The organism is Vibrio sp. TMPB1044 (genome assembly GCF_030442075.1).
GTDB classification, from domain to species: Bacteria; Pseudomonadota; Gammaproteobacteria; order Enterobacterales; family Vibrionaceae; genus Vibrio; species Vibrio satsumensis.
In genome coordinates this window covers 1-115,343 of the sequence record NZ_JAUJED010000005.1, presented here as the reverse complement: position 1 = coordinate 115,343, position 115,343 = coordinate 1, and the positions used below count along the sequence as shown (strand labels likewise).

At 45.4% G+C, this 115,343-nt stretch carries 104 protein-coding genes, 1 tRNA gene, 1 pseudogene and 1 riboswitch (1 of these 107 running past the window's edge); of the genes and pseudogenes, 38 read left to right on the top strand and 68 right to left on the bottom strand.

Going from position 1 to position 115,343, the window contains the following annotated elements; all coding sequences use genetic code 11:
- The 6 genes from pseF to QQ041_RS02505 all read right to left on the bottom strand — a co-directional run.
- Positions 1-514: the 5' portion of a pseudaminic acid cytidylyltransferase gene (gene pseF / locus QQ041_RS02530; protein WP_081230182.1), read on the bottom strand. The gene continues 176 nt to the left of window position 1, outside the view; 514 of the gene's 690 nt are visible here — the first part of the coding sequence; the start codon lies at positions 512-514; its stop codon lies beyond the left edge, outside the window.
- Positions 514-1,689, bottom strand: a complete 1,176-nt coding sequence (pseC, locus tag QQ041_RS02525; RefSeq protein WP_081230183.1) for a UDP-4-amino-4,6-dideoxy-N-acetyl-beta-L-altrosamine transaminase — start codon at positions 1,687-1,689, stop codon at positions 514-516. Before pseC ends, pseF begins: the two co-directional genes overlap by 1 nt.
- Entirely contained in the window at positions 1,686-2,699 is a 1,014-nt protein-coding gene (gene pseB / locus QQ041_RS02520; protein WP_017630612.1) for a UDP-N-acetylglucosamine 4,6-dehydratase (inverting), read from the bottom strand. Before pseB ends, pseC begins: the two co-directional genes overlap by 4 nt.
- 81 nt (positions 2,700-2,780) lie before the next feature.
- On the bottom strand, positions 2,781-3,860 hold the full coding sequence (locus QQ041_RS02515; protein ID WP_285953038.1) for a glycosyltransferase family 4 protein: 1,080 nt from the start codon (positions 3,858-3,860) through the stop codon (positions 2,781-2,783).
- 10 nt (positions 3,861-3,870) lie between these two features.
- Positions 3,871-4,662 (bottom strand): glycosyltransferase family 2 protein, encoded by a 792-nt coding sequence (locus QQ041_RS02510; RefSeq protein WP_285953037.1) that lies wholly within the window; start codon positions 4,660-4,662, stop codon positions 3,871-3,873.
- A 9-nt stretch (positions 4,663-4,671) separates the two neighbouring features.
- A complete protein-coding gene (locus QQ041_RS02505; RefSeq protein WP_285953071.1) occupies positions 4,672-5,703 on the bottom strand; it encodes a UDP-N-acetylglucosamine 2-epimerase in 1,032 nt (343 codons plus the stop codon).
- Positions 5,704-5,835: 132 nt separating this feature from the next.
- Between QQ041_RS02505 and waaA the strand changes: the two genes are divergently transcribed.
- Complete coding sequence (gene waaA, locus QQ041_RS02500; RefSeq protein WP_285953036.1) at positions 5,836-7,092, top strand: lipid IV(A) 3-deoxy-D-manno-octulosonic acid transferase; 1,257 nt, start codon at positions 5,836-5,838, stop codon at positions 7,090-7,092.
- Positions 7,093-7,097: 5 nt separating this feature from the next.
- Here waaA and QQ041_RS02495 read toward each other — a convergent pair whose 3' ends face one another.
- Together QQ041_RS02495 and QQ041_RS02490 are read right to left on the bottom strand one after the other, a co-directional pair.
- Positions 7,098-8,207, bottom strand: coding sequence for a hypothetical protein (locus QQ041_RS02495; RefSeq protein ID WP_081230188.1), 1,110 nt, complete (start codon positions 8,205-8,207; stop codon positions 7,098-7,100).
- A complete protein-coding gene (locus QQ041_RS02490) occupies positions 8,208-8,930 on the bottom strand; it encodes a 3-deoxy-D-manno-octulosonic acid kinase (RefSeq protein WP_285953035.1) in 723 nt (240 codons plus the stop codon). It lies immediately after the preceding gene.
- Between the two features lie 96 nt (positions 8,931-9,026).
- On the opposite strand from QQ041_RS02490, the gene QQ041_RS02485 reads away from it, so the two are divergent.
- Positions 9,027-10,091, top strand: a complete 1,065-nt coding sequence (locus QQ041_RS02485) for a glycosyltransferase family 9 protein (protein ID WP_285953034.1) — start codon at positions 9,027-9,029, stop codon at positions 10,089-10,091.
- A 1-nt stretch (position 10,092) separates the two neighbouring features.
- Positions 10,093-10,575, top strand: a complete 483-nt coding sequence (coaD, locus tag QQ041_RS02480) for a pantetheine-phosphate adenylyltransferase (protein ID WP_285953033.1) — start codon at positions 10,093-10,095, stop codon at positions 10,573-10,575.
- Between the two features lie 63 nt (positions 10,576-10,638).
- On the opposite strand, the gene QQ041_RS02475 is transcribed toward coaD, so the two are convergent.
- The 6 genes from QQ041_RS02475 to radC all read right to left on the bottom strand — a co-directional run bounded on the left by QQ041_RS02475 (position 10,639) and on the right by radC (position 14,660).
- Entirely contained in the window at positions 10,639-11,643 is a 1,005-nt protein-coding gene (locus QQ041_RS02475) for an NAD-dependent epimerase (RefSeq protein ID WP_081230192.1), read from the bottom strand.
- Between the two features lie 91 nt (positions 11,644-11,734).
- Positions 11,735-12,544 (bottom strand): bifunctional DNA-formamidopyrimidine glycosylase/DNA-(apurinic or apyrimidinic site) lyase, encoded by an 810-nt coding sequence (gene mutM / locus QQ041_RS02470; RefSeq protein WP_081230193.1) that lies wholly within the window; start codon positions 12,542-12,544, stop codon positions 11,735-11,737.
- Between the two features lie 3 nt (positions 12,545-12,547).
- Entirely contained in the window at positions 12,548-13,072 is a 525-nt protein-coding gene (locus QQ041_RS02465; RefSeq protein WP_285953032.1) for a hypothetical protein, read from the bottom strand.
- 204 nt (positions 13,073-13,276) lie between these two features.
- Positions 13,277-13,444, bottom strand: a complete 168-nt coding sequence (gene rpmG / locus QQ041_RS02460) for a 50S ribosomal protein L33 (protein ID WP_002535344.1) — start codon at positions 13,442-13,444, stop codon at positions 13,277-13,279.
- Between the two features lie 13 nt (positions 13,445-13,457).
- Positions 13,458-13,694 (bottom strand): 50S ribosomal protein L28, encoded by a 237-nt coding sequence (gene rpmB, locus QQ041_RS02455; protein WP_004728407.1) that lies wholly within the window; start codon positions 13,692-13,694, stop codon positions 13,458-13,460.
- 291 nt (positions 13,695-13,985) lie between these two features.
- The gene (gene radC, locus QQ041_RS02450; protein ID WP_029236389.1) at positions 13,986-14,660 is read right to left on the bottom strand and encodes a DNA repair protein RadC; all 675 of its coding nucleotides are present in this window, start codon (positions 14,658-14,660) and stop codon (positions 13,986-13,988) included.
- A gap of 223 nt (positions 14,661-14,883) precedes the next feature.
- Here radC and coaBC point away from each other — a divergent pair, with 223 nt between their 5' ends.
- From coaBC to lpxL, 3 genes are all read left to right on the top strand, one after another.
- On the top strand, positions 14,884-16,125 hold the full coding sequence (gene coaBC, locus QQ041_RS02445) for a bifunctional phosphopantothenoylcysteine decarboxylase/phosphopantothenate--cysteine ligase CoaBC (protein WP_285953031.1): 1,242 nt from the start codon (positions 14,884-14,886) through the stop codon (positions 16,123-16,125).
- A 139-nt stretch (positions 16,126-16,264) separates the two neighbouring features.
- Positions 16,265-16,855, top strand: a complete 591-nt coding sequence (slmA, locus tag QQ041_RS02440; RefSeq protein ID WP_017063086.1) for a nucleoid occlusion factor SlmA — start codon at positions 16,265-16,267, stop codon at positions 16,853-16,855.
- Positions 16,856-16,878: 23 nt separating this feature from the next.
- Positions 16,879-17,859, top strand: coding sequence for an LpxL/LpxP family Kdo(2)-lipid IV(A) lauroyl/palmitoleoyl acyltransferase (gene lpxL / locus QQ041_RS02435; RefSeq protein WP_285953030.1), 981 nt, complete (start codon positions 16,879-16,881; stop codon positions 17,857-17,859).
- Positions 17,860-17,993: 134 nt separating this feature from the next.
- On the opposite strand, the gene pyrE is transcribed toward lpxL, so the two are convergent.
- Together pyrE and rph are read right to left on the bottom strand one after the other, a co-directional pair.
- Positions 17,994-18,635, bottom strand: coding sequence for an orotate phosphoribosyltransferase (gene pyrE, locus QQ041_RS02430; protein WP_060467030.1), 642 nt, complete (start codon positions 18,633-18,635; stop codon positions 17,994-17,996).
- A 215-nt stretch (positions 18,636-18,850) separates the two neighbouring features.
- The gene (gene rph, locus QQ041_RS02425; RefSeq protein WP_009847983.1) at positions 18,851-19,567 is read right to left on the bottom strand and encodes a ribonuclease PH; all 717 of its coding nucleotides are present in this window, start codon (positions 19,565-19,567) and stop codon (positions 18,851-18,853) included.
- 248 nt (positions 19,568-19,815) lie between these two features.
- Between rph and QQ041_RS02420 the strand changes: the two genes are divergently transcribed.
- Positions 19,816-20,682: a YicC/YloC family endoribonuclease gene (locus tag QQ041_RS02420; RefSeq protein WP_004735725.1), complete on the top strand. Its 867-nt coding sequence runs from the start codon at positions 19,816-19,818 to the stop codon at positions 20,680-20,682.
- A 305-nt stretch (positions 20,683-20,987) separates the two neighbouring features.
- On the opposite strand, the gene QQ041_RS02415 is transcribed toward QQ041_RS02420, so the two are convergent.
- The 3 genes from QQ041_RS02415 to QQ041_RS02405 form a co-directional block, all read right to left on the bottom strand.
- Positions 20,988-21,200: a cold-shock protein gene (locus QQ041_RS02415; RefSeq protein ID WP_004735656.1), complete on the bottom strand. Its 213-nt coding sequence runs from the start codon at positions 21,198-21,200 to the stop codon at positions 20,988-20,990.
- A 310-nt stretch (positions 21,201-21,510) separates the two neighbouring features.
- Positions 21,511-21,936, bottom strand: coding sequence for a phosphate-starvation-inducible protein PsiE (locus QQ041_RS02410; protein WP_017062464.1), 426 nt, complete (start codon positions 21,934-21,936; stop codon positions 21,511-21,513).
- Between the two features lie 158 nt (positions 21,937-22,094).
- The gene (locus tag QQ041_RS02405; protein WP_048661315.1) at positions 22,095-23,465 is read right to left on the bottom strand and encodes an NCS2 family permease; all 1,371 of its coding nucleotides are present in this window, start codon (positions 23,463-23,465) and stop codon (positions 22,095-22,097) included.
- Between the two features lie 58 nt (positions 23,466-23,523).
- Positions 23,524-23,623, bottom strand: a riboswitch (purine riboswitch).
- 324 nt (positions 23,624-23,947) lie between these two features.
- Between QQ041_RS02405 and gmk the strand changes: the two genes are divergently transcribed.
- The 4 genes from gmk (at position 23,948) to recG (ending at position 29,498) form a co-directional block, all read left to right on the top strand.
- Positions 23,948-24,571, top strand: coding sequence for a guanylate kinase (gmk, locus tag QQ041_RS02400; RefSeq protein ID WP_048661314.1), 624 nt, complete (start codon positions 23,948-23,950; stop codon positions 24,569-24,571).
- Between the two features lie 119 nt (positions 24,572-24,690).
- On the top strand, positions 24,691-24,963 hold the full coding sequence (gene rpoZ / locus QQ041_RS02395) for a DNA-directed RNA polymerase subunit omega (RefSeq protein ID WP_009848003.1): 273 nt from the start codon (positions 24,691-24,693) through the stop codon (positions 24,961-24,963).
- A gap of 39 nt (positions 24,964-25,002) precedes the next feature.
- Complete coding sequence (spoT, locus tag QQ041_RS02390) at positions 25,003-27,129, top strand: bifunctional GTP diphosphokinase/guanosine-3',5'-bis pyrophosphate 3'-pyrophosphohydrolase (RefSeq protein ID WP_285953029.1); 2,127 nt, start codon at positions 25,003-25,005, stop codon at positions 27,127-27,129.
- Between the two features lie 290 nt (positions 27,130-27,419).
- Complete coding sequence (recG, locus tag QQ041_RS02385; protein WP_285953028.1) at positions 27,420-29,498, top strand: ATP-dependent DNA helicase RecG; 2,079 nt, start codon at positions 27,420-27,422, stop codon at positions 29,496-29,498.
- Between the two features lie 74 nt (positions 29,499-29,572).
- Here recG and envZ read toward each other — a convergent pair whose 3' ends face one another.
- Positions 29,573-30,868 (bottom strand): two-component system sensor histidine kinase EnvZ, encoded by a 1,296-nt coding sequence (envZ, locus tag QQ041_RS02380; RefSeq protein WP_048661311.1) that lies wholly within the window; start codon positions 30,866-30,868, stop codon positions 29,573-29,575.
- Positions 30,869-31,021: 153 nt separating this feature from the next.
- Positions 31,022-31,741, bottom strand: coding sequence for a two-component system response regulator OmpR (ompR, locus tag QQ041_RS02375; protein ID WP_008218409.1), 720 nt, complete (start codon positions 31,739-31,741; stop codon positions 31,022-31,024).
- A 178-nt stretch (positions 31,742-31,919) separates the two neighbouring features.
- Here ompR and greB point away from each other — a divergent pair, with 178 nt between their 5' ends.
- Positions 31,920-32,402, top strand: coding sequence for a transcription elongation factor GreB (greB, locus tag QQ041_RS02370; RefSeq protein ID WP_285953027.1), 483 nt, complete (start codon positions 31,920-31,922; stop codon positions 32,400-32,402).
- A gap of 664 nt (positions 32,403-33,066) precedes the next feature.
- Positions 33,067-35,397 carry a Tex family protein gene (locus QQ041_RS02365; RefSeq protein ID WP_285953026.1) on the top strand — a complete coding sequence of 777 codons (2,331 nt, stop codon included), beginning with the start codon at positions 33,067-33,069 and terminating at the stop codon, positions 35,395-35,397.
- A 140-nt stretch (positions 35,398-35,537) separates the two neighbouring features.
- On the opposite strand, the gene QQ041_RS02360 is transcribed toward QQ041_RS02365, so the two are convergent.
- Together QQ041_RS02360 and bioH are read right to left on the bottom strand one after the other, a co-directional pair.
- On the bottom strand, positions 35,538-36,011 hold the full coding sequence (locus QQ041_RS02360; RefSeq protein WP_146491984.1) for an ATP-dependent Lon protease: 474 nt from the start codon (positions 36,009-36,011) through the stop codon (positions 35,538-35,540).
- Positions 36,012-36,350: 339 nt separating this feature from the next.
- Positions 36,351-37,127: a pimeloyl-ACP methyl ester esterase BioH gene (gene bioH, locus QQ041_RS02355; protein WP_285953025.1), complete on the bottom strand. Its 777-nt coding sequence runs from the start codon at positions 37,125-37,127 to the stop codon at positions 36,351-36,353.
- Positions 37,128-37,220: 93 nt separating this feature from the next.
- Here bioH and QQ041_RS02350 point away from each other — a divergent pair, with 93 nt between their 5' ends.
- The 4 genes from QQ041_RS02350 to cysQ all read left to right on the top strand — a co-directional run bounded on the left by QQ041_RS02350 (position 37,221) and on the right by cysQ (position 40,358).
- Positions 37,221-37,934 (top strand): ComF family protein, encoded by a 714-nt coding sequence (locus QQ041_RS02350; RefSeq protein WP_285953024.1) that lies wholly within the window; start codon positions 37,221-37,223, stop codon positions 37,932-37,934.
- A 109-nt stretch (positions 37,935-38,043) separates the two neighbouring features.
- Complete coding sequence (nfuA, locus tag QQ041_RS02345) at positions 38,044-38,628, top strand: Fe-S biogenesis protein NfuA (protein ID WP_146491982.1); 585 nt, start codon at positions 38,044-38,046, stop codon at positions 38,626-38,628.
- Positions 38,629-38,942: 314 nt separating this feature from the next.
- Positions 38,943-39,494: an ADP compounds hydrolase NudE gene (gene nudE / locus QQ041_RS02340; RefSeq protein ID WP_060983216.1), complete on the top strand. Its 552-nt coding sequence runs from the start codon at positions 38,943-38,945 to the stop codon at positions 39,492-39,494.
- A gap of 36 nt (positions 39,495-39,530) precedes the next feature.
- Positions 39,531-40,358 carry a 3'(2'),5'-bisphosphate nucleotidase CysQ gene (gene cysQ / locus QQ041_RS02335; protein WP_048612454.1) on the top strand — a complete coding sequence of 276 codons (828 nt, stop codon included), beginning with the start codon at positions 39,531-39,533 and terminating at the stop codon, positions 40,356-40,358.
- Positions 40,359-40,461: 103 nt separating this feature from the next.
- On the opposite strand, the gene QQ041_RS02330 is transcribed toward cysQ, so the two are convergent.
- The 12 genes from QQ041_RS02330 to gspC all read right to left on the bottom strand — a co-directional run bounded on the left by QQ041_RS02330 (position 40,462) and on the right by gspC (position 52,004).
- Entirely contained in the window at positions 40,462-41,241 is a 780-nt protein-coding gene (locus tag QQ041_RS02330) for a type II secretion system protein N (RefSeq protein WP_285953023.1), read from the bottom strand.
- Between the two features lies 1 nt (position 41,242).
- The gene (locus tag QQ041_RS02325; protein WP_060983218.1) at positions 41,243-41,731 is read right to left on the bottom strand and encodes a type II secretion system protein M; all 489 of its coding nucleotides are present in this window, start codon (positions 41,729-41,731) and stop codon (positions 41,243-41,245) included.
- A 20-nt stretch (positions 41,732-41,751) separates the two neighbouring features.
- Complete coding sequence (gene gspL / locus QQ041_RS02320; RefSeq protein WP_210447239.1) at positions 41,752-42,981, bottom strand: type II secretion system protein GspL; 1,230 nt, start codon at positions 42,979-42,981, stop codon at positions 41,752-41,754.
- Positions 42,950-43,999, bottom strand: a complete 1,050-nt coding sequence (gene gspK / locus QQ041_RS02315) for a type II secretion system minor pseudopilin GspK (protein WP_210447240.1) — start codon at positions 43,997-43,999, stop codon at positions 42,950-42,952. Before gspK ends, gspL begins: the two co-directional genes overlap by 32 nt.
- Positions 43,983-44,714 carry a type II secretion system minor pseudopilin GspJ gene (gene gspJ, locus QQ041_RS02310; protein ID WP_146491978.1) on the bottom strand — a complete coding sequence of 244 codons (732 nt, stop codon included), beginning with the start codon at positions 44,712-44,714 and terminating at the stop codon, positions 43,983-43,985. Before gspJ ends, gspK begins: the two co-directional genes overlap by 17 nt.
- Positions 44,701-45,096 (bottom strand): type II secretion system minor pseudopilin GspI, encoded by a 396-nt coding sequence (gene gspI, locus QQ041_RS02305; protein WP_285953022.1) that lies wholly within the window; start codon positions 45,094-45,096, stop codon positions 44,701-44,703. Before gspI ends, gspJ begins: the two co-directional genes overlap by 14 nt.
- Positions 45,083-45,676, bottom strand: a complete 594-nt coding sequence (gene gspH / locus QQ041_RS02300) for a type II secretion system minor pseudopilin GspH (RefSeq protein WP_210447243.1) — start codon at positions 45,674-45,676, stop codon at positions 45,083-45,085. Before gspH ends, gspI begins: the two co-directional genes overlap by 14 nt.
- 82 nt (positions 45,677-45,758) lie before the next feature.
- Positions 45,759-46,202 (bottom strand): type II secretion system major pseudopilin GspG, encoded by a 444-nt coding sequence (gene gspG, locus QQ041_RS02295; RefSeq protein ID WP_017062485.1) that lies wholly within the window; start codon positions 46,200-46,202, stop codon positions 45,759-45,761.
- Positions 46,203-46,290: 88 nt separating this feature from the next.
- Positions 46,291-47,511: a type II secretion system inner membrane protein GspF gene (gene gspF / locus QQ041_RS02290; RefSeq protein ID WP_050652109.1), complete on the bottom strand. Its 1,221-nt coding sequence runs from the start codon at positions 47,509-47,511 to the stop codon at positions 46,291-46,293.
- A 1-nt stretch (position 47,512) separates the two neighbouring features.
- Positions 47,513-49,015: a type II secretion system ATPase GspE gene (gene gspE, locus QQ041_RS02285; protein ID WP_019826480.1), complete on the bottom strand. Its 1,503-nt coding sequence runs from the start codon at positions 49,013-49,015 to the stop codon at positions 47,513-47,515.
- Complete coding sequence (gene gspD, locus QQ041_RS02280; RefSeq protein ID WP_060983226.1) at positions 49,015-51,039, bottom strand: type II secretion system secretin GspD; 2,025 nt, start codon at positions 51,037-51,039, stop codon at positions 49,015-49,017. Before gspD ends, gspE begins: the two co-directional genes overlap by 1 nt.
- A gap of 41 nt (positions 51,040-51,080) precedes the next feature.
- The gene (gene gspC / locus QQ041_RS02275; protein WP_285953021.1) at positions 51,081-52,004 is read right to left on the bottom strand and encodes a type II secretion system protein GspC; all 924 of its coding nucleotides are present in this window, start codon (positions 52,002-52,004) and stop codon (positions 51,081-51,083) included.
- A gap of 288 nt (positions 52,005-52,292) precedes the next feature.
- On the opposite strand from gspC, the gene hslR reads away from it, so the two are divergent.
- The 4 genes from hslR to QQ041_RS02255 all read left to right on the top strand — a co-directional run bounded on the left by hslR (position 52,293) and on the right by QQ041_RS02255 (position 57,679).
- The gene (hslR, locus tag QQ041_RS02270) at positions 52,293-52,679 is read left to right on the top strand and encodes a ribosome-associated heat shock protein Hsp15 (protein ID WP_146491974.1); all 387 of its coding nucleotides are present in this window, start codon (positions 52,293-52,295) and stop codon (positions 52,677-52,679) included.
- Between the two features lie 18 nt (positions 52,680-52,697).
- A complete protein-coding gene (gene hslO / locus QQ041_RS02265; RefSeq protein WP_146491973.1) occupies positions 52,698-53,591 on the top strand; it encodes an Hsp33 family molecular chaperone HslO in 894 nt (297 codons plus the stop codon).
- A 337-nt stretch (positions 53,592-53,928) separates the two neighbouring features.
- Positions 53,929-55,554 carry a phosphoenolpyruvate carboxykinase (ATP) gene (gene pckA, locus QQ041_RS02260; RefSeq protein WP_285953020.1) on the top strand — a complete coding sequence of 542 codons (1,626 nt, stop codon included), beginning with the start codon at positions 53,929-53,931 and terminating at the stop codon, positions 55,552-55,554.
- Positions 55,555-55,708: 154 nt separating this feature from the next.
- A complete protein-coding gene (locus tag QQ041_RS02255) occupies positions 55,709-57,679 on the top strand; it encodes an AsmA family protein (RefSeq protein ID WP_285953019.1) in 1,971 nt (656 codons plus the stop codon).
- 37 nt (positions 57,680-57,716) lie between these two features.
- Here the strand turns inward: QQ041_RS02255 and QQ041_RS02250 are convergent, their stop codons facing one another.
- From QQ041_RS02250 to QQ041_RS02240, 3 genes are read right to left on the bottom strand one after another with little or no spacing between them, the layout of a single operon-like run.
- The gene (locus QQ041_RS02250) at positions 57,717-58,652 is read right to left on the bottom strand and encodes a bifunctional GNAT family N-acetyltransferase/hotdog fold thioesterase (protein WP_146491970.1); all 936 of its coding nucleotides are present in this window, start codon (positions 58,650-58,652) and stop codon (positions 57,717-57,719) included.
- 16 nt (positions 58,653-58,668) lie between these two features.
- Positions 58,669-59,103, bottom strand: a complete 435-nt coding sequence (gene dtd, locus QQ041_RS02245; RefSeq protein ID WP_285953018.1) for a D-aminoacyl-tRNA deacylase — start codon at positions 59,101-59,103, stop codon at positions 58,669-58,671.
- A complete protein-coding gene (locus tag QQ041_RS02240) occupies positions 59,075-60,016 on the bottom strand; it encodes a virulence factor BrkB family protein (RefSeq protein ID WP_146491969.1) in 942 nt (313 codons plus the stop codon). The genes dtd and QQ041_RS02240 overlap by 29 nt, the downstream gene beginning before the upstream one ends.
- 42 nt (positions 60,017-60,058) lie before the next feature.
- On the opposite strand from QQ041_RS02240, the gene QQ041_RS02235 reads away from it, so the two are divergent.
- Positions 60,059-60,700 (top strand): DUF2959 domain-containing protein, encoded by a 642-nt coding sequence (locus QQ041_RS02235; RefSeq protein ID WP_048607602.1) that lies wholly within the window; start codon positions 60,059-60,061, stop codon positions 60,698-60,700.
- Positions 60,701-60,731: 31 nt separating this feature from the next.
- On the top strand, positions 60,732-61,262 hold the full coding sequence (locus tag QQ041_RS02230) for an AAA family ATPase (protein ID WP_285953017.1): 531 nt from the start codon (positions 60,732-60,734) through the stop codon (positions 61,260-61,262).
- Between the two features lie 180 nt (positions 61,263-61,442).
- On the opposite strand, the gene typA is transcribed toward QQ041_RS02230, so the two are convergent.
- Positions 61,443-63,278 carry a translational GTPase TypA gene (typA, locus tag QQ041_RS02225; protein ID WP_017059220.1) on the bottom strand — a complete coding sequence of 612 codons (1,836 nt, stop codon included), beginning with the start codon at positions 63,276-63,278 and terminating at the stop codon, positions 61,443-61,445.
- 562 nt (positions 63,279-63,840) lie between these two features.
- Between typA and glnA the strand changes: the two genes are divergently transcribed.
- From glnA to QQ041_RS02200, 5 genes are all read left to right on the top strand, one after another.
- Positions 63,841-65,250, top strand: coding sequence for a glutamate--ammonia ligase (gene glnA / locus QQ041_RS02220; protein ID WP_019826498.1), 1,410 nt, complete (start codon positions 63,841-63,843; stop codon positions 65,248-65,250).
- Positions 65,251-65,465: 215 nt separating this feature from the next.
- Positions 65,466-66,035 carry a DUF4124 domain-containing protein gene (locus QQ041_RS02215; protein WP_210447248.1) on the top strand — a complete coding sequence of 190 codons (570 nt, stop codon included), beginning with the start codon at positions 65,466-65,468 and terminating at the stop codon, positions 66,033-66,035.
- A 168-nt stretch (positions 66,036-66,203) separates the two neighbouring features.
- Complete coding sequence (gene glnL, locus QQ041_RS02210; RefSeq protein ID WP_048661286.1) at positions 66,204-67,280, top strand: nitrogen regulation protein NR(II); 1,077 nt, start codon at positions 66,204-66,206, stop codon at positions 67,278-67,280.
- A gap of 122 nt (positions 67,281-67,402) precedes the next feature.
- Positions 67,403-68,806 carry a nitrogen regulation protein NR(I) gene (gene glnG / locus QQ041_RS02205; RefSeq protein WP_048661285.1) on the top strand — a complete coding sequence of 468 codons (1,404 nt, stop codon included), beginning with the start codon at positions 67,403-67,405 and terminating at the stop codon, positions 68,804-68,806.
- A 107-nt stretch (positions 68,807-68,913) separates the two neighbouring features.
- Complete coding sequence (locus QQ041_RS02200) at positions 68,914-71,484, top strand: EAL domain-containing protein (protein WP_285953016.1); 2,571 nt, start codon at positions 68,914-68,916, stop codon at positions 71,482-71,484.
- A gap of 83 nt (positions 71,485-71,567) precedes the next feature.
- Here the strand turns inward: QQ041_RS02200 and hemN are convergent, their stop codons facing one another.
- The 5 genes from hemN to QQ041_RS02175 form a co-directional block, all read right to left on the bottom strand.
- Positions 71,568-72,959 carry an oxygen-independent coproporphyrinogen III oxidase gene (gene hemN / locus QQ041_RS02195; protein ID WP_285953015.1) on the bottom strand — a complete coding sequence of 464 codons (1,392 nt, stop codon included), beginning with the start codon at positions 72,957-72,959 and terminating at the stop codon, positions 71,568-71,570.
- A 347-nt stretch (positions 72,960-73,306) separates the two neighbouring features.
- Entirely contained in the window at positions 73,307-73,795 is a 489-nt protein-coding gene (locus tag QQ041_RS02190; RefSeq protein ID WP_285953014.1) for a DUF2489 domain-containing protein, read from the bottom strand.
- 6 nt (positions 73,796-73,801) lie between these two features.
- Entirely contained in the window at positions 73,802-74,359 is a 558-nt protein-coding gene (gene yihI, locus QQ041_RS02185) for a Der GTPase-activating protein YihI (protein ID WP_060983241.1), read from the bottom strand.
- The gene (locus QQ041_RS02180) at positions 74,359-74,997 is read right to left on the bottom strand and encodes a class I SAM-dependent methyltransferase (RefSeq protein ID WP_048612436.1); all 639 of its coding nucleotides are present in this window, start codon (positions 74,995-74,997) and stop codon (positions 74,359-74,361) included. The genes yihI and QQ041_RS02180 overlap by 1 nt, the downstream gene beginning before the upstream one ends.
- A 557-nt stretch (positions 74,998-75,554) precedes the next feature.
- Positions 75,555-76,172 (bottom strand): cytochrome c, encoded by a 618-nt coding sequence (locus QQ041_RS02175; RefSeq protein WP_060983242.1) that lies wholly within the window; start codon positions 76,170-76,172, stop codon positions 75,555-75,557.
- A gap of 148 nt (positions 76,173-76,320) precedes the next feature.
- Here QQ041_RS02175 and yihA point away from each other — a divergent pair, with 148 nt between their 5' ends.
- Both yihA and QQ041_RS02165 read left to right on the top strand, forming a co-directional pair.
- A complete protein-coding gene (gene yihA, locus QQ041_RS02170) occupies positions 76,321-76,980 on the top strand; it encodes a ribosome biogenesis GTP-binding protein YihA/YsxC (protein WP_017631972.1) in 660 nt (219 codons plus the stop codon).
- 94 nt (positions 76,981-77,074) lie between these two features.
- Positions 77,075-77,218: pseudogene (locus QQ041_RS02165) on the top strand (GTP-binding protein); the annotation flags it as partial.
- A 506-nt stretch (positions 77,219-77,724) separates the two neighbouring features.
- Here the strand turns inward: QQ041_RS02165 and polA are convergent.
- From polA to hemB, 3 genes are all read right to left on the bottom strand, one after another.
- Positions 77,725-80,538 carry a DNA polymerase I gene (gene polA / locus QQ041_RS02160; RefSeq protein ID WP_285953013.1) on the bottom strand — a complete coding sequence of 938 codons (2,814 nt, stop codon included), beginning with the start codon at positions 80,536-80,538 and terminating at the stop codon, positions 77,725-77,727.
- A gap of 679 nt (positions 80,539-81,217) precedes the next feature.
- A complete protein-coding gene (locus QQ041_RS02155) occupies positions 81,218-81,652 on the bottom strand; it encodes a GNAT family N-acetyltransferase (protein ID WP_285953012.1) in 435 nt (144 codons plus the stop codon).
- Positions 81,653-81,728: 76 nt separating this feature from the next.
- Positions 81,729-82,772, bottom strand: a complete 1,044-nt coding sequence (hemB, locus tag QQ041_RS02150; RefSeq protein ID WP_285953011.1) for a porphobilinogen synthase — start codon at positions 82,770-82,772, stop codon at positions 81,729-81,731.
- Between the two features lie 208 nt (positions 82,773-82,980).
- Between hemB and QQ041_RS02145 the strand changes: the two genes are divergently transcribed.
- Positions 82,981-83,742: a TatD family hydrolase gene (locus tag QQ041_RS02145; protein ID WP_285953010.1), complete on the top strand. Its 762-nt coding sequence runs from the start codon at positions 82,981-82,983 to the stop codon at positions 83,740-83,742.
- 288 nt (positions 83,743-84,030) lie between these two features.
- Here QQ041_RS02145 and tatC read toward each other — a convergent pair whose 3' ends face one another.
- From tatC to rmuC, 7 genes are all read right to left on the bottom strand, one after another.
- A complete protein-coding gene (gene tatC, locus QQ041_RS02140; RefSeq protein ID WP_017060156.1) occupies positions 84,031-84,786 on the bottom strand; it encodes a twin-arginine translocase subunit TatC in 756 nt (251 codons plus the stop codon).
- A gap of 148 nt (positions 84,787-84,934) precedes the next feature.
- Positions 84,935-85,342, bottom strand: coding sequence for a Sec-independent protein translocase protein TatB (gene tatB / locus QQ041_RS02135; protein ID WP_285953009.1), 408 nt, complete (start codon positions 85,340-85,342; stop codon positions 84,935-84,937).
- 3 nt (positions 85,343-85,345) lie between these two features.
- Positions 85,346-85,600 (bottom strand): Sec-independent protein translocase subunit TatA, encoded by a 255-nt coding sequence (gene tatA, locus QQ041_RS02130; protein ID WP_017060154.1) that lies wholly within the window; start codon positions 85,598-85,600, stop codon positions 85,346-85,348.
- A gap of 53 nt (positions 85,601-85,653) precedes the next feature.
- Positions 85,654-87,288, bottom strand: a complete 1,635-nt coding sequence (gene ubiB / locus QQ041_RS02125) for a ubiquinone biosynthesis regulatory protein kinase UbiB (RefSeq protein ID WP_052880270.1) — start codon at positions 87,286-87,288, stop codon at positions 85,654-85,656.
- The gene (locus tag QQ041_RS02120; protein ID WP_285953008.1) at positions 87,285-87,890 is read right to left on the bottom strand and encodes an SCP2 domain-containing protein; all 606 of its coding nucleotides are present in this window, start codon (positions 87,888-87,890) and stop codon (positions 87,285-87,287) included. Before QQ041_RS02120 ends, ubiB begins: the two co-directional genes overlap by 4 nt.
- A gap of 98 nt (positions 87,891-87,988) precedes the next feature.
- Positions 87,989-88,768: a bifunctional demethylmenaquinone methyltransferase/2-methoxy-6-polyprenyl-1,4-benzoquinol methylase UbiE gene (gene ubiE, locus QQ041_RS02115; RefSeq protein WP_026012235.1), complete on the bottom strand. Its 780-nt coding sequence runs from the start codon at positions 88,766-88,768 to the stop codon at positions 87,989-87,991.
- Positions 88,769-88,833: 65 nt separating this feature from the next.
- Positions 88,834-90,366, bottom strand: coding sequence for a DNA recombination protein RmuC (gene rmuC / locus QQ041_RS02110; protein WP_285953007.1), 1,533 nt, complete (start codon positions 90,364-90,366; stop codon positions 88,834-88,836).
- 138 nt (positions 90,367-90,504) lie between these two features.
- Between rmuC and QQ041_RS02105 the strand changes: the two genes are divergently transcribed.
- A complete protein-coding gene (locus QQ041_RS02105) occupies positions 90,505-91,398 on the top strand; it encodes a DMT family transporter (RefSeq protein WP_060983249.1) in 894 nt (297 codons plus the stop codon).
- Between the two features lie 128 nt (positions 91,399-91,526).
- Here the strand turns inward: QQ041_RS02105 and QQ041_RS02100 are convergent, their stop codons facing one another.
- The 3 genes from QQ041_RS02100 to ftnA all read right to left on the bottom strand — a co-directional run bounded on the left by QQ041_RS02100 (position 91,527) and on the right by ftnA (position 93,890).
- Entirely contained in the window at positions 91,527-92,720 is a 1,194-nt protein-coding gene (locus QQ041_RS02100) for an NAD(P)/FAD-dependent oxidoreductase (protein WP_146491956.1), read from the bottom strand.
- A gap of 250 nt (positions 92,721-92,970) precedes the next feature.
- A complete protein-coding gene (uspB, locus tag QQ041_RS02095; protein ID WP_146491955.1) occupies positions 92,971-93,294 on the bottom strand; it encodes a universal stress protein UspB in 324 nt (107 codons plus the stop codon).
- Positions 93,295-93,362: 68 nt separating this feature from the next.
- Positions 93,363-93,890, bottom strand: coding sequence for a non-heme ferritin (ftnA, locus tag QQ041_RS02090; protein ID WP_017066029.1), 528 nt, complete (start codon positions 93,888-93,890; stop codon positions 93,363-93,365).
- Between the two features lie 189 nt (positions 93,891-94,079).
- Between ftnA and uspA the strand changes: the two genes are divergently transcribed.
- Entirely contained in the window at positions 94,080-94,514 is a 435-nt protein-coding gene (gene uspA, locus QQ041_RS02085) for a universal stress protein UspA (protein WP_017060149.1), read from the top strand.
- 52 nt (positions 94,515-94,566) lie between these two features.
- Entirely contained in the window at positions 94,567-95,445 is an 879-nt protein-coding gene (locus QQ041_RS02080; protein WP_285953006.1) for a carboxylate/amino acid/amine transporter, read from the top strand.
- 112 nt (positions 95,446-95,557) lie between these two features.
- Here the strand turns inward: QQ041_RS02080 and QQ041_RS02075 are convergent, their stop codons facing one another.
- From QQ041_RS02075 to QQ041_RS02065, 3 genes are all read right to left on the bottom strand, one after another.
- On the bottom strand, positions 95,558-96,148 hold the full coding sequence (locus tag QQ041_RS02075) for a hypothetical protein (protein WP_210447259.1): 591 nt from the start codon (positions 96,146-96,148) through the stop codon (positions 95,558-95,560).
- A gap of 141 nt (positions 96,149-96,289) precedes the next feature.
- Positions 96,290-97,069: a class I SAM-dependent methyltransferase gene (locus QQ041_RS02070; protein ID WP_146491952.1), complete on the bottom strand. Its 780-nt coding sequence runs from the start codon at positions 97,067-97,069 to the stop codon at positions 96,290-96,292.
- 112 nt (positions 97,070-97,181) lie between these two features.
- Entirely contained in the window at positions 97,182-100,304 is a 3,123-nt protein-coding gene (locus tag QQ041_RS02065) for an EAL domain-containing protein (protein ID WP_285953070.1), read from the bottom strand.
- 125 nt (positions 100,305-100,429) lie between these two features.
- Here QQ041_RS02065 and asnC point away from each other — a divergent pair, with 125 nt between their 5' ends.
- Complete coding sequence (gene asnC / locus QQ041_RS02060; protein ID WP_008218581.1) at positions 100,430-100,894, top strand: transcriptional regulator AsnC; 465 nt, start codon at positions 100,430-100,432, stop codon at positions 100,892-100,894.
- Positions 100,895-100,962: 68 nt separating this feature from the next.
- Here asnC and prlC read toward each other — a convergent pair whose 3' ends face one another.
- A complete protein-coding gene (gene prlC, locus QQ041_RS02055) occupies positions 100,963-103,005 on the bottom strand; it encodes an oligopeptidase A (protein ID WP_285953005.1) in 2,043 nt (680 codons plus the stop codon).
- A 279-nt stretch (positions 103,006-103,284) separates the two neighbouring features.
- On the opposite strand from prlC, the gene QQ041_RS02050 reads away from it, so the two are divergent.
- The 3 genes from QQ041_RS02050 (at position 103,285) to QQ041_RS02040 (ending at position 106,049) form a co-directional block, all read left to right on the top strand.
- Positions 103,285-104,124, top strand: coding sequence for a 23S rRNA (adenine(2030)-N(6))-methyltransferase RlmJ (locus QQ041_RS02050; RefSeq protein ID WP_285953004.1), 840 nt, complete (start codon positions 103,285-103,287; stop codon positions 104,122-104,124).
- A 187-nt stretch (positions 104,125-104,311) separates the two neighbouring features.
- On the top strand, positions 104,312-105,667 hold the full coding sequence (gorA, locus tag QQ041_RS02045; protein WP_285953003.1) for a glutathione-disulfide reductase: 1,356 nt from the start codon (positions 104,312-104,314) through the stop codon (positions 105,665-105,667).
- 130 nt (positions 105,668-105,797) lie between these two features.
- Complete coding sequence (locus tag QQ041_RS02040; RefSeq protein ID WP_065207383.1) at positions 105,798-106,049, top strand: DUF6482 family protein; 252 nt, start codon at positions 105,798-105,800, stop codon at positions 106,047-106,049.
- Positions 106,050-106,125: 76 nt separating this feature from the next.
- On the opposite strand, the gene QQ041_RS02035 is transcribed toward QQ041_RS02040, so the two are convergent.
- The 7 genes from QQ041_RS02035 to QQ041_RS02005 form a co-directional block, all read right to left on the bottom strand.
- Positions 106,126-107,367, bottom strand: coding sequence for an NADH:ubiquinone reductase (Na(+)-transporting) subunit B (locus QQ041_RS02035; protein ID WP_285953002.1), 1,242 nt, complete (start codon positions 107,365-107,367; stop codon positions 106,126-106,128).
- A gap of 198 nt (positions 107,368-107,565) precedes the next feature.
- On the bottom strand, positions 107,566-108,522 hold the full coding sequence (locus QQ041_RS02030) for an SPOR domain-containing protein (protein WP_285953001.1): 957 nt from the start codon (positions 108,520-108,522) through the stop codon (positions 107,566-107,568).
- A 187-nt stretch (positions 108,523-108,709) separates the two neighbouring features.
- Complete coding sequence (locus tag QQ041_RS02025) at positions 108,710-109,648, bottom strand: ABC transporter permease (protein WP_017060135.1); 939 nt, start codon at positions 109,646-109,648, stop codon at positions 108,710-108,712.
- Between the two features lie 2 nt (positions 109,649-109,650).
- Complete coding sequence (locus QQ041_RS02020) at positions 109,651-110,628, bottom strand: ABC transporter permease (protein WP_210447262.1); 978 nt, start codon at positions 110,626-110,628, stop codon at positions 109,651-109,653.
- Between the two features lie 177 nt (positions 110,629-110,805).
- Positions 110,806-112,359 carry an ABC transporter substrate-binding protein gene (locus tag QQ041_RS02015; RefSeq protein WP_076654467.1) on the bottom strand — a complete coding sequence of 518 codons (1,554 nt, stop codon included), beginning with the start codon at positions 112,357-112,359 and terminating at the stop codon, positions 110,806-110,808.
- A gap of 94 nt (positions 112,360-112,453) precedes the next feature.
- A complete protein-coding gene (locus QQ041_RS02010; RefSeq protein ID WP_019826573.1) occupies positions 112,454-114,181 on the bottom strand; it encodes an ABC transporter ATP-binding protein in 1,728 nt (575 codons plus the stop codon).
- Positions 114,182-115,265: 1,084 nt separating this feature from the next.
- A tRNA-Pro gene (locus QQ041_RS02005) sits at positions 115,266-115,342 on the bottom strand.
- Position 115,343: the final 1 nt, after the last annotated feature.

Below are 115,343 nucleotides of genomic sequence, written 5' to 3'. Positions count from 1 at the left end.
ACGCTTCTTCCAAGTCTTGTGATCTTACCTGTTCGTTTTCAGGAGAAAACATCGAAACAGAACCTTGCTCATCAAGCTTAATTGCACGCTGAATCGGAAACGGAAACGACGTAGCACTAAATGTAAATTGCACACTAGTCCCCCTAAGTAGCTCGTAACCTTTCTGAAGATCTTCAGGTAAAACAAACGGGGCGGTAGCGTACAAACAACAAACATCACCAATATCCCAGCCATTGATATCGCACCAAGTTATTGCATGGTGCATTACATCCATGGTGGTAGCATAATCATCTGAGATATTTGAAGGCCGTAAAAATGGTACTTCAGCACCATATTTTTTCGCTACCTCAGCTATCTCAGCATCATCAGTAGAGACAATAACCTTATCAAAACAATCCGAAGCAAGTGCAGCTTCGATTGAGTAAGCGATCATAGGCTTACCATGAAAGTGCTTAATATTTTTACGAGGAATACGCTTGCTGCCACCACGTGCAGGAATAATAGCAACGTTCATTATTTACCTGTCAAAATTTCGGTTACTACACGAACAACGGTATTTTGCTGTTCTTCCGTCATACCGTGGAACATTGGCAGTGAGATTGCTTCTTGATAGTAGCGTTCTGACTCAGGGAAGTTCCCTTCAGAATACCCCATCGCCTGATAATATGGCTGCGTATGAACAGGAATGTAATGCAAATTAACGCCGATACCATTTTCACGCAGCGCGTCAAAAACTTGTTTATGAGTTAATGATATCTCATCTAACTTCAAACGAATTACGAATAAATGGAGACCTGAGTACGTGTTTTCCAGTTGATAAGGAAGAACTAAAGGTAATTCAGATAACATTTGATTATAACGCTTAGACAACATATGGCGCGCCGCAACAAATTCATCAAGACGTTGCATTTGCGTGACACCCAATGCCGCTTGAAGTTCTGTCATGCGGTAGTTAAAACCTAAATCAACCTGTTGGTAATACCAGCCACCGTGAGAAGCTTCCGTCATCATTTCAGGATCTCGTGTAATACCATGACTGCGCAAGAGAGCCATTTTATCCGCCAGCTCTTTCTGGTTCGTTAATGCAGCACCACCTTCAGCCGTTGTGACAATTTTTACAGGGTGAAAACTGAACACTGTAATATCAGAATACTTACAATTACCGATTGGTTGTTCATGATATTGACCACCAATAGCATGAGAAGCATCTTCAATGACTTTAAAGCCGTATTCTTTGGCTAGCTTAGCAATGGATTCCATATCACAAGGCTGACCACATAAGTGAACAGGAACAACGACTTTAGGTAGAGTTCCAGTAGCTTTAGCAGTAATTAGCTTTTGCTCTAGCTTTTTAGGGCACATGTTATAAGTTGCTGAATCAATATCAACAAAGTCAACTTTAGCTCCGCAATAAAGACCACAGTTTGCAGATGCTACAAAAGTAATAGGAGATGTCCAAAGCCAATCTCCTTTGCCTAAACCCAAAGCGAGACAAGCAATATGTAGAGCGGAGGTTGCACTATTCACTGCTAACGCATACTGAGCACCAGTATGTTCTGTTAACGTTTTTTCAAACGCAGGAACTTGTGGTCCCTGAGTTAGGAAATCAGATTTAAGAACATCAACTACACTATCAATGTCTTGTTGACTGATATCTTGCTTGCCGTATGGAATCACTGTTTTACTCACACTGTAAATTTAGGGTCAACATGTTCTTTGATTAAGTCGCGTAGACCTTCAATCGTTTCCCACTCAGTATTGGTGCCTGAGTTGTATTTAAAGCCAAACGGTACTTTTTCAGCTTTATGATGATTCATGTACTCATCTTCTGTGTATGTAAAAGAGACAGACGGAAGGATCGCGTAATAACGACCTAAATCAATTGTATTGAGAGAATCAGTATCAGTAATCATTTCTTCATGAAGTTTTTCACCTGGCCGAATGCCAACAACCTTAGTTGCCATGCCAGGCGCAATAGCTTCAGCGATGTCTAGAATTTTGTATGAAGGGATCTTAGGAATAAAGATCTCACCACCCAAATGGTTTTCAAGTGCATACATGACCATATTCACGCCATCTTGAAGAGAGATATTAAAACGCGTCATCTCTTCATGTGTAATTGGCAGTACACCTTCTTCTTTTTTCTGCATAAAGAATGGAATAACCGAACCACGAGAGCCCATCACATTGCCGTAACGTACGACACTAAAACGAATGTCTTTTGAACCTTTAATATTATTTGCAGCAGCAAAGAGCTTATCTGAAGCAAGCTTTGTCGCACCATACAAGTTAATTGGTGCACATGCCTTATCGGTCGAGAGAGCAACGACATCTTTCACACCACACGCAAGAGCTGCACTAATCACATTCTCTGCGCCATCAATATTGGTGCGAATACATTCAGTTGGATTGTACTCAGCAGTATCTACTTGTTTGATCGCAGCGGCGTGGATAATAACATCAACATCTTCACACGCTTGAATCATACGGTTACGATCACGAACATCACCAATAAAGAAGCGTAATTGTGGAAAATCCTTGTGAGGATATTGCTGCTTGATTTCAAACTGCTTCAGTTCATCACGAGAAAAGATAATGATCTTCTTTACGTCTTGGTATCGTTCCAGAATTGTTTTGATAAATTGCTTACCAAACGACCCTGTGCCACCTGTAATTAATACTGTCTTGTTATTTAGCATACTCAACTACTCTAATATATCTCTTTTGATCCTATGTCCTCTGACTTAGAACCTTAAATTCATAATTAATATCTAGCTACTTTATCTGACTAGTAACTTCTCAAAAAATTCCAGATGCTTCTTAACTGTCACTCGAGAACTGAAGCTTTCATCTAGGCGCTTCTTAGCCACTTCACTCATGGCGGTGCACTTGGCCTTATCTTGCGCGAGTTTGTCCATAGCCTCACCCAACGCTTTGGCGTCACCAGTCGGGACGATATAACCTGTCTCGCCATCTACAACGAGTTCAGGGGCACCGCCAGTGGTAGTAACAACAGAAGTTGTGCCATTTGCCATTGCTTCAACAATCGTACGCGGTAGCCCTTCTCCGCTGATCGATGGCTGAACTTGAAAGTCTGCCATACACATAATTGAAGGGATGTCAGTACGATGGCCAATGTAGTGAATTCGCTCACTCATAGGGCTCGCTTTCATCTCATCAAAGTGAGGCTCATAGCCACTACCCGCTAAGATTAAGTGGAAGTTCGGTGCTGTAATGTATTTGGTCGCCTCAAGTAAAACAGAAATACCTTTACTTGGCCTTACATGTGCAGCAGTAATCGCGACTACATCATCTTCATTCAAACCAAACTCAGAGCGCTCGGTTGGTGGCACTTTATACCAATCCAATTCATGCCCTTTGTATATGGTAACTACGTTATCTTTGTTCTTCCAAACGCGCTTCACCACATCTTGTCGAACCGCTTCAGAAACACAGACGATGCCATCTACACGAGGGTGAAGTTGCGTTAAATAAGCACTTGGATCATGTCGATATAAACCTCCAGTAGTGCCTCGATAAACGACTAATTTAACGTTGAAACCAATACACGCAAACGCCGCATTAGGTATCGTCTTTGAGTTAAAAGCATAGCAGACGTCGTAATTGTGCGTTTTCAACTCATGGCGGATCTTTTTAATGGTATCAAAACAAATTTTACGCTTTGGATAACCATCAACGACTCGAATGCCGCACTCTTCTAATTTTGATACATGCTCAGACTCACCTTGGGTCATGATAGTGACTTGGTGACCTTGACGCGCAAGCTCAATAAAGATCGCGGCCTCAGGGCGTAAACTGTTCCATGCATGTAAGTAAGATGCACAAACTAAAATCTTCATCTCTCGGTTCCTATTTGGCTTGGTCTTTTGAGCAGTCATCTGAGCGGTTTTCAAGAATCCACAAACCGACATATTTATTGAAATTCACTTGAGCGTAAGTCATCGCCATAATAAAGCCGACACTGCCATCCATAAAGCCACGGCGAATGATATACACAAGGAAGAACGTCCATATCGCTCTTAGTAGAGCTAGGAATAGCCCGTGCGATTTCTTGCCTTTACGATAGTATTTTTGGGAGCCAAGCCAAGCATACTGCGATGCTTTATCTAGGCCGTGGCCGTAGTCACGATGGGTGTAATGAAGAAGAAACCCCTTCAATACTCCTGTAGAACCTTGCTCCGGAACGACTGTCTCGTGCACTTCGTCCAACGTATATCGGGAGCCTTCTCTCTTGAAGAGTCTCAACACTGCACGAGCACTGCGGCCATGTTTTAGAGTCGTACCATACAAAGTCACTCCCCAAGGAAGTTTATACGCGGTATGTTTGATTTGATCTTGTTTTAATAACTCAACAAGAGCCTTGCCCATTTCTAAGTCGAGAGCCTCATCCGCATCGATTGATAACACCCAATCACATGTCGCTTTATCTAGCGCTCGTTGCTTTTGTTTACCAAAGCCAGGCCAATCTGTGATGGTCACGTTATCTGTGTATTTTTGACATATCTCAACCGTTGCGTCTGTTGAACCACTGTCTAAAACGATCAGCTCATCGGCAATATCAACCACAGATTTAAGGCAAGTTTCAATTCGGTCTTCTTCATTCTTGGTAATAACAATGACAGACAGGGTATGTTTTCTCATTATTCAGCCCTAGAATTTCCAATAGTTTAATGATTTACGGATCTTAAAGTTACGAATCCAATTTTTTGGCTTGTTATCTTGCCAACCGCTTTCTAACACTTCGGTAATAGCATCCAGAACCCTAGCTGAAGATTGTCCATCCAAATATGGCGTTATCGACGGACCATAATTAGCAATGGCTTTATCTCTTGCTTCATCAGGTAGCATCGCTTGCTTAATTGCTGACTCTAATTGCTCGGCTTGAGTAATGTTAATAAAGCTTGCTTGAGGGTCTCGATTATTTACCGTGACAACAGGCTTATTGAGCAACAAGAATTCCTGAAATATCGATGAGTTATCACACACCATAACATCAGCACGATGTTGCATTTCAATCACTCGGTCATTATCGAAAAAGAGAAGGTTATCCCCTTCCAGTGCTTGATATTTCGCTCGTGTCTCTTGATTCATTTTAGGATGCAATGTCACTAACCATTGCCACTGGCTTTGTTGGCTTAGGCGCTTAAGCTCTTCATAAACCAATTCAGCACACGATAAGCTTGGCGAAAAAGTGGAAGCGAATAGAATTTGAGGTTTCTCATAGCGATTATCACTAGCTTGATAATTAAACAAGCTATCGAGCTTCAGCCATCCGGTCTCTTTTACTTGAAAATAACCGCGCTGCTTAGCTAGCGGCTCAAGCGAGCTTGTTCTTTCATGGCCTTCCGTGCAATACAAATCAAATAGACCACGTTCAGGGTATAAGTTCCCACGTTTGCTCTCGTTCAAACCATGAAACACTTGTACCTTCAATCCTGGAATAAAAGCAGGAACGCGATCCCCTGGCACTAAAACGGCCGAAGGATTGTAGGCAACAGCTTCTGTCAAAGACACACGCTGCTCTTGCTCTAATAAAAGATGTTCAGAAGCATCCTCACCAACCAGCAACCATTTAACGTCATGACCAAGTTGCTTCGCGTAGTTATAAAATGGGCGAAGAATAGCAAATGAGTAGTTTTGCTCGACATAGAGCAAGAAACGATAGGATTGATCGGTTTGCATAAGCGATGAGATAGAGTTCACCATTTCCGTTTGAAAGTGTAACTAAGCATTTAATTATAACGCTCTTTACTTTCGAGATTGAAGAAAATACTCTTCTGATTACTGATTTTACCCTCTGGTGTCACTGTTCTTATGCTTATACGACTTATATACACTCTTATATTGTCATTGGCCTCTCCACTGCTTCTCTATGGGCTTTATAAGAGCAAACCCGGAAAGCCAAATTTTGGTAAGCGCTGGAAAGAACATTTCGGTATCACACCGCAAACTCAAGGTAAAAGCCCTATCTGGATTCATGCGGTGTCGGTGGGTGAATCTATTGCAGCGATACCTATTATTAAGCAATTGAAGCAACGAGACCCAAATCAAGCCATTATCGTTACTACGACAACCAGCACAGGTGCTGAGCAGATAAACAAGCTTGGTGATTTAGTCGAGCATCGCTATATGCCGATTGATTTTTCTTGGTGCATTCGAGGTTTCTTGAAAACTGTTCAGCCTAAACAGATGTTAATCATGGAAACCGAATTATGGCCAAACACGCTGCATTGCGTCGCGAAAGCTGGAGTTCCTATTTCAGTGCTCAACGCTCGTCTATCTGAACGTTCATGCCAACGCTACGCCAAATTCCAAGCCGTTTTTGACCTCTTAGCCAAAAACCTCTCTCAAGTACTGTGCCAATACCCAAGTGATGCTGAGCGTTTTATACGATTAGGGTTAGATAAAGCATCTGTGCATGTGACTGGGTCGATCAAGTTTGATATTGAAGTCTCAGCTGAACAAGTATCCAAAGGCAAAGCGTTACGTGAACAAATTGGCTTTGAACGCTGTGTATGGATAGCTGCCAGCACTCATCAAGGCGAAGATGAAATTATCTTAGACGCTCATAAACAGCTCCTTAAAGACAATCCTAATACCTTGCTGATGATCGTGCCTCGCCATCCTGAGCGGTTTAACCAAGTGACGGAACTGGCTAAACAGAACCAATTCAACACCATCACTCGAACGAGTCAGCAACCAATCACCTCTGATATTGAAGTGTATATTGCGGATACGATGGGAGAAATGTTGGTATTACTCGGTGGCGCTGATGTCTGTTTTATGGGCGGAAGTCTTGTAGGCGATAAAGTAGGTGGTCATAACCTACTAGAACCAGCAGCCCTACAGCTACCTTTGCTTAATGGCCCTAGCTACTTTAATTTTAGCGAAATTACTGACAAGCTACTTGAAGCTCAGTCTGTCACTATTTGTCATAACAGCAATGAGATTGCAGGCCAGCTCAAAGAACTATTCTTACAACCTAAATTACGTAAAGATAAAGGCTTAGCGGCTTATCAAGTAGTTGAGCAAAACCGAGGGGCGTTGCTCAATACACTCATGAAAATATAAAGCTATTAACTATATATATTGTTTAATACTTGATATTTATGTAAAAAGCGGTTTTTCATTATTTTCTGGTTTTTCTCTTCCACTTTAAGATTATGATCAAAACTTAACGAGATTTCAGTCAACGTATTGTAGCTACAGACAGAGATCCCTTCAGCCTCTACCATCTCAATAAAATTAGGAGAACCATCTTTTACATGTATCCTACCAGTACCACCAGATACATAGCTTCTTGCTGTGCTCATGCTCCCTCTACCCTGTAAAATAATATCAGAGCAAGACATGAACAATGCGTTATAGTTAATGTTGTTTGTTGGAGTTACATAGCTGATATCAACCACACATTTCATCTTGAATAATGCCAAAAATGTATCGATAACGAGCCTAGAAAACACTCTTTTAGGTTTAACGAAAACTAACAATTTATGTTGATTTAAAACTCCAGTCATACCTAAACGATAGATAATTGACAAAATCTCAAGCACTGTGAAAGAGTCAGCTTTCGCACCTATTAATATTTTTTTTTCTGCTCGGGTTTCTTCTACATACTTAGATTGCAAACCTTCAAACTCATCCCACAACTCACTAGGCATCGACTTAAAGGCATCTCTTGCATCATAAAATTTTAGCTCGTTTCTTTTCAAAATATTTTCAAGGGAAGACCGAAAGTAGGGCTCCGGCGCAATAAAGTTAATAACTTTGCTCAGGACAAATAAGCAGTCTTCATTAATCTGATTATTTCTCGTTTGAATTAAACTATCATGTTTTTCGATTGTTTTGAGCCAACGAGCTACTTCATCATCTGTCAGGTGAATATATAACTTGTCGATAAACTCATCTGAGTGTTCCAGAAGAGCCTTCAAAAAAGAGGCATTACTTAAACCTAAGCTAATTGAGGTTACTGTTTTACAACTAGCCAGAGCAGCTAAATCCACCATTCGGTAGTTCAATAACTTTACATTCGTACCTTTTAAATGTGTATCATGGACGTTTTCAGACAAAGATATCAGAATGATATCTTCTTCTCTAATCGAGCACTTTCTAATAAGCACATCAATATACAACTTAGTAAAAACATGGTGTTCAAAACCAACGATGATGTTTTTATTCAAGAACATTTACATAACTCCCTGCATGTATCCATCATTTAGGTATCCCCAATCCGACTCCTGCCATTGAATCTGGCGCTTGTGCACTTCCTTTAAAAACGAGCGCTTTAATCGATTCAAGTTGCCTTCTTTCCAATCATCACCCGCTTGATGCCCACACTTGTCAAAATCAATGATCCACACCCTTTGCGAGTCATCAAGTAAGATATTATGAATGTTGAGATCGGTATGATTAACCCCAGCATCATGCATCTTGCGTACCTCTTGGCCAATTCGACGATAAACATCCGTATCTATTGGATCAGAAACCAAGACATCAACCAAATCTTTCGCATTGGGAATCCGTTCCGACATCAGATCAGCACGATAAAATAGTCCACTTTTCGTCGCCCGAGCGGCAATAGGCCTAGGTACATTCACACCTGCGTTTGCCAATGCCTTGAGAACATTAAGCTCCATCGCACAGCGCGTGCTCTCCCAATCGGAAAATCGATATTGGTCTTCAACGAGTTTGCCAAACAACCCACCACGGCGATAGTGACGCAACGCAGCTTGCATTCCATCAAGTTGAATAAACCATGTGGTGCCGCGCCCTTGAGCACTCCCTGAAATAGCCTCATGTTGCTGCCAGTATTCAGCCTCAAAGATTTGAGTGATATCGCCCTCTGGTACCTGAGTCAGAAGTACAGGGTCATACCAAATTGTTTGGTTCTTGGTGCTAATCGTTTCCATCTATGAGGCCTTTCGGTCGCTTTTCGTCATTGCTATTTTACAACTAATGCGAGTATCTGCATAATTCTGATGTTATTCACTTTTTTCGGGCACTTTATGTCACTGTTCTCAACTGCACCTCAATCTCTTTGCATACTTCGCCTCTCCGCGATTGGCGATGTTTGTCATGCTATTTCTGTGGTTCAAGCCATCCAGAAGCAGTGGCCTGAAACGAAAATCACTTGGATAACGGGCAAAATAGAAGCCATGCTGATCGGCGATCTACCCGGTATTGAGGTGATTGTTTTCGATAAGAAACAAGGCTTCAAAGGAATGCGTGAATTATGGCGTCAGCTGTCTGATCGTAAATTTGATGCACTTCTGCATATGCAAGCAGCACTCAGAGCCAGCGTGCTATCTTGGGGGATAAAGGCGAAGTGCAAAGTGGGATTTGGCAAAAACCGTACTCGTGAAATGCAGTCACTCTTTACCAACCACCATCTACCTATTTCAGAAAAGTTTCATGTTTTGGATAACTTTGCCGAATTTGCTCGCTACATTGGTGTCCCCTTCGATAAGCCTCAATGGGATATCCCTTTAACACCTGAAGATGAACAACTAGCAATTAGCACCATGGCAGACAAGCCGACCTTGGTTATCTCCCCAGCAGCAAGCAAAGATTCACGCAATTGGTTAACTGAGCGATATGCCGCTATTGCTGATTATGCTGTCGAGCAAGGTATGCAAGTGGTGTTATGTGGTTCTCCAGCACCAAGAGAAGTTAACCTTGGTAACGACATCGAAAAATTATGCCTGTCGCCAATCACTAACTTGATTGGCAAAACGAACTTGAAGCAACTGACTGCCGTACTGAAACATGCAACAGTTGTATTGGCACCGGATACTGGTCCAGCCCACTTAGCAACCACACAATCCACGCCTGTCATCGGGTTATACGCACACAGTGACCCACGAAGAACTGGGCCCTACAATGACCTTGGTATCGTGGTCAGTGTGTACCAGCAGCACGTAGAGGCGCAACAAGGCAAGCCAGTCGAAGACCTTCCATGGGGAACTCGAGCAAAAGGCGATGATTTAATGAAGGACATCACGCTCGACATGGTAAAACAAAAACTAGACAAAGCCTTAAACTCTATTAAAACACCAAGCAAGGACAGCTAATATGACCACACACGTTATCTACCCAGGCACTTTCGATCCGGTAACCAATGGTCACCTCGATATTATCGTCCGTGCCGCGAGCATGTTTGATCATATCACCGTAGGGGTGGCCGCGAGCCCAAGCAAAAAGACCATGTTTAAGTTAGAGGAGCGAGTAGAGCTGTTGCGGGATGCAGTGTCTCACTTGCCTAACGTGTCTGTTGAGGGGTTTTCTGGGTTACTGGTCGATTTTGCGAAGCAACAGAAAGCTAACGTATTGGTGCGTGGCCTAAGAACAACCATGGATTTTGAATACGAATTCGGTCTCACGAGTATGTACCGAAAACTCCTACCCGGACTTGAAAGTGTCTTTTTAACCCCTTCGGAAGAATATGCCTTCCTTTCTTCGACAATAGTTCGAGAAGTGGCGATTCATGGTGGGGACATTAGTCAGTTTGTACCACAAAAAGTTGCGGCTGAAATCAAAATAAAAACAGCTAAGTAATATGCTCATCAAAAACAAAAATAGCGCTCATTGGCGCTATTTTTAATTCAAAACCATCAATTACTACAGCGAATAATAGGCTTTATACCAATCAGCGAAAGCTTTCGCGCCTTCTTGGATTTTAACTTGAGGTTTGTAGCCAACCGCTTCAAACAGATCTTCAGTATCAGCATAAGTTGCATACACATCACCTGGCTGCATTGGCATGAAATTCTTTTTCGCTTCAACACCGAGAGCGTCTTCTAACGCTTCGATGTAGTCCATTAATTTAACTGGACTACCATGACCGATATTAAACACTCGGTATGGTGCTGAGCTGGTCGCTGGTGAGCCTTGCTCTACAGTCCAATCTGGCTGTTTAGCTGGAATTCGGTCTTGAACACGAATAATACCTTCAACGATATCATCGATATAAGTGAAGTCGCGCATCATGTCGCCATTGTTGTAAATATCGATCTCTTTACCCGCCACGATTAAGTTCGCAAACTTGAACATCGCCATATCAGGGCGACTCCAAGGGCCGTAGACGGTAAAGAAACGAAGGCCTGTCGTCGGTACTTCATATAGATGCGAGTAAGTGTGTGCCATCAACTCATTCGACTTCTTAGTCGCTGCGTACAATGAAATCGGGTGGTCAACGCTGTCTGCCGTGTGGAATGGCATTTTCTGGTTCAAGCCATACACAGAGCTTGATGATGCGTACACTAGGTGTTCAACCTTGTTGTGGCGACAGCCTTCAAGAATAGCTAAATGACCGACAAGGTTACTATCAGCATACGCCATTGGATTATCGATTGAGTAACGAACGCCAGCTTGCGCCGCTAAGTGAATCACACGGTCAAACTTTTGCTCAGCAAACAACGTTGCCATGCCTTCTCTATCAGCAAGATCCAACTCGATAAAGATTAGGTTTTCATGCTCAATGCGCTTTAAGCGATCATGTTTCAAAGAGACTTCATAGTAGTCATTCAAGTTATCAATACCGACAACCTCATGTCCTGCTGCACATAATCGCTCTGAAACTGCAGAGCCAATAAACCCGGCAACGCCAGTTACTAAATATTTCATTCTACTATTCTCAATTCATATCATTAGTGTAATTGTAGCTACTAGCCTGCCTATCTACTAGCGTAAAAAAGTGAACATAAGTTCAGTTTTTTTATACTTGGCACTCTTCACAGAAAAACGTGTTCCTCTGCCCTATTTTTAACTCTTGAATAAGAGCTTCACAATTAGGGCACTTTTCGCCTGCTTTGCCATACACTTGTAGCTCTTGAGCAAAGTATCCAGGTTTACCATCCGCCTGTGCGAAATCTTTTAGGGTAGTGCCGCCTTGCTTGATGGCGGTGGCGAGCACTTGTTTGATCTCTTTGGTCAACAAGACCCACTCTTCTTTTGTCACTTTGCTTGCGGGACGCAAAGGGTTGATACGTGCAGAAAATAGCGCTTCGTTGGCGTAGATATTTCCGACACCCACCACCACTTTGTTGTCCATGATGAATTGCTTGACGGCAACCTTACGCTTTTCTGCCTTCTCGGCTATGTAGTCAGCATTAAAGTCATTAGTTAGCGGTTCAGGGCCAGATCCAAGTAACACTGGATGTATTTCATCAGGAGCAGACCACAGCCATGCACCAAAGCGGCGAGGGTCGTTATAGCGCAGTACTTTGCCGTTGGTGAGCTTAAGATCCACGTGATCGTGTTTTGCTGCCGGGAAATCGGCATCTAACACGCGCAGTGAGCCAGACATACCAAGGTGAACAATGGCAGTGCCGGTATCTGTTTCTATCAATAGGTACTTAGCTCGGCGTGAGATAGATCGAATCACCTGCCCTTCTAATGCTTTGAGCTCTTGTGGGATATCCCAACGCAGCTTAGGCGTGCGAAAGGTAAGCGTTTTAATGGTCTCGCCGACTAAATGAGGTGAGATCCCCATACGACTTACTTCGACTTCGGGTAATTCAGGCATAATCTAGTCGTCCGATTTAGAGGAGTGGTTAGCGTTAAAGCTTGGAAACAGGTAGCTCTCTTCAATAGACACCGCCAACCACTGATCATTCCAGTTTTTTAACAACCAGAACTCAGGCAATTGATAATAAGTAATGCGTTGGGGCTCTTCTTGGTCTTGATACCATACTTCGATGGTGTTCGGTGTCTTTAACCGAGGCGTAAGGTCTGTGTAGGTCTGTGAGTCGACTTCCGTGCCCACAAGCTCTTTCCAACGTTGTGACAACTCTTGTGCATTGGTGGTTTGGGGGAAGTCTGTACCTTTGAACTGGTAAACCCATTGATTGTCTTGTTGAATGACAGACCACTTAGCAAAGTGCAACGCTTGAAGCTCTGCTTTTGGGTTCAGGAGATAAGGATAAGGGCTATCAACCTGCGGTTCAGGCTCGATAAGGTATGCTTTGATCAATGTTGGAAGGTTTAACACGCCGATAAAAGCGATCACACTGAACATGAGTATGTTGTTCCACCGGCGTCCACGATATCTCATCTGATTCTGCTCATCTAACCTATTGAACATTCAGTATATCGTGAAAGTGGCAATACTTTCTATGTTGTGCGGTTTTCTATCTATAAGGCGCTATATTAAGCAAGAACAATTAAGTTATTCAAATTTTAGATATAAAAAAACCCAGCGATTAAACTGGGTTTTTCAATTCTTTCTTCTACTGAAGAAGAGCAAAAAAAGCATCAATTACTTGATTTTAGCTTCTTTGTACATAACGTGTTGGCGAACTACTGGATCAAACTTTTTGATCTCAAATTTGCCTGGCATGTTACGCTTGTTCTTATCAGTTGTGTAGAAGTGACCAGTACCTGCAGAAGATACTAGACGAATTTTCTCACGAATGCCTTTAGCCATTGCTTAATTCCTCTTAAACGTTTTCGCCACGTGCACGGATATCAACAAGAACAGCATCGATGCCTTTCTTATCAATGATACGCATGCCTTTAGCAGTTAGACGTAGTTTAACAAAACGTTTTTCGCTCTCTACCCAGAAACGATGAGTTTGTAGGTTCGGCAGAAAACGGCGCTTAGTAGCATTGCGTGCGTGTGAACGGTTGTTACCCGTTACTGGACGCTTACCAGTTACTTGGCATACTCGGGACATGAATGTCTTCTCCAATCGTTTCAGCTCGATATCAACCTTGGTGGCCGAACCTCTCTATCAATTAAAATAGAAGGTAAAAACCGTTATGGAAAATCCATACAAGGCTATCAAAGGTCGCGCATTATACTAACTTGACACGCATTGCTCAAGACCCGAACAGATCCTTTTTACGGATTTCGTGATCTTTTTTTGTGCAGCGCAGCTTGCTTGAGTAATCAGAGCTGATTTTAGGTCTAAAAATGTGGGCGGAATAATAGCAGATTTAACGCAACTAACAACCTAAAATGTGATTCAAATCCATCCACGTTCTGCAAAAGAGACAACTTCGCCATCTCCAACCACAAAATGGTCGAGTATTCGTATGTCCACCAGCGCCAGTGCATCGGTTAATCGGCGTGTAATCCGCCTATCCGCTTGGCTGGGCTCCGCAACACCCGAAGGATGGTTGTGAGCCAAAATTAATGCCGCCGCATTATGATGAAGTGACCGTTTAACCACTTCCCTCGGGTAAACCGATGCGGCATCGATGGTTCCTTCAAACATCACCTCGTCCTTTATTACCCTATTTTGGTTATCGAGGAACAATATATAGAAGGCTTCTCGCTGGCGATCGCGCAACATGCTCGAGAGATAAAGCTTAGTATGACTTGGGCTAGTAAGCGCATCTCCACGAGATAAAGTCTCTGCTAGATAACGCTGCGTCATCTCTAACACAGCTTGCAATTGAACATACTTGGCCTGCCCCATCCCTTTATGAGCACAAAACTCTTCCTGCGTTGCTGAAAAGAGATGGCGGAGCGAGCCAAAGTCTTTGATCAACTTGTCTGCGAGTTCCAAGACGTTCATTCCTTGTGTCCCTGTTCGCAGGAATATCGCGAGCAGTTCCGCATCACTCAAGGAATCAGGCCCTCTATTTAACAACTTTTCTCTCGGCATCGATTCGGCAGGTATTTTATCTATTGGCATATAAAGACAATCATTGGTCATGAACACAACCCATCACCTTAATGAGATCGTAATCAGAGATCCTTCGATAGAGATCAAAGGAAACGAGACACTAACAAAATCGTGTAATTGATAAGTTTGATAACACCAACTTGATGAGCGTCAACTCTGTTCGAGTTCTGCTTCTAGGCACTTATCCTTTGTTCTGATATCGTAAGTCGCAGAGAAATTAAGGAACAGAATCATGCAAACATTGGTTAATCAACTGGATAACGCTGACCTACAAGGCCTGGCTGGGAAAAAAATCCTACTTGGCATTAGTGGTGGTATCGCTGCGTATAAATGTGCCGAACTGACTCGACGCTTAATTGAACGTGGAGCACAAGTACAAGTCGTGATGACGAATGCAGCCAAGGAGTTCATTACTCCTCTCACCATGCAAGCCGTCTCTGGAAGGCCTGTGTCTGATAGTTTGCTTGATCCTGCTGCTGAGGCTTCCATGGGGCACATTGAGCTCGCAAAATGGGCTGATTTGGTATTACTAGCGCCAGCAACCGCTGATCTGATTGCTCGCATGACCGCTGGCATGGGTAACGACCTACTGACCACTTTGGTTCTAGCAACCGATGCGCCAGTTGCGGTATCTCCGGCAATGAACCAACAGATGTACAGCCACCCTGCCACTCAAGAGAACATCGCAACACTAAAACGTCGTGGTTGTGAGATTTGGGGACCGGCGGCTGGCGAACAAGCGTGTGGTGATGTGGGAATGGGTCGCATGCTAGAGCCTATGCAGCTCGTGCACCGCTGTGAAGACTTCTTCCAACCTAAACCTCTTGCTGGTCGCTCTGTGTTAATCACGGCGGGTCCAACTCGTGAAGCCATTGATCCTGTGCGTTACATTACCAACCACAGCTCGGGCAAGATGGGCTATGCTCTGGCTGAAGCGGCAGCGAAACAAGGCGCAACAGTAACTCTAATCAGCGGTCCTGTATCACTCGCGACACCAAATAAGGTTAATCGTATCGATGTCGACAGCGCTCAACAGATGTTTGATGCCGTTACTGATCACGCGGCACAACATGATATTTTCATCAGCTGTGCCGCGGTTGCCGATTACCGCCCAGAGACCATTGCAGACCAAAAGCTTAAGAAGGTCGATGGTAAAGACGATATGACCATTCAAATGGTTAAGAACCCAGACATCGTCGCTTCTGTCGCTTCAATGACCGAAGGTCGCCCATTTACTGTCGGCTTCGCAGCTGAAACTCAAGATGTTGAAAAATACGCGCGCGGTAAGTTAGAAAAAAAGAACCTCGACATGATTTGCGCTAACGACGTTTCTGTCGAAGGCCAAGGCTTCAATAGCAGCAGTAATGAATTGCACCTTTATTGGAAAGGCGGTGATAAATCTCTGCCACTGGATAGCAAAGACACACTTGGTTTCCAGATCCTCGATCAGATCCAACAGCTTATTGGTGCATAAACGCACAAATTTGCTCTGACAATCTGCTGACACCTCTCGATTCTGTTGACCTAGGGCTCACAAAACTAGGAAACAGAATTGATTGGTGTTTATAATCCTTCTTCACTCAATCCTCATCTTTAGGAAAGGAAGTAAATAGATGGCTGGTGCTCGAAAATCAAACCGTCGTGAAGAAATCCTACAAGCTCTCGCACAAATGTTGGAATCGACCGAAGGTGCTTCTCGTATCACAACGGTAAAGTTGGCCAAGCAAGTGGGTGTTTCTGAGGCTGCGTTATACCGCCACTTCCCAAGCAAAGCTCGCATGTTTGAAGGCCTAATCGAGTTCATTGAAGAAGCGTTGATGTCTCGAATCAACCGCATTCTGGATGAAGAGAAAGACACACTAGAGCGCATACGCCTAGTGCTACAACTTATCTTAGTTTTCTCAGAACGTAACCCAGGCCTGACTCGAATTTTATCTGGTCATGCTCTAATGTTTGAAAATGAACGCCTGCGTGATCGCATCAACCAACTTTTCGAACGCATTGAGACGCAACTTCGCCAGATCCTGCGTGAAAGAAAGCTTCGTGAAGGGAAATCATTCCCGGTTGATGAGAAAATCTTAGCCGCTCAGCTGCTCGGTCAAGTTGAAGGCAGCTTGAATCGATTTGTTCGCTCAGACTTCAAATATCAACCGACAGAAAACTTCGATGCTTATTGGGCTCTGTTAAGCGCTCAGATTAAGTAGCAATCAAATTTTAAGTGATGGTTATGACGACGAAAACTTCTCCGACAAACAGCACTGCACAACACGTTATTACTAAGCCACCTTTTACTCTGGCGTTACTCCACCCTAAATACTGGGGGGTATGGTTCGGTTTTGGGTTATTGGCGCTTATCGTTAACGTTCTCCCTTACCGTCTCTTACTGCTATTAGGCCGATCGTTAGGCTCTTTGGGCGCTCGTTATGGTAAAAAACGTGTCGCGGTAGCAACTCGCAATTTAGAACTCGCCTTCCCAGACAAGCCAGCAGATGAAGTCGCGGCAATGGTCAGTGAGAACTTTAAGAATACTGGTATGGCTCTTATCGAGACCGGGATTACTTGGTTTTGGCCTACATGGCGCTTCAAGCGCATCCTCGTGGACAAAGACACTCAAATGCTGCGTACGCACAAAGCCAACGGCAAAGGCGTTCTTTTATGCTGTGTACATGCCTTGAACCTAGAGATCACGGCACGAGCAATGGCTGTTCTTGGTATTTCAGGTTTAGGTGTTTATCGCCCGCACAACAATCCGGCTTATGAATTTATTCAATACCGTGGTCGTACTCAGAACGGCAATCGCCTGATTCACCGTAAAGACGTGAAACGTATGATTCGAATTCTGCGTCAGGGTGAGATCCTTTTCTACCTGCCGGATCATGATTACGGTCGTAATAAATCTGTGTTTGTGCCTTTCTTCGCGGTAGAAGATGCATGTACCACAACAGGCACCAGTATTCTGGCTTACACTAGCCGATGCGCACTTGTTCCAGGGTCTGGTTTTAGAAATGCCGACGGCAAGTATGAAATCATGGCCGATGAGTCAATCGAAGATAACTATCCGCAGAAAGATGAGAAAGCTGCCGCTGCCTACATGAACCGCTATCTTGAGAAGATTATCTTACGAGCTCCAGAGCAGTGGATGTGGCTGCACAAGCGCTTTAAGACTATGGAAGACCCAGAAATTGAGCGCGGTATTCGTTATAAATAGAACTCCTATCTTTAGATAAGAAGCTCACTTCAATAGAAAAGTAAAAGGCCCGAAAGATATTTATCTCTCGGGCCTTTTTGATTTTTCGATTCTAAACTTAGAACGCTAGACTGTTAGGTTCGACGCTTCAGGGGTTAGATTCCGTATTGAGCGCGGTAGGCTTTTACTGCGTCTAGATGTGCTGCATCTGTGCCTTTCTCTTCAAGGAAAGTCACAAGGTCAGTTAGGCTAACGATAGAGATGATTGCACAACCGAAGTCGCGTTCAACTTCTTGAATTGCAGACAGCTCGCCTTTGCCCTTCTCTTGACGGTCGATAGCAACAAGAACACCCGCTAGATCCGCGCCGTTCGCTTGGATGATTTCCATCGACTCACGAATAGCAGTACCAGCAGTGATCACGTCATCTACAAGCATGATGCGACCTTCCAGTGCGCTACCCACTAGATTGCCACCTTCACCGTGGTTTTTCGCTTCTTTACGGTTGAAACAGTAAGGCGTGTCTACATCGTGGTGATCTGCCAGTGCAACCGCTGTCGTCGTTGCAATTGGGATGCCCTTGTATGCAGGGCCAAATAACACATCAAACTCAATGCCAGAATCAGCCAATGCTGCTGCGTAGAAGCGACCTAAACGCGCTAAGTCACGACCTGTATTAAACAATCCAGCATTGAAGAAGTAAGGGCTCTTACGGCCAGACTTTAAAGTAAACTCACCAAACTTAAGTACTTCTTTCTCTAGTGCAAATTCAATAAATTCACGTTGATATGCTTTCATGTTTTTCCTCTACGTTTATTCAATAAAACTTAATTAACTTAAACTCATCCCAGTATCTTCTAAGTAGTCGTGCTTTCCGCTAGGCAACAAGCTTGCGAACCCCGTGAGCTTACGAGTAGTAAGTGATTCGGGTGAGCAAGCGCAGTTAACAACGCGGAGGGCGCGAATACGACGAAGATAAAAAAATAGCCCCCAATGTGGGAGCTATCTAGAAACTAGTCGGCCAACGCAGCTTTCTGCGCTTCGACGATATCGGCAATGCCCTTATTCGCCAGGGCTAAAAGCTGCATCAGCTCTTCGTGGCTGAACGGTTCGCCTTCTGCGGTGCCTTGAATCTCAATCATCTTACCGTCTTCCGTCATTACAACGTTCATATCGGTATCTGCTGCTGAGTCTTCAACGTACTCAAGGTCACACAGTGCTTGTGCACCAACGATGCCCACTGAAACTGCCGCTACGTGGCCTTTCATTGGGTTCTTTTTCAGTTTACCGCTTGCTAGTAAGCTGTTGATAGCATCAGCCATTGCAACGCTTGCACCTGAGATAGAAGCAGTACGTGTACCGCCGTCTGCTTGGATAACATCACAATCGACAGTGATCATGATTTCACCCATTACTTTCAGGTCAACAACAGCACGTAGGCTACGAGCGATCAGACGTTGGATTTCCATCGTACGACCACCTTGCTTACCGCTCGCCGCTTCACGACGGTTACGAGTGTGCGTTGCACGTGGAAGCATGCCGTATTCAGCCGTTACCCAACCCTTTCCTTGGCCTTTCAACCAACGCGGTACGTTTTCTTCTACCGTCGCATTACATAGAACTTTAGTGTTGCCGAACTCAACTAATACAGAACCCTCAGCATAAGCTGTGTAGTTACGAGTAATTTTAATTGGACGAATTTGATCTACAGCGCGGTCATTTGGACGCATTGGTATCTACCTTATTAACAGTCTGAAGTGATTTACTATCGAAAGAGTGCATCACCTAAGAAAGGGGTGAGACAGTTTTGATTGGGGCAAGATTATATAGCAGTTTATCGTGCAAATCTATTTACCGTTCAAAGCTATTTATCATGAAAGGCTATTTATAATGAAAAGCAATCGACTTCGAGTGCAACCCGTATCGTGATACTATGCGTGCGCGTTATTTTCAGAATGATAAAAGACAGGAAAATTCGATGATTTATAGTATGACCGCGTATGCACGCAAAGAAGTAAAAGGCGATTGGGGTACAGCAGTATGGGAAATCCGTAGTGTAAACCAGCGCTACCTAGAAACTTACTTCCGTATGCCTGAACAGTTCCGTGGTTTAGAACCAATCTTGCGTGAGCGTTTCCGTAAGCGTCTAGCTCGCGGCAAGGTTGAATGTAACCTACGCTTCGAAGCAAACCCTGCAGCAAAGGGCGAGCTAAGCATTAACGAAGGTTTGGCTCAGCAAGTAATTAATGCTGCTAACCAAGTTATGACCATGACAGGTGAAGACAGTCGTCTAAATCCATTCCAAGTTATGAACTGGCCTGGCGTGATGGAAACTCCAGAGCAAGATATGGATGCCATCAACAAAGATTTACTTGAAGCATTCAACGATGCAATCGCAGAGTTCATTGACGCTCGTGCTCGTGAAGGCGAAAACATGAAAGCGCTCATCGTTCAGCGTTTAGATGCAATCACTGAAGAAGTAGTGAAAGTTCGTGCACGCATGCCTGAGATCCTAGAGTGGCAACGTGAGCGTCTTCTTACCAAATTTGAAGATGCGAAAATTGAACTTGAAGGTTCTCGCGTTGAGCAAGAGCTTATCCTACTGGCTCAGAAGTCAGACGTAGCAGAAGAACTAGACCGTCTAGACTCTCACGTGAAAGAAGCGAACGTAGTATTGAAGAAAGGTGGCGCTTGTGGCCGTAAGCTAGACTTCATGATGCAAGAGTTCAACCGTGAGTCAAACACGCTAGCATCTAAGTCTATCAGCACAGACATCACAGCATCAGGCGTAGAGCTTAAGGTTCTTATCGAACAGATGCGTGAGCAGATCCAGAATATTGAATAACAGTTTGTCAGTAACACGCTGTGAATAAGCTATTAGCTGAATCAGTGTTGATTAGATCAAGATAAGCTCCTAGTTTTAGGGGCTTTTTTTATGGATGCAATAATGCCAATCAGGTTGAGCAGGTTGTTACGCAGGAGATTTGTTTGGAGCAAGAGATAGATACAGCTATAGATAAAACAGAGAAGCGGATGTAACAAAGGATTTTAGAATATTTTGAGGGGGATATTACAGGTGGAACTAGAGGGGAAAGATTTAAGGGAGAAAGTGACGCAAGTTGCTAATGCAACCTGCGCCGACTTAAAATCTTATAGAGCTACAACGTTTGCAGCTTGAAGACCTTTTTGGCCTTGCTCTACTTCGAAAGACACTTGTTGGCCTTCTTTAAGAGTCTTGAAACCTTCAGATGCGATAGCACGGAAGTGAACGAATACGTCAGCGCCGCCGTTGTCTTGAGTTAGGAAACCGAAGCCTTTCTCTTCGTTAAACCATTTTACTACGCCGTTTGTTTTGTTAGACATGATGTGTCCCTTATATAAAAATAAAAAATTAATCGCCAAAAGTGCGATGCGCTGAAAGCTTGAATTATTTAATGTATCTATGAAGCTAAGGGAAACACTGAGAATAACAATGAAGCAATACTAAGGGTTTTACTTTACAACTGGATGTTTCATTTAATAACCCTGAAAACAGAGCGACGCCATTCTTGGTGATCTTAGCCTGCTTGTAAAGCGTTATTTGGATAAATTGATGTTTTTTTGTTCAACCAACCCAATTAAAAACCCAACGATATCGCTGGGCTTCATTTATAAAACCTTAACCTTCAAAGTGTTACTCATCTGGCTGCTTGGTTCGAAGGTCTACATACGGCCAATAATGATGCCCAACACGAATCAAGAGTGTTGCAGCAGCTAAGATAAATGCCGCTAAAGATAACCAAACGATCAATACTGCATCGAGCTCTTTCATACCCAAAGTGATGTAACGAGCAATCGCCATCATCGCGATATAGATTGGGTATCGCACTGGGATCTTACCGTTCATCACAAACTGTTGAACCATCGCCAACACTTCTAAATAGATGAACATCAATAGAATGTCGGTCAGTTGTACACGGCGTTCAGCGAAGACATGCATGAACTCTTCGACCATCGCAAACAAGGTCGCGAGCGTGATCGCCACCAGCAATACCGCTTCCATAATGTGGAACACTTTTAAAAACGGCTTACTAAAAGATTTGGGTAAATGAGAAGGCATAGTCACTCTTCAAAAAATAATTAATCCAGTCTCTACAATAGCATGCATCAATATAAGTCGCGTACTCTAGAGAGACGACAGATACAAAAATGGCCCCACATTCACTGCGGAGCCATCTGTCTGTCTTTTACTTACTAACGACTATTCACTAGTTAAGCTTATAGCAAAATCAAATAAGTCAAGAAAACCACACACAGTCCGTAGATCAGCGGGTGTACTTCTTTGCGCTTACCTGCCACAACCATTGTGAATGCGTAGCTGATGAAACCCATCGCCATACCGTTCGCTGGAGAGAAGCTTAGCACTGTAAACATGATGGTGAAGAAGGCTGCAATGCGTGACTCTTTCTTTTCCCAGTTAATCTGACCAAGGCGACCTACCATGTAAATACCCACCACTACCATCGCCGGCGCAACCATGGCTGCCGAGAAGATAGAGAAGATTGGGTATAGGAATAGCGAGATTAGGAACAAACCCGCAACCATGACTGCCGCTAAGCCCGTTTTCGCACCTTGAGAAGACGCAATACCTGACTCAGAGAAAGCCGTAATCGATGTGGTACCCAGAATTGAGCCAATCACAGTACCGCCAGCATCAGCCACTAGAGCCGACTTCGCGTTTGGCACCTTACCGTCTTTATCAATGATTCCTGCATCGCGGCCAACACCAACGATCGTGCTCAAGCCATCGAAGAAATCGACAATCAGGAAGATAAGCACGATGAATAATAGGTCGAACATTTTCTCAGGTGTGAAAGCCGAGAAATCAAAGATAGCGCCGAAGCTGCCTGCCATGCTTGGCGGCATAGCTACTAACTGTTCTGGGATTGGCGCGTTTGATGTACCCATAAATACGTCAGCAAGAATAGTTAGTGCAATTGCCGACACAAATGAAATGAATGTAGCGAGCTTGATATCACGAACCATACAGCCTAGTGCGATGAAAATACTTACATAAGCGATGATCACTTTTGGATCTGAGATATCACCTAGACCAACCAACACGAATGGGTTAGAAACGATAATGCCTGCATTCTTCAGACCTAAAAAAGCAATAAACAGTCCGAGCGATACGGTAATTGCCAGTTTCAAGTCTTCAGGGATCGACTCAATCATCGACTTACGAATATTGGTCAGTGAGAACGCAAGATAAAGTATGCCCGACAAGAAGATGCCGAATAGTGCTTCATTCCAAAGGACCGCGACTGAACCACTTAATAGCAAGCCTTTAAAGAAGCCGTTCATACTCATGCCCGGCGCAAGCATCACTGGATAGTTGCCCCAAATACCCATGATTAGGGTCGAAATAGCCGCAGCAAGTGCTGTTGCAGTAAACACGGCACCTTTATCCATTCCAGGAATACCACCCAAAATCGCTGGGTTGACCGCCAGAATGTAACTCATCGCCAAGAAAGTAATGAAACCCGCGTACAGCTCAGTGCCAATCGTGGTTTTTCTTTCAGTGATTTTAAACAACGAATCAAGTGAGCCAGAAGAGTTCTGGGCTTTTAGGGTGGAATCGGTACTCACAACAAAACCTATGCAATAAATTAAGAATTTGGTGATTCAAATGCTGTGAGAATAGAGAAGTCTCTACACTAAAAACTGTAGTCACCAAGATAGGCTCGGTAGTAGAAACATTTGATCCATTTCATCAAACATATACAGCATTTAATCGTTTGCGCGGATTGTAAGGATTGAGATTAAAACTTCAACAGATTTTGTCCAGATCACATAAAAAAGTGCAGATGGTGAGTGATTACATTTCTACAAAGATCCTCATGAAGATCATTCGCCAATAAATAACGATCAAGCCAGTTGTTCTCAATCATCTAAATATGCTACTCTTCGCCTCCATTTTTCTGACCTAATTTTCACCAGTTGCTTCTATTAGTTTTACTCGTTATCTCTTTATAGACGTAACCAACGGAACAACAATTAGAGTCAGTGCTATCTTTTATAGTGTAGGTCTATTGCCTTCACTCAATCCAACCAACAGTGGAAATATACAGATGGGCAAAGGTACTCTTTACATCGTATCTGCACCTAGTGGCGCAGGTAAGTCGAGCTTGATCTCAGCAATGCTAGAAACCAATCCAACCTACGCAATGAAGGTATCTGTTTCACACACCACTCGCGGTATGCGCCCTGGTGAAGAGAATGGTGTTCACTACCACTTTGTAGAAAAACATCACTTCGAAGATCTTATTGGTAAAGGTGAGTTCCTAGAGTACGCTGAAGTGTTCGGCAACTACTACGGTACTTCACGCGTTTGGATTGAAGAAAACCTAGACCGCGGTATCGATGTATTCCTAGATATCGACTGGCAAGGCGCTCGTCAGATCCGTGAACAAATGCCTCAAGCGAAGAGTGTATTCATTCTTCCACCATCAAATGGTGAGCTAGAGCGTCGTTTGAATGTTCGCGGTCAAGATAGCGACGAAGTTATTGCGAAACGCATGAGCGAAGCAAAATCAGAGATTTCTCACTATGCAGAATATGATTATGTGATCGTGAATGATGACTTTGATGCAGCCCTAATGGACTTCAGAGCTATCATTCGTGCGGAACGTTTAAAAGAAGATAAGCAAGCAGCGAAATACAGCGGCATGCTTACTGCTTTATTAGCGGAATAATCTAGATCCCCTAGATTTTCCATTGAGATAAGTATACGGTGATCTAGAAAGTCTCTAGTTAAACTTGTATACTTTCTCGTCATCAAAAATTTATTAGTTAATTACTATTTGGAGTCCTCATGGCACGCGTAACTGTTCAAGACGCTGTTGAAAAAGTTGGCAACCGTTTCGACCTAGTTCTTATTGCGGCTCGCCGCGCACGTCAAATGCAAACTGGCGGTAAAGATTCACTAGTGCCTGAAGAAAACGATAAGCCAACGGTTATCGCTCTTCGCGAAATCGAAGAAGGTCTTATCACTAAAGACGTACTAGATGCTCGTGAGCGTCAAGAGCAACAAGAGCAAGAAGCGGCTGAACTTGCAGCAGTAAGCAGCATCGCTCACACTCGTTAAAAGCGTCATTCGAACTAATTAACCTTCCGGGCCTTTAATTTGTATCTATTCGATAGCCTCAAAGACGTTGCCCAAGAATACCTAACAGAGCCTCAAATTGAGGCTCTGCGTCAATCTTATGTGGTAGCGAGAAACGCCCATGAAGGGCAAACCCGTTCAACGGGTGAACCATACATAATCCACCCTGTTGCTGTTTCAAGAATCCTGGCAGAAATGCGTCTGGATATCGAAACCCTGCAAGCAGCCCTACTCCACGATGTAATTGAAGATACTGAAGTTACAAAAGAGGAGCTAGAAGCTCAATTTGGCAATACTGTTGCTGAACTGGTTGATGGTGTATCTAAGCTGGATAAGCTTAAATTTCGTGATCGCAAAGAAGCGCAAGCAGAGAACTTCCGCAAGATGGTTCTCGCCATGGTGCAAGACATCCGCGTTATCTTGATCAAATTAGCTGACCGTACTCACAACATGCGTACACTTGGGGCTCTTCGTCCTGATAAAAAGCGTCGTATTGCTCGTGAAACCCTCGAGATTTATTCTCCGCTAGCTCACCGTCTTGGTATTCATAACATCAAGACCGAACTAGAAGAGCTGGGATTTGAAGCCCTTTATCCTAACCGTTATCGCGTACTTAAAAACGTAGTGAAAGCTGCGCGTGGTAACCGTAAGGAGATGATCCAACGTATCCATAGCGAAATCGAGGGCCGCCTTGAAGAAGTCGGTTTGCCTGCTCGCGTACTTGGTCGTGAAAAGAACCTGTTCTCCATCTATAACAAGATGAAAACTAAAGAGCAGCGCTTCCACACCATTATGGACATCTACGCTTTCCGCGTGGTGGTTGATACCCCAGATACTTGTTATCGCGCACTTGGTCAGGCTCACAGCCTGTACAAGCCTCGCCCTGGCCGCATGAAAGATTACATTGCGGTACCAAAAGCCAACGGCTACCAATCTCTGCATACGTCAATGATCGGCCCTCATGGGGTGCCAGTTGAGGTTCAGATCCGTACTGAAGATATGGATCAAATGGCAGACAAAGGTGTCGCGGCGCACTGGGCTTACAAAGGCAATGGTTCACGTAGCAGTAATGGCACAACCGCACAGGTTAAAGCACAACGTTGGATGCAGAGCTTACTTGAGCTGCAACAAAGCGCGGGTAACTCATTCGAGTTCATTGAAAACGTTAAGTCTGATCTGTTCCCAGATGAAATCTTTGTATTCACGCCGAAAGGTCGCATTGTCGAACTTCCTGCGGGCGCAACAGCGGTCGATTTTGCTTACGCGGTACATACCGATGTCGGCAACATGTGTGTAGGCGCTCGTGTAGACATGAACCCTTACCCACTCAGCAAGTCGCTGAAGAATGGCCAAACGATTGAGATCATCAGTGCTCCGGGCGCGCGTCCGAATGCAGCATGGCTCAACTACGTTGTGACATCGCGAGCTCGCACTAAGATCCGACAGGTTCTGAAAACCATGCGTCGTGAAGAATCGATTACTTTAGGTCGTCGTCTACTGAACCACGCACTTGGCGAACACTCGATTGGCGATATCGGCCAAGAGAACGTTGAACATGTTTTGTCTGATCTTCGTCTCGACAGCATTGAAGACTTACTAGCATCGATTGGTCTTGGTGAGCTGATGAGTATCGTGATTGCTCGTCGCCTACTGGGTGATGCTGACGAGCTAACTGAAGTGGAAAACAACAGCGATACACCAAGGAAGAAACTTCCTATCCGTGGTGCTGAAGGTCTACTGCTGACGTTCGCCAACTGTTGTCACCCGATTCCAGATGATCACATCATTGCCCATGTATCTCCAGGTCGTGGCCTTGTGGTTCACCGTGAAACGTGTCCAAACGTTCGTGGTTACCAGAAAGAACCAGACAAATACATGGCGGTTGAATGGTCTGACGATTACGACCAAGAGTTCACAGCTGAGCTTCAGGTTGATCTGCAGAATCACCAAGGTGCACTGGCTGAGCTAACTAATGTTATCTCGAAAACAGGCTCTAACATTCACGGTATTTCTACCGAAGAACGTGACGGTCGCCTGTACACAGTGACTATCTTGCTGACCACTAAAGATCGTGTTCATCTTGCAAGCATTATGAAAAAGCTACGTGTGATGCCACACGCGCTGAAAGTAAGACGTCGTAAGAACTGATCCAAAAGCAGATGAGAGATACGAGTCTCGAGATGCGAAGAGCACAAGCTTTTCACTACTCAACTCTCCGTATTTCGAGTCTGCTTTAATTTTTTGTACCGCCCTGTTCTTTTCTTAGCTCGCTTACCCACATCCCGCATCTGCTCCTAATCTCTTCGTATCTCGTTTACCCGTATCTCGCATCTGCTCTTATCCCTTCGCATCCCGTATCTGCTTCTAAGCTTTATCCTGTACAAAAATCCAGTAAAATGCTTGAATAGATCATCTCTCTTACGTTTATGAGCCTTGTTATGTCACAGCTTTTATCTGCTATCCCTCTCAACTCTTTATCTGGAGTCGGCGCTAAAGTCGCAGAGAAACTGGAGAAGGTTGGGCTTAATAACGTACAAGACCTGCTATTTCACCTCCCTTTACGCTATGAAGATAGAACACGCATCTATCCAATCGTAAAACTGCACGCTGGCCTTTGGGCTGCGGTGCAAGGCAAGGTGATGCATGTTGATACCATTTTCGGTAAACGTAAGATGCTCGCAGTAAAGATCAGTGATGGGAATGGCACCATTACCCTACGCTTTTTCAACTTCACTGCCGGAATGAAGAATAACTTTGCCGAAGGCAAACAAGTACACGCCTACGGTGAAATCAAGCGCGGCAATATGGGGCTGGAGATCGTCCACCCTGACTACAAGTTCTTTGCCCCAAGACAGCAGCCAGATGTTGAAGCGAACCTAACCCCGGTGTACCCAACCACTGAAGGGCTAAGACAAGTCACGCTGCGTAACCTGACAGACCAAGCGTTAGAGCTTATCGACAAAGCAGCCGTCAATGAGTTGCTACCATCTGGTTTATACGATCACCAAATCACCCTAGCACAAGCGCTGCATACCATTCACAGACCACCTCCGGGCATTGACCTAGAGCTGTTTGATGAAGGTAAACACCCTGCGCAACTGCGTCTGATTATGGAAGAGTTACTGGCTCAAAACCTGTCGATGCTGTCAGTTCGCAGCAAAGGGCAACAAGACAAAGCGATGCCATTTCCCCCAGCGAACACCTTGAAAGGTAAGTTATTGGCTCAGCTGCCATTTTCTCCAACCAATGCTCAAGCACGAGTGACTAAAGAGATTGAAGCTGACTTAGAAAAACCACATCCAATGATGCGTTTAGTACAAGGGGATGTAGGTTCAGGTAAAACCTTGGTTGCTGCACTGGCGGCGGTTCGCGCATTAGAACATGGTCAGCAAGTAGCACTGATGGCACCAACCGAGCTATTGGCTGAACAGCACGCGATCAATTTCGCCAATTGGTTTGAAGCTATGGGCATTCAAGTCGGTTGGTTGGCAGGTAAACTCAAAGGTAAAGCTCGTGAGACTGAGCTAGCGCGAATTGCCAGCGGCGAAGCGCAAATGGTGGTCGGTACTCATGCCCTATTCCAAGAACACGTCGAGTTCAAAAACCTTGGCTTAGTGATCATTGATGAGCAACACCGATTTGGTGTCCACCAGCGATTAGAGCTGCGTGAAAAGGGCGCTAAGCAAGGTTATTACCCTCACCAATTGGTGATGACGGCAACGCCAATCCCACGAACGCTCGCAATGACGGCCTATGCCGATCTCGAAACCTCAATTATTGATGAGCTGCCACCGGGGCGAACACCGATTCAAACCGTAGCGATTCCTGATACCAAACGTGATGACATTGTTGAGCGGGTGCGCAATGCGTGTCTCAATGAGGGCAAGCAAGCCTATTGGGTGTGTACGCTAATTGATGAGTCAGAAGTATTGGAAGCTCAAGCCGCGGCTGACACCGCAGAAGAACTACAACGAAAATTGCCTGACGTGAAAATTGGTTTAGTACACGGCCGAATGAAACCTGCCGAGAAGCAGGCAGTAATGCAGGAATTCAAAGAGAACAAACTGCACCTATTGGTTGCGACAACCGTGATTGAAGTAGGTGTGGATGTACCGAATTCGAGCTTAATGATCATCGAGAACCCAGAGCGTCTTGGTCTGGCGCAATTACACCAATTGCGCGGTCGTGTTGGCCGTGGTTCAGTCGCAAGCCACTGTGTGCTGCTGTATCACTCTCCACTATCAAAAACCGCTCAGAAGCGCTTAGGGGTACTGCGTGAAAGTAACGATGGCTTTGTGATTGCTCAGCGAGACCTAGAGATCCGTGGCCCAGGTGAGCTACTTGGCACTAAACAGACCGGCTTGGCTGACTTTAAGATTGCTGACTTAGTACGAGACCAACGTTTAATCCCTGAAGTGCAGCGTATCGCCCGCCATATTCATGATAGCTACCCAGATAACGCTAAGGCGATCATCAACCGCTGGCTAGGCGAGCGCGATGTCTATTCTAAGGCGTAATTAGCCATTATATTTCCGCTTAAAACGTAAAAAGGCTTCCTCAAGGAAGCCTTTTTAGTGCGTATAGCCCAAGCCTAAGGTTTCACAGGGAAACTGATCTGCGCTTTTAAGCCACCTTCACTGCGGTTATTGACCACTACCGCACCTTGATGCTGGCTAACAATACGTTTCACAATTGCCAAGCCCAAGCCCGTACCTTCGCTGCCTCGAGCCGTGTCACCACGTGTGAAGGGTTCAAACAACTTACCGATCTGGTCTTGTGGAATACCCGGACCATTATCTTCTACCGTTACCCAAGCTAACTTGTTATCTGCCGTCATGCCGGTCGATACCTTGACCCAGCCATTACCATAGCGCAGCGCGTTCACCACCAAGTTACTCACTGCACGCTTCATTGCGATCGGGTTGCCCAACGCAGGTTTCATGGTTTCTGGAATATCGGTTTCAATCTGGACCTCATAGCCACCTTCAGAGCTAGAGACTTCTCGCGCAATATCATCGACAAACACCGCTTGGAATGAGTCTCTGTCAACAGGCTTTAGGTAATCCATGAACTGACTGATGATCTCGTTACACTCTTCGGTATCACTGATGATGCCTTCCGCTAAGTAGCTGTCTTCTGGCGACATCATCTCGGTTGCTAAGCGAATACGCGTTAACGGAGTACGCAAATCATGACTGATTCCTGCCATCAACAAAGCGCGGTCTTCTTCCAATTCTTGTATGCCTTTCGACATTTGATTGAAAGCTCGTGTTACTGAGCGAATTTCTTGCGCACCTTGAACCGGCAATGGCGGTGGAATATCGCCGCGCCCGACACCTTGCGCGGCTTTCTCTAGCGCTATCAACGGCCGGTTTTGTAAGCGGATAAACAACCAACCACCTACGACAATCAACAACGCCATGATCAGACTGTTACGAAATAGTGGTGCAAAATCTTCTTCTTGCAACTCAGAAAGAGGAATACGAATCAGAGAGTTGGGCAGCTGCGCAATGTCCATCCACAGCACATAGCTCTCTTTACCTAGAATCAACCGTACTTCGGTTTCAGAGCCTAGCTCTTTGGTCATCTCCTCGCTCATCAAGTCAATCGCAACCGCGTGGTAATACTCACCCGCCGCTTCACTGTTTTTCGCGTGAACGGTTACCCCGAGTTGTTCAAGTACACGCTGACGCAATGGCGCATCAATCTCGATATCACTGCCTTGGTCTAATACTAGGTTTAACTCATGCGCCAGAATCTTATTAAACTGCTGCAAACTCGGCATCAATGCATAGTTAAACACTGCGTAATAAGAAAAAATTTGGCTAGCAACCAATAGCGTTAAGAAAAGCACTATCGACTGAGTAAAGGAGCTACGTATGCGCATAGGGTACCCAAGATGTAGAAAGATAAAGAAGGTGTTATATGACTATAACCCTAAACCATTGTGCTGAATACAAAACGGGCCATCGCATATTAATGAGATGACCCGTAAGATTCACAGAATCGGTAAAGCAGTTATAGAGCTTATAAAGCTGGACTACACAGCTTTGCCATCTGGAACGAACACATAACCTAAGCCCCACACCGTTTGGATGTAACGAGGTTTGCTTGGATCTTCTTCCACTAGACGACGCAGACGCGAAATCTGAACATCGATAGAACGTTCCATCGCTGAATACTCACGGCCACGAGCCATGTTCATCAGCTTATCGCGAGACATTGGCTCACGCGCATTGGTTACTAGTGACTTAAGTACTGCAAATTCGCCAGAAGTAAGCGGCATTGGCTCTTCACCACGGAACATTTCACGTGTACCTAGGTTTAGGCGGAATTCACCAAACTCAACCACAGACTCTTCTGTACTTGGCGCGCCTGGTGCTTCAATTACTTGGCGACGCAGTACCGCTTTAATGCGAGCAAGCAGCTCACGTGGGTTAAATGGTTTTGGCAGGTAATCATCAGCCCCCACTTCCAAGCCCACAATGCGATCCACTTCATCACCCTTTGCAGTAAGCATCAGGATTGGTAGCGAGTTGTTTGCGTTTCGTAGACGACGACAAATAGATAGGCCATCTTCGCCCGGCAACATCAAATCCAATACCATCAAGTGAAAATTTTCACGGGTTAACAGGCGGTCCATTTGCTCACTGTTTGCCACGCTACGCACTTGAAAGCCTTGCTCTGACAGATAGCGTTCTAACAGTGCACGTAAACGAGCATCGTCATCGACCACTAAAATTTTGTAGTTTTCTTGCATGTAATGGTTCCACCTATTAAAGCTTAAACCTAAGGTTAAGCATTCTTGGTAAATTGTATATTGGTATAAGACATTAAAAATGTAACATTATTGGAGAAAAAGTCGCCTAAATAATTGTTAACGTATGTTGCCTTTCTATATATTCTATCTTAGATCATCATTTCATTAAGTCAGATTTATGAAAACCAAACTTATCACTCGAGAAGGTTATAACAAGCTCAAAGCAGAACATGACCACTTATGGCACGAGAAACGTCCAGAGATCACCAAGATAGTCACTTGGGCTGCAAGCCTTGGAGATCGTTCAGAAAACGCAGATTACACCTTCAATAAGCGTTTGCTTCGACAGATTGATCGCCGAGTACGTTTCTTAAGAAAGTTCCTACCGGATGTCACGATCGTGGATTACTCGCCACAACAAGAAGGTAAGGTATTTTTTGGTGCTTGGGTCGAAATTGAAAATGATGATGGGGACATTAAGAAGTTTCGCATTGTTGGGCCTGAAGAGATCTACGGCGATGCTAAAGGTTATATCTCTATCGACTCACCCATGGCTAGAGCTCTGCTCAAGAAAGAAGTGGATGATGAGTTTACGGTAAAGACACCGGAAGGCGACAAAGAGTGGTTCATTAACTCGATTCGCTACGCAGACAATCAATAACCAAACCTAATATACACTTAGCAATGAGCTGAGTGTTCAAGTAAACCCAAACTCCAGATAAAAGAAAACCCCGCTAGGCTTTCGCCTGACGGGGTTAAGTCTCTATCGCAGCAATCCGGCTACTGTTTATCTCTTCGAGATAAGGTGCTCCCTGCATCTTTCCTTGATAGTGGCTAAATCCTTTAACCAATTTCCTTTTTGTTCATCGCCATCCTAGCGGTGTCCATTCTAGCCTGTCATCCTGACTGGCGAATCTCATCCAGAGATTATAACTTCCTTGCTGACCACTCATCCTAAGTAATCAAATCTTCATCCTGAAGATACCTAGTCCATTAGGCTTTTTCCTGTTCCTGCCAACTCCCTGTCGACAAGTTAAATATTACGGTAATTGAGCGAGTTTCCTAGATAGTCCCAAAAAACATTTCAGGTGAGAAATATACCCGCAAACACTCAACATAATAAAATCAGCAACTTAAGTTAATATTAAGACGATTTCATCGGTTTAAAGTGACTTAGTCTCACATCACTTGTAAGAGATCTCGCACAAAGCGGGTATCACAAACGGAAATTCGACTTCTGACAGGATAATTACACAGTCAAAGCTAGAAAAAGCGTACGCTCACCCCCATGTATTTGTCATGATATTAAATAAGAGATTCATCGGATGAGCCAAGCTATCTGTCGACTGATCGCTGAAGAACTGAATGTCCGTTCTGAGCAAGTCACTGCCGCAGTAAACCTAATTGACGACGGTAATACCGTTCCCTTTATTGCCCGCTACCGTAAAGAAGTTACGGGTGGCTTAGACGATACCCAACTACGTAACCTTGATAGCCGCCTTTCTTACCTACGCGAGCTAGACGATCGTCGCCAAACGATTCTTAAGTCGATTCAAGACCAAGGCAAACTCACGCCAGAACTCGAGCGTGATATCACTCAGGCAGACAGCAAGACTCGCCTAGAAGATTTATACCTGCCTTACAAACCAAAGCGCCGCACCAAAGGTCAGATCGCGATTGAAGCAGGCTTAGAGCCACTTGCCGATACGCTATGGAATGAACCACAGCACGATCCGGAAACGGAAGCAGCGAACTTCATTAGCAACGATAAAGGCATTGCCGATACAAAAGCTGCACTCGATGGCGCACGTGCGATCATCATGGAACGCATTGCGGAAGACGCAAACCTGCTTGAAAAGATTCGTCAACACCTAAACCGTAATGCAGAGCTTGGTGCTCGTGTTGTGGCTGGCAAAGAGAACGAAGGTGAGAAATTCAAAGACTACTTCGAGCACAACGAAGCTCTTAGCAAAGTACCGTCTCACCGTGCGCTTGCAATGCTGCGTGGCCGCAATGAAGGCTTCCTAACACTGGCGATGAACGCTGACCCGGATCAAGAAGAAGGTGTACGTGGTTCATACTGCGAGAACATCATCTCTGATCACTACGGTATTACCCTAAGCAGCGCACCTGCGGATGCATGGCGTAAGCAAGTGATCAGCTGGGCATGGCGCATCAAGGTTTCTATGCACATGGAAACCGAATTGATGGGCGCGATGAAAGAGCGTGCTGAGATCGAAGCGATTGAAGTGTTCGCCACCAACCTTAAAGATCTGCTAATGGCAGCACCAGCTGGTCCTCGTGCCACATTAGGCTTAGATCCAGGTTTACGTACCGGTTCAAAAATCGCCGTTGTGGATTCAACTGGTAAGGTTCTAGCGACAGAAACTATTTACCCTCACCCACCACAAAAGCAATACGACAAATCAGCACACGTTGTTGAACAGATGGTTCGTCAGTTCAACGTTGACCTGATTGCGATTGGTAACGGTACGGCTTCACGCGAAACCGATAGCTTTGTGGCTGATGTGATTAAGCGCGGCAACCTAAAAGCGCAAAAAATTATTGTTAGCGAAGCAGGTGCTTCAGTTTATTCAGCGTCTGAGCTAGCGGCGAAAGAGTTCCCGAACATGGACGTATCGATCCGTGGTGCAGTATCTATCGCTCGTCGTCTACAAGATCCATTGGCTGAGCTTGTGAAGATTGACCCTAAATCGATCGGTGTGGGTCAATACCAACATGACGTTAGCCAAACTATGCTTGCTAAGCGCCTAGATGCGATTGTCGAAGACTGTGTAAACGCGGTTGGTGTTGATGTGAATACCGCTTCGGCTGCGCTACTGACTCGCGTAGCTGGCCTTTCTAGCACCATCGCTCAGAACATCGTGGATTTCCGTGATGAGAATGGTCGCTTCGAAGCACGTACTACGCTGAAGAAAGTCGCTCGCTTGGGGCCAAAAGCCTTTGAACAGTGTGCTGGTTTCCTACGTATTATGGATGGTAAGAACCCGTTAGATGCATCATCGGTTCACCCAGAAGCTTACCCAGTAGTGAAAACTATCGCTGAGAAAAACCAAAAAGACATCAAATCTCTGGTGGGTAACACCGACTTCTTACGTGGTTTACACGCGGTTGATTACACCAATGAAAACTTTGGTGTACCAACGGTCACCGACATCATCAAGGAGCTGGATAAGCCGGGACGCGACCCTCGCCCTGAGTTCAAGACTGCAACCTTCGCAGATGGCGTAAACAGCGTTTCAGACCTAGAACCAGGCATGATTCTAGAAGGCGTGGTGTCGAACGTGGCCAACTTTGGTGCCTTCGTGGATATTGGTGTTCACCAAGATGGCCTAGTGCACATTTCAGCGCTCACCGATCGCTTTGTCTCTGACCCACGTGAAGTGGTTAAAGCGGGCGACATCGTGAAAGTGAAGGTGATGGAAGTGGATGTTCAGCGTAAACGTATTGCACTCAGCATGCGTATGAAGGACGAGCCGGGACAAGACAACCGTGCTCAACGTTCAAGTGCACCTCGCACGCAAAACCGCTCAAATCAAAATTCACAAGGTGGCCAACGCCGTCGTGAAGAGCCACAACAAAATGCCGCAATGGGTGGCGCATTCGCTGCTGCTTTTGCTAAAGCGAAAAAATAATCCGTTAGCGTATCTGAAAAACTGAATCGCCTAAAACAGAAAACCTGCATCCCTTAGGGTATGCAGGTTTTTATTATGTGTTCAAAAAAGACATAGAAGCTTGGTTGTATTCTGCGCGTTCTAATCACAACACGATCGTTTTACAAAACAACTAGCATCTCTGATGGAGCATGAGGCGCAACAGCATGACCATAATGATATTTTATGACCTTACGTCGTTTCTCCATCTGTCCCTCCTGAATCGCCGCATCTAAAACATGCTTTGGCAGGCGAAAACGCATGGTATAGCCCTTTCCTTGGTCAGCACTGTAAGTTCTCAGTGCCAACAAGCTGAACAGCCTATCAAAAGGATCTTGTGACTCTTCTTGGCTAATCGAATTGGCCTCTGACTCGTTCTCCATTTCATAACCAGGATGGTCTGAAGGATCCCAAGCCGACTGCTGCCTTCGCTTATCGTCCGACTTTACCTTTCGCTCTGCATTGGTTTTCGCCAACGCTACTGCGGGAGCAACAGGCTCTCGAACTCTATTATCACGCGCAACTTGCTCTGTTTGCACATTAACGGACGGGGCGATAAGTGGCACACTCACTGCAGTTGCAGGTGACACAATCATCGCGAACTCCTCAAGAATCGCCCATCGTTATTGCTATAACGCTGTTGTACTGTGAGTCAGCACAACAGGCATAGCCCAACTTACCGCAATCAGCTCAGGAGAGAGTTAGGTCTGAGTATCAAGCAACACGTTGGTGTTATACCAATCGTAGTAAATAACTGATCATCCTAGCTTGTTAAAATACTCGATAACGGCGTTAGATTTTTTGATTGTAGAATAACTACTTATCGAAAAACTCTGCCTTGTTCTCAAGCCTTTTTCCTACGCTATTTTTGAACACTTACTTACTGTGATTGGTATTAGCTTATATATCGACCAAGCCGGATATAAATTTAGCGATTATTTTTGCGCGAAGCTAACCAGTTCACTGCAAAAGGCATCGGCTTCGGTCATAAACGGCGCATGTGAAGACTGAGTAAAGATATATTGCTCGGTATGAGGCAAGGCTACGCCCAAGTCTTTCGCAACCTTGATTGGCACCAATCCATCTAATCGGCCATACAAGCGCAACATTGGTACTGAAATCTCAGGCAGTTGTTCACGCAGGTCGACATCCGACAGCATCTTTAGTCCTGCTAATAATGAATCAGGGTTCGGTAATGGGCGAGACAGCACCGCTTGCTTGAGCTGTTTTACATCTTGTCTTGCTGAAGGGCTACCCATAGCTTGCAATGCCATAAAGCGTTCGATGGTGGTTTGGAAATCTTCAACCAGTTGTTCGGTGAATGCGCTTAATACGTTTGGCTGAATACCTCGCCATAACACTGGCTCTTTTGAGGCCGAGAATTTAGGAGAACTGGCGACAGTCACCAGCTTACTCACGTAGTCTGAGTGATGGAGAGCCATGTGCGTTGCGACCAAACCACCCAGTGACCAACCCACCCAAATAGCTTGTTTAGGCGCTTCGGCCAACAACTGCTGAGCAATCTCTTCAAGATCTTGAGCGTGGCAGTGTGCGCTGTGTCCATATCCTGGTAAATCGACAACATGCACTCGGAAATCAGCTTGTAATACATTAACGGTTTGTTGCCACACCGCACCGTTCATTCCCCAGCCATGAACCAGTACTAAATCAGGCCCTTGCCCAGAAACATGCCAATATAACCCGTCACTCATTCTCAATATTCCCTACTTTTTTCATCGGCGATTATCTGTGCTTTTCAGTATGGTGAGTAAAAGGAACACCTTAACCCAAAAGCATCACGAGCTATGTTATCTGATTGGCTACAAAAACACACACCACGTCTGGTCACACCTCAATGCCACCTGTGCAAGCTAGATAAGTCGCATAGCGATGCTCACCCTCGATGGTGTGATTCTTGTCTTAATCTCTTTGAGTCAGTTCCTCGCTGCCAACGATGTGGTTTAAAAACACTGCTCACAGTAGAGCAGTGCGGACAGTGTTTATCTCAACCTCCACCTTGGCATCGTCTCTATTGCGTTGGGGATTACACCTTTCCAACAGCACGTTACATTCAACAAATGAAGTACGCCGATAAGTTTTGGTTTGCACGCGATCTGTCAAAGTTATTGGCTTCACGTATCGAGCACCCTGCTCCGCTGATCACCAGCGTACCGCTGCATTGGCGTCGATATATTCATCGTGGCTTCAATCAAAGTCAGCTGCTTGCTAATTACACAGCTCAAGAACTTGGCGTTAAAGATGAGGTACTGTTCCGTCGAATTCGCTCAACCGCTTCTCAGCAAGGGCTGACTAAATCCGCACGCTTACTTAATCTAAAGAGCGCTTTTACGCTTCGAAAACAAGACTTTCAAGGAACTGTCCCTTCTCACGTCGCGATAATTGATGATGTTGTAACCACCGGCAGTACTGTGTATCAATTATACCAATTACTACTTGAAGTGGACGTGAAAAGGATTGATATTTACTGCATCTGCCGCACTCCTGAGCCCTCTGGATAAAAGCTGTGAATCGCCACTTGTACAGCAATCCAACAAAAAAGGGCTGAATTACAAATCTGACAGGAGTAGAATGGCGCTAATAACCTACAAATCTACTCAGGTATTCGTCGTGTCAAATATTACTATTACAGAAACAGCTCAAACTCACTTTGCCAATCTGCTGTCACAGCAGCCTGAAGGTACAAACATTCGTGTGTTCGTGGTAAACCCAGGCACACAAAACGCTGAGTGTGGTGTTTCTTACTGCCCAACAGATGCTATCGAAGCGTCTGACACTAAGCTTTCTTTCGACGCTTTCTCTGCTTACGTTGATGAGCTAAGCCTACCGTTCCTAGATGAAGCTGAAATTGACTTCGTTACTGACAAAATGGGCTCTCAACTAACACTTAAAGCACCAAACGCTAAGATGCGTAAAGTATCAGACGATGCACCACTTCTAGAGCGCGTTGAATACGCAATCCAAACTCAAGTGAACCCACAGCTTGCTGGTCACGGCGGTCACGTTAGCTTGGTAGAAATCACTGAAGACGGTGCTGCTATCGTTGCATTCGGTGGCGGCTGTAACGGTTGTTCTATGGTTGATGTAACGCTAAAAGAAGGCATCGAGAAAGAACTTCTTCAACAATTCGAAGGTGAACTGACTGCGGTTCGTGATGCAACTGAACACGATCGTGGTGAGCACTCTTACTACTAAGCTCTTTTACGACTAAGCACTCATGCAGTCTTAGTCAGTAAAAAGTGAAAGATTCAATAAAAAGGTTGATGTGCAAGCATCAACCTTTTTTGTGTTTAAAACAGCAGAAGTCCTTCCGAATAATATATTTCCCTTTCAATACCAATAATGGCGGATGCGTTACCATTTAGAGTAAGGTATTCAAGTGATCGCAATCGGTTCCTGCTCTAATAATTCTAGGATATGAAAACTCGGATCTAGGAACTCAACGTCATTTCCCCTATATTAGAATGACTTTATAAGAAAGAATTCCAATGAGCTGAGGAGCGAGCGCAATGACAAAAAGGACCAAGCCAGAAATTTTGGCTCAGCAAACTGTCGCTCAATCAAAACTATTCTCGATCGAGTCTCTCGATTTACGCTTTTCAAACGGTGAACAGCGCACTTACGAACGTATGAAACCTAGCGGCCGCAACGCAGTAATGATGGTTCCGATTACTGAACAAGGCGATATTCTGTTAGTGCGTGAATACGCAGCAGGCACAGAACGCTATGAACTTGGCTTTCCGAAAGGGCTTATCGATCCAGGAGAGCAGCCAAACGAAGCCGCCGTTCGCGAACTCAAGGAAGAAATTGGCTTCGGTGCCAATAAGCTTACTCCGCTGAAAGAAGTGATCCTTGCGCCCTCTTACTTCTCTAGCAAAATGACGCTATTTATCGCAGAAGACCTCTACCCAGAGAAGCTAGAAGGTGATGAGCCTGAGCCACTAGACGTTGTGCGCTGGCCACTGGCTCAAGCCGAAGAACTGTTAACACATCTCGATTTCTGTGAGGCTCGCAGTATTACCGCCCTACTATTAACCCTTCGTGTCTTAACCAATAATTAGAACATTCAGGATCACTCGAAGAGTAAGAGAATATTTATGCCAATAACAAAAGATTTGTCTCACCTCCTACCCTCTGTCATTGAGATTGCTCGCTCTGCAGGACAACTGATTTTAGAGATCTACGAGAAAAAAGATTACGAAGAGTTCACTAAGAGTGATGACACACCTGTCACCAGTGCCGACCTTGCGGCACACAAGCTGATCTCGAAAAAGCTCAGTGAGCTCACGCCTGACATTCCAGTGCTGTCTGAAGAAGCCGCAGACATCAGCCTAGAGCAACGCTCTCAGTGGGATCGCTACTGGTTAGTTGACCCACTGGACGGTACGCAAGAGTTCATTGCACGAAGTGGTGATTTCGCGACAATTATCGCCCTAATTGAACATAACAAGCCAGTAATGGGCGTGGTATATGCACCCGTTTCCGGTGTGAGCTATTACGCTTACAGTGGCAAAGGGGCTTGGAAGATCCCAGACCTAAATGACAGCGTTAAAATCAAAACGCATCGTCACGAGCTGCCAAACCAGTCAATCGCAATGGCGATCAGCCGTCGCCAAGACATCAATCGCATCACTAGCCGTATGAGCTCAGCATGGAATTATGATTTAGTTCCTTTAGGCTCAGCAGCGCTTAAGGCATGTTTAGTAGCAGAGGGTGCTGTGGATTGTTATCTGCGCCTTGGACCAACCGGAGAGTGGGATACCGCCGCAACGCAGTGCATTGTTGAAGAAGCTGGCGGTCGCATCTTAAGTACTCAACTAGAACCGCTTTCGTACAATGAAAGAGAGACGCTTGAGAACCCGAACTTCATTGTGCTTGGTGATGCTGACTTACCGTGGGCAGAGATCTTACAAGGTAAAGACTAGGCGAGCTTGCTCGCTGTCACTCTCGACGATTCAAACAAAACGGGCACCTCAATGAGGTGCCCGTTTTTTATATCTCGTAATTTAGTCGCCCTTAGCTGTTTAGCTAAAAACGACCTTGATAAGTAAACTGGTACTTACCTTGGCTATCAGGGTTACCCAGCCACTTAAGCTGGCTCTGCATCGCTGGTGGGAATTCCGCACCCGGCTTAAACCATGCCGCCGAGGTGTAGCTTTGATTTGGCGTTACGCTCGCTGAGAACTCACTATCCACTTGCTCACTCTTCTGGATGCCTTTAGCTGCAATTGTGCTGTCTTCACAGGTTATGTCCGCAATCACAGGACCAAGGTCTAACGATCCAACAGGAGAGTCGACAGCTGCACCAGACCAAGCAAGCGTACCTTCGCCAGATTGGCACCAAGGCTGAACATGAACCGCATGTTTGATCGTCAGTTCAACTTGTCCTGCAATAGAAACAGGTACTGGGATAGCCGGTGCATATTTCATCACGTTTCTTGCTGGCATGGATGCGACTAAATTTTCCGCGTAAGCACCGCTCATGCTATATCCAACACGACCTTTACCGGATAAGTTCATATCGCTGTTACGACCAAAGCGAACCGCAAGCTCGGCTTTGGCTTGGAATAGTTTAGAGAACTGGAAGTCCCACTGCACTGAGCCGTAATTGACACGCTGCCACGCAATATTGTTAGCGCGACCTTGCCAAACGGTGCCCTCAACGCCTTCGATGCTTAAACCACGCACAGCGGGCGCATGCTTGAGAGCAAAAGCGGCAGGCAAGTGCAGCAACAGGCTGACTGAGAAAAAGACGATAAAGATGCCACTGAAGAGCAGGCCATACTTCAAAGATAAACCGCGTTTCACATTAACCTCGTTTAAACTGTAATCGGTTGACCTCAATAACCCCGGGGTTATCAGAGCGATCAATATCCATAAACTCAACCTCCACACCCTGTTTTTCTTTCAGGTATGTTAGCCAGTCAACGAACTTATTAAAAGGCACAGGTTTTACCCACACTTGCAACATTTCGCCACGTGGTTGCACGCGTATTAGCTCGATATTAAAGCGACGCATAGAAGCTGGTACAGATTGATTCAGAGGCTGGCTCGCACTGATGCCACCACTGCCTCGCAACTCAACCACTTCATTGGCTTTATTGGTTACCCAAGCTAGAAGCTGCTTCTCACTTTGAATACGGCTCTGTGCAAGTTCAGCTCGCTGACTGAGTGGCTGGATTAGCCCCCAATAAACGACACCAACCACCAATAGAATTGAGCAACCAATAACTAAACGTTGCTCTCTTTGACTTATTGAAGTCCACCACGCTTGGAGTGGCTCAATCATATTTCTCATCACTGATCTCCTTACGCAGGTTATTGATGGGGTTTAAGAGTAAAGCTGCCAAATACGGCATCGCCATTACGGTTTAATGGACCTTGTTCGACGGTAAACCTCTCTTCGAGCTTCACTCTCGCAGTCTCAAAGTGTTGGAAATCAGAGCTTTTCGCCTGTAGTCGAACCTCAGAGCGGTTGCCATCGTAACGAATACTTTCGACTTCGATTGACTTCACCTGCCCTAACGTTTCTGGCAGTAACGCTAGCCAGCCTAGTAAGGAGTCACCATCGCCTGAGCCGCCATATTTCTTAGCTTCATCGTTCATTTGACGCTTGAGGTAACTCACGGTCGGAATGCGTTGCTTGCCAGGTAGTACGGCTCTAAAGATACGTTCACTCTCCATGCGGTAAGCTTGTGCTTGCGCTTCGTATTGCTGAACCTTCAACACTTGTTGAGTCACAATCACGGCTACCAGCAAACAAGCAGCAATCGCCACTTTCTGCCAAACGCGCCAATATTTACTGAATGAAGATTTGGTTTTAAAGGTGCCAGTCAGTAAGTTTACGCCGCTTGTGATCGCTTGCTGGCTCAGTAAAGACATCACCAATTCCGCAGGCTTTGCCTGCCAATTCGCGCCGCTTTGCTGTTGAACGTCTTCGCTCGGCATTGCTGTATAGCTGAAGATAGTCGTCGCTTGCTCTTCGTCATCAGCAACCACCCAATCACTTTGCAAAAACATCGGTAACCATGCTTCGCTGATCGATACCGCTTGATAGTTGCCTTGGCGCAGTAGCCAATGCTGGTCGATCTGCAATGCACTGATGCCAGGTTCTTCAAAAGGCACGGCCAGTGTATCTGGCAACACCTTACGGAAGATAATATTGGCTTCACGAAACAGGTCTAAAGCTTGCTTTAACCATTCGCGGTCGACACCACACACGGTAGCGTGCGTTGAGTCTTTATCTAAAATCGTCAGGTGTAAGTCTTCGATATCTTGTGCGACTTCGTCTTCTAATAAAAACGGCAGCATAGAATCGAACTGGCGAGCAGCACCTTTCGGGATCTCAACACGCTTAATTAGGCATTCATTTCCCGGCAATAAAGCGATACAGCTGCGCTTTTCAGCGTAAGGCGTTAACTCATCCAGCTGTTCCCAGCTAGACAACTCGCCACTTGCTATCACTTCTTGTTGGCTTGTCGACCAAACTAACCACTGCACAGGGCTTTGTGGTTCGCTACTCAGTCGAACGGTCAGAAACTCGCTCACTGATTCCTCCAAAACGACGGCGTACTACCGTCACTGTTTCTCGATTACTACTATAGAAAAGCGTCCGTATACGTACACGTGACTGCTCAACTAATACCTCTGCATCTAGCTCAAAATAGGCGCTATCTACAGTTAAATACGCTTTCGCTTTTTTGCTAACTTCGGCACTCACGCCAACAATGGCAGGTTCAGCCATAAAAGCATCCACCGTATCCCAGCCATCAAATGGCCGTTTGTCTATTAGCTGTTTAGCATCTGACTCACTTAAGCCAGGTGCAAACATCGCCTCCAATAAAGGCGCCTGCTTTTCCGTGAGTGTATTCACGTTCAAGCGAAAATCGTCGCTAGGCAGAGCGCAAACAAACGGGCGAACCTTATTCATGACTTCACCCGTGACCTGATAAACCGCTCTTAGCTCAGATTCATCCGCCATTAAGCCATTCGCCGCCAAATAAGATGGCTTCATCGCTTCATAGGTGCTGTCTTCTACCCCCGCTGAAGAGGTGGTTCGGGTATCTGCGTCAACAAATTCCCACGTTGAGTTTGCGATAACCTCAGCCTGATAAGGCTCAACGTCTTGATTTTCTAATAAGGTTTGCCAAACCGTGATCAAATAAGGTGTCTGGTTACTTGAAGTGCTCGCCACCCCAGCTAACGAATTAAGATTAAAGCAAGCCTGAGCATCAACGATGCGTCCTTTAACTTGACCGTAATCCAATGGGTATACTTGCTCTTCTAGCGCCCATGGTTGACTTAGATTCACGGTATCACTGTCTTTGTAGCTTTGCCTAATACCGTCTTGCACCAGCGCTTCTACACCAATGCTGTACCAGTAAGCCTGTTGGTAATTCAGTTGATTACCAACGCGCTTGAATTGCGTAAACAGACGTTCCGACATACTGCCAGCGATAGTTGCCATGATCGCCAGTAGCATCAGGATAATGATCAGCGCGACACCACGCTGCTTGCGACCCATAGTAGACCTTGTCCGTGCAAGCTTGTTAGTTCGATGAGTCATTATTCCCCTCATTACTACCTGAAGAGTCACTGTTTGAAGAATCATCGGCCTGATCTAGCGTGCCACCGGGAGTGAGATAAACACGTTCTATCTCACCATAATCTTTCAAGGTTAGCTTTAATCTTACCGCTTTCGGTAGCGATTTGTCGGTTTGCCACTCTTTACCCCAGCGGCTTCCGTCATAAAACTCGAATTCCAAGCTTTCAACATCATCAAGCAAAGGCGTAATCACACCTTCTTGGCCTGCAGGGGTATCGGGGTAACGCCACCACACACGCTCAAGTGTTTCTTCTTTAATGCGATAACCCACTTTGGTGACTTCTCCGCGAGGAAACTGCTGCTGTGGGTTATGCCAACCAAGGCGAGTGAACATGATGCCAACGCTGTCGGAATCCAGTAAATACTCTTTAATTAATATCAGCTTAGATGATGTTTCTTCACCGTTGGTACGAAATTGTCGTACCGCCATCTGGCGAAAATCATTATCTAAAATGACCAAGCTACGTTGCAGTTGATTTAAACGAGCACTGCGCTCGATTGAAAGCTCGTTGCTGCGCTGAACCTGATTGACTACCTGATAAGCCGCCATGCTTAACGTGGCAAAGATAGCGATAGAGACCAAAACCTCAATTAAGGTAAAGCCTCTCCCGTTCGAAGATAGACCTTGTGTACGAGACACACGCTTATTGGCGGACATGCTCTTACTTGACCACATAGCTGCGCACCGTGACGACTGGAGAAGCTTGTTTACTGGTTGCCACACTCACATCAAACGCCTTTAATAAATCATCACTAGTATCGATTGGCGTAACCTTCCAGAACCACTCTCTTCCAGCCAGCTCTTGTGTACCCTGTACTTTTTTTAGCTTCTCAGGGTGCAACATCACCAAGGCCATTTGATTATCAACGACCATAGCAGCAAAGGTTTTTTCTTCTAGATAACTGAGGGTATTGATGTGCTGGGTGACAGCACGAATCACACTGATCGCCGCGGTCGCAAAGATAGCGAGCGCAACCAATACCTCAAGCAGCGTCATTCCTCGAGAACCAAGGGGCATGCCACGATAACGAGAAGGAGAACGGTTATTCCTCTTCATCTTCTTCTCCTGGCTCTAGTAATCGAATGACACCATTGTCCAACACTCGAATACGCCAACCATCTTGTATGGTGTCACCCGTATTAGGATAAAACGATAGTACAAACGGTGTCATTTCAGCACTCGACAAGATGTAGATCTGTGGTGGTTTCGGCTTCTTATCCTCTTCAAGATCCGCAAACATATCTTCATCAAACAAGCTTCCTGGATTGAACAACCGATCATCATCTTCCCATGCACCACCACCTAGAGTCAGTGACAATGCGAGCTCTTCCGGTAGTTCAGTTAAAGAGGGAATTTTTTCAAATTCGACTTCTTGCCAGCCTTCAGACTTAAGCGCCATCAGTACATAGGTCGATTTCTTTTCATCAACACGAACGCCAAAATCCAAACCACTCAAAATCGCCTCTTCATTGAGTAATTGAACTCGCTGATAAAAGCTTTGTGCATATTTTTTGGCGACATCTTTACTATTGGTAGGAATGGTCGCGATCACCGCGACCGCCGTTACTGACAGTAATACCAACACCAAAAGAATCTCAATTAAGGTGAAACCTGGCTGTGTTTGCTTAGTTTTCACCTTGTAGACTCCATCTGTTTACGTCCTACCATCAATAACGAATCAAGCGACAATAACGTATCAACCAACAACAAGCCGAAGCTTATTGAAAGTCTTGCATGTTCCAGTTGCCGATATCCGCAGCAATACCTTCACCACCTTCTTGGCCATCAGCACCAAGAGTGAAAATATCGATAGTGCCGTTATCACCAGGGCTTAGGTATTGGTACTCATTACCCCATGGGTCGTTAGGCAGACGCTTGATGTAGCCACCGTCGCGGTAGTTGCGAGGCTCAGGGCTGCTTGGCTTAGAAACCAATGCATCAAGACCTTGATCCGTTGTTGGGTAAACGCTGTTATCCAGTTTGTACATATCGAGCGCGTTCTCTAGCGCCACGATATCAGTGATGGCTTTTTGTTGGTCAGCCTTCTCTTTGTTACCCAATAGGTTAGGTACAACAAAGCTCGCCAATACGCCAAGGATAACCACAACAACCATCACTTCTAATAGGGTAAAGCCTGATTGTTTCTTCATTCTATTTTTCATTATTTTCTCCAAATTACAGACAGCGAGTTGAAGGTAATAATGTCCTTCTTCTCGATAATCCAAAAACTAACGTCTTATGAGCAATCAGTTAGCCGCTCATTAAATTATTCATTTCAAGCATCGGCATTAGGGTCGCCATCACAATGAACAGCACTAAACCTGCCATCAAAGCGATAAGTGCTGGTGTGAAAATACCTAGCGCAATGTTCACGGTCGATTCAAAGCTTTGGTCTTGGTTGTCCGCCGCTCTTGTCAGCATTTGTTCTAACTGACCACTCTGCTCACCACTGGCGATCATATGCAGCATCATTGGAGGGAAGAGTTTGGTTTGATCGAGCGCTTTACGCAGGCTTGCCCCTTCTCTCACGCTATCTGACGCTTGTAAGACTTGTTGTTTCACATGGTGATTCGACATTACATCTACCGCCACTTTCATCCCTTCAAGGATAGGAATCGCACTCGAAGTACAGATAGAGAGTGTTCGTGCAAAACGAGAGGTATTAATCCCTTTTGCGATCTTACCAATCAGCGGAATGCTTAATAGCTTGCGATCCCAACTCATGCGAACGCCCGGCTTTTTCAGCGCGGTCTTAATCAACACAATCACACCAATGCTCAACAACAGTAATTGGATGCCCCAATTCTGGATAAATTCACTCGATGCCAATAAAAATTGTGTCGATTGAGGAAGCTCTTGACCCATTTGGATAATAGGCTCGACAATCTTAGGTACCACAGTTGCCAGCAGGAACGAAACAATCGTCACCGCAAACACCACCAGCACAACTGGGTAGATCATCGCTTGCAGCAACTTAGAGCGCATCTTCTGACGGTTTTCTGCGTAATCAGCCAGTCGCTCCAATACTGCATCTAAGTGACCCGATTTCTCACCAGCTGCGACCATAGCTCTAAACAGTTCATCAAAGATGTGCGGGTAATCAGCCAAGCTATCCGCTAGCGAATAACCTTCCGTTACCTTCGAGCGAACCGACAGTAGCATGGTTCGAATGCGTGGCTTTTCAGACTGCTCAGCGACGGCCTTCAAACACTCCTCTAACGGCATGCCTGATTGCACCAAGGTAGAAATTTGGCGAGTAATCAAAGCAAGGTCTGGTGTGCTGATACCACGCTTAAAGCTGGTTGATGGCTGAGCACCTTTCGATGTTTTCGCTTTAGCTTCGGTCATCTCAACCGGCATCAAGCCTTGTTCTTTTAAGCGTTGGCGAGCCTGACGAGCGTTATCCGCTTCAATCGAGCCCTTTTTGCTCTTACCTTTGGCGTCCAGTGCTTTGTATTCAAATGCCGCCATATTAGACTTCCTTGGTCACGCGCATCACTTCTTCTAGGGACGTTACCCCTTTAAGAACTTTGCTCAAGCCATCATCTCTAATACTTGGTGTTGTGCCACGAATTGCTTTCTCAATTGCCTGTTCACCAGCTTCACTGTGAATCAGCTCTTGCACCGAATCGTCAATCATCAATAGCTCATGAATACCGGTACGGCCTCGATAGCCTTTGTGACTGCAGCTTTCACATCCTTTTGCATGGTAAAGCGTCAAACTCTCTTTCTTCTTCAGTCCAAACAGCTTTTTCTGCTCTTTATCAGCTTCATAAGGTTCTTTACAGTCGTTACACAGAGTACGAACCAAGCGCTGAGCCAGAACACCCAGCAGCGAAGAAGAGATCAAGAAGGGTTCGATGCCCATATCACGTAGACGTGTAATCGCACCGATTGCAGTATTGGTGTGAAGGGTCGACATTACTAAGTGACCGGTCAAAGAGGCTTGAACAGCGATCTCCGCGGTCTCCAAGTCACGTATCTCACCAATCATTACGACATCGGGATCTTGACGAAGAATGGCACGTAAGCCACGAGCAAAGGTCATATCAACCTTAGGGTTCACCTGTGTTTGACCAATGCCATCGATATCAAATTCAATAGGATCTTCAACGGTGAGAATATTTCGCTCGTTGCTGTTGAGCTCTTGTAGGCCAGCGTACAATGTCGTTGATTTACCAGAACCCGTAGGACCTGTAACCAAGATAATGCCGTGTGGGCGTTGGATCAGTTTTCGGAAGTTCTCGTGGTTCTCTGCCGTCATGCCTAAACTATGCAGGTCTAGACGAGTCGCGTTCTTGTCCAACAGACGCATTACCACACGCTCACCATGTGAAGACGGCATGGTTGAAACACGCACGTCGACCGCTCGACCACCGATACGCAGAGAAATACGGCCATCTTGTGGCACGCGTTTTTCCGCAATATCCAGTTTAGCCATAACCTTGACACGCGAAACCAATAACGGAGCCAGTTTACGGCTCGGCGCTAACACATCACGTAACACACCATCAATACGGAAACGGATAGACAGCGACTTCTCAAAGGTTTCGATATGAATATCCGAAGCGCCTTCTTTGATTGCCTCACCCAGCATCGCATTGATCAACTTGATGATTGGTGCGTCATCTTCTGATTCAAGCAGATCTTCATCTTGAGGCAGCTCTTCTGCTAGCGAGAAGAAGTCGTCGTTGTCGGCACCAATATCTTCCATCAATTGGCGCGCTTCTGAAGAATCACGTTGGTACGCATCAGTCAGCTTTTTATCAAACTCATCGGCGCTGATCGCTTGTGGCGTGAAACCATTTTTCACAACACGGCTTACTTCAATGATCGCCGCCGATTTTAGAGGCTCTACATAATAAAGTACCGGCGGACGCTCTGGGTGCTGATATTCCAACACCATCTTGTAGCGATTCGCAAAGCTAAACGGCAAGCGCTGATAAGTACGTGCCGCCCCTACCAATTCAGCCATTATTCTGTTTCCATTTGATCGATGAAGGCTTGGATTTCAGCCGGGTGATTCATATCGGCACCAAATTTAGGCAATACCGGGATATTATCGTCAGCCATCAGTTTCAAACCTTGCTCTGCCTTGTACAGCTGCTCAGCTCGAATGAAGTTGTATTTACGCTGAGTGATACCATCTGCTGTCATGCCATCACGGATGATGGTTGGCTTAATGAATACCATTAGATTCTTTTTCTCAACCTGAGTACTGGTTGATTTGAACAGGTGCCCAAGAACAGGAATATCACCTAGGAATGGTACTTTAGACTCACTCTCTAACGCACGTTCATCAATCAAACCACCAAGCACCAACATTTGGCCATCTTGAACAATCACAGACGTATTTAGCTGTCGTTTAGCAAAACGTACATCTACCGCGCCGTTCGCGCCCAATACGTTCGACACTTCTTGTTCAATATTCAGCTGAACTGAGTCACCTTCGTTGATCTGTGGCACCACTTTAAGCTTGATACCCACTTCTTTACGTTCAACCGTTTGGAATGGGTTATCGTTACTTGAACCCGCCGTCGAGCCAGTTAAAACCGGAACTTCTTCACCAACGATGAACGACGCTTCGCCGTTATCCATCACGGTAATACTTGGAGAAGATAGGATGTTTGAATTGGAGTCGGTTGCTACCGCACTGATCAAGGCAGTCCAGTCACCCATTACCACGCTCATGGCTGCGCCATTAACACCTGAAAGTGCAGAGGCTAATGTTGAATAGTCCCCTTGTTCAGTCGTAGTTTCATTTCGTACGAACTTACCATTTTCATCGTACACAGCGGTTGTCGTTTCTGTATCTTTTGCTTCTTCTAAACCCACCATTACGCCACCGATCGATGCACCAGTGTTGCTGTACTGGATCATTGCACCCGTTTCTAGGTTACCCCATTGCACACCAAGGTTAACGCCATCGCCTTCTGCCATTTCAACAATCAAGGCTTCAATCAATACTTGAGCACGACGAATATCCAGTTGTGCGATCACGTCTTGCAGCGCATTCATAATGTCTGGCTGTGCAGTAATAACCAAAGAGTTGGTATCACTGTGGGCGGAAATCATTACTTGGTTGCGTTGCGATGAGCTGCCTTTGGTTGATGACTGCTTCTCTGATTGTAGGTTGTCCGACACGCCTTTCAGCACATCAACCAGATCTTCTGCTTTTGCGTATTTGAGGTAGATAACTTGGTTGTTGCCCTTGGTTGCCATTTCGACATCAAGCTGCTCGATAAGCTTTCTTAATCGGCTACGAACCTTAGGGTCACCTGAAATAAGGATCGCATTGGTACGCTCATCAGCAACCAATTTAGGTTGTAGGAACGCAGGTGTATTTTTAGCATCTGTGGTTTTACTTAACGCATCAACGATACGTACCATTTCTGCCGCGGAAGCATTCTTTAGCTCAACGACTTCAATCTCTTTATCACCCGCTTGGTCAACGCGCTTGATGATTTCAGCTAAACGGTTTACTACCGCCGCTCGGCCTGTAATAAGGATGATGTTGGCTGGGTCGTAATGCACAACGTTACCCGCGCCTGCATTGTCGTTCAATTGACGAAGCAGAGGAGAAAGTTCACGAACCGAGACATTACGAACCGTCACTACGCGTGTCACTACGCTATCACCAGTGATCGAATCACGGTCACCAACAACAGGGATTGCCGAGGTTTTCGAATCTTTAGCTTTGATGATCTTAAGAACACCCGAGTCCATTTCAACAACTGCGTAGCCATACACCTCTAGTACGTTTAAGAAGAAGCTGTAATATTGCTCTTCATTCAATACGTCGTAGCTGCGTACATCGATTTTTCCGCGCACCGAGGGATCAACGATGATCGTCTTCTCTAGGTTACGACCAACAATATTAATAAACTCTTGGATATCAGTGCCCTTAAAGCTGGCACTAAAATCACTCGCGATGGCTGCGGGTGTGCAGATCAAGCTTCCTGCCAATAACCATGCACTTTTCTTAAACCAATGCTTCACGTACTTCTCCTACACTTTCGTCCTTCGTTAGACGCAAAGTTTTAAAATTCAATAAACACTTCATGTTGTTGACCATCTCTCTCGACGACGAGATTTAACTCTGTCAGCTCTGAGATAGAACGAAATATGTTGCCCATAGCGGCTGGGTCTGTCAGGTCTTGTCCATTTAACTGAGTAGCAATATCTCCGTTTTGGAGCCCTACTGAGTTAAAAAGTTCTGAATCTTTGCCAGGGCTCACACGATAACCAATAACGCTATCGTCGCGCTTCACCTGAGACAATCGAACATATTGGAAGATTTGTTGCGGATCTTTCATTATCTTCGCTTTAATTTCATCAAGCTTCTCTTCTGCAGAAGCCGGGTTATTACCACGAACCGAAGAAGAACTACGAGGTGCTGCAGGCGCTGAGACAGCTAAACGCTTGTACTCAATACCTTCAAGCATCAAGGTTTCGTCTCGCCCTGAGTTATCAATGATTACGCGGTCGACTAATACGGCTTTAAGCTTAGCTCGGGTGCCTTCAATCTCTTCATTAATCCCATAAGTCGCTTGTGTACCGCGATTGGCAATCACCGCTAAGCTTAATTTTGGATTTGAACTCGCTACCGCACCAACCAAAACCAAGTTCAGTCGCGTCTTTGGTGCATCTTGGATAACTTGCTGTTCAACTACAGCGGGCGTGGTTGGGTTATAAGCACCAAACATGTTGCTCTGCTGCAAAGAAGAGATATCAAAGGTCGATTGAGGAGTAGAAGACGATGAAGCTGTTGCTTTCCAAGGCACGACTGTGTGCTCAGCAGGCTCAATAAACCATGCAAGCTGTCCTAAAATCCATGCGGAAGCTGCAATCAATACACAGCACGTCGCTAGACTTAGTTTCTGCTGGATTACAAATCCGTTCTCTAACAAGCGGCTCAACACAGGAGAACTTCCTACGCGATTCTTGAGCTCTAAAAAGTTCACTTTCCTTGCCCCTTTTCATGACGGCAAACGCTGTAAATTATTAAACTTTCAGCTTTTTTATTCATTCGTTCGATACCGAGCTTATTTAAGCATAAGATCCTGAACTATATCATAGCAAATCTATAAATCGGCATTACATGGCTATTTTGTATTATGACTTGAAAAAAATGCTAACCGCCTCCACATAAAACCTCTATCTAATGTGATAAGCATCATCAAAAACATGTTGCGCACTGTTCACTACAGTTAAACCGCATTCATTTCTCACTTAATAAGGCACAGCCCTATATGAAAACTTCTAATGAAGCTGTCAGACTCGATAAATGGTTGTGGGCAGCACGCTTTTACAAAACTCGGTCTATTGCTCGTAACATGGTCGATGGTGGCAAAGTCCACTATAATGGTCAGCGCAGCAAGCCAAGTAAAATTGTCGAACTTGGGGCTGTGATTACATTGCGCCAAGGTAATGAAGAAAAGACGGTTACGATCGAGAAAATCTCAGCCCATCGTGGCGGAGCTCCGATTGCTCAAACCCTCTATGAAGAAACCACCGAGAGCTTGGCAAAAAGAGAAGAGTTTGCGACACAACGTAAACTAAATGCTCATAACCCAGCTCCAGAGCGTCGCCCTGATAAGAAGCAACGTCGTGACATCATCAAGTTCAAGCATCAATAAGCTAGAAGGAATAGCCAAATGGCAGACCCAATGTCTACAAGTAATGTTTTAAATCGCTACCTATTTGAAGACCTATCAGTACGTGGTGAATTGGTACAAATGGATGAAGCGTACCAACAGATTATTTCTAGCAAGGAATACCCAGCGCCAGTACAAAAGCTACTGGGTGAGCTACTGGTATCAACAACGCTATTAACTGCGACCCTAAAGTTTGAAGGATCTATCACTATGCAATTGCAAGGTGACGGTCCAGTATCTCTAGCAGTTATCAATGGCGATCACGATCAAAAGATCCGTGGTGTTGCTCGCTTTGAAGGCGATATCGCAGACGACGCAGGTCTACACGACCTAATGGGCAAAGGCCACCTAGTGATCACCATCGATCCTAAGAAAGGTGAGCGTTACCAAGGCATCGTTGGCCTTGAAGGTGATACGCTTGCCCAAGTACTTGAAGGCTACTTCGCTAACTCGGAACAACTTAAGACTCGTCTATGGCTGCGCACTGGCGAACATGAAGGCAAAGCACACGCTGCAGGTATGTTGCTACAAGTGATGCCAGACGGCACTGGTTCGCCAGATGACTTCGAGCACCTAGAGCAACTAACAGACACCGTTAAAAACGAAGAGCTATTTTCTCTAGAAGCGAACGAATTGCTTTACCGCCTGTACAACCAAGAAAAAGTACAACTGTTCACACCACAACCAGTTCAGTTCTTCTGTGGGTGCTCTCGCGAAAGAAGTGGCGCTGCTATCATTACCGTTGCTCAAGAAGAGATCTACGACATCCTAAGCACCGAAGGAAGCGTTGGTCTTCACTGCGATTACTGTGGCACAAACTACTCGTTCGACAAGAACGATGTTGATGCTCTGTACGCAGAAGCAGCAGATAAAGGCAGCAATACGGTTCATTAATTTACGGCGTACCAAAAACACGTAATTTACCCCAAAAAGGTCAGCGCTAAGCTGGCCTTTTTTGTGATCAAAATAGCGCAAACTCCGTAACATCTCGTAATAAAATCACCGCTTAATTTTAATCAATTAATAATGTTCTCGCCCCTAGCGCAAAGGTTTGCGTACAGGATAGACTAGTTAGGCCAATATGTGACGAGACACTTAAAACCTCATGGTTAATATGGATATTTTTTGAGCTGTATCCCTGTTTCCCCCGAGTCTCGTTGCTAGCATGGTGAGCAGATAACAATAAAAAATTAATACAAAATCCCTACAAAATATCCTACAAGGAGCACCTATGACCGTTATGGAACATACTAAGGCTGCACAAATTGATCTAACTAAGCACGGACTGACTGGCGTTACTGAAGTTCTTCGTAATCCTAGCTACGAGCAGTTATTCGTTGAAGAAACACTGCCAGGTTTGGAAGGCTACGAAAAAGGCGTAGTAACGGAACTAGGCTCGGTTGCAGTTGACACTGGTATCTTTACTGGCCGCTCACCAAAAGATAAGTACATTGTTAAAGATGACACGACCCGCGATACCATGTGGTGGTCAGATCAAGGCAAAAATGATAACAAACCGATTACAACTGAAGTATGGAGTGAGCTGAAAGAGCTTGTGACAACTCAGCTATCTGGCAAGCGTCTGTTTGTCATTGACGGTTATTGTGGTGCTAACCCAGATACGCGCTTAAGTGTACGTATTATCACAGAAGTAGCGTGGCAAGCGCACTTCGTTAAGAACATGTTCATTCGTCCAACTGACGAAGAGCTAGCAACGTTCGAACCTGATTTCGTGGTCATGAACGGTGCTAAAACAACGAACCCTAACTGGGAAAAGCAAGGTCTAAACTCTGAAAACTTTGTTGCTTTCAACCTCACAGAGCGTGTTCAAATCATCGGTGGTACTTGGTACGGCGGTGAGATGAAGAAAGGTATGTTCGCAATGATGAACTACCTACTTCCTCTGCAAGGTATCGCTTCAATGCACTGTAGCGCAAACGTCGGCGAGAAAGGCGATGTAGCGGTATTCTTCGGTCTATCAGGTACAGGTAAAACAACTCTATCAACGGATCCTAAACGTCAGCTAATCGGTGATGATGAGCACGGTTGGGACGACGACGGTATCTTCAACTTCGAAGGTGGTTGTTACGCGAAGACCATCCGTCTATCTAAAGAAGCAGAACCAGAAATCTACAATGCAATCCGTCGTGATGCACTGCTAGAAAACGTAACGGTTCGTGGCGATGGCTCTATTGATTTTGATGACGGTTCAAAAACTGAGAACACTCGTGTTTCTTACCCGATTCACCACATCGACAACATCGTTAAGCCAGTATCAAAAGCAGGTCACGCTCAAAAGGTTATCTTCCTGACTGCTGATGCATTTGGTGTACTACCTCCGGTTTCTAAACTGACTCCAGAGCAAACCAAGTACCACTTCCTATCTGGCTTCACAGCGAAACTAGCAGGTACAGAGCGCGGTATTACTGAACCAACACCAACCTTCTCTGCGGCATTTGGTGCGGCATTCTTAACTCTTCACCCAACTCAGTACGCTGAAGTGCTTGTGAAGCGTATGGAAGCGGCTGGCGCTGAAGCTTACCTAGTGAACACAGGTTGGAACGGTACTGGTAAACGTATCTCTATCCAAGATACTCGCGGCATCATCGACGCTATCCTAGATGGCTCAATCGATAAGGCTGAGACTAAGGTTATCCCTATGTTTAACCTAGAAGTGCCTCTAGCACTGCACGATGTTGACCCAGCGATCCTTGACCCACGCGATACGTACACTGACCCTCTACAATGGGAAAGCAAAGCGAAAGATCTAGCAGAGCGCTTCATCAACAACTTTGATAAGTACACGGACAACGCTGAAGGTAAGTCACTGGTTGCGGCTGGCCCACAACTGGACTAATCCAATCATCTGCTCGGGCTTAGCCAAAAGCAAACGCCCAATTTAAAATGATATTTTTGTAGCAAGCCCCTCTTTTGAGGGGCTTTTTTGTTGCTGCTTGACCCTTTTTGTTCCACTCTATTTTGAGACTATTGAAATTTAAGGCTTTCAAGGAATGAAAAAGGTATTGATGGTGTTCGGCATTGTGTTGGCTATCGCCGTTGCAACTATCGCAGCGTTGCTATTAAGCCTGCAGACCCAATACCGTGCGGATGTTGCTAACTTTTTTATCAAACATACGATTGAACAACCTGTGTTCATTGAAGATGTGGGTTATCAGGCGCCTTATCACATCACCTTAATGGGCATAACCCAAAGCCAACCCGAAAAACAGACACCTCTATATATCGACAAGATCGATCTTTGGTTCAGCCCAGACTCTCTCCTTGAAGCCAAACTGGTTTTAGACTCTGTGTTGATCAGCGGACTACAGTTAGAAGCCGACGATCTAACAACACTCACATCAGTGTTTACCCAACCAAACCTCAAGCTGCGTCAGCTGGCGATCAATAATCTAGATTTCTCGACCCCAGACTTTAATGCGCGAGGCATCGACCTTCAGATCTCCGCACCAAAATGGGAAAACGACAACTCACTGCTACCTTATGGAAAAACCCAACTCTCTGCCTCACAACTGTATTGGCAAGGTGAAGCATTCGATAATCTGTTGATTGACCTAGATCTCAAGCCGAGTGACAGCACCCTTTATGGTGCTTCATTTGATTGGCGTGGCGCCAAAATCTCCGGACAAGCTGAACAATATCAACATGATTGGTCGTTGGTGAATGTGACAATAGATAGTTTGCGATTAAACGAAAAACAAGCTCAAAGTCTACTGAATAAAGAGTGGAATGTGGCAGGTATTCAGATCAACCACATCAACAGCTTAGATATTCTGCGTAGCGACGTAGAGTGGAAAGATGGTCACCTCGCAGCCTTTGATGCCTCTTTAGAAAATATCCAACTGCCCTTTGAACTGTGGAAGCAGCAGAAAGCCATTTTCTCTCTGCAAGCAGAAGGAGTGACCATTGATGATGACATGTTCATCGAGCCAAATATCAAGCTAAGCCTAGAGCCAAACCAGATTCTAATCGAAGATTTCTATACTCAATTCCTGCAGGGCACTGTACAACTCAATGGCGAAGTCACCCCTAGCAGCATTGAATTAGAGCAGCTCGACCTGCAAGGCATAAAATGGGTCACTGAAAACCAAGATAACCCTCTAGCCGCCGCTCGCCTATTACCTTGGCTCACACAGGTCCAGAGCGTCGAGATTAGCCGACTTAACATAGAACGCAGTCAACTCATCCAACTCGCACAAAAGCCTTACTGGCAGGCCTCAGGGTTACATGTCGAAGGGCATAAGGTTCAATTTATGCAAGATAGAAAACTGGGCTTATGGCAAGGCAAATTGATGGCGAGCGCAAACGATGCCAGTTACCAAAACATTGTTAGCGCACAGCCGGTGGTTGAGATGAATAGCGAACAAGGGAAATGGACGCTGACACGTCTGTTTGCGCCACTTAGGAATGGCTATATTGAAGCCAATGCAACACTCGATTTTAACCAAATCAGCAAGCCATGGAGCTTAGATATCTCTGCCGATGGGTTACCGATAGCACCCATGCTGCAACAACTTGAATTACCGCTCGATGCAACAGGTTATGGCGAGTTCGAACTTCAAGCCGCTGGGTTATACGGCGATTCACTGATGATCGGCTATTCAACCACAGGACAACTCAAAGGCAGCGTTCGCCAAGGTGTGATGACCTTTAACGACAAGCTTTCTGAAACATCGACTGATAACGTGTTTGAAATCCCAGAGCTCAATGCGAATTTTGACCGTGGACGCTTCACTCTCGAACCGATGCACATTATTGGTGCATCGGCAGCAGAGCAAGGCGAACAAAGGATTCAAACGCTCAATGGTGAGGTGTCTGGAGAGCTCGACTTGCTTAAAGCCGAGCAACACACCCTATCGATTACCCTATCGGACACATGCCATCAAATCTCAGGCAAGCTCACCCAAGCTGAGTATTCTGAGATTAACGACTGCCAACAAAAAAGCGCCACTCCTCAGGAGTAGCGCTTTCAGTCAATCTTTACAGTATTACCGGTGTTAGCTATTCGCTCCCATTTGAATCTGTCGAAAGTATCTTTTTATAGTCGGGGATCAACATGTAGGTTCCGGTAAACTCTACCGCTTCCACATCACCACTGTTAATAGTCACATGAATGATGATACGTGCCTTTCTGCCCGACGCGAGGCGGTCTAAATCACCGCTGATCCCATCCAATGAGGTAGAGGCCACTGGGTTTTGCTCAACCGGGTGACGATAACGAATATTACTGTCTGCCAGCACGATATCACCTGTCAGGCCACGCTCTTTCATCAGTAACCAAGTCATACCCCAACCCGTTAAGGTCGCTAAGGTAAAGGCGGAGCCTGCAAACATGGTGTTATGCGGGTTCAAGTTAGGATTCAGCTGAGCACTACACTCAAACTGGTAACCCGTGTATTGGTTAATCTTGATGCCCATCTTGTCACTGATCGGGATCTGATGTTCCCAGCGCTGCTGCAGCTCATTACACCACTCAGGCTTACGCAGAACATCTGCCATTGGGTCAAGGTGCTTAACCATCTGTTGGTGACGTACAGGGCCACGTTGGTCATTAATCTCACCGCGACGTTCAAATTCATTCTTCTCATAGAATGAGATCGCATCTTCACGTGCATTACACACCAAGCGCTTAGCGCCCTCTTGGCGAGCCAATGACTCAAGTGCGACTAGAATCAATGAGCCCATACCTTTGCTTCGGCGAGAGTTCTTCACCGCCATGTAGCGGATCTGACCTTCTAGATCTGGGGTGATATACAAGCGACCAATCGCCATCGGGCGACCACGACCATCAACAATCATGCGATGGTGACTCATTGGGTCGTATTCATCGCGCTCTGAGCCTACCGGCATTCGCCAAGGTTCACGGAGCATCTGCCAACGAAAATGGTAATACTTGTTTAGCTGATTTTCGGTGGTCGGTGTTATGAGTTTAAACATGCTTATTCCTTTAAGCCTAAACCTGCAGCCAGAATGTCACTGGGCCATCATTAACCAAAGACACTTTCATGTCGGCTGCGAATCGGCCACGTTCCGTTGGCAACACTGATTCACATTGGTCTGAGAAATAGTTGTAGAGACGCTCAGCATCTTCTGGGTGAGCACCACGAGAAAACCCTGCTCGTGTCCCTTTTTTGGTATCGGCTGGCAGAGTGAATTGAGACACCACTAATACCTTACCTTCTACCTGCTTCACGTTGAGGTTCATTTTATCGTCTTCATCTCCAAAGACACGATAAGTGGTTACTCGTTCCATCAAACGTTTGGCTTTGGTTTCATCATCACCTTTTTCTACGCCTAACAAAACCAATAAGCCTTGCTCAATCTCACCAACTACTTCGCCATCAACACGGACGGCAGCTTCACTTACTCTCTGGATCAGTGCTATCACTGTTGTTTCCTTGCTCTGTGATTTTGTCTTTATCCGACGAGTGTACCATTTCTTTCGGGTCACTCCACTGTTCCTGCTCACCCAATGCGGCCGTCACCTCAGCACCAACCAGCACGATCAACCAGCACAAATAAACCCAGACAAATAGAATTGGAATTGCCGCCAATGCACCATAAATCAACTGGTAAGAAGGGAATTGAGTAATGTAGGCCGCGAAGCCTTTCTTGCTTAATTCAAACAGCAGAGCCGCCACTAGAGAACCTGCAGCTGCATGAGAAAAGTGTATCTTTTTGTTGGGAACCAGCAGATACAGACCGAAAAACGCAAAGAAAGAGAGAATCAAAGGAAGTTTGCGAATTACGGTATTAAAAGCACCAGACACCACCTCATTTTGCAGCAAGCTCAATGAGGTCACGTAAGACGTTGCAGCAATGCTCGCTCCCACTAGAATTGGTCCAAGCGTGAGCACCATCCAGTACATAGAGAAAGACAGCACCGCACGACGCTTTTCCGTTACTCGCCAGATGTAGTTTAAGTTCTTATCAATATTCGAAATCAGCATCAGCGCTGCAATGAATAAGAACACACTACCTACCGCCGTCATCTTTCCGGTATTGGCAACGAACTCCAACAACGCGCCGTGTACTGCATCCCCAGATGCAGGAACAAAGTTGGTAATAACGAAGTTTTGAATCACGATACCAACATCAGCAAAGATGGAGAATGACGACAAGATAGAGAGCAATACCGTCAGCATAGGAACGATCGAGAGCAAAGTAATGTACGCCAAGTAGCCCGCATTCACATTCACTCTATCGTGCGTCATTCGCGCCAAAAGATAGCGAGAGAACTGAATACTGAGTGTAGCGACCTTTTTTATCTTCAACTTGTAACTCCCTGGTAACTCGTTCATAGTCCTAACTAATATTCCTTTATTTAACTATAGGAAACTAGGATGCCTTATTTAATAGTTATAGTCCTCTCTATTTTTACTCTTACTGGATGCCAATCCGCTTATTACTCTGCAATGGAACAGGTGGGCTACCACAAACGTGACATCATGGTCGATAGAGTAGAAGACGCTAAAGAGTCGCAGCAGGATGCTCAGGAAGAGTTTACCAGCGCACTTGAAGCACTCAGCAGCCTGACTAACTTCAGTGGTGGCGACCTTGAAGACATGTACAACCAGATCAACGATAAATACCAAGACAGTGAGAAAGCCGCGCAAAATGTCAGTGATCGTATTGCTGCGATCGAAGATGTGTCAGATGCGCTGTTTGAAGAGTGGCAGAATGAATTAGATCTCTACACCAGTGATTCACTGCGCCGCTCGAGTGAGCAAAAGTTGCGTGAAACCAAATCGTCTTACCAAACGATGCTGTCAGCAATGAAGCGCGCCGAGAAGAAAATGGATCCCGTGCTCAATACCCTTCGCGATAACACGCTTTACTTGAAGCACAACCTCAATGCGAGTGCTGTGGGTTCACTGCAGGGTGAATTTATGAGCTTAGAAAAAGACATCGCCTACGCGATCAAACAGATGAATGCTGCAATAGCAGAATCGGATAAGTTCCTAGCTCAACTGAACCAGAAATAACGCCCGTAGACACAAATAAAGATAAGCCCGTATGAACCCAATCATTATTACTGGCGGCCCTGGCGCCGGAAAGACCACACTAATTAATGCCTTGGCAGATGCGGGTTACCCAACCTTCTCTGAGTCCTCTCGCCAGTTAATCGAACAGCAGAGCCAACTTGAGAACGGTATCTTACCTTGGTTAAACCTTCCGGGCTTTGCTCGCCTATGTTTAACCGTCATGAGCGAACAAAAAGACCAAGCCAATCAACGTCCGATTGCGTTTCTCGATCGCGCTATTCCCGACATCTGCGGTTACTTGTCCCAGGCCAGCCTTGAGGTTACTGAGAACTACCGAGAAGCGAGCCAAGGCTATCACCCTCAAGTGTTGTTCTGTTGCCCTGAGGCTTCCATTTATGTTCAAGATGAAGTGCGCCCTTACCCATTTGAAGAAGCATTAGAGATTCACCACTCGCTGGTCAAAGTCTATCGAGAGCTAGGTTATAAGGTAGTTGAAGTGCCCTTTATGTCGGTCGCTGAGCGAGTTCAGTTCGTTGAAAGTCACCTAGGAATCAAAAGCTAGATTCCAGATATTTCGCTCCTCAATTCTGGAAGGACGATTCGCTAAGTAGATATCGAACACACTCTTCGTATCCCGCATCTCGTTTACTCGTATCTTAGCTAACTAAAAAACAAAAGCCCTGAGCAGCTTGGCTACTCAGGGCTTTCTTATTTACTTAGCTAGAAGCTCGTCAGCTGGCAATTAAGCCTTAGCTGGACGTGCTGCACGCTTACGTTCGTTTTCAGTAAGAAGTTTCTTACGGATACGAATGCTTACAGGCGTTACTTCTACTAGTTCGTCTTCGTCGATGAACTCAAGAGCTTGCTCTAGAGTGTGACGGATAGGTGGCGAAAGAACCTGTGCTTCATCAGTACCTGATGCACGAACGTTCGTTAGCTGCTTACCTTTCAGACAGTTTACTGTTAGGTCGTTTGAACGGTTATGAATACCGATGATTTGACCTTCGTATACTTCATCTGCGTGCTCAGCAAATAGACGACCACGTTCTTGTAGGTTGAATAGTGCGTAAGTCAGTGCTTTACCAGTCGCGTTCGAGATTAGAACACCGTTGTTACGTTGACCGATTACGCCGCCTTTGTGAGGACCGTAGTGATCAAATGAGTGGTAAAGAAGACCAGAACCAGACGTTAGAGTTAGGAACTCAGTTTGGAAACCGATAAGACCACGAGAAGGCATCATGAAGTCCATGCGAACACGGCCTTTGCCATCTGGAGACATATCAGTTAGCTCACCTTTACGTAGACCGATGTTTTCCATGATGCCACCTTGGTGCTCTTCAAGCACGTCGATAGTCACAGTTTCAAACGGTTCAGTTAGGTTGCCATCTTCGTCTTTCTTGATGATAACTTCTGGACGAGATACAGCTAGCTCGAAGCCTTCACGACGCATGTTTTCGATCAGGATAGATAGGTGAAGTTCACCACGACCAGAAACACGGAAACGATCTGGGTTATCAGTTTCTTCAACACGTAGTGCAACGTTGTGTACTAGTTCTTTTTCTAGACGCTCAAGGATGTTACGTGAAGTAACGAACTTACCTTCTTTACCCGCGAACGGAGAAGTGTTTACTTGGAACGTCATTGTTACTGTTGGTTCATCAACAGAAAGCGGAGTCATTGCTTCAACATTATTTACGTCACAGATAGTGTCTGAAATTTTCAGCTCACCAAGACCAGTGATTGCAATGATGTCGCCAGCGTTAGCTTGCTCAACTTCGTGACGGTCAAGACCTAGATAACCAAGAACTGTACCTACTTTACCGTTACGTTTTTTGCCTTCTGCATTTACGATAGTTACTTGTTGGTTTGGCTTAACAGAACCACGAGTAACACGAGCAACACCGATAACACCTACGTAAGAGCTGTAATCAAGTTGCGAAATTTGCATTTGTAGTGGGCCGTCAAGGTCAACTGCAGGCGCGTCTACTGTATCAACAACAGCTTGGAACAATGGTTCCATGTTCTCGCCAGTTTCGCCTTCAGTCATTGTTGCCCAACCGTTTAGAGCTGAAGCGTAAACAACTGTGAAGTCTAGTTGCTCATCAGTAGCACCTAGGTTGTCGAAAAGGTCGAATACTTGATCCATAACCCAATCAGGACGAGCGCCTGGGCGGTCAATCTTGTTGATTACAACGATTGGCTTAAGACCGTGTGCGAATGCTTTTTGCGTTACGAAACGAGTTTGAGGCATTGGGCCATCAACTGCGTCAACGATAAGCAGAACAGAGTCAACCATAGACATGATACGCTCAACTTCACCACCGAAGTCCGCGTGTCCCGGAGTATCTACGATGTTGATGCGGTAATCATTCCAGTTGATTGCTGTGTTCTTAGCAAGGATTGTAATGCCACGCTCTTTTTCGATGTCATTCGAATCCATGACACGCTCTTCAGCTTCACCACGAGACTCAAGAGTGCCTGACTGTTGTAGCAGTTTATCAACCAAAGTCGTTTTACCGTGGTCAACGTGCGCGATGATCGCGATATTTCTTAACTTATCAATCTGTGGAGTAGACATGGATTCTCGATTCACTCATAAAAGTAGCCGTCACTTATCTCAAAAGTTTGGATAATAACAGCTAGCTTGATTTAAAAAACGGTCAATAATATACCAGATTCTAGACAAAAACCCAGAAATATGTGATCTGAACCAAGGCTTTTTTCTTTATTAGCGATTCATATCCGCTTAACTTTGATTCAGTACAGTGTTGAGCAGCCAAATTCGTAGGACTCTAAAAAAGCATCACCGGCGAGTGGCGAGCCAAATCTCCCGCAAAATAACAAAAGTGGATTGACAACTTAGGCAATTCATTGCTGAATGGTGCTCGCTTATGTCTCATATTGGTGCACAGACAAATCATTGCACCAACAAGGTGCAGACAAAGATCATTTTGGTGCAAAAACCAGATTAGGCAAAATTGAAAAACAAGTAAATCATTGAAATTAATGGAATAATTTTTTTGGCACGTTTTTGGCTATAGATAAATCAGCATCGATTAATGCACTTATAGACATTAATCAATGCTAGTTTCAACCGAATCGAGCTAATACCGAATTAATAACACTGGAGGTTATCCAAGATGTCAGTAGAAAATGTACTATCCCTGATCCAAGAGAACGAAGTTAAATTTATCGACTTACGTTTTACTGATACAAAAGGTAAAGAGCAGCATATCTCTATTCCTTCTCACCAAGTTGATGCAGACTTCTTCGAAGAAGGCAAAATGTTTGACGGCTCTTCAGTAGCTGGTTGGAAAGGCATTAACGAATCTGACATGGTAATGATGCCAGATGCAGCATCTGCTGTACTGGACCCATTCACAGAAGACGCAACGCTAAACATCCGTTGTGACATCCTTGAGCCTGCAACAATGCAAGGCTACGACCGTGACCCACGCTCTATCGCTAAACGTTCTGAAGAATACCTACGTTCTACAGGTATCGCAGACACAGTTCTAGTTGGTCCAGAGCCAGAATTCTTCCTATTTGACGACGTTAAGTTCTCAAACGACATGTCTGGTTCTTTCTTCAAGATTGATGACGTAGAAGCAGCTTGGAACACAGGTTCTGACATCGAAGGCGGTAACAAAGGTCACCGTCCTGGCGTTAAAGGCGGTTACTTCCCAGTAGCTCCTGTAGATTCATCTCAAGACATCCGTTCAGCAATGTGTCTAGTAATGGAAGAGATGGGCCTAGTAGTTGAAGCTCACCACCACGAAGTAGCAACTGCGGGTCAAAACGAAATCGCAACTCGCTTCAACACGCTAACAGCGAAAGCTGATGAAACTCAAATCTACAAGTACGTTGTACACAACGTTGCTCACGCATTTGGTAAAACAGCGACATTCATGCCTAAGCCACTAGTTGGTGACAACGGTTCTGGTATGCACGTTCACCAATCTCTAGCAAAAGACGGCGTTAACCTGTTTGCTGGTGATAAGTACGGCGGCCTATCTGAAATGGCGCTTTACTACATCGGTGGTGTAATCAAGCACGCTCGTGCAATCAACGCGTTTGCTAACCCATCAACTAACTCGTACAAGCGTCTTGTACCTGGTTTCGAAGCACCTGTAATGCTTGCTTACTCAGCACGTAACCGCTCTGCTTCTATCCGTATCCCAGTAGTACCAAGCCCTAAAGCACGTCGTATCGAGCTACGTTTTGGTGACCCAGCAGCGAACCCATACCTATGCTACTCAGCAATGCTTATGGCTGGCCTTGACGGTATCAAGAACAAGATTCACCCAGGCGAAGCTATGGATAAAGATCTATACGACCTTCCTGCAGAAGAAGCAGCTGAAATCCCAACAGTTGCAGAATCTCTACAAGAAGCTCTAGCAGCGCTTAGCGAAGACCGTGAGTTCTTAACAGCTGGCGGCGTATTCTCTGACGATTTCATCGATTCTTACATCACTCTGAAATCTGACGACGTACAACGCGTGAACATGGCTACACACCCACTTGAGTTTGAACTGTACTACTCAGTTTAATCTCCTGTAGAGATAAGCCATTTCTTACTGCAATCTTGTAAGAATCGCTGACTAAATATTAGGCTCGCCTCGCAGGCGGGCCTTTTTTATATTCTCTCGACGCTCCCCTCCTCGTACCATACCTTAGACAAAAGCCCTCAGAGGCTGTCGCGCTAAATACAATAAAACCAACGCCAAACGTGAAATCACCTAGTGGTGACAAAGAGGCTAAAGATATGAAAAATATACTGTTACTGATCGGGTTAACAGTCGCGCTCTCGTGCTCTGCTCAAACGGTGTATACCTGGGTGGATGAGGATGGCGTGCTCCACTTTAGTGATAACCCTAGCGCTCAAGATGCCGAGGCTCTTCGCCTGCCAGATGTGCAAGCTTCAGCACCCGCCCCTAAATTTGAGGCCTCAACTCCGGTAGACACCGCTGCTTTACCTACAACTAAAACGGCAACGCCAGCTAAAAATCAGGCAAAAACAGAAACCACAAAACGTGAGGTCCCCACTCAATTAGCCCTCACCATGCTGACTCCAGTTCATGATCAAACCATTCATAGCAACCGCGGCTTAATCCCGATTCAGATAGATCTCAACCGAAAACTTGGTATCGGGGAGCAATTACAATTGATACTCGATGGCCGTCGTTATGGCGCCCCACAGACCCAACCTATTTGGGAATTAAAAGGTATCGATCGAGGTACTCACACCATTGCAATTCAAGCACATAGAAGCGGCAAGCTTATTGCATCTACTAGTCCAGTCACCGTGTATTTACATCGAGCGACGCTCAAGTAGGCCAATGTGTTAAAAGAGACTGGATTACCTCTACTTTTCACCAAATCGAAGCAGCTTTCAGCGACTCTAATGAATTATCTTTAGCTTCTGGTTGATATGCGCCATACTTGAACTTAGCTGCGCACCAATTTGGTGCAGTGGGAAAAGCACCAATTCAAGGACGAAATAGTGAATCGATCAGCCAAAAGCGACAGCATAGATACACATCATCTTTCCAGCGCCATTCTCGACAATATGGTGACTTCGACATTGATGCTCGATGAGCAACTGTATGTCCGCTACGCCAATCCGGCGGCTGAACAACTCTTTTCACAGAGCGCGCGACGCATCGTTGATCATCCACTGAGCCAACTTATCCAACACGCCTCGCTCGACTTAGCACTTCTAACTCAACCTCTACAAAGCGGCCAGAGCATTACCGACAGTGACGTGACCTTCGTCGTTGATAACCGCCCGCTGATGCTTGAGGTGACGGTTAGCCCAATCTCTTGGCAACGTGAAACGCTGTTATTGGTTGAGATGCGCAAGATTGACCAACAAAGAAGACTCAGCCAAGAGCTTAACCAACACGCACAACAACAAGCGGCTAAGCTGCTGGTGCGTGGGTTAGCACATGAGATCAAGAACCCATTGGGTGGTTTAAGAGGTGCTGCGCAACTACTTGGAAAGATGCTCCCTGATCAGTCTCTGAATGAGTACACCCAGATCATTATTGAGCAAGCCGACCGCTTGCGCGCTTTAGTCGATCGCCTGCTTGGCCCGCAAAAGCCAGGAACCAAATCAGAAGAGAACCTTCACCAGATACTCGAAAAAGTAAGGCAACTGGTTGAGCTCGAATCAGGTTCGACGCTCGCTATCGAGCGAGATTACGATCCAAGCCTACCTGCGATTTTGATGGATTCTGCGCAAGTTGAACAAGCCATGCTCAATATCGTGAGCAATGCGGCGCAGATTCTAAAGACTCAGGAATCAGGGAAAATCACCATTCGCACCAGAACGGTGCATCAAGCAAACATTCATGGGCAGCGACACAAACTCGCTGCTCGAATTGAGATCAGCGATAACGGCCCAGGCATCCCCGACGAATTAAAAGACACGCTTTTTTACCCAATGGTCAGCGGTCGAGAGGGTGGCACAGGCTTAGGGTTATCGATATCTCAAAACCTGATCGATCAACACAATGGGAAAATTGATGTTGAAAGCTGGCCGGGCAGCACCACATTCACGATTTACCTGCCGATTTAGGTTACAAGAACCTCGCTATTGGACTGCGAGATCAAAGGCTTAACTCGGTAACACAAAAATTAAAGACATCATAAAAACAACAATGATTATCACAATAGATTTGGCTGCAAAGGAATTGAATTATGAGTAAGGGATACGTTTGGGTCGTCGATGACGACAGCTCTATCCGCTGGGTAGTAGAAAAAACACTTTCATCTGCGGATATAAAGTGTGAAACATTCGCTGATGCTGAGAGCGTATTACTTGCGCTTGAGCGCGAGACACCTGACGTATTGGTATCGGATATTCGCATGCCCGGCATTGATGGGATTGAGCTGCTGCATCAGGTTCATCAACGCTCCCCTGACCTACCCGTGATCATCATGACCGCGCACTCAGACCTTGATGCTGCGGTAAATGCTTATCAAAAAGGCGCCTTTGAATATCTACCAAAGCCGTTCGATATTGATGAGACACTGACTCTAGTGGAGCGAGCGATCGCGCACAGCCAAGAACAGAAACGTGAGCAAGCCAGTGAAGTAGCCGAAGATACCAACGCGCCTGAAATCATCGGTGAAGCGCCAGCAATGCAAGAGGTTTTCCGTGCTATTGGCCGTTTGTCTCGATCATCTATTTCAGTACTCATCAATGGCGAATCAGGTACTGGTAAGGAGTTAGTCGCTCACGCTTTGCACCGTCACAGCCCAAGAGCTAAAAAGCCATTCATAGCTTTGAACATGGCGGCAATTCCCAAGGATCTGATCGAATCTGAGTTGTTTGGCCACGAGAAAGGCGCCTTTACCGGTGCTAACAGCGTTCGCCAAGGGCGCTTCGAACAGGCCAACGGAGGCACACTGTTTCTTGATGAGATCGGCGACATGCCACTCGATATTCAGACTCGCCTGCTACGAGTACTTTCCGATGGTCAATTTTATCGTGTGGGTGGGCACTCAGCAGTTAAGGTTGACGTTCGTATCGTTGCCGCAACCCACCAAGATCTTGAACGATTGGTGCATGAAGGCGACTTCCGTGAAGACCTTTTCCACCGACTCAACGTTATCCGAATCCATATCCCGGCACTTCGCGAACGTAAACAAGACATTGAAAAGCTGACTCATCACTTCCTAGCATCAGCCGCCGAAGAGCTCGGTGTTGAAGTGAAAACACTGCATCCTGAGACCATTTTAAAGCTCAATCAGCTGAATTGGCCGGGTAACGTGCGTCAGCTTGAGAACATTTGTCGCTGGCTCACCGTGATGGCGAGTGGCAGCGAAATTCTCCCTTCAGACCTTCCCCCAGAGCTGCTAGAAGAAAAAGTAGTGACAACCTCTGGAACTGGAGATAACTGGCAACAACTGCTCGCTAATTGGGCGAAGTGTGCGCTTGATTCAGGAGAAAAAGAACTGCTGACTTATGCGCTACCAGAGTTTGAACGTATACTACTTGAGGCTGCACTCAACCATACTAATGGTCACAAACAAGATGCAGCCAAGGTTTTAGGTTGGGGAAGAAACACCCTAACTCGCAAGCTTAAAGAGCTGTACTGACCTAATATGACTCTCGATGCAGCTACTTTTTAACCAAAAAAGTGTCGCTTGGTCTGAATAGTGTCGGTACAATTACAGTACACTATTCACCAAAGTTGTAGCTAAAGATGTCTTTGAAAACACAAATTACCTTGAGAACCGCAGTGGTTCTGCCATTCGTGATGATTTTTCTATTCACTATGGGCGTAATGGTTTTTACTCAAAAGCAAAGCTACAAAGAGATGGTGAGTGATGTTAGTGCACGCCAGCTAACATCACTTACTGACCACGTTCACCAAAGCCTGTCTAATTTTTTAGAAAAGCCATTTCATGCGAACCTCTCACTCAGCCATAACATCGGCTACCACCATCTTTATCAAGCGGGCAACCTTAGTAAGGTCCAAGACTATATTTTTTATACGTTTTCAGACCATTACACTGCTGTACCTCAACTCGATGTGATCGGCTTTGGTTCTGAAGATGGTAACTACGTCGGTTTCCGCAAAGAAGCCAACAAAGGCTACACCTTGATGGTGCAAGACGAACGCACTAATGATCAGTTGGTCATTTACCGTGGCAGCAAGATTAGTGAAGACATTCGATCGGTGATTTCAGGTTACGATCCAAGAATCCGTCCTTGGTACACACCCGTTGCGACACAGAAAAAACCGTTATGGTCACCAATTTATGCCAATGCTGACGAACGCCAAGAAATCACCTTATCTGCTCTCTCCCCTATCTATGATGGTAATGAATTCAAAGCCGTCGTCGTCAGCGATATCAAAATCAATACCTTCAATGCGTTTCTCAGAAAGCTCAAAGATAGAACAGATGCCTCTGTTTATATCATCGATAAGCAGCAGCGCTTGGTCGCACACTCAGGCGGAGGCAGTGTCGTTTCATGGGGAACAGGAAAAACCAATAAAGGCCAACGCTTACTGGCAACAGAGAGTGCTACCCCCGTCATACGTGAAAGCGCCAGTTACGTAGACCAATTCCACCTAATCGATAATTTGGGCGAGCAGCGCTTTAGCTTCCGCCTAGACAACGAACGCTACTTCAACCAAATCACCCCTTACGAAGATGAACACGGCCTCACGTGGTTTATTGGGGTGTCGATCCCTGAAAGCAATCTGCTCGGTGAGTTGCCAGAAAACCAAAGAAACAGTTGGTTGCTCGGGCTAGCACTAAGTTGCATTGGGGTCATTGCAGGGTTAATTGCTTTTAATCGCGTAATCCAACCTATTACCTCGACAGCAGATGCGGCAAAGCGTCTTGCTAAGGGCGATTGGGACACGAGCATGCCAAAGACGGGGCATATCTATGAAACCAGTATGCTGGTGGACTCATTCAATGAAATGGCTAGTAACTTAAAGGCCTCGTTTCACGCATTACAGTCTCAGCTTACCTATGACTCACTAACCAAACTGTATAGCCGAGAAGGCTTTATTGATGCTGCAAAGAAAAGCACCGAAACAGAGGAAGGAACGCTTTATTTGGTTGGTATCGATCGCTTCCGCGATATCAATGACAGTCTAGGTCATTACAATGGCGACCAACTGCTGATCATCGCAGCCGCTAGACTGCGTGGCATTCTGCCAACAGAGTACTTGTTGGCTCGCACTGGTGGCGATGAATTCGCGATTTACGCACCCAATGTAACTCAAGATGACGATGTTCAGCTGCTTGCTAACCGACTACTCCAAACCTTTGCTTCGCCATTTTCCATGGAATCAGAAAGCGTGGTGATTAAGGTGTCCATTGGTGTCGTTCACGTCTCAAATGACCAAGACATTACCTTATGGCTTCGCAACAGCAGTATTGCACTGAGCAATGCCAAGCAAGACAAAGCTCGTGTCAGCATCTATAGTCCAGAAATGGGCAAGGCCTCTAGGCACCGAACCAAGATGCTAGCCCGCCTCAACAAAGCGATCGAACTGCAGCAATTCGAACCCTTTTATCAGCCTATTATTGATCTGGAGTCCGGCTCAACCATAGGGGCGGAAGCTTTAGCTCGCTGGATAACCGATGAAGGGGTGATCTCGCCACTCGAGTTTATTCCTCTCGCGGAAGAGAGCGGGCTCATTTACGATATCGGAAAACAGATTCTGCATAAGTCCTGCCGAGATACAGCAATCGCGATTGAGTCAGGAAAGTGGAGCAAAGACTTCTCGATTCACGTCAATCTATCGGTCGATCAACTAAGCGAAAGTAGCTTTGTCGAACTAGTTAAAGGCACGCTACGTGACACCAAGCTTCTAGCAGGCAACCTGACACTAGAGATCACGGAGTCACGCATCGTCGACAATGACCCGACCATCATTGACAACATGCTAACGCTAAAAGCACTCGGTATCTCAATTGCGATTGATGACTTCGGCACTGGCTACTCATCCCTAGCCTATCTGCAGAAACTGCCATTTGACTGCTTAAAGATCGATCGCAGCTTTGTCAGCAAGCTAGAAAAAGAGAATCTAGACAGCTCCATCGTCGCGGCCATCGTTAACATCACTAAGGGTTTCAAAGTAAGCTTGGTGGCAGAAGGCGTTGAAACACAGCAACAGGCTGAACTCCTCAAGCAGCTGCAGTGCCCACTTGCTCAAGGATTCTTATACAGCCGTCCAGTTCCGTTTGACCAATGGCCTACCGACCTCAGCAACACCAAGGTCAAACAAAATACCAAACAGAGCCTCACCTAAGTCACGCAGAAATCGAATGAGTCAGATACAAAAATGCCAGCATGATGCTGGCATTTTTTATTGTTCTATTCTCTATCGCACTGTTAGATAACGCGAGAGAATTGCTGCTGGCGAGCCTTGGCACGTAGATATTTATCAAAACACATACAGATGTTACGGATCAGCAAACGGCCACGCAGAGTAACGCGGATTTCTTTATCATCGACTTCAACCAAATCGTCGTTGATGAAGGTTTGTAGAAGCTCTAAATCTTCTTTGAAGTAGCGACTAAAGTTAACCGAGAACTCAGATTCAATCATGGTCTTATCAAGCTTAAAGTTACAGATAAGCTGCTTGATCACCTCACGACGTAGAAGGTCGTCACTGTCTAGTGCCACGCCTTTCCAAAGTGCATGGCACAGGTCATTCACCTGAGCGTAGTACTTCTTCAGCTCTTTTTGGTTTTGTGCGTAAGCATCGCCCACCATAGAGATAGCAGAAACACCGAAGCCAATTAGGTCAGCTTCACCTTGGGTAGTGTAGCCTTGGAAGTTACGATGCAGAATGCCTTCACGCTGAGCAACCGCTAGCTCATCTTCAGGTAGAGCAAAGTGGTCCATACCGATGAACTGGTAACCCGCTCCCGTTAGCGTCTCGATGGTATCTTGTAAGATAGCCATTTTCTCTTTCGCTTCCGGTAGGTCTTCGTCTTTAATCTTACGCTGCGCAGCAAACAGCTGAGGCATGTGTGCGTAGTTAAATACCGATAGACGACCCGGTTTCATCTCCAGCACTTGCTTCAATGTTTCAGCGAACAAAGCTTGAGTCTGCTTTGGTAGGCCGTAAATCAAATCAAGGTTAGTTGAGCGGAAGCCTAGCTCTTTCGCTCGTTGAACCATCGCAATGATGAACTCTTCATCTTGCTCACGGTTAACCAGCTTCTGTACTTCTTTATTGAAGTCTTGCACACCAATACTCAGACGATTAAAGCCCTCGTTACGTAGGTGATCGAGAACATCCAGCTCAATCTCACGCGGGTCAACTTCAATACTGATCTCAGCGTCAGCGGTGAAGTTAAATTCCTCACGCAGAATCATCATCAAGCGAGTGATTTGTGTTTTGGTCAAAAACGTTGGCGTACCACCACCGAAGTGCAATTGAGTCACTTCACGACCATTCAATAAAGAGGCGCGTTGGCGGATTTCATGTTCAATAACATCAAGGTACTCATCCGCTTTATGCGAGTGACGAGTAATGACTTTATTACAACCACAGTAGTAACAAAGCTTGTGACAGAATGGAATATGCACGTAAAGAGAGAGTGGACGCTCAGGATATTGAGTACACGCCATGTCGTAATCAGCGACGGTAAACGCTTCATGAAACTCCAACGCAGTTGGGTATGAGGTGTAACGAGGTCCCGAATAGTTGTACTTGTTTAAGATCTCTTGATCCCAAACGATTTGCTGATTCGTTGTTACTGGCTTGCTCGACATAGCGGTATTTCCAATTTAGATCCGCGAGAACCTAAGGTCTCTCAAATCATTTTACATACATTAAAATATAGACGGGTTATTTTGCCACACGACCAGTAAGGCCGTTCTAAGACAAAATCAATTTTTCAGACAAAAACTCAGAACTGCTAGCTTGATCACTAACAAAGCGTCGGGATTAACGAGACGCAAAAGGTAAGAAGGCTCATTTAACACTATCTGTTAAAGACAAATCGCACTAAAGACAATGAGTCTTAAAAGCTGTATGTCTCAAAAGCAGCGCATCTTAAAAACTGCGCGTCTTGAAAACTAAATGTTAAACAAGCCTCTATATTAAATAGTCTTAGTGACTAGATCATCTGAATGTTGATTTGATTGTTGAGTGGTTTAACCTTCTCCTGCAATCTTTTCAAATCCTCGATGACCGCATCATTCAAGCGAGTCTCTGCCTTATGGCGTGTGAGATTCTGCTGCATGCGTTCTTTCTTGGTCAGCTCCTGCCTTTCATCTCCGCGAGCCATATCTTTTACGATGTGGTACAGCTCAGAAAGAGCAGGATACTCAGAATCAAAATCGACACGCTCATCACCCTGCACATTATCCATAATGATACACACTCGGATACTGATCTCAGGTAAGTCACATTGCCCTTGAATACCCGCTAAGCACAAAGTATTTACGTTGTCGTAAATCGTCGCGTTACGTTTTTCAATGGCTAGTGCTTGATGCTGCTTTTGCAACTCCGTCTGCTTCTTCACTTGAAGTAGAAGGTAACCTGCGTAAGAGCCCAAGCCGAGAATGATAATTCCACCAGCAATTGCTAATAAGGTTACGTTCATTGGCTATTAACCTTTAAAGCTGTCTAAATCGAAATCTTCGAATTGAGATAGCAAGTCTTCGTCAGAGCTCGCTTTCTTCTTAGATGCAACCGGTGCTTCTTCGAAGATCTCTTCTTCATCGTCTTCTGGCTCTAGTAGACCTAAGCGGCCCATTAGGTGTTCGATACGATCAAGTTTCTCATCAACAAACTTCTGTAGACCAGCACCTAGGTTTTCACCATTTTCGATACGATCTAGCAATGTGTTCAGTTGAGCATCATTCTCAAGCATCTCTAACTCTTGTTCGTTAGATAGCTTGCGCTCTTGTTTAGTCGGCTTCTTCACCGGTTCAACGATCAGCGGGATTTTTTTCTTGCTGCCTAAACGAGGGTCACGAGCTTGTGCAGCTTTACGCTGTTTTGCTTCGCTACCATCTGAGTGACGACTGCCAGACTTAAGGCCTTTACGTTTTTTAACACGCTTACGTTCACGACCTTCAACATCAGATTCACTACGGTTACGAGTAACCATAGGTTCCGGGGCGCCAAGTGCTCCCGGTTTTCTTGATTTCTTACTACGACCCATTACTGCACTTTCCTCAGTAAAATTACATCATTTCCAAAAAATTCTAGTTCGAGCTTATCCCGCTCTGCCAAAAACTGGAATGTTTGACGACTAAAGAAGACGACATGTGTCGGGTCATTCTTGTAGTGCCAACCAGCAAACGCATCTACGTCTATTACTAGTTTAGTCATAAGACCAATCCAGCCCTTGGGTTTAACTAAATTCAACCATTGCTGCCACACTTTGTCTGGGTGATAAAGATGCTCTATCACCTCCGTGGCAGTCATAAAGTCATACGTTTTTTCCAACACAGAGGTATCTGGGTGGTAATAGATATCGTACAACTCCATGGTGTGTCCGGCTTCTTCTAACATAATAGATAGCGTAGGGCCTGGGCCACAACCAAAATCTAACCCTTGTGAGTTAGATGAAATTTTGTCTGTTAGTGGATCCGCAATGCGAGATAAAAAGCGGCGATAGCCTGCATCACTAGGATCGTTCTCATGGAGATCATAGTGTGCTTTTTCTTCTTTTGCTTCTAACCTTTGTTCAGGTTTAACAAATACCAGTTCACATTGCTGACACTGCAGATAGGCTCTGCGTTTGTCTTCAAAATAGTGATTCACGCCTTGGTGATGGCATAAGGGACAAGTATACATAGCACATCCTTAAACAGGGATGCGAAACATACCAGAAACTGAGTTTATAGTGGAGTGGTATTGGGTGTTTTTTCATCAAATCAATAAAAAAAGCGATAGGAAAACCTATCGCTCTCTAAATCTGCCTATATCGGCCAAAATTTGCATACTCAACTTGGTACACAAATCTCCATTTGTTATTGGTGCTTTCCATGCCAAATTTGTTTGTTGTTCATCGTCCTGATGAGTTTTGGCTATCCTTTTCTAACACCTTGTTGCTGGGCTGTCCTAGCCTGATCCATTTCTGTCTATACCGTTAGACTAGATGATCATCCATATCTAAGTCAGCTCCTAGCTGATGGCCGTTACTTTACCCGGTTACAAAAAGACTACAAGAGTGCGACTTCACACTTTTGTACACAAATCGATCACACATTGATAAATCAGACATAAGTGTATAATTCATTAATAAAACCAATGCAAAAGAAAACGCCCCGATCATTACTGACCGGGGCGTCTCTTCAATCTCGCTCGAGCGTACATTCCTTGACTCTGGCTAAGAGCAAGAAACCGACAAATTAGTGTAAACCACCAACGTACTTCGATAAGGTATCAATTTCTGCGTCTGTTAACTTTTTAGCTACATCACGCATCATCGCATTCATGTCGTTATTACGGCTACCATCGCGAAATTTCTCAAGTTGAGCCTTGATGTAATCTGCGTGTTGGCCTGAAATCTTAGGGAAACCAGAAAGTTCGGTACCATTACCACGAGGGCCGTGACAAGCAATACATGCCGTTACGCCGCGTTCTGCGTTACCCGCTGTGTAAAGAACCTTACCTTCATCTACTACATTTTCAGGAGTAGAGTTACTAGAGATAGGTAGCGATGCGTAGTATGCCGCTAGGTCAGCCATATCTTCTTCAGATAAAGGCATCGCCATTGCACCCATTACAGGTTCATAACGACCTTGCTTACCACCACTCGTCATACCTAGCTTAAGCTCTTTTAACTGCTTATCTAGGTACTTCTCGTGTTGACCAGCCAGCTTAGGGTACTGAGTGATCAGACTGTTGCCGTCAGCACCGTGGCAGGCAACACATGTTTGTGATTTGGCTTTACCAGCTTCAATACTACCTTGAGCCCATACTGAGCAGCTGGCTAAAAGACTCAAAATTAGCGCTAATTTCTTCATGACATTCCATTATAATTATCAAGCTTCCAGTACCACTCTATGTTGCCACTCATGGTACAATAGGCGACCTTATGCCGAGCACGGTTATTTTACACAAATTCACAAAAAAGTAATCAATCGACTACACAAAGTCGAGATGGAGTTAACAGTGAGCGTAAAAATTCATTATCAAAACACGCATTTCATTACCAGTGCACCTGATATTCGTCATTTACCAGAAGACGAAGGGATCGAAATTGCGTTTGCAGGACGCTCCAATGCTGGTAAATCTAGCGCGCTAAATCGCGTTACAAACCAAAAAAGCTTGGCGAAAACCAGTAAAACACCCGGTCGAACTCAGCTAATTAACCTATTTAAGGTAACGGACGGTTGTCATATCGTCGATTTACCTGGATATGGCTTTGCTCAAGTACCACTTGAGATGAAGAAAAAATGGCAGAAGTCGCTAGGTGAATACCTACAACGACGTGAAAGCTTGAAAGGTTTAGTGGTATTGATGGATATCCGTCACCCAATGAAAGACCTTGACCAACAAATGATCTACTGGGCTATCGATAGCCGTATCCCAGTACAAGTTTTGTTAACAAAAGCAGACAAACTGAAAAGTGGCGCGCGTAAAGCACAGCTACTGAAAATTCGTAACGATGCGAAATCTTTCGGTGGTGATGTGGCGGTTGATGTCTTCTCTTCAATGAAGGGCATCGGCGTAGACCAGCTGCGTGCCAAGATGGATGAGTGGTTCGCACCAGCGCTTGCAGACCAACTGATCGATGAGTTAGCAGACGAAGAACACAACGATTCAGAGTAGTCTCTATATAGAGGGGGACTAGCTCGCCACTATCAAGTGTTCGCACCTTATCAATGCCCCTCCTTATATAGGCGGGGTATTTTTTTCTGTAAATTCGTGAGTTAAAGCGACCAACAATATCTCTTCGATGGCGCAATCCATCCAAATTACTGCCGAAGCCCTGAAATACAGCACCGAGAAACAACAGAAAATCATGGACTACATTGACCATTCACCGACTCAATACACTGATAAATAAGGTGTAACCCATCAATCCTTTATCGATTACTTGTAAAATAAAAGTTATTTCAAGTGATAAAACAATCAACTTAGAGACGGATTTAAATTACCAAAAGCTGATCGAATTCCAGATCTAAGGCAAATAAGGGGTTATCACGGTGCTTGAGAAAGTGTAATAAAAGGCACTAAAAATGAGAGATTTTACGGGGGAATGGTAGGTTGGAAATATTTTTCTTTCGCACAAGAAAAAACGCCCCAGTCAAATACTGACTGGGGCGGCTGAATCAGCCTAATCCAATAACGTGAAACAAAAGGTCTGAAAGATAGAACATCTTACCTCTGTACCCTACGAGATTTAATGTACAACAATTGCTCAGAAATGAAAACAATTTTTGTAGTTTTTTTTCATGAATGTTTTATTAAAACATCCCAATGCTTCTTACGACTCAACTTTATTTGAGACAAAAAAAAGCCAGTGTTTGTGCACTGGCTCATACTAATTTGCTCAATAAGGTCAAAAACTGATTAGTGGGCTTGATCCCAGTTGTCACCGTGGCCAGCTTCCGCAACTAGCGGAACTTCTAGCTCTGCAGCTGATTCCATCAATTGTTGTACTTTACTTTCAATTTCGGCTAAAGATGACTCTTCTACTTCAAATACCAATTCATCGTGTACTTGCATCAATAACTTAACTCGACCATCGCCTTCCGCTTGGATCCACTCATCAACCAATAGCATCGCTTTCTTGATGATGTCTGCCGCTGTACCTTGCATTGGCGCGTTGATCGCCGCACGCTCAGCAGCTTTACGACGCATGCCATTACGAGATTGAATTTCAGGAAGGTGCAAACGACGACCGTAGATAGTTTCAACGAAGCCCTGCTCTGAAGCAGCACTGCGTGTGTCTTCCATGTACTGCATTACACCAGGGTAGCGCTCGAAGTAAGTATCCATGTAGTGCTGTGCTTCGCCACGAGGAATCCCTAGCTGCTTAGCCAAACCAAAGGCACTCATACCGTAGATAAGACCGAAGTTAACGGCCTTAGCACGACGACGTTGTTCCGTCGTTACATCCTCAATATTAACGCCGATGATCTCAGCCGCAGTTGCTGCGTGAATATCTTTGCCTTGTTGGAACGCTTCCAGAAGCGCTTTATCACCCGACAGGTGCGCCATGATACGCAATTCAATTTGAGAGTAATCGACCGCTAGAATCTTCCAACCATGTTGTGCCACGAATGCTTGGCGGATACGACGACCTTCATCATTACGAATTGGGATGTTCTGTAGGTTTGGATCAGTAGAAGACAAACGACCCGTCGCCGTTACCGCTTGATGGTAAGACGTATGAACACGACCGGTTTCAGCATTGATCATCTTCGGCAGCTTATCGGTGTAAGTTGATTTCAGCTTCGCAAGACCACGATACTCAATGATCAGCTTAGGTAGCGGGTAATCAAGTGCGAGTTCTTGTAGCACTTCTTCATTGGTTGAAGGTGCACCTGATGGCGTTTTCTTAATAACAGGTAGACCCATTTTTTCAAAAAGAATCGCTTGCAGCTGTTTTGGTGAGTTCATGTTGAACTCTTGCTCTGCAATCTCGTAAGCTTTCTGTTCTAGCTCATCAAGACGAACCGCAATCTCTTGCGATTGAGCGCCTAGCAACATGTCATCGATGAATACACCTGTGCGTTCAATACGAGACATCACTGGAATCAGCGGTACTTCGATCTCTTCATAAATCGCTTTTAGTTTTTCATCTTGCTCGATGTTTTCCATTAAGCGGTTATGAAGATGCAGTGTTACGTCCGCATCTTCTGCTGCGTATGGAGACGCCTCACCCAGCTCAATCTGGTTGAAAGTAAGCTGCTTCTTACCTTTACCTGCGATCTGCTCAAACGAGATGCAGCTGTGTTGTAGGAAACGTAGCGCTAGGCTATCCATATCATGCTTGCCGCCAACACTATTGAAAACGTAAGACGCCAACATGGTGTCGTGTTTGATGCCTTTCATCTCGATACCGTAGCGCGCTAGCACACTCATATCGTACTTCAGGTTCTGACCTACTTTCGCTTGTGCGTCATCTTCAAGAATAGGCTTAAGCTGTTCAAGTACCCAGTCACGATCCAGCTGCTGAGGTGCATCTAGGTAATCATGGGCAACCGGTACGTAAGCGGCAACGCCTTCTTCGGTTGCGAATGATAGACCAACAAGGTTAGCGACCATGTAATCTAAGCTGTCTGTTTCAGTATCAAAGGCAAACACCTCTGACGCTTTCAGTTTCTCTAGCCACGCATTAAAAGAAGCTTCATCTAAGATGGTTTCGTAGTTGCTGCGATCAATCGTCACGGCAGACGTATTCATCTCTACAGTAGACGTTGTTGCAGAAGCGCTGCTGCGTACTGATCCAGCTCCCGCTGCGGCAGATTTCTCATCCGCTTCAACCACACCACTGCCGCCTTCAAGTAGCTCGTTTAGCCAAGATTTGAAGACCAGTTGACCGTATAGCTTAATCAGCTCATCCGTGTTTGGTTGTGCTTTTACAAGCGACTCAGGCGTCTCTTCTAGCTCGACGTCGAGTTTGATTGTTGCAAGCTCGTAAGACATCTCAGCGTTGTCTTTATTATCAATCAGCTTCTTAGCCATCGTTTTTGAACCACGGAAGCCAAGAGCGGCAATATCATCAAGGTTTTGATACAGCTTTTCGATGCTACCAATACCTTGTAGAAGGGCTGTTGCTGTTTTATCACCGACACCCGGAACACCAGGAATGTTATCGACTTTATCGCCCATCAGCGCCAGGTAATCGATAATAAGCTCTGGCGGGATACCAAACTTCTCAATCACGCCTTCACGATCCATTACCACGTTGGTCATGGTGTTGATCAGAGTAACGTTGTCATCGACAAGCTGCGCCATATCTTTATCGCCAGTACTAATAAGCACAGGCATACCCATCGCAGAAGCTTGAGAAGCAAGCGTACCGATCACATCATCCGCTTCAACGCCGGGAATAGAGATAAGTGGCAAACCCATTGCACGAATCACATTGTGCAAAGGCTCAATCTGGCAACGAAGATCATCAGGCATAGGTGGACGATTTGCCTTGTACTCTGGGTACATGTCATCACGGAACGTCTTTCCTTTCGCATCAAAAATTACCGCAATACGATCAGAAGCAAATTGACGCATCATGCTGCGCAGCATGTTAACTACACCATAAACAGCGTTAGTTGGGATATCACCATTGCTCATTGTGCCAGGGTAAGCATGGAACGCGCGATATAGGTAAGAAGAGCCATCGATCAGAATCAATGGATTATCAGGAATACGAGCCATAATGTTTGTGTATCCAGTAAGTACAGAAATTATCTGTTAAGAATGCCACGTCTGTTGGTTGGATTCCACGTTGTCGATCTGTATCCGTTCACTCGGTTGTGTTCGTTATAATCGATTTGTTGTTATTTTTTGTTCTTAGACGCAAGCGTTCTGTGGATAACTCTGTTTATATTATTTATCCACCCTGTTGAGAACTAAGGTAAACAACTCAAAAAACACCAATAAACAATTGAAAATAAAGAATAATTTTACAGATCGAACATATGATCAACGATCTTTTCTCGATCTTGCGTTGTGGAAAAGAATGCTGGTGGCGTTTTATTCATAAAAATACGTGCCACTAAATATGCATATTGTTGAAATGGTAGGTATAAAAAAAGCGACACCCGAAGATGTCGCCTAGCAAAAACCGGTAAAGCTATTCAAATTGAATATCACAGCTTTACCTAAAAGCTATAAATTACACTGGAAGCAATGTGAGCAATGTCGTGTCAAAAAGAACTTAGTACAAGTTCGCGAGAATTCTGTTGGGTAACCAAGTAGATACTTGAGTACTTAACATCCTTGTGAACATTTCCTCATTCCCTAAGACGAAGTTAATAATAATGATTCTCATTTAATAGTCAACACTTAAGTGAGAATAAATCTCATTTAATTTATGGACTGTTAACGCCAGTGCTCAAATTTGCTTCAAAAAATGGATTCTATGGTCATTAATGTCTTCTTTTTCTTCAAATTTTTCGATTAAGTAACCGTTTCTTAATAACAGGCGCAACATTGCAGGGAACTGGTTACGGGACTTAACCTTTAACTGCCTATAGCCCTGCTCTTGCACCCACTGTTCCTGAGCATCTAATTGCGCCTGTGCAACGCCTTTGTTCCTCGCGAGCGGTGACACGCCACCAAACCAGCTGTAAAAAGTATGCTGATCCAATTCATAGCCGATCTTAAAACCGAGCAACACGCCAGATTCTTCAGCCACTAAGATAAGGTTCTTTTTCCCTGTCAGTCGCTCTGAAAGGGAAGCGATACTTTCTTTTTTAGCGAACTCAGAGATCTGATCGACAACAGACACCACCTCTTCTAACGAGCCTTCACGTACAACAACTGACATCTTATCCATCCTTATAAACGAAAGGGCTGGCACAATGGCCAACCCTTAACTGATCACTTAAGTGAACTCTACACGATTACTTTTCTCTTAAGTGCTCTGCAGCTTGTGCATTGCCTTCTGCAAGCCACTCAGCAACATCTTTAGCAAAGTAAGTAAGAATGCCGTCGGCACCAGCTCGCTTAAAGCACAGCAATGATTCCATTACGGTTTCACGCTCTTTCAGCCAACCGTTTTGAATCGCCGCTTTGTGCATCGCATACTCACCAGACACTTGGTATGCAAATGTCGGCGCTTGAAGTTCATGCTTCACACGGCGCACGATGTCTAGATAAGGCATACCAGGCTTAACCATCACCATGTCGGCACCTTCATTAAGATCCATCGCGACTTCGTGAATCGCTTCATCGCTGTTTGCAGGATCCATCTGGTAGTTCTTCTTGTTACCACCTTTCAGATTCGAAGCACTGCCGACTGCGTCGCGGAATGGGCCGTAATAGCACGATGCGTATTTCGCAGAGTACGCCATAATCTGAGTATGAATATAGCCCGCTTCTTCTAACGCTTCACGGATCTTACCAATACGACCATCCATCATGTCCGATGGTGCAACCACGTCAGCACCCGCTTCAGCGTGTGATAGTGCTTGCTTGATCAAGACTTCAGTCGTCTCATCATTCATCACGTAACCATCTTCGTCGATGATGCCGTCTTGGCCGTGTGTGGTGAATGGGTCTAACGCGACATCAGTAATAACGCCCATGTTTGGCACGTGCTCTTTAAGTGAACGTACAGCACGTTGAACCAAACCTTCAGAGTTATGGGCTTCAGCCGCGCATAAGCTTTTAGCATCTTGGTTCACGACTGGGAATAGAGCAATCGCAGGAACACCCAATTTAGAAAGGTAATCCGCTTCCTCAAGCATAAGATCGATCGACAGACGTTCAACACCCGGCATGGACTCGACAGGCTCGCGGCGGTCTTTACCCATCAGGATAAACATTGGGTAGATTAGATCATCCACAGACAATTGATTTTCTGCCATTAGGCGACGGCTAAAGTCGTGCTTACGCATGCGGCGCATGCGGCGACCTGGGAATTGACCTTGAATTGAAACAGACACTAGATTCTCCTTGCCTAGTCTAAGCACCGAAATACTTAGATATGAAAAGTGCTAAATACAGGCAAAAGCATATCACTGATGGCTCAGGACGCTAGCAGTAAAATATAAAACCCACTCAAAAACAGGGAGAAATGGCAAAAAATGACCTTCTCCTCACACTGCCGTATACTCATGACAACTCAGTAAAGACCGCTTTCAGGACAAAACAATGATCGACACTCATGCTCATATTTACGCGAGCGAATTTGATGAAGACCGCGAGCAAGTTGTAGAGCGCGCACTGGCTCAAGGGATTGATACCATTCTATTGCCGAACATCGATTTAGAATCTATCGAACCAATGCTAGCGACGGAAGCTCAGTTTCCTGATGTGTGCCGTTCAATGATGGGCTTACACCCTTGTTATGTGGATGCGAATATCGAGCAAACCCTCAAAATCATTCGAGCTTGGTTTGATAAGCATGATTTTATCGCTGTGGGTGAGATTGGCATCGACTTGTACTGGGATAAAACCTTCAAGGTTGAACAAGAGATGGCGTTTGTGACTCAACTGCAATGGGCCAAAGAGCTCGATCTACCTGTGGTGATCCACACTCGTGATTCTATTGAAGAGACACTTGCCCTACTTCGTAAAGAACAAGATGGCAGCTTACGTGGCGTATTCCACTGTTTTGGCAGCAGCTTAAAAGAAGCTCAAGCGATCAACGCGCTCGGCTTTCACCTCGGATTAGGTGGTGTTTCGACCTTTAAGAATTCAGGAATGGATAAGGTGATCCCACATCTGGATATGAATTACGTCATCCTAGAAACAGATTGCCCCTACTTGGCACCTACACCAAATCGCGGCAAACGCAATGAACCGGCCTACACAGAATTGGTGGCAAAACGCATCGCCGAATTACGCGGAATTACTCTTAAAGAAGTCGAAAACATAACCACTATCAATGCTAAATCATTGTTTAATTTATAACAAATCTATTAATAAGTAATTATTACGGATTTTTCCTGAATTTATTTGAGAAAGCTAAGTGACATGTATAGCATCAACCACCCGCATATGGAGGTAGTTGATTATGTGTGACCATTCACAGCACTTACAACGTCAACATCGAACTCTATGGCATAAAATTTGGGGCATCAAAGAGCTCTATATATGTCAGAACTGTGGCTATCAGTTAAAGATTCGATAAACAGACATAATAAAAAAGCGGCCCTAGGCCGCTTTTTTATTATGTGATTTTTACTGAAGCATTCCGAATCAAGATTCAGCTTCTTCCTCTTCATCCGCATCTGGCTTACGCGTATAAAAACGCGCGAAGAACAGACCAATCTCAAACAGAATACACATTGGAATCGCCAGCAGTGTTTGCGAGATCATATCTGGTGGTGTCAGCATCATACCGATGATGAAAGCACCCACCACAATGTAAGGACGCTTTTCAGACAGAGATTGAGGCGTTGTTGCCCCCGTCCAACACAGCAAGATAATCGCAACTGGAACTTCAAAGGCAATACCAAAAGCAAAGAACAGCGCGAGTACAAAATCAAGATAGCTTGAGATGTCGGTTGCGAACTCTACTCCCCCTAATGATATGGCCGTAAAAAAGCCAAATACCAACGGGAATACAATAAAGTAAGCGAACGCCACACCACAGTAAAACAGCAATGAACTTGAAGCCAATAGCGGCATGATCAAGCGTTTTTCATGCTTGTATAAACCCGGAGCAACAAAAGCCCACACCTGATACAAAATAAATGGAACCGCGAGGAATATAGACGCGATCAAGGTTAATTTCAGCGGTGTGAAAAATGGCGATGCAACATCGGTTGCGATCATCGTCGCCCCTTCCGGTAGACGATCTACCAAAGGTGCTGATACGAATTCATAAATATCATTAGCAAAATAAATTAGCCCAACAAATATCACTAGCACCGCGACAATCGCACGTAGTAGGCGATTACGTAGTTCTAGAAGGTGGCTAATTAAAGGCTGTGTCTGCTCAGTCGAAGACATGTCAAACCTCTTAAACAGGAAGATCGAAAAGGAGCCGCGCGTGTATCTATCCAGTTGAATTGGTATCCACTTGAATAGTTATTTACTTGAATAGCTATCTATTTAAACATCTAGCGACTCAAGTATCCGGCGACTCCTCCTTGCGAGACTATTCGGCTTTCTTATCTGACGGTGCTGAAGCTTCGCTGCTGACCTGAATGGTTTCAGATTCCACAGTTTCCGTGACACTAGGTTTAGTCTCACTTGGCTTATCAGACTCAGGCTTAGCATACGGACGTTGAACCTCAGCAGCGGCCTGCTTGAGTTCATCGACTGACGCTTTAAGGTCTGGAGATAAATCTTCCATACCCATTTTTTCCGCCTTGCGTAGGTTTTCTTGCAGCTCTTGCACCTTAAGCTCATGAGAAAGTTCATCTTTCACACTATTTGCCATGCTTTTCGCTTGTCCAACAAACTTGGAAATACTGCGAATCGCCACGGGCAAACGCTCAGGCCCTAAAACCACTAACCCAACGACAGATATTAATACCAGTTCCCAAAAACCGATATCAAACACGATTTACGCCTGCTCTTTGTCTTTCTTTGTTTCAGCAGTTGTTTCAGCGTGAGCTTCTGTCTTCTGCTGTTCAATATTCTTTGGTTCGAAGTCTGCATCTTTCTTATCTGCAGGCTTGTCTTCATCGCTCATCGCTTTTTTGAAGCCTTTAACCGCTGAACCTAAGTCACCACCCATACCGCGCAGTTTCTTTGTTCCGAATAGCAAAATTACAATTACAGCAATGATTAGAAGTTGCCAAATACTGATACCACCCATTGTCATTGTCCTCGGGTCTGTCTACACATAAAAATATTAAGAGAGTCTACTGTCTAACGACGGTAAGCTCGCCAACTAAGCAACCAAAATGTGACACCTGCGATGCCACAGCCCATAGATAGCTGCTCATAAGGGCTTGAAACTAATATTGCGGAGCATACGACTAAAGTGGCTCCAACGCCAAACAAAAACTTTCCAGTTGCTTGCTGACGCTTACTATCTCGGTAGCCTTGATAAAGCTGATCCATTCTGTGGTTCATCGCTTTACCTTGGCGCAAGCTGTCATAAAGTAGCTCTGGCAGCTCTGGCAGTTTTTCTGCCCAGAATGGCGCGCGCTCTTTTACTGCGTTGATCACAGCTTGCGGCCCCACCTGATTCATCATCCAGGTTTCAAGGAAAGGCTTGGCAGTTGCCCACAAATCAAGTTGCGGATACAACTGGCGACCTAGGCCTTCCACATACAACAAGGTCTTCTGTAGAAGTACCAACTGAGGCTGAACCTCCATATTGAAACGTCTTGCTGTATTAAATAAGTTTAGCAACACATGGCCAAATGAGATCTCGCCAAGTGGTTTTGCAAAAATTGGCTCACACACCATACGAATCGCGAACTCAAAATCATTGACGTTGGTGTCGTGTGGAACCCACCCCGAATCAACGTGCAGCTCTGCAACCTTACGGTAATCTCGATTAAAGAAAGCCAACAGATTCTCTGCTAAATAGCGCTTATCTTCGCTGTTGAGCGTGCCGACAATGCCACAATCCAAACCAATCCACTGAGGGTTATCGGGATTCTCTGGGTTAACGAATACGTTGCCCGGGTGCATGTCTGCATGGAAAAAGCTGTCTCGGAATACTTGGGTGAAGAATACCGTCACACCACGTTCCGCCAGCAATTTCATGTTGGTGCCGTTGGCTTCTAGCGTCTCAATATCGGATACTTGAATCCCATAGATTCGCTCTGACACCATCAGGGTTTCACTGCTTAAATCAGGGATAACCTCAGGGACATACAACTCTTCACTGCCTTCAAAATTACGTCGCAGTTGAATCGCATTAGCCGCCTCTCGGCGCAGGTCTAGTTCATCAAGTAATGTTTTCTCGTACTCATGAACGACTTCAACTGGTTTCAAACGACGTGCTTCAGGAAGCGACTTAGCGACTATACGCGCCATTCGGTGCATCAGTTTTAGATCTGCGTCAATCACCGGGCGAATATCAGGTCGAATGACCTTGAGAACAATCTCTCGACCGCTCTCTTTAAGCTTGGCAGTATGCACCTGAGCGATAGAAGCAGAAGCAAGCGGCTCGATATCAAAGTCGGTAAACCAGTTATCTAAACTGCCACCCAGCGCCTTTTCCATATCTTGCTTAGCCAGTTGACCATCAAACGGCGCAACTTGGTCCTGCAACAACGCCAACTGATCGGCTATATGAGGAGGGAACAGATCACGACGTGTCGACATCATCTGTCCAAACTTGATCCACACAGGGCCAAGTTCTTGCAACGCAAGACGCAAGCGATGACCCAACTCTTTATCTTGATGCTTGTTCTTAAGCCAAAACAGTGACTTTCGCGCCAGCAAAGGAGCTTTAGTCAGTTGGTGTTCCGGCATCAACTCATCAAGGCCGTATTCCAACTGTACCTTGATAATATGATAAAGACGTTTCAGTTCTGTTGGGGTCATGCTTTCTCCAACAGAGCGTTCAACTTAGCTTCAAGACGAGCAGCAGAGCTTTTTACGTCATCAACTTGGTCGCAAAAGTACGCGACTTCTAACGGTGCAGGTGCGATCTTCCACTCTTCTGTCAGAACTTGAGCAACATGGTTTTGATGCTTAGTGGCTTGCTTCGCCACAAAACCACCGACGTTTTTAACGCCTTGGACCAAGGTATGCGCAACCACATCACCCGTCACACGAGATAACCACTCTTCCAAGTCAGGCTTGCAGTCTGTCATCAGCTGAGCAAATTTCTGTGCCAGTTGAATATCACCCTCTAAGATCAGCTTATCTTGCTTGATAAGCTTAGTGATGTTCGATTGCTCACGCAGTTCAGGTAACACCGATAGGTTCAAAGATAGGTAGCAATCAGGCTGCCCTTCGTATTCCGACAACACATCGATTTGCTGGCTGAAAACGAAAGTGAGTGTTTTATTCAACTCTTTCAAATTGACTTGAATGATCTGCCCCTTTAAACGAGACAAACGACGAACCAGTGCTGGATCATCGTTCACGAAAGTATTTAAAGAGGTTTCAATAACCGCGGTTACCAATGGATCAAATGGCATGACTGTCCTTACCTTTGAAAACGGATAAGCCTTAACCTATCCGTTCTGTCTTTATTCTTATTGTTTAGCACGCCCTACGAGCCTGCTACCAAGTTCGACTAGAACTTGTAACCGCGGTGCAGCGCAACAATGCCGCCCGTTAGGTTGAAGTATTTAGTATTCTCGAAACCCGCTTCCTGCATCATACCTTCCAAGGTTTCTTGGTTAGGGTGCATGCGGATAGATTCTGCAAGGTAACGATAGCTGTCTGCATCGTTAGCAATCAGCTCACCCATTTTTGGCAACAGGTGGAAAGAGTATGCATCGTAAACCTTTGATAGCGGCTCAAGTACTGGCTTAGAAAACTCAAGAACCAACAGACGACCACCCGGCTTAAGCACGCGGTACATTGAACGTAGCGCTTGGTCTTTATCGGTTACGTTACGCAGACAGAAGCTGATAGTAATGCAATCGAAGTAGTTGTCTGGGAAAGGCAGCTCTTCAGCGTTTGCTTGAACGTAATGTACGTTGCCAACAATACCGCTATCACGCAGCTTATCACGACCAACATTCAGCATTGAGTTGTTGATATCAGCAAGAACCACGTGGCCTTTTTCACCAACGATACGCGAGAACTTCGCAGTCAGGTCGCCAGTACCACCACCAAGGTCAAGGATACGTTGACCCGGGCGAACGCCACTGCAATCAATCGTGAATCGCTTCCACAAGCGGTGAACACCACCCGACATTAAGTCATTCATGATGTCGTATTTAGCGGCTACAGAGTGAAATACCTCTGCTACTTTCGCGACTTTTTCGTCTTTTGCGACTGTTTCGAAACCAAAGTGTGTGGTTTCTGACTCTACTGCTGAATTTGTCTGCACGCTTGTGTCCATAATGCTGTTATCTACCATGGTAAGTTCTCATCGACAGCGCTCTTTGTATTTAGAGGCGCTGCGGCCGATTAGTTTACTTTATCCTCAGCAGGTTGTCTTTCTACTAAGGAGGCATTTTCTGAAAAAGCCTCATTTTGCGCCATTTCAGCCAAACCAATCGAAATCGGTTTCTTCACTTCAACTCCCAATTGCTTGAAGCTTTCAGCCTGACGAATCACATTGCCCCGCCCTGTGACTAACTTATTCATCGCCCCTTGATAACTTTGGTTGGCTCTATCAAGTGAGCTGCCAAGGCCTTCCATATCATCAACAAACAGGCGCAGCTTGTCGTAAAGCTTGCTCGCACGTTCCGCGATAACTTGTGCGTTCTGGTTTTGTCTGTCGTTGCGCCATAAGTTATCAATGGTCCGCAGTGCCACCAGCAGAGTAGTTGGGCTAACCAAGATAATGTTTTGCTCCATCGCATCTTTAACCAAGCTAGGATCCGCCTGAATCGCCACTTGGAATGCTGGCTCAACCGGGATAAACATCAATACATAATCGAGGCTCTGTATACCTTTGAGCTGATGATAATCCTTTTGGCTCAAGCCTTTAATATGCGCTCGCAATGAAGCCAAATGATCACGCAGTGCTGCGTCGCGTTGTTGATCGGTCTCAGCGTTGAAGTAGCGCTCAAACGCGACCAAAGCCATTTTCGAATCGACCACCACCTGCTTATCTTGTGGCAAATGCACGATCACATCCGGCTGGTAACGCTTGCCTGCATCGTTTTGCAGATTCACTTGCGTTTGGTATTCGTGGCCTTCGCGTAGCCCTGATTCAGCCAGCACGCGAGCCAGTACCACTTCGCCCCAGTTACCCTGCTGTTTGTTATCGCCCTTTAGCGCTTGAGTCAGATTCACCGCTTCACGCGTCATACTCTCATTCAAACGTTGTAGGTTCTTAAGCTCGTGCACTAAGGTATGACGCTCTTTGGCTTCTTGACTGAAGCTATCATTAACCTGCTTCTTAAAGCCCTCTAACTGCTCTCTCAGCGGCGATAACAAACCTTCAAGACTCTGCTTATTCTGCTGATCGACCTTGGCAGTTTTGCTCTCAAACAGTTGATTCGCTAACAACTCAAACTGCTGCTTAAGTCGAGATTCAGCTTGTTCTAGCAACTGCAGCTTTTCGCTATTGGCGAGGTTTTCTTGATCGTGCCTTGCCTCTTGCTCACGAAGTTCAGCTTCCAATTCAGACTTGTGATCCTTAAGCACATTGATCTCATCAGCGTACTGCTGGCGCTCTTGCTTTACCGCCTCAAAGTAGCGCAGCTTTTCCATCGCAGCCATCACCTTACCGTGCGCCTGTTTGAGCTCGAATGCCGCTTTGTCTCGGTCATCATCTAACTCATTGAGTTCTTGTTGCGCCTCTGCGAGTGATGATTTGAGCTGAGATTGCTGAGATTCATGCAACAAACGATCGGACTCTAGCTGCTGTTCGAGCAATCGCTGCTGAAAAGAGAGCTTCTGTTTAATCCACCAACCCACGACGCCACCGCTGACGAGCGCGCCAGAAATTGCAGCAATAAGCGTTGCCTGATGTTCGATAATCCATTGCATGATAATGATTTAGCCTAATTGGAAATAACTCATTAAATGGTATTTTGATACTGGATAAATGTCCAGTTTGCCGTATTAAAATTCGGCAGATAGACTAGGCGCTCCGTATTCTGTCCCATCAAATTAGAATGAGTTACCATGAACGAACGTCGTGCCTTAGGCTTTGGCCTTTCCGCAGTACTGCTGTGGTCAACGGTCGCTACTGCTTTTAAGCTGACCCTTGCTGAGTTTTCACCTATTCAAATGCTGACTATCGCTAGCATTGTGTCGTCGATTGCGCTGATCGCAGTCTGCGCTTTTCAAGGCAAGCTTTCTCAGCTGAGTACAACGTTCCTTTCAAACCCTTGGTATTACCTGCTGCTTGGCTTGGTTAACCCATTGGCCTATTACCTGATCCTATTCAAAGCCTACGACCTGCTGCCCGCTTCTCAAGCTCAAGCTATCAACTACAGCTGGGCTATCACGCTAACCTTAATGGCGGCGGTTTTTCTGGGGCAAAAGATTCGTAAGCAAGATTGGATCGCCTGTACTTTCAGCTATGCGGGTGTGGTAGTTATTGCGACCAAAGGCGATGTGTTAGGCATGCAGTTCGACAGCCCACTCGGTGTGGCACTGGCGCTGCTTTCTACTCTACTTTGGGCGGGATATTGGATTCTCAACACCAAAAACAAGGCTGACCCAGTGGTTGGCGTGCTGCTTGGTTTCTTAGTTGCATTACCCTTCGCGATCGGTTTAACCCTTTACGAAGGCGAAAGCTTTAGCCAAATTACGGCGAAGGGTTGGATGGCGGTGACTTACGTTGGTCTGTTCGAGATGGGGATTACCTTTGTATTGTGGTTATCAGCACTCAAGCTAACCAACAATACAGCACGTATCAGCAACCTGATTTTTGCCTCGCCATTTATCTCACTGATGCTACTTTCAACCATCATTGGTGAAGAGATTCACCCAGCGACACTGTTTGGTTTGGTACTGATCATTGCTGGCTTGGTTATTCAACAGATCAAGTTTTCAAAAAACAAACCGGCGTAAATAAGAGCCAAAAGACTCGATTGATCGCGAAAACCATCAATTTAGTTACCTGTAACGCTAAACTAGATACAAAAATGGCGAGTCGTATGACTCGCCATTTTTATGTAATTTAAAATCTATGGGAAAACTTAAACCCACTGGCCCGCAGCAAAACCTGAGCTCCAACACCATTGGAAGTTATAGCCTCCAAGCCAACCTGTTACGTCCATTACTTCACCGATGAAGTAGAGACCAGAGACGCTCTTACACTCCATGGTTTTTGAAGATAAGTGATTGGTGTCCACACCGCCTAGAGTCACTTCGGCCGTTCGATAACCTTCAGTGCCGTTTGGCGCAATTTTCCAGTTCTCTAGGTGCTCAACAATACCACTAAGCTGCTTTTCATTGAACTGCTTAAGCGGTTTGTCTTCCAGCTCTTTACGGTCAATCAACACTTCCACAAAACGCTTCGGCAGTGCTTTCGCCAAAGTATTTTTCAAACTCTGATTTGGGTGCTTCTCGCGAGAATTGGCCAGCAACTCAGCCACATCCACTTCAGGTACTAGATTAATCGAAACCGATTGACCCGCTTTCCAGAACGAAGAAATTTGCAGTACTGAAGGACCAGATAAGCCGCGGTGAGTAAACAGCAACGCTTCTTTGAACAAGGTTCCATCTTGCGCCGTGATCTCAGCAGGAATTGCGATACCAGAAAGCTCTGCGAAATCTTCTTTGTCTTCTTTATGCAGCGTGAATGGTACTAGCCCCGCCGTAGTCGGCATTACAGACAAACCAAATTGCTCAGCAATCTTATAGCCAAATGGCGTTGCGCCCAGCTTAGGCATCGACAAACCACCAGTCGCTACCACCAATGAGTCACATTCAACTTGGTCGGTATTGAGGTGCATCTTGAAGCCAGCGTCTGTTTTTTCGATGGAGTGAACATCACAACGGTAGCGTTGTTCGACTTTCGCTTGCTTACATTCGTCAAGCAACATGCTCACAATGTCTTTTGCGGTGTGGTCATTCACACAGAACAATTGGCCGTGATCGCGCTCTTCGAACTCAATACCGTACTTGCTCACCATCGAGATGAAATCCCAGTTGGTGTATTGAGATAAGGCTGATTTCACGAAGTGAGAGTTGTTACACAGGAAGTTGTTTGCTGAAACATCGTAGTTAGTGAAGTTACAACGGCCGCCACCTGAGATTAAAATTTTTCTGCCTGGCTTTTTCGCATGATCAACCACCAGCACTCGTCGGCCACGTTTACCAGCTTCCGCAGCACACATTAAGCCTGCGGCGCCCGCACCAATTACGATTACATCAAATTTTTCACTCATGTGGTTCTGCTTTTCTTCACTTTTGCAGCCCGAGTACGCCCTGTTCTCGAAATGCCATCAATAAAAAAGGATGTGCATAAACAGCACATCCTTACTAATTGCTCGCTATTCTAGCGGCAATTTTAAACTTTGCAATTGGTGTTCAATTGTACAATTTGTAGACAGCAGCAAAACCACTATTTGGCTTAGCGAACCAACAACCGTAGTTTTACACCAAAAACTAAGTTCTACTTCACACGTGCTAAATGACTTAGACGATGAAAGAAGCCAGCAACGTTACACCCAGCAGGGCGGAAGAGAGTATGAATAACTTTCTCACACGATCGCACTTCGCAGTAAACACTTCATCGTGATGATGGTGATACTCTTTGCTTTTGATGTAGCTAAACAAGCGAACCTGTTTGGTCATATTGCCATGGGTTGTGAAAAAACCGCCTCCGTCTACTTGTTGATAAAGCAGAGGATGCGCTTCTCGCATAATATAAATGAGCGTTCTTAGCGCAGTAAAATAACGCGCCCAGTTCACGCAAGTCACAACCATTAGTGCAAATAGAATAGTGTCGCCGCTGATCATCCTTTCCTCCCTACATCTTCATAAGAAAACTCAAAAGAAAAAGATAATCAGTGTCTTTCTCGTACTACCTAAACGGCAGGAGCTTCCATAATTGAAGATGAACCATCTTTTGCCAATTGCGCTAGGTCTTTATCAATAAAGAACAGTGCTTTACCGTCTTCACCAACAAGTTCTAGCTTATCCAATACACCTTTAAACAACTTCTCTTCTTCGTGTTGCTCTGCAACGTACCATTGCAGGAAGTTAAAGGTTGAGTAGTCTTGTGTGCTGAAAGCAACGTGAGCCAGTTTGTTGATCTTTTCAGTAATCATCTGCTCATGTTCATAAGTTTCACGGAACACTGCGCCAAGGCTTTCGAATTCGTGTTTTGGTGCTTCAATCGCACCCAGAATTGGCATTGCACCTGTTTCGCTTACGTAAGTGAAAAGACGCTGCATATGTTCCATTTCTTCTACTGCATGAACACGCAGAAACTCTGCTGCACCTTCAAATCCTTTGTCTTCACACCAAGCACTCATTTGTAAGTATAGATTGGATGAGAAAAATTCTAGGTTAATTTGATCATTCAGTTGCTCAACCATAGTTTTTGACAGCATTTAAGACTCCTAATTACATCCTCAATTTTCTCTACTATATCACTATTTAATGAATATCTCGCAGGCCATTAGTTAACCAATATTTTGAGCTGTCATTACGCAAGACAGTGGATATGAGATCACTTCAGCAAAAAAAGCCATCGCATAGTGCTAATCTTTAAACAGACAATGAATAAAGGAGGTAGCGATATGAGTTACAAACATATTTTGGTCGCAGTCGATTTATCAGAAGACAGCAAATTAATTGTGGATAAAGCGGTAGCATTGGCAAAGCCATTGGAAGCCAAAGTCTCTTTTATCCATATCGATATTAACTACGCAGAGCTCTACACTGGCCTGATTGATATCAACATGGCCGAAACCCAGCACAACGCGATGGAAGCGTCTCGTATTCAGCTGCAAAATTTTGCGGAGCACGCTCAATACCCGATCACCCATACCCTCGTTGGCAGTGGTGATTTAAGTCATGAACTGTGTGACACCATCAACGAGTTCAATGTTGACCTCGTGGTTTGTGGTCACCATCAAGACTTTTGGAGTAAGCTGCTTTCTTCAACACGACAACTGATCAACGCGTCTCCGGTTGATATGCTGGTCGTGCCTCTAAGAGATTCAGAAGACTAATGATTTAAGGTTAGGTAACATACAGCTCATATCTTATTAACGAAGTTTTACTATGAGCTATTTAGCTGGTGTTACCCTCCTATGGGCCTTCTCCTTTAGCCTGATCGGCGTTTACCTTGCGGGTCAGGTTGACTCTTGGTTCTCTGTTTTAATGCGTGTTGCCCTTGCTGGCGTCGTATTTCTTCCTTTTCTAAAGTTTCGCGGCATATCGCGTAAGCTGATCGCTAAATTGATGGCGATTGGTGGTATCCAGCTTGGCCTAATGTACTGCTTCTACTATCAGTCTTTCTTACTGTTGTCCGTTCCTGAAGTCCTTTTATTTACGGTTTTTACCCCAATTTACGTCACCCTGATTTATGACTTTCTTAAAGGGCAATTCTCTCCGTGGTACTTAGTGACAGCTGCAATTGCGGTATTGGGCGCGGTATTCATTAAATTCGCAGGCATCAACGAAAACTTTTTAGTTGGCTTCCTTGTCGTACAAGGCGCGAACCTCTGTTTTGCTATCGGTCAGGTGGGCTACAAAGTGGTGATGGAGAAAGAATCGACCGAGTTACCTCAGCGAACAGTATTTGGTTACTTCTACCTAGGGGCGTTATGCGTCGCGTCGGTTGCTTTCATGCTGCTGGGCAACTCTGAAAAACTACCAACCACAACACTTCAATGGGGAATCCTGATCTACCTTGGCTTGATTGCCTCGGGATTGGGTTACTTTATGTGGAATAAAGGCGCGTGCATGGTGAATGCTGGTGCGCTAGCGGTGATGAACAATGCATTAGTGCCTGCAGGCCTTGTGGTGAATATCCTGATTTGGAATAGAGATGTCGATTTAGTTCGATTGTCTATTGGTGGTGCTGTTATCTTGTTCTCTCTATTCGTCAATGAGACGTGGGTGAAGAAGCGCGTTGCAAGATCCGCAAGCAACGCCTAACTGCTTTCAATGAGCTGCATGAGTTAGCTCGGATAACCCCAAAAAGCAAAAGAGCGACCTTAGGTCGCTCTTTTTAAATCATCGCGGTAGCAACAAACCATTCAAATCAACTTCAGTGGATGTGATTGTGGCTCACTACCTGAGTCTTGGTTTCAGTGAAGGCAACGTCATCAAGTTGTAGGTTGATGCGTTCAAGATCACTTTCCAGTTTCTGACTTTTCTTAAACAGCTTTTGCTGCTTCTTAATCATCTTCACTAACTTTTTGTTGTACTTCTCTTGTTTCTTGGTCGCTTTCTTCGCACGCTTGAGTTCTGCTTTCTCATCACCACTCGCCTTCGCCATCAGTTTTTTCAGCTTGGCTTTTTTCTGTACTGCTTCTTTTTTTGCAAGATGAGGGGCAATATCAGCAGCGGCTGGATCGAATATTTGCACGCTAGGCTCAATTGACTCGTTGATTTCCGCGAGCGATAGCTCAGGTACAGGTAATGTTTCCGCTAACAGGCCGCATGCTGCCTTCTCTTCTACAGGCTTGTTCTGACAACCAAGAGGTGGAATTGCTGTTGGTTTGCATAGATTAGCTTGATCCGCCGAAGAACGAGCACAAGAACGACACACAAACTTAGGTTCAGTAACCAAGCTGTGGATCTCGCCCAAGTGTTCAGTGATATCTCGACGGTTTAACTTACAAAAGCGTTTAGCCATGCTACAACTCCAGCTAAGAATAATAATGATTCTTAGTTAGATATACATCCGTAACGCGACTATCGCAAGTGTTAAATGGCATTTTATCGTATTTATGACGGGAAATTTTCTTAGCGTGTCTCTAAGTTATTGATGCTTTATCTAAGTCATTGATGCTTTCACATACACATCAAAACGATTCTTTTTGGTTTCGATCGCCATGCTCGGCTTTTGCTCGTGTAACCAAGCCGCATAATCGGGTCTTTTAACCACAACTCGCTTCGATGCCAACTTCATCGCCGGTTCAAATAGACCATCAGCATCCAGATCCGCACCCACTAAAGATTGGAATACGCGCATCTCTTTTTTGACCAAAGCTGATTTCTTTTTGTTCTCAGGGTGTGGGTACATTGGATCGAGGTACACCACATCAGGCTGTTCAAAATTAGGATCGTTACTAAGCTTATCCAACGCATCATGGCTCGAAGCGTGAATCAACGTCATACGTTCGCTTACCCAACAACCAATATCAGGATCTTGCTGTGCACGCTGTAATCCATCATCAAGCAGCGCTGCCACAACAGGATGACGCTCGACCATTTGCACCTTACAACCTAGAGAAGCCAATACAAATGCATCACGCCCTAAGCCAGCCGTACCATCAAGAATGGTTGGCGTAGCCCCTTTATTCAAACCTGCCGCCTTAGCGATTGCCTGACCTTTACCGCCACCAAATTTACGTCGATGACCAACCGCACCGCCAACTAAATCAACGAAGATAGCACCTAACTTGGGTTCGTCTACTTTGCGTAGCTCAAGTCGTTCGCTAGTCAGCACCAAAGCAAATTCGCTGCTTTCATCGTGAGATAAATTCCAACGGGTCGCTAAGTCATTCAGATGATCGATTTGTGTAGCATCTTCGCAAATCAGTTGTAGTTGCAAGGTCGTCTCCAACAGACAGTAGTATTCAAAACAAAAGAGGCAACCAGTTTACCTGATCGCCTCAACAATACATATTAGCGGTGCAAAGTAATCCCAGCTAAAGTCGGCTTACCTAAACCAATGGCTCTCTCTCGCGTTCTTGTCTTAACTCTTCAACGAGCTCCGCCAGTGGCTTAGGTCGTCCTATGATGTAGCCCTGCGCGTAGTTCACACCAAGCTCGATCAGCTTGTCGATGATCTGGGTATTTTCAACGAACTCAGCCACGGTGTGCTTGCCCATCTGCTTAGCAAGATCATTAATCGAACGAACCATCACATGATCCATCTCGTTGACATCAATATCACGTACAAATAGGCCATCGATCTTTACAATATCGACCGGTAATTTCTTCAAGTAACCAAACGACGATAGCCCTGAGCCAAAGTCATCCAGTGCAATCATGCAGCCGAGCTCTTTGATTCGAGTGAAGAATTTGATCGCCTGCTTCATGTTACTCATAGCCGCTGTTTCGGTGATCTCCAAACAAATCTTATGACACGGTATAGATGAATCTCTTAAGCTCTCTATCAAGAACTCTACAAATTCACGATTACCCATCGAGTGGCCGGAAAGGTTGATTGAACACATCCCTAGTTCTTCAATTATCTCTGGACGTTGCTCCAACCAACTCAAGGTTTGACTAACGACTTGTCGGTCAATCAAATGCGCGATGTTATAACGCTCTGAGGCTGGCATGAAGATCCCCGGGGAGATGTATTCCCCTTTGATGTTCTTGATGCGTACCAAAACCTCGAAGTGCATTTTATCGCTGTTTTTATTTAGGCCAAGAATACGCTGAGCAAACAACTCTAAGCGATCGTTAGCCAAAGCCTCATGCACTAGGTTGACGCTCTCCATCTCAAGATGACGACGACGCAGGTCTTCATCATCTTGATGGTAAAGGTTGTAACGGTTACGGCCTTCTTCTTTAGCGGCATGACAAGCCGCATCCGCCTGAGCATGCACCATCTGCGGTGAAGCGGCAGTATGGTCAATCAATCGAATGCCAATAGAACAGGTCAGGTTGAGACGAATATCATCCCACAGGAATGGATTGTCGCTCATCATCGAGATAATACTGCGACATACATTAACCGCATCGCGCTCAGTGCAGTCTTTGATTAATACCGCAAACTCATCACCACCCATTCGTGCCAACACAGCATTATATGGCAGTACCTCTTCCAATAACTGCGCACTAAACAAGATCGCGGCATCGCCCGCTTCATGCCCTGCGGTATCGTTCAGTACTTTCAGTTGGTCTAGGTCTAAGAACAGCATTGCGTGGGTTCGCATGTGGCTCTCAACTTCTTTGAGTGCCTTCTGTAGCTCTTGCTCAAAGTGGTTACGGTTGAAGGTGTCAGTCAGCAGGTCATAGCGAGCTTGATACTCTAGCTTTTCAGAAAGCTCGTGCGTCTCGGTGATGTCTTCACCCACAATCAACAGCTGATCAGACTCGACCAACGGGCGGATATTTTCACGAATCCAGATCTTGCTACCGTCGGCATGGCGATATTCGATATCACGACGCCACACACCACGAATTTTATGCTGTGGTTGCAACAAGATATGGCGAGGAATCATCGCATTCTCATCAACATAGAACTCTCTAGGACGATGCCCTAATAGCTGATCTAGTGGATAACCCAAAAGCTCCTCGGCAAATTGGTTCACTTGTTGAATGCGATTATTGCCATCGAGCGTAATCATCATCACAGGCTGTTTGTCGTAATACAGCTTCAAGTTCGCTTCACGTTGGAACAGTTTATTCTCAGCAAGTTTACGCGAAGTCACGTCGCGCGCCTCAAATAGGAACTGAATGTCTTCCTCTTCACTACCAGGCATCGGCTTCAATGAAATATCCAACACCATCGCACCGCGATCCCGACACCACACCTCGGCTTCAAATCGTAAGGCTGGGTGCTCATTTTTTGCGATGAAATATTCGGTTAGCACTTCTCGTGCGGAATCTTCCCAGTGTTGATGTTGTTGAAGCGGCGTTCCCAATTTATAGCCTTGATTATAAAGCAGCTCATGTAGCTTGCTGTTACTCGACAACAACACACCGCCCTTATCAATAATGCCCATGAACTGCAGGCTTTGGTCGAATATCGATTCCAGTAGCAGCTGGCTTTGTCGGCTGGCACGTTCACTTTTTTTAAGGCGATTAAGGTAATACACCAAGGTCGCGATGACACACGACATAACCAAAAACAGCAAACCTATGGTGCGAATTTCATCGCGGTAGCGTACTAAAAATGACTTAGGCTTGTTGAGGAAGGTCACCGAGGCTTCATTCTCTGCACCCAGATCCCAACGTGAGATTTGTTGGTAATCGAGTTTGATTTCTGGCGCGCCAGCAACCACTTGGGGCAGCGGTTGATCCGGATTAGCGAGCACATTCAGTAGCACTCGCCCAGTGTCTCGACCTTGCGTTTCACCACTTTGAATCACACCACCAATCGCACCAAAGCCAAGCCCCAAATCGTGCACCATATACAGTGGCATTTGAGTTTTGATGTTCAGCTGTCGCCAGTCTTCATCGCTGCTCACTCTGCCTTGCGCATCACGGTAATACGCCCAAAACAGCAAGCTCTTGCCTAGGTCGGCACGTTGAGAAAATTCCATTAACTCTTGGTAGGAATCCGGCACATAGTGTTCAACGAGCTCAGAAAAATCCGGATGGGTTTTGATGAAAAGATCGATTTGAGAACGAATCGCCTCACCCGTGACCGAGTGATCGGTAACAATGTAGATCTTCTTTACGGTCGATTGAAGGCGTTTAACCAGCTCGATATTGCCCACTAAGTCGATATCTTCGGTGATGCCCGTTGCGTTCAAACCTTCGATCATTTCAGGCGAGAAATTATTGATGCCACCAAAGATGACAGGGGTACCTTTAAGATCGGGCGCAAGGCGCTTCATTAGGTTGAGCGCATTATTGTCACTAACGACAATTGCTGCAAATTCTTCATGCTGTAGCTTGGTGTGATAAAGCTGATACACACGCTCTAGGTATTCTTGGTTTTGGGTACGTTTACTATCGAGATAAACGACACGGTAAGACAACCCGTCGCGATCGAGTTCTTCGGACAATCCTTTATGGAAATCATCCGTCCAGAAAAAACCTTGATGGTAGGAGTGGATCACCAATACATCTTTTGTCTGCGCCGAAGCAAATGCGCTCCAACACATCGCAATAAATAACACCCAAAATCGCACTGAATTCACCCTAACATCATTGTTGCTGCTAATATTATCACCCTTGGCTATGATATGTACTCTAGCCGATATATTTTCATTAAATCTAAGGGTTACGCATGTCCACAACCACCGCTCGTCTCGATGACCTAGACCGTGCCATTCTGAAAACCTTAATGGAAGATGCTCGTACACCTTACGCAGAGATGGCAAAGCAGTTTGACGTAAGCCCTGCGACTATTCACGTCCGTATCGAGAAAATGAGATCGGCCGACATTATTGAGCGTACCGAGGTTGTGGTAAACACGAAAAAGCTAGGTTACGACGTATGTTGCTTTATCGGCATCAACCTTAATGCAGCCAAAGATTACCACTCGGCAATCGCCAAGCTGAATGCCCTAGATGAAGTGGTTGAAGCCTACTACACCACTGGTGCCTACAATATTTTCGTTAAGCTGATGTGTAAATCGATAGAAGAATTGCAGTTCGTGTTGATTGATAAATTGCAGGCGATCGACGAGGTTCAATCGACTGAGACATTGATTTCATTGCAAAACCCAATCAATCGCAATGTGAATCCATAATCGATTGATAAATAAATACAAAAAGAGCCTCACTAAGAGGCTCTTTTTACATACTAACCAGCACAATATTACGCGCTGATACCCGCATGACGAAGCATTGCATCGATTTGTGGCTCACGACCACGGAAGCGTTTGAACAGCTCCATCGGCTCTTCACTGCCACCCATCTCAAGGATGTTGTTCAGGAAGCGGTTACCGGTTTCAGTGTTGAAGATACCCTCTTCTTCAAATGCCGAGAACGCATCTGCAGATAAGACTTCTGCCCATAGGTAGCTGTAGTAACCTGCACTGTAACCACCAGCAAAGATGTGGCCAAAGCTGTGTGAGAAGCGGTTCCAATCAAGGCTTGGCAGTACCGATACCTTAGATTTTACGTCGGCTAGCGTTTCTAGTACGCGAGCACCAACTTCTGGATCGTATTCTGTGTGTAGCGTGAAATCGAACAGGCCAAGCTCTAGCTGACGCAGGATAAACATCGCTGATTGGAAGTTCTTCGCCGCAAGCATCTTCTCTAGCATCTCTTTTGGTAAGGCTTCACCCGTTTCGAAGTGACCAGAGATAAACGACAGCGCTTCTTCTTCCCAACACCAGTTCTCTAAGAACTGACTTGGTAGCTCAACGGCATCCCAAGGCACACCGTTGATACCTGCCACAGCACCCGCTTCAACTTGCGTTAGCATGTGGTGGATACCGTGGCCAAACTCGTGGAACAAAGTCACTACTTCATCGTGAGTAAATAGTGCTGGCTTATCACCAACAGGTTTATTGAAGTTACACGTTAGGTAAGCGACAGGTGTTTGTAGCTCGCCAGACTCGGTAATACGACGACCACGACAGTCATCCATCCACGCTCCGCCACGTTTGTGTTCACGTGCGTACAAATCTAGGTAGAAGCTACCGCGCAGTGCTCCTGTCGCATCAAAGATATCAAAGAAGCGCACTGACTCATGCCATGTGTCGACGCCTTCACGCTCTGTTACCGACATACCAAACACACGGTTCAATACCTCAAACAGACCTGAAACCACGTTCGATTCAGGGAAGTATGGGCGAAGCTCTTCATCAGAGATCTCGAATAGGTTCTGCTTCTGTTTCTCGCTGTAGTAAGCGATGTCCCACAGATTTAGCTCAGAGACACCAAACTCTTTCTCAGCAAACTGACGCAGCTCTTCTACTTCGCGTTCACCTTGTGGTTTTGCTTTCACAGCTAAATCATTTAAGAAGCCAAGAACCTGATCTGGCGTTTCAGCCATTTTAGTCGACAGTGATTTCTCGCTGTAAGTACTAAAACCCAGCATACGAGCGATCTCGTGACGCAGTTTAAGCTGCTCGGTGATGATCTCTGTGTTGTCCCACTTACCAGCATTTGGACCACGATCCGAAGCGCGTGTTACGTAAGCTTCGTACAACTCTTTACGTAGCTCTTGGTTATCACAGTAAGTCATCACAGGTAGGTATGATGGGATATCTAGAGTCAGTAGGTAACCTTCTTGCTCTTTAGACTCGGCCGCCGCTTGTGCTGCCGCCAGTGCTGATTCAGGCATACCCGCTAATTCAGCGACGTCTGTGATCTGCTTGCTCCAACCCATGGTCGCATCAAGTACGTTGTTTGAGAATTGAGAGCCTAGCTCAGACTGGCGCTTGCTGATCTCGCCATAACGGTGCTGCTCGTCAGCTGGCAAGCCAATACCTGATAGTTCGAAGTCACGTAGTGCGTCAGTAATGGTTTTTTGTTGAGCTCGATTTAATCCAGAGAATGCTTCACTCGCCTTGATCGCTTTGTACGCTTCAAACAGGCCTTTGTGTTGACCAACCCACGTGCCGTACTCAGACAGCAAAGGTAAACAGCTCTCATACGCTTCACGCAACTCGTCGCTGTTCACAACTGAGTTCATGTGACTTACTGGTGACCAAACACGGCCTAAACGATCATCCACTTCTTCAATCGGAGCAACGAGGTTGTCCCAGCTTGGTGAAGTATTACCTTCAAGTACTTGTTCAATCTTGTTGCGACACGCTTCAATCACTTGCTCAACCGCTGGCTTTACGTGCTCAGGCTTGATCTGTGAAAACGGAGGTAAGTCCGTGAAGGTTAATAGCGGATTAGACATATAAACATTCCTTTGGCTTTAGAGACTTTCGTCTTTTTTGTAATGAGGTCGTCTTACAGTCACCAGGCTAAAGTTCGCCCTAAAAAATCACCTGCGAATAGTTATTAAATAGTGCCCAACAAGGCAAATTTCAATAGTAGAACCAATAACTAACTGCATATTGCTAGCGACTGTTCCTGAATTGTTCGAGAATTTATGGCCCATTGGGGGTTATAATAGTCAGATTAACCCCACCTACACTAACCACACTCTAAATCGAGAGTGTTACGAGAGTTTAATTTGTTAAGTTATCGCCACAGCTTCCACGCGGGCAACCATGCCGACGTAGTAAAGCATATCGTACAGAGCCTTATTCTTAATTCTTTGAAACAGAAGGATAAGCCTTTTGTTTACCATGACACTCACTCTGGTGTAGGTCGTTACGACTTAACGCATGAATGGTCTGAAAAAACTGGCGAATACAAGCAAGGTATCGCTCGCGTCTGGGAACAGCAAAATCTTCCTGAAGACATTCAAAGCTACCTTGAGTCTATCTCAACGCTAAACAACGGCGACAAGCTGCGCTACTACCCAGGTTCACCGCGTGTTGCTCGCGCCCACCTACGTGACCAGGACCGTATGGTATTGACCGAGCTTCACCCAGCGGACCACCCACTGCTTGAGCAAGAGTTCCACCGCGATCGTCAAGTGTCTATCTACAAAGAAGATGGCTTTAAGCGTCTAAAAGCAAGCCTGCCGCCAAAAGAGCGCCGCGGCTTAGTGCTGATCGATCCACCGTACGAGCTTGCAAAAGAGTACCGTGATGTCGTGACAGCCATTGCTCAAAGCCATAAGCGCTGGGCGACCGGTATCTACGCTATTTGGTACCCAGTGGTAAATCGTTGTGACATCGAAGATATGATCGAAGGTCTTGAAGGCTTAGGCATCAACAAGATTCTACAAATCGAACTTGGCGTATCACCAGACACCAACGAGCGCGGCATGACAGCATCAGGCATGATTGTTATCAACCCGCCTTGGAAGCTAGAAAGCCAAATGAACGAGATTCTTCCATTCTTGAAGGAAGCAATTGCACCGGCAACCGGTCACTTCAAAGTAGAGTGGATCGTACCCGAGTAATCTCGAATCCACATCATAGACTGAAGAATCTTCAACAGACTGTGATGTGGACGAATAAATTTCAAGCAGGGAGATTGAGTTCAACCAATCTGCCCTCAATATAATAATTAGACAATTTTAGAATCTATAGGACGTAGGTATCCAGTGTGCTCACTGTGACTACAACCTTCAATAAATGGAGAAAGTAATGGCGACTCATTTTGATTACATCTGTATCGGTGGCGGTTCAGGCGGCATCGCATCAGCAAACCGCGCGGCAATGCACGGTGCAAAAGTTGCACTTATCGAAGCTCAAGACCTTGGTGGTACTTGTGTAAACGTTGGTTGTGTTCCTAAAAAGGTAATGTGGCACGGCGCTCAAGTCGCTGAAGCTATCAACCTATACTCTGAAGACTACGGCTTCGACGTTGAAGTAAAAAGCTTCAACTGGAGCAAGCTAATTGAAAACCGCCAAGCGTACATTGGTCGTATCCACCAATCTTACGATCGCGTACTTGGTAACAACAAAGTAAACGTAATCAAAGGTTTTGCTAAGTTCGTTGACGAAAAGACGGTTGAAGTAAACGGTGAACACTACACAGCTGATCACATCCTGATCGCGGTAGGTGGTCGTCCAACGATTCCAAACATCCCGGGTGCAGAATACGGCATCGACTCAAATGGCTTCTTCGAGCTAATGGAGCAACCAAAACGCGTTGCTGTTATCGGCGCGGGTTACATCGCAGTTGAGATCGCAGGCGTTCTAAGCGCACTTGGAACAGAAACACACCTGTTCTGCCGTAAAGAGTCACCACTTCGCAGCTTCGACCCAATGATCATCGAAACATTGGTTGAAGTAATGGAAGCGGAAGGCCCAACACTGCATACACACTCTGTTCCTAAAGAAGTAGTGAAAGAAGCAGATGGCACGCTGACTCTGCACCTTGAGAACGGCAACACTCAAAACGTTGACCACCTAATCTGGGCTATCGGCCGCCACCCAGCGACTGACGCTATCAACCTAGCATCAACTGGCGTTGCAACCAACGACCGTGGCTACATTAAAGTAGACGAGTTCCAAGCGACTAACGTTCCTGGCATCTACTGTGTTGGCGACATCATGGAAGGCGGTATCGAGCTAACACCTGTAGCAGTTAAAGCAGGTCGCCAGCTTTCTGAGCGTCTATTCAACGGTCAAACTAACGCGAAAATGGACTACAACCTAGTACCTACTGTTGTATTCAGCCACCCACCTATCGGCACTATTGGTCTAACGACTCAAGAAGCCGAAGAGAAGTACGGCAAAGACAACATTAAGGTTTACACATCTGGCTTCACTGCGATGTACACAGCAGTAACCAAGCACCGTCAACCTTGTAAGATGAAGCTAGTATGTGCTGGCGAAGAAGAGACAGTAGTCGGCCTACACGGCATCGGCTTCACTGTTGATGAGATGATTCAAGGCTTCGGCGTTGCAATGAAGATGGGCGCAACCAAAGCAGACTTCGATTCTGTTGTGGCAATCCACCCTACAGGCTCAGAAGAGTTTGTTACCATGAGATAATCAACGTCTTAGTTGATCACTCTTTAGAAGCAGGCCTCGTGCCTGCTTTTTTTATATCCGCTCTGAACCTTAGTTACCGATTCGACGTAACACAAATATCCACCTACCTAGAACAGCAATGGAGTTTGTGATGAATCTACTAATTGAATCATTTGAAGGCGGGATCTACTTAGCTTACCAAATCATTGGCGAGCAAAAACAGTTAATCAAAGACGACCACCAGCACCCAATGAAGTTTTTGAGTGTTAACCAAGCGCGCGACCACTTTAGTGACCAAGGCGTAGCGTCGGCCACGCTTATTCATAACAGTGCCTACGACGAGATGTGTGGTGAGCATTGTGGTAACACCCAACCATTCGAGATTGATTTGAAGTGGAGTTAAATCAACTTCAAAGCAATCGCGATAAAAATTGAAAGGCTTGCACATCTGCAAGCCTTTTTCGTTGGGGTTTTATTTCTTATCGTGCTGTACGTTTTTGTCTGCGTTTGATGTTTTGCTCTTTCACAATAAAGTCGAACAATGGAGCAAACAGGTTAGCAAACAAGATAGCGAGCATGATGCCTTCTGGATAAGCAGGGTTGAGCACTCGGATGCCGACCGTCATTACACCAATCAAGATCCCGTAAGCCCACTTACTCTGGTTGGTAAAAGCGGCAGAAACTGGGTCGGTCGCCATGAAGAAGGTACCAAACGCAACACCGCCCAACACAAAGTGCCAGTAGAACGGCATCGAGAACATCGAGTTGGTATCAGAGCCAATCCAGTTCATCAAACTTGAAGTCACGACGAGGCCAATAATCACACCGGCGACAATGCGCCAAGAGGCAATTTTCATGACAATCAGAATCAGCCCCGTCAACATGATAAGCAATGAAGAAACCTCACCCATCGAGCCGGGTATATTGCCGATATACGCGTCCATCCACGTTATTGTCTCGCCAGTCATATTGTTAATCAGAGAGGTACTGCCCCCCTCATACCATTGACTCAGTGGAGTCGCTCCTGAATAACCGTCAGCGGCAACCCATACTAAGCCACCCGACATGTTGGCTGGATACGCGAAATAGAGAAACGCGCGGCCTGCGAGTGCAGGGTTGAGGAAGTTTCGTCCTGTACCACCGAACAGCTCTTTGGCGACAACGATACCAAAGGTGATACCTAGAGCTGCTTGCCATAACGGAATGGTTGGTGGAAGAATCAGTGCAAACAGCACCGAGCTAACAAAGAAGCCTTCATTAACTTCGTGCTTGCGAACGACAGCAAACAGTACCTCCCAGAAGCCACCTACCACAAACACCGTGGCATAAACGGGTAGGAAATAGAGTGCACCAAGCAACACCTGACTTACCCAACCACTTGCCATCAGTGACTGTGCATCACCAAATGCCCACGACAAGCGCCAACTGCTGTCGATGATGGAGGCAAGCTCAGCGCCAGAATAGGTAGCTGTCAAACCCATCACGGCTTGATGACCTACGTTGTACATACCCCAGAACATTGCAGGAAAAGTTGCCAGCCACACCAGAATCATGATTCGTTTGAGATCGATGCTATCTCGAACATGGGTCAAGCCTTGGTTTACGTTACCAGGCGTATAAAATATCGTCGCGAAAGCCTCGTATACAGGATAAAGCTTTTCGTACTTCCCTCCGGCTTCAAAGCGTGGAGCCACGTCTTCTAATCGTTTTTTTAAACTCATAATCTCAGTCACCTTATTGCTTGAGTTATGGTTTTCTACGCATCAACCGTGCTATTTGAACAATTTTTAGCTATTTTTAATCAAATTCGTCTTGAAGAACGAGTATCTGAAAGTCGAACCGATGTTGAAAAAGAAGAATGTATAAACAACAAAGCCCCAGCAATGGCTGAGGCTTATTTGGTATAACAACGGTCGTCGTTACTTAACGCACATCACATTGAGCAATGAAGAGCCTTTCAATTGGTTAACGTTACCGTTGGTAAACAGGCCTTTCTTATCTGCGCCCCAATAAGGGAGGTGCATTGGCCAGTTCTGTTTTTCCATAACCTTTGAGCTCAAGATGCTTTGCCATTGCTTTTCACTCATCAGCTTCATGTTGACCTGATTACACACTAATTCAGCGCTATCGTAATCTAGGCGACTCCAAGGCTTGCCTTGTTCCATGTAAAACTGCTGTTGGTGATCAAGAAGGTAAGGAATCGCATATTGGTTACCCGCAACGTCTGCTGTCACGCGAATCTCGATTTCTAGATCACCATCTGAGCGCGTATTACCGCTTGGTAGCGTCTGAATAGCAGCAGCACTCGTTACCGCGGCCGCTTGCTTAGCGGCCACAGGTTTTGCTGTTGGTTTTGGTTTTCCAGGAGCCTTAGGCTTAACCATTTTTGGCTCTGCCGGTTTTGCAACAATAGGCTGTGACGAGGTCTGAGACTTATCAACCATACGAATGAAGGCTTCACTGTATCCAGACACTTTACGGACCTGAGCTAGGTCTTTTCTTGCATCAGAGAAGGTAGAATAAGGGCCAATTAAACAACGATAGTCTCCGCCTTCCGGCTTCATCCATACATTGGTCGAGATCTTCTCATATAGGGGCTTTGCTCGGTTCAGTGACAAAGGCTTATTCAGCAAGCCACATTGAACCCAAAACAGCTCGTTATCTGAATGACGTTTAGGCGCCTTGCTCCCCCAAACACCCTTACCGATCGGACATGATTGCTCTAGCTGTGGTAATTGGTTGGTGCTTGCCTGAGTTGCATCACATAGAACCGACTCTGCATTCACTTGGCTCGATACCAAAAGAGATGCAGCGATAAGCCCCATACGATAATTTCTCGTCACAGCACGACATACAGCATTCATTGTCAATTTCATAACCACCACTTAAACCCTTACGGGCTAATTATTACCGAATCTATGTCGATAAAACATGAATTCCATTTTAAGTATTATTGACACTATCAATGATACTAAGTTCCAGATCCATTAAGCAAAAAAAGAGCCGTAATTGCTTACGGCTCTTAGTTTAGTGACTTTTTTTACTAAAAATCAAACCGAGCTATCACCCTTTATAAATTTTCGGGTTAAACACGTCGCGTAACCAGTCGCCTAATAGGTTAATAACTAGAACCAATGTTACCAAAAGCACTCCTGGGAATGCTGTGATCCACCATGCTCCTGAGAAAATGTAGTTAAAACCAGTACTGATGAGGGCGCCGAGTGACGGTTGGTCTACCGGAAGACCCAAACCTAGGAAAGAAAGTGCCGCTTCTGACATGATGGCATTTGCCACCTGTACCGTAGAGATAACCAAAATCGGTGATAAACAGTTAGGCAGAATATGACGGAACATGATACGAGGCGCTCTAAAGCCCATCACACGTGCCGCTTCTACGTACTCTTTCTTCTTTTCTGCCAATACCGATGCACGAATAGTACGAGCATACTGCGGCCATTCAGCAATACCAATAATCACCACCAGCATAACAACGGCATATTGCGCGTAGAAGTCACTACCGAAACTCGCCTTAAAGATGGCCGAGACAATGATCGCAACCATCATGGTTGAGAACGAAAGCTGAACATCGGCAAAACGCATCAGGAAGCTATCAATACGACCACCGAAGTAACCCGCAGACAGACCAATAATAATACCAAGAGTCAGCTGAAGACCTACCGCGAGGAAACCAATCGTCAGTGACAGACGCGAGCCGTAAAGCATCGTAGATAAGATGTCACGACCTTGCTCATCAGTACCCAGTAGGAAACGTTCTTCTCCGTCTTCCATCCAAGATGGTGGCAACTCAGAATCCATGATGTCGATAGACGTCACGTCATACGGGTCTGTTGGCGCTAAGATCGGTGCCGCTAATGCCATCACTAGGAAGGCTGCAAAGATCGCAAAGCTGACCATTGCCACTTTATCGCGTAAGAAGTAGTACAGAATGTCTGACTGCTTAAATCGCTCCCAGCGAGATGGAGCTGTTGTTGTTTGTTCCATGATTATGCTCCTTTCCCTGTAATGTTCACTGTTGGGTTAATGATGCCGTACAGCAGGTCAACAATGGTGTTCGTTACTACGAAGATCAGACCAACGAAGATAACGTATGCGGTAATCAGTGGAGTATCCACTCGGTTAATCGCTTCAAGGAATAGAAAGCCGGTACCCGGCCACTGGAATACAGTTTCCGTAAGAATGGTGTAAGCCACCATTGTACCAATTTGAACACCACCAACCGTTAGTACAGGTAGCATTGTGTTCTTCAGAGCGTGTTGGTAGTAAATCTTGTTCAGCGCTAGGCCTTTTGCTTTACCAAACTTGATGTATTCAGAACTAAGAACCTCGAGCATTTCAGAGCGTACTAGACGAATGAACAGAGGCAGCATGATAGATGCTAGAGCAATACTCGGCAGCACTAAGTGCGCAAGGCCATCTAGCGTTAGGAAGCCAGATTCCCAGCCGAACCAGTTTGCGGTATCACCACGTCCGAATGACGGTAGCCAACCTAACTCAATCGAGAACACATACATCAGCATGATTGCGGTTAAGAAAACAGGTACCGAGATGCCGACACTACTGCCCGCCATCACCAATTTAGTGAAGAAACTTTTTGGGTGTATTGCAGAATAAACGCCGAGTGGGATCGACAGACAAACAATGATCAGAGAAGCGCCAAACACAAGTTCAAGCGTCGCGACCAATTTATCTAAGATTACGTCCACAGCAGGGCGTTTAAAGAAATATGAAGTACCAAGATCACCTTGTAGAGCTGCGCCCACAAAGCGAGTGTATTTTGTAATGAAGGGATCATTTAAGCCGAGTTCATCACGCAGCGCTTGACGCTCCGATTCTGACACAGATTGACCGACTAACTCACGCAACGGGTCGCCCAGGTTATCCTGAATGGCAAACGCCACCAAACTGATCACAAACATCACTATCAGTGCCTGAAACAGGCGCTTGACCAGAAACGTAACCATTCCTTGCCCCTTATCTATCCATGACTATCTAATCGAAATCCGCGACTAGATAACAAAAATTCAGTCTTAAAAAAGGTATTTAGCCAGACTGAAGGAAGACCAAATACCTAAACTTAAATCTATTTCTTAATAATTTGAGAGCCTGAAAGCTCAGGCTCTCGATTCTAGCAAGCTAGATTATTTTACAACTAGGTCGCCGAAGTAAGGCATAACCATTGGGTTTACGATGTCTGCAGCACCTACGTTAGACTTCGCGCCCCACGCTTCACTTTGCCAGTGTAGCGGCACGAATGCAGCGTCGTTGTATAGTGTTGCTTCAACGCCTTTCAGCATCTTAGAACGTTTAACTGGGTCAGTTTCAGTGTTAGAAGCTTCTACAATCGCATCCATTTCTGGGTTTGAGTAACCAGAACAGTTGTATTGACCACGACCAGTCTCTTCGTTACGAGTCATTGTTAGGAACTCGTTGAAGTTCGCTGAATCTTCAGTATCTGAGTGCCAGCCGATCATCATCATGTCAGCAGAACATAGGTCAAACTCAGGCCAGTACTGTGCTTTAGGCATAGTCTTGAGATCAACTTTGATACCAATCTTAGATAGCATTGCCGCAGACGCTTGCGCTACTTTCGCATCGTTCACGTAACGGTTGTTTGGTGCCATCATAGTTAGCGTAAAGCCATCTTCGTAGCCCGCTTCTTTCATCAGCTCTTTCGCTTTCTTAAGATCGTAACGAGGAACTAGCTCTTCGTTGTGACCCGCGTAGCCTGTTGGGCTTTGCTGACCAGCAGCTGTTGCGAAGCCTTTCATGATCTTCTTAACGATACCTTCGTTGTTGATTGCGTGAACAATCGCCTGACGAACGCGAACATCTTTAAGAGCTTCGTTGCTGTTTTGGTTCATTTGGAACGTGATGATACGAGTACCAGGTAGCGTTACCAGATCGATGTTCTTAGCGTTCTTAACACGCTTGTGATCGTTTGGTGCTACTGGGTGAATCATATCTACGTCACCAGAAAGAAGTGCAGCAACACGTGTTGCGTCTTCTTTGATTGGTACAAGTGTTAGCTTGTCTACGTTGCCTTCAGTTTCTGTGTCCCAGTAATCGTTGAAACGTTCGAACGTTACTTTAACGCCTTGCTCACGCTGCGTTACGATGAAAGGACCAGTACCTGAAACGTTAGTCGAAGCAAACGAGTTACCGTGCTTAACTAGCTCAGACTTGTCTTTACCTTCTGCTGTTTGGCCAGAGTAGAACTTGCTGTCCATTGGGAAGATGTAAGTTGCTGTTTGTAGTACTAGTGGGTAAGCCGCTTTAGAAACAAGCTCAACTGTGTAGTCATCCACTTTTACCATTTTTTCGTATGGCGTGAAGATAGACTTAAAGTCTGGAGAAGCTTGTAGACGTTCAAAAGTCCACACAACATCATCAGCAGTCAGTTCGTTACCAGAGTGGAATTTCACACCTTTACGTAGGTTAAAGCGGAAAGTCGTTTCATCAACACGCTCCCAGCTAGATGCTAGGCGGCCTTCAAAATCCATCTCTTTTGTGAAACGTACTAGAGGGTCAAACACCATGTGAGACATTTGCAGTGTGCCACCAGACAGCTGCTCGTGCGGGTCAAGTGATACAGGGTCAGCTGCGTAGCCAACGGTAATATCTGCTGCTGCTGCACTAAAGCTTAGGCCAGCTGCCATTAAAGCTACTGCTAATTTGCTTTTCATGGTTTTCATTGCATAACTCCTTCATGCGGGAATCCAGATCCCTAGTTGTTGTATTTGCGTCTGTTTATTGTTTTTAGCAAGCCAAACTCCAGCCTGCTGATTTTTATACCGCGGCTTGTGCCACTGCTTTTTCTTCTCTTAAACCTGTAAATTCAGGCATTAAAGAAATTAGGTGTTTGCTGTATTCATGCTGAGGCGATTGGAATAGCTGCTCGGTTGGCGCGACTTCCAATAGTTCTCCCATTTGCATCACACCAACACGATCACACATTTGGCGAATAACCGGTAAATCGTGACTGATGAACAGCATGGTTAGGTTTAGCTCGTCTTGTAAGTCTTTTAATAGGTTAAGGATCTGAGCCTGTACCGACACATCCAGTGCCGAGGTAGGTTCATCACAAATCAAAAGACGAGGGCGAGTTGCCAAAGCGCGAGCGATAGAAATACGCTGACGTTGGCCACCTGAGAATTCGTGTGGGTACTTAACCCCGGCCATTACGCCTAAACCAACGTGCTCTAGCAGGTCGTTCACGATCTGACGAGTTTCATTCTCGTTGCGCGTAAGTTTATGGAATCGGATAGGCTCAGCAATGATGTCGAATATCTTCATTCGAGGGTTCATTGATGTGTAAGGGTTTTGGAAAACCATCTGCATTTGACGACGCATAGGGCGACGTTCTTTTTCAGATTTCAGACCAGTAAGGTCAACGCCTTCAAACGTTACCTTGCCTGAATTCGGTGCATACAAGCCAGCAATCACACGAGCAATAGTTGATTTACCTGAGCCTGATTCACCTACTAAGCCAAACGTCTCACCTTCATGCACTTCAAAGCTCACGTTGTTTGATGCTTGAACGTACTCACGACGACTCTCAAAGAAAGAATCTTTGGTAGTAAAGCGTAAGTGCACGTTTTCAACATTCAACAATGGGCCAGTGTAATCACGGTGATCTTGGCTTTGACCTAACCAGTGATTTTTCACATCTAGAGGTTCCATCTCGTGCGCTTCTTCGATGTAGCTCACAAGAGGGAAACGATCGAGTTTACGGTCTGAACGTGGAACCGCTGAGATAAGACTGTGTGTGTATGGGTGTTCAGGAGTACCAAGGACTTTCGCCGTCGGGCCAAACTCAACCAAATCACCACGATACATCACGGCTACACGATCAGTAACATTAGATACCACACCCATGTCGTGTGTGACCAACATACAACCTACGTTCTTCTTAATACATAAGTCGCGAATCAAACCCAAGATCTGGTCTTGGATAGAAACATCCAGTGCAGTTGTTGGTTCATCTGCGATGATTAGGTCAGGTTCACCAGCCAATGCGATCGCGATAACCACACGCTGACGCATACCGCCAGAGAATTGGTGTGGGTACTGCTTTAAACGGTTTTCTGGTTGTGGGATACCCACTTGGTTCATCAAGTCTAATGAGCGCTGGTAGGCTTCTTGATCCGAAACCTTCATGTTGGCATGAATCGTCTCTTTTAACTGCTGTTCTACTGTGAATAGAGGGTTAAGAGAAGTCATTGGGTCTTGGAAGATAAAACCAATCTTTGAGCCGCGAACAGAACGCATCTGTTCAGGAGATAAACCAGAGACTTTTTCGCCGTCCAGAAATACCTCGCCGCTAGCAATGCGGCCAGGAGGGCTCAGCAAATCGATCACAGCATTACCTACTGTTGATTTACCTGCACCAGACTCGCCTACAACACCAACAATCTCACCACGTTCAATGTTGAACGAAAGTGATTTAACTGCGGCGTGAACTCCATGACGAGATGGGTATTCGATACGAAGATTTTTTACTTCTAAAAGTGACATTACCAGACCTCTACTGCTTTGGCAGCTTTCTGCCCTGTCTGCAAAATTGAATCCATTCTTACCAGAATATTGTTCTGATATTTTATACGGTTGACAATTTGGCAAATAATTCACAGAAAAGCAACAAAAATAGGATAAAAAGTCGACATTAAACGCTTAGCAAGCAAAAGTGCCACATAACTATTCACTCAAAGAGCATATAGTAAGAAAAATCAACATTATATTATCGGTAAGAAATACTCACAAACTCCTTACCACCACTTACTTGTAGAGTTTAAACTGTGCTTCAAAGCAGATCTCACTACCAGTCACTGAAAACAAATAATTATTCCAAAAAACAATTAACACTATAGAAACAAACGCTAATTTTGTTAATTTAAACAAATAAAACAACTAGATAAACGAAAATTAACCATACATATAACCATTTGAATTATTTTGATAAATACAAACCAGAGAAATGAAAGGCTTAACAAATCAGAGGCGTTTTTGAACGAGCAAATGCGCAGAAAGCTGTCAAATTCAGGCCTTAGTGAGCAGGTTTAGGGTCAGGTTTCACTTTTCATAAAAGTCTTTAGACCAAGCCCATTAGTATGTCGAATTATTGAACTAACTATTTATATAAAATTAGATATAAAACTGCATGTTTGATAAAGAAAGTAGCTCTGTATCAGCACCATAATCAAGAAAAATGGTAGGAATCTGTCTTACATATAAAGGGGGAGGTTTACGGAAGCAACAGCAGGTAAGATCCCAATATTCAAAGTAGAGAGTTACTGAAACAACAGATGTAAAAAACCAGTTTTTCGACTAAGGCTTCTTAAGAGTCGATGAAGAGGGGTTTGGCGCGGCAGGGCTCCCTGCAGACTGGCGATCTACCGGGCTGGCGCACCAGCCCGCGACCCTCTTGGCACCAAATTATCTAAATTCCAGACGTAAAAAAGCCCCGTCATTTCTGACGGAGCTTCTTAAGTGATTAGTGAAGAGACATTCTTTGAACATCAGGCGAACCCCACTTGGGTTCCAATCTAGCGATCTACAGATGAAAAAAAAGCTCATCATTTCTGATGAGCTTTCTTAAAGGTGGTCGGTGAAGAGGGATTCGAACCCCCGACCCTCTGGTCCCAAACCAGATGCGCTACCAAGCTGCGCTATTCACCGA

What these genes read in the sequence shown, in the direction of transcription:
- QQ041_RS02420 (WP_004735725.1), top strand. Translation starts at nt 19,816, where the DNA reads ATGATTTATAGTATGACCGCGTATGCACGCAAAGAAGTAAAAGGCGAT.
- glnA (WP_019826498.1), top strand. Translation starts at nt 63,841, where the DNA reads ATGTCAGTAGAAAATGTACTATCCCTGATCCAAGAGAACGAAGTTAAA.
- uspA (WP_017060149.1), top strand. Translation starts at nt 94,080, where the DNA reads ATGAGTTACAAACATATTTTGGTCGCAGTCGATTTATCAGAAGACAGC.
- QQ041_RS02365 (WP_285953026.1), top strand. Translation starts at nt 33,067, where the DNA reads ATGAGCCAAGCTATCTGTCGACTGATCGCTGAAGAACTGAATGTCCGT.
- QQ041_RS02175 (WP_060983242.1), bottom strand. Translation starts at nt 76,172, where the DNA reads ATGAAGAAATTAGCGCTAATTTTGAGTCTTTTAGCCAGCTGCTCAGTA.
- waaA (WP_285953036.1), top strand. Translation starts at nt 5,836, where the DNA reads ATGCTTATACGACTTATATACACTCTTATATTGTCATTGGCCTCTCCA.
- QQ041_RS02025 (WP_017060135.1), bottom strand. Translation starts at nt 109,648, where the DNA reads ATGGAACAAACAACAACAGCTCCATCTCGCTGGGAGCGATTTAAGCAG.
- QQ041_RS02155 (WP_285953012.1), bottom strand. Translation starts at nt 81,652, where the DNA reads ATGTCAGTTGTTGTACGTGAAGGCTCGTTAGAAGAGGTGGTGTCTGTT.
- QQ041_RS02350 (WP_285953024.1), top strand. Translation starts at nt 37,221, where the DNA reads ATGTTATCTGATTGGCTACAAAAACACACACCACGTCTGGTCACACCT.
- glnG (WP_048661285.1), top strand. Translation starts at nt 67,403, where the DNA reads ATGAGTAAGGGATACGTTTGGGTCGTCGATGACGACAGCTCTATCCGC.
- QQ041_RS02105 (WP_060983249.1), top strand. Translation starts at nt 90,505, where the DNA reads ATGAACGAACGTCGTGCCTTAGGCTTTGGCCTTTCCGCAGTACTGCTG.
- QQ041_RS02325 (WP_060983218.1), bottom strand. Translation starts at nt 41,731, where the DNA reads ATGAGAAATATGATTGAGCCACTCCAAGCGTGGTGGACTTCAATAAGT.
- coaD (WP_285953033.1), top strand. Translation starts at nt 10,093, where the DNA reads ATGACCACACACGTTATCTACCCAGGCACTTTCGATCCGGTAACCAAT.
- QQ041_RS02255 (WP_285953019.1), top strand. Translation starts at nt 55,709, where the DNA reads ATGAAAAAGGTATTGATGGTGTTCGGCATTGTGTTGGCTATCGCCGTT.
- QQ041_RS02250 (WP_146491970.1), bottom strand. Translation starts at nt 58,652, where the DNA reads ATGTTTAAACTCATAACACCGACCACCGAAAATCAGCTAAACAAGTAT.
- nudE (WP_060983216.1), top strand. Translation starts at nt 38,943, where the DNA reads ATGACAAAAAGGACCAAGCCAGAAATTTTGGCTCAGCAAACTGTCGCT.
- gmk (WP_048661314.1), top strand. Translation starts at nt 23,948, where the DNA reads ATGGGCAAAGGTACTCTTTACATCGTATCTGCACCTAGTGGCGCAGGT.
- QQ041_RS02015 (WP_076654467.1), bottom strand. Translation starts at nt 112,359, where the DNA reads ATGAAAACCATGAAAAGCAAATTAGCAGTAGCTTTAATGGCAGCTGGC.
- pckA (WP_285953020.1), top strand. Translation starts at nt 53,929, where the DNA reads ATGACCGTTATGGAACATACTAAGGCTGCACAAATTGATCTAACTAAG.
- QQ041_RS02415 (WP_004735656.1), bottom strand. Translation starts at nt 21,200, where the DNA reads ATGTCTAACAAAACAAACGGCGTAGTAAAATGGTTTAACGAAGAGAAA.
- prlC (WP_285953005.1), bottom strand. Translation starts at nt 103,005, where the DNA reads ATGTCTAATCCGCTATTAACCTTCACGGACTTACCTCCGTTTTCACAG.
- QQ041_RS02360 (WP_146491984.1), bottom strand. Translation starts at nt 36,011, where the DNA reads ATGATTGTGTCACCTGCAACTGCAGTGAGTGTGCCACTTATCGCCCCG.
- hslO (WP_146491973.1), top strand. Translation starts at nt 52,698, where the DNA reads ATGGCAGACCCAATGTCTACAAGTAATGTTTTAAATCGCTACCTATTT.
- QQ041_RS02035 (WP_285953002.1), bottom strand. Translation starts at nt 107,367, where the DNA reads ATGAGTTTAAAAAAACGATTAGAAGACGTGGCTCCACGCTTTGAAGCC.
- QQ041_RS02410 (WP_017062464.1), bottom strand. Translation starts at nt 21,936, where the DNA reads ATGCCTTCTCATTTACCCAAATCTTTTAGTAAGCCGTTTTTAAAAGTG.
- asnC (WP_008218581.1), top strand. Translation starts at nt 100,430, where the DNA reads ATGTCCACAACCACCGCTCGTCTCGATGACCTAGACCGTGCCATTCTG.
- QQ041_RS02120 (WP_285953008.1), bottom strand. Translation starts at nt 87,890, where the DNA reads ATGCCATTTGATCCATTGGTAACCGCGGTTATTGAAACCTCTTTAAAT.
- gspI (WP_285953022.1), bottom strand. Translation starts at nt 45,096, where the DNA reads ATGAAGAGGAATAACCGTTCTCCTTCTCGTTATCGTGGCATGCCCCTT.
- QQ041_RS02235 (WP_048607602.1), top strand. Translation starts at nt 60,059, where the DNA reads ATGCCTTATTTAATAGTTATAGTCCTCTCTATTTTTACTCTTACTGGA.
- QQ041_RS02075 (WP_210447259.1), bottom strand. Translation starts at nt 96,148, where the DNA reads ATGGCTAAACGCTTTTGTAAGTTAAACCGTCGAGATATCACTGAACAC.
- QQ041_RS02200 (WP_285953016.1), top strand. Translation starts at nt 68,914, where the DNA reads ATGTCTTTGAAAACACAAATTACCTTGAGAACCGCAGTGGTTCTGCCA.
- rmuC (WP_285953007.1), bottom strand. Translation starts at nt 90,366, where the DNA reads ATGCAATGGATTATCGAACATCAGGCAACGCTTATTGCTGCAATTTCT.
- QQ041_RS02485 (WP_285953034.1), top strand. Translation starts at nt 9,027, where the DNA reads ATGTCACTGTTCTCAACTGCACCTCAATCTCTTTGCATACTTCGCCTC.
- QQ041_RS02010 (WP_019826573.1), bottom strand. Translation starts at nt 114,181, where the DNA reads ATGTCACTTTTAGAAGTAAAAAATCTTCGTATCGAATACCCATCTCGT.
- QQ041_RS02465 (WP_285953032.1), bottom strand. Translation starts at nt 13,072, where the DNA reads ATGAGATATCGTGGACGCCGGTGGAACAACATACTCATGTTCAGTGTG.
- rpmG (WP_002535344.1), bottom strand. Translation starts at nt 13,444, where the DNA reads ATGGCTAAAGGCATTCGTGAGAAAATTCGTCTAGTATCTTCTGCAGGT.
- QQ041_RS02475 (WP_081230192.1), bottom strand. Translation starts at nt 11,643, where the DNA reads ATGAAATATTTAGTAACTGGCGTTGCCGGGTTTATTGGCTCTGCAGTT.
- polA (WP_285953013.1), bottom strand. Translation starts at nt 80,538, where the DNA reads ATGGCTCGTATTCCTGATAATCCATTGATTCTGATCGATGGCTCTTCT.
- QQ041_RS02030 (WP_285953001.1), bottom strand. Translation starts at nt 108,522, where the DNA reads ATGAAATTGACAATGAATGCTGTATGTCGTGCTGTGACGAGAAATTAT.
- QQ041_RS02510 (WP_285953037.1), bottom strand. Translation starts at nt 4,662, where the DNA reads ATGAGAAAACATACCCTGTCTGTCATTGTTATTACCAAGAATGAAGAA.
- rpmB (WP_004728407.1), bottom strand. Translation starts at nt 13,694, where the DNA reads ATGTCCCGAGTATGCCAAGTAACTGGTAAGCGTCCAGTAACGGGTAAC.
- QQ041_RS02215 (WP_210447248.1), top strand. Translation starts at nt 65,466, where the DNA reads ATGAAAAATATACTGTTACTGATCGGGTTAACAGTCGCGCTCTCGTGC.
- QQ041_RS02190 (WP_285953014.1), bottom strand. Translation starts at nt 73,795, where the DNA reads ATGAACGTAACCTTATTAGCAATTGCTGGTGGAATTATCATTCTCGGC.
- QQ041_RS02180 (WP_048612436.1), bottom strand. Translation starts at nt 74,997, where the DNA reads ATGTATACTTGTCCCTTATGCCATCACCAAGGCGTGAATCACTATTTT.
- QQ041_RS02065 (WP_285953070.1), bottom strand. Translation starts at nt 100,304, where the DNA reads ATGTGTTGGAGCGCATTTGCTTCGGCGCAGACAAAAGATGTATTGGTG.
- envZ (WP_048661311.1), bottom strand. Translation starts at nt 30,868, where the DNA reads ATGCGCATACGTAGCTCCTTTACTCAGTCGATAGTGCTTTTCTTAACG.
- mutM (WP_081230193.1), bottom strand. Translation starts at nt 12,544, where the DNA reads ATGCCTGAATTACCCGAAGTCGAAGTAAGTCGTATGGGGATCTCACCT.
- coaBC (WP_285953031.1), top strand. Translation starts at nt 14,884, where the DNA reads ATGCAAACATTGGTTAATCAACTGGATAACGCTGACCTACAAGGCCTG.
- QQ041_RS02230 (WP_285953017.1), top strand. Translation starts at nt 60,732, where the DNA reads ATGAACCCAATCATTATTACTGGCGGCCCTGGCGCCGGAAAGACCACA.
- gspE (WP_019826480.1), bottom strand. Translation starts at nt 49,015, where the DNA reads ATGGCTGAATTGGTAGGGGCGGCACGTACTTATCAGCGCTTGCCGTTT.
- radC (WP_029236389.1), bottom strand. Translation starts at nt 14,660, where the DNA reads ATGCCAATAGATAAAATACCTGCCGAATCGATGCCGAGAGAAAAGTTG.
- typA (WP_017059220.1), bottom strand. Translation starts at nt 63,278, where the DNA reads ATGTCTACTCCACAGATTGATAAGTTAAGAAATATCGCGATCATCGCG.
- rph (WP_009847983.1), bottom strand. Translation starts at nt 19,567, where the DNA reads ATGCGTCCAAATGACCGCGCTGTAGATCAAATTCGTCCAATTAAAATT.
- slmA (WP_017063086.1), top strand. Translation starts at nt 16,265, where the DNA reads ATGGCTGGTGCTCGAAAATCAAACCGTCGTGAAGAAATCCTACAAGCT.
- bioH (WP_285953025.1), bottom strand. Translation starts at nt 37,127, where the DNA reads ATGAGTGACGGGTTATATTGGCATGTTTCTGGGCAAGGGCCTGATTTA.
- gspG (WP_017062485.1), bottom strand. Translation starts at nt 46,202, where the DNA reads ATGAAAAATAGAATGAAGAAACAATCAGGCTTTACCCTATTAGAAGTG.
- QQ041_RS02495 (WP_081230188.1), bottom strand. Translation starts at nt 8,207, where the DNA reads ATGTTCTTGAATAAAAACATCATCGTTGGTTTTGAACACCATGTTTTT.
- cysQ (WP_048612454.1), top strand. Translation starts at nt 39,531, where the DNA reads ATGCCAATAACAAAAGATTTGTCTCACCTCCTACCCTCTGTCATTGAG.
- QQ041_RS02515 (WP_285953038.1), bottom strand. Translation starts at nt 3,860, where the DNA reads ATGAAGATTTTAGTTTGTGCATCTTACTTACATGCATGGAACAGTTTA.
- QQ041_RS02040 (WP_065207383.1), top strand. Translation starts at nt 105,798, where the DNA reads ATGAATCTACTAATTGAATCATTTGAAGGCGGGATCTACTTAGCTTAC.
- hslR (WP_146491974.1), top strand. Translation starts at nt 52,293, where the DNA reads ATGAAAACTTCTAATGAAGCTGTCAGACTCGATAAATGGTTGTGGGCA.
- pyrE (WP_060467030.1), bottom strand. Translation starts at nt 18,635, where the DNA reads ATGAAAGCATATCAACGTGAATTTATTGAATTTGCACTAGAGAAAGAA.
- ompR (WP_008218409.1), bottom strand. Translation starts at nt 31,741, where the DNA reads ATGCAAGAAAACTACAAAATTTTAGTGGTCGATGACGATGCTCGTTTA.
- gorA (WP_285953003.1), top strand. Translation starts at nt 104,312, where the DNA reads ATGGCGACTCATTTTGATTACATCTGTATCGGTGGCGGTTCAGGCGGC.
- pseB (WP_017630612.1), bottom strand. Translation starts at nt 2,699, where the DNA reads ATGCTAAATAACAAGACAGTATTAATTACAGGTGGCACAGGGTCGTTT.
- uspB (WP_146491955.1), bottom strand. Translation starts at nt 93,294, where the DNA reads ATGATCAGCGGCGACACTATTCTATTTGCACTAATGGTTGTGACTTGC.
- gspK (WP_210447240.1), bottom strand. Translation starts at nt 43,999, where the DNA reads ATGACTCATCGAACTAACAAGCTTGCACGGACAAGGTCTACTATGGGT.
- QQ041_RS02490 (WP_285953035.1), bottom strand. Translation starts at nt 8,930, where the DNA reads ATGGAAACGATTAGCACCAAGAACCAAACAATTTGGTATGACCCTGTA.
- tatC (WP_017060156.1), bottom strand. Translation starts at nt 84,786, where the DNA reads ATGTCTTCGACTGAGCAGACACAGCCTTTAATTAGCCACCTTCTAGAA.
- ubiB (WP_052880270.1), bottom strand. Translation starts at nt 87,288, where the DNA reads ATGACCCCAACAGAACTGAAACGTCTTTATCATATTATCAAGGTACAG.
- yihI (WP_060983241.1), bottom strand. Translation starts at nt 74,359, where the DNA reads ATGGGTCGTAGTAAGAAATCAAGAAAACCGGGAGCACTTGGCGCCCCG.
- QQ041_RS02145 (WP_285953010.1), top strand. Translation starts at nt 82,981, where the DNA reads ATGATCGACACTCATGCTCATATTTACGCGAGCGAATTTGATGAAGAC.
- QQ041_RS02505 (WP_285953071.1), bottom strand. Translation starts at nt 5,703, where the DNA reads ATGCAAACCGATCAATCCTATCGTTTCTTGCTCTATGTCGAGCAAAAC.
- greB (WP_285953027.1), top strand. Translation starts at nt 31,920, where the DNA reads ATGAAAACCAAACTTATCACTCGAGAAGGTTATAACAAGCTCAAAGCA.
- QQ041_RS02100 (WP_146491956.1), bottom strand. Translation starts at nt 92,720, where the DNA reads ATGAGTGAAAAATTTGATGTAATCGTAATTGGTGCGGGCGCCGCAGGC.
- tatA (WP_017060154.1), bottom strand. Translation starts at nt 85,600, where the DNA reads ATGGGTGGTATCAGTATTTGGCAACTTCTAATCATTGCTGTAATTGTA.
- gspJ (WP_146491978.1), bottom strand. Translation starts at nt 44,714, where the DNA reads ATGTGGTCAAGTAAGAGCATGTCCGCCAATAAGCGTGTGTCTCGTACA.
- gspF (WP_050652109.1), bottom strand. Translation starts at nt 47,511, where the DNA reads ATGGCGGCATTTGAATACAAAGCACTGGACGCCAAAGGTAAGAGCAAA.
- QQ041_RS02020 (WP_210447262.1), bottom strand. Translation starts at nt 110,628, where the DNA reads ATGGTTACGTTTCTGGTCAAGCGCCTGTTTCAGGCACTGATAGTGATG.
- lpxL (WP_285953030.1), top strand. Translation starts at nt 16,879, where the DNA reads ATGACGACGAAAACTTCTCCGACAAACAGCACTGCACAACACGTTATT.
- rpoZ (WP_009848003.1), top strand. Translation starts at nt 24,691, where the DNA reads ATGGCACGCGTAACTGTTCAAGACGCTGTTGAAAAAGTTGGCAACCGT.
- ftnA (WP_017066029.1), bottom strand. Translation starts at nt 93,890, where the DNA reads ATGCTGTCAAAAACTATGGTTGAGCAACTGAATGATCAAATTAACCTA.
- recG (WP_285953028.1), top strand. Translation starts at nt 27,420, where the DNA reads ATGTCACAGCTTTTATCTGCTATCCCTCTCAACTCTTTATCTGGAGTC.
- hemN (WP_285953015.1), bottom strand. Translation starts at nt 72,959, where the DNA reads ATGTCGAGCAAGCCAGTAACAACGAATCAGCAAATCGTTTGGGATCAA.
- QQ041_RS02080 (WP_285953006.1), top strand. Translation starts at nt 94,567, where the DNA reads ATGAGCTATTTAGCTGGTGTTACCCTCCTATGGGCCTTCTCCTTTAGC.
- QQ041_RS02240 (WP_146491969.1), bottom strand. Translation starts at nt 60,016, where the DNA reads ATGAACGAGTTACCAGGGAGTTACAAGTTGAAGATAAAAAAGGTCGCT.